Annotated in this window: 75 protein-coding genes, 1 tRNA gene, 1 rRNA gene and 2 other annotated features; of the genes, 10 read left to right on the top strand and 67 right to left on the bottom strand. The window is 53.8% G+C overall.

Annotated features, from left to right (window positions below):
- The 54 genes from CJP46_RS30720 to CJP46_RS30455 all read right to left on the bottom strand — a co-directional run.
- Window positions 1-310 (bottom strand): 16S ribosomal RNA (locus tag CJP46_RS30720); the annotation flags it as partial.
- Window positions 311-940: 630 nt separating this feature from the next.
- Window positions 941-3,079, bottom strand: coding sequence for a LysM peptidoglycan-binding domain-containing protein (locus CJP46_RS30715; protein WP_094599427.1), 2,139 nt, complete (start codon window positions 3,077-3,079; stop codon window positions 941-943).
- Window positions 3,080-3,248: 169 nt separating this feature from the next.
- On the bottom strand, window positions 3,249-4,133 hold the full coding sequence (gene ilvE, locus CJP46_RS30710) for a branched-chain-amino-acid transaminase (RefSeq protein ID WP_094599426.1): 885 nt from the start codon (window positions 4,131-4,133) through the stop codon (window positions 3,249-3,251).
- Window positions 4,134-4,136: 3 nt separating this feature from the next.
- Complete coding sequence (gene pheA / locus CJP46_RS30705; protein ID WP_094599425.1) at window positions 4,137-5,033, bottom strand: prephenate dehydratase; 897 nt, start codon at window positions 5,031-5,033, stop codon at window positions 4,137-4,139.
- A gap of 1 nt (window position 5,034) precedes the next feature.
- Window positions 5,035-5,994 carry a homoserine kinase gene (thrB, locus tag CJP46_RS30700; protein WP_094599424.1) on the bottom strand — a complete coding sequence of 320 codons (960 nt, stop codon included), beginning with the start codon at window positions 5,992-5,994 and terminating at the stop codon, window positions 5,035-5,037.
- Window positions 5,991-7,061, bottom strand: coding sequence for a threonine synthase (gene thrC, locus CJP46_RS30695; protein WP_094599423.1), 1,071 nt, complete (start codon window positions 7,059-7,061; stop codon window positions 5,991-5,993). Before thrC ends, thrB begins: the two co-directional genes overlap by 4 nt.
- A gap of 46 nt (window positions 7,062-7,107) precedes the next feature.
- A complete protein-coding gene (locus CJP46_RS30690; RefSeq protein WP_094599422.1) occupies window positions 7,108-8,394 on the bottom strand; it encodes a homoserine dehydrogenase in 1,287 nt (428 codons plus the stop codon).
- Window positions 8,395-8,458: 64 nt separating this feature from the next.
- Entirely contained in the window at window positions 8,459-8,896 is a 438-nt protein-coding gene (locus tag CJP46_RS30685) for an ACT domain-containing protein (protein ID WP_076174428.1), read from the bottom strand.
- Between the two features lie 208 nt (window positions 8,897-9,104).
- Complete coding sequence (obgE, locus tag CJP46_RS30680) at window positions 9,105-10,415, bottom strand: GTPase ObgE (protein ID WP_094599421.1); 1,311 nt, start codon at window positions 10,413-10,415, stop codon at window positions 9,105-9,107.
- Window positions 10,416-10,428: 13 nt separating this feature from the next.
- Window positions 10,429-11,169: a Spo0B domain-containing protein gene (locus CJP46_RS30675; RefSeq protein ID WP_094599420.1), complete on the bottom strand. Its 741-nt coding sequence runs from the start codon at window positions 11,167-11,169 to the stop codon at window positions 10,429-10,431.
- 241 nt (window positions 11,170-11,410) lie between these two features.
- Entirely contained in the window at window positions 11,411-11,722 is a 312-nt protein-coding gene (gene rpmA, locus CJP46_RS30670) for a 50S ribosomal protein L27 (RefSeq protein WP_076174421.1), read from the bottom strand.
- Window positions 11,723-11,739: 17 nt separating this feature from the next.
- Entirely contained in the window at window positions 11,740-12,072 is a 333-nt protein-coding gene (locus CJP46_RS30665; protein WP_076174419.1) for a ribosomal-processing cysteine protease Prp, read from the bottom strand.
- A gap of 13 nt (window positions 12,073-12,085) precedes the next feature.
- Window positions 12,086-12,397: a 50S ribosomal protein L21 gene (rplU, locus tag CJP46_RS30660; RefSeq protein WP_094599419.1), complete on the bottom strand. Its 312-nt coding sequence runs from the start codon at window positions 12,395-12,397 to the stop codon at window positions 12,086-12,088.
- Window positions 12,398-12,410: 13 nt separating this feature from the next.
- Window positions 12,411-12,497: a sequence feature (ribosomal protein L21 leader region), on the bottom strand.
- A gap of 58 nt (window positions 12,498-12,555) precedes the next feature.
- On the bottom strand, window positions 12,556-13,800 hold the full coding sequence (locus CJP46_RS30655; protein ID WP_094599418.1) for an Rne/Rng family ribonuclease: 1,245 nt from the start codon (window positions 13,798-13,800) through the stop codon (window positions 12,556-12,558).
- A gap of 127 nt (window positions 13,801-13,927) precedes the next feature.
- Entirely contained in the window at window positions 13,928-14,791 is an 864-nt protein-coding gene (locus CJP46_RS30650) for a M50 family metallopeptidase (protein ID WP_094599417.1), read from the bottom strand.
- On the bottom strand, window positions 14,784-15,647 hold the full coding sequence (locus tag CJP46_RS30645; RefSeq protein WP_256992608.1) for a M23 family metallopeptidase: 864 nt from the start codon (window positions 15,645-15,647) through the stop codon (window positions 14,784-14,786). The genes CJP46_RS30650 and CJP46_RS30645 overlap by 8 nt, the downstream gene beginning before the upstream one ends.
- A gap of 66 nt (window positions 15,648-15,713) precedes the next feature.
- A complete protein-coding gene (locus CJP46_RS36725) occupies window positions 15,714-15,860 on the bottom strand; it encodes a hypothetical protein (protein ID WP_179281394.1) in 147 nt (48 codons plus the stop codon).
- A 157-nt stretch (window positions 15,861-16,017) separates the two neighbouring features.
- Window positions 16,018-16,716 carry an ABC transporter permease gene (locus CJP46_RS30640; RefSeq protein ID WP_094599415.1) on the bottom strand — a complete coding sequence of 233 codons (699 nt, stop codon included), beginning with the start codon at window positions 16,714-16,716 and terminating at the stop codon, window positions 16,018-16,020.
- 12 nt (window positions 16,717-16,728) lie between these two features.
- Window positions 16,729-17,631: a glycine betaine ABC transporter substrate-binding protein gene (locus CJP46_RS30635; RefSeq protein WP_094599414.1), complete on the bottom strand. Its 903-nt coding sequence runs from the start codon at window positions 17,629-17,631 to the stop codon at window positions 16,729-16,731.
- A 41-nt stretch (window positions 17,632-17,672) separates the two neighbouring features.
- Entirely contained in the window at window positions 17,673-18,332 is a 660-nt protein-coding gene (locus CJP46_RS30630; RefSeq protein ID WP_094599413.1) for an ABC transporter permease, read from the bottom strand.
- Window positions 18,329-19,498, bottom strand: coding sequence for an ABC transporter ATP-binding protein (locus CJP46_RS30625; RefSeq protein ID WP_094599412.1), 1,170 nt, complete (start codon window positions 19,496-19,498; stop codon window positions 18,329-18,331). The genes CJP46_RS30630 and CJP46_RS30625 overlap by 4 nt, the downstream gene beginning before the upstream one ends.
- Before the next feature lie 537 nt (window positions 19,499-20,035).
- Window positions 20,036-20,551, bottom strand: a complete 516-nt coding sequence (locus tag CJP46_RS30620; RefSeq protein WP_094599411.1) for a DUF2179 domain-containing protein — start codon at window positions 20,549-20,551, stop codon at window positions 20,036-20,038.
- A gap of 219 nt (window positions 20,552-20,770) precedes the next feature.
- The gene (minD, locus tag CJP46_RS30615; RefSeq protein ID WP_094599410.1) at window positions 20,771-21,565 is read right to left on the bottom strand and encodes a septum site-determining protein MinD; all 795 of its coding nucleotides are present in this window, start codon (window positions 21,563-21,565) and stop codon (window positions 20,771-20,773) included.
- Window positions 21,566-21,568: 3 nt separating this feature from the next.
- Window positions 21,569-22,231 carry a septum site-determining protein MinC gene (gene minC, locus CJP46_RS30610; RefSeq protein ID WP_094599409.1) on the bottom strand — a complete coding sequence of 221 codons (663 nt, stop codon included), beginning with the start codon at window positions 22,229-22,231 and terminating at the stop codon, window positions 21,569-21,571.
- Window positions 22,232-22,309: 78 nt separating this feature from the next.
- Entirely contained in the window at window positions 22,310-22,837 is a 528-nt protein-coding gene (gene mreD / locus CJP46_RS30605) for a rod shape-determining protein MreD (protein ID WP_094599408.1), read from the bottom strand.
- Window positions 22,837-23,709 carry a rod shape-determining protein MreC gene (gene mreC / locus CJP46_RS30600; protein ID WP_094599407.1) on the bottom strand — a complete coding sequence of 291 codons (873 nt, stop codon included), beginning with the start codon at window positions 23,707-23,709 and terminating at the stop codon, window positions 22,837-22,839. The genes mreD and mreC overlap by 1 nt, the downstream gene beginning before the upstream one ends.
- 55 nt (window positions 23,710-23,764) lie before the next feature.
- The gene (locus CJP46_RS30595) at window positions 23,765-24,799 is read right to left on the bottom strand and encodes a rod shape-determining protein (RefSeq protein WP_076174388.1); all 1,035 of its coding nucleotides are present in this window, start codon (window positions 24,797-24,799) and stop codon (window positions 23,765-23,767) included.
- A 39-nt stretch (window positions 24,800-24,838) separates the two neighbouring features.
- A complete protein-coding gene (gene radC, locus CJP46_RS30590) occupies window positions 24,839-25,528 on the bottom strand; it encodes a RadC family protein (protein ID WP_094599406.1) in 690 nt (229 codons plus the stop codon).
- Between the two features lie 44 nt (window positions 25,529-25,572).
- Window positions 25,573-26,175 carry a Maf family protein gene (locus tag CJP46_RS30585; RefSeq protein ID WP_094599405.1) on the bottom strand — a complete coding sequence of 201 codons (603 nt, stop codon included), beginning with the start codon at window positions 26,173-26,175 and terminating at the stop codon, window positions 25,573-25,575.
- A gap of 26 nt (window positions 26,176-26,201) precedes the next feature.
- The gene (locus CJP46_RS30580) at window positions 26,202-26,444 is read right to left on the bottom strand and encodes a DUF4321 domain-containing protein (protein ID WP_076174380.1); all 243 of its coding nucleotides are present in this window, start codon (window positions 26,442-26,444) and stop codon (window positions 26,202-26,204) included.
- A 117-nt stretch (window positions 26,445-26,561) separates the two neighbouring features.
- Window positions 26,562-27,863 carry an SPOR domain-containing protein gene (locus CJP46_RS30575; protein WP_094599404.1) on the bottom strand — a complete coding sequence of 434 codons (1,302 nt, stop codon included), beginning with the start codon at window positions 27,861-27,863 and terminating at the stop codon, window positions 26,562-26,564.
- 183 nt (window positions 27,864-28,046) lie between these two features.
- Window positions 28,047-29,411, bottom strand: coding sequence for a UDP-N-acetylmuramate--L-alanine ligase (gene murC / locus CJP46_RS30570; RefSeq protein WP_094599446.1), 1,365 nt, complete (start codon window positions 29,409-29,411; stop codon window positions 28,047-28,049).
- Window positions 29,412-29,415: 4 nt separating this feature from the next.
- Window positions 29,416-30,792 carry a bifunctional folylpolyglutamate synthase/dihydrofolate synthase gene (locus tag CJP46_RS30565; RefSeq protein WP_094599403.1) on the bottom strand — a complete coding sequence of 459 codons (1,377 nt, stop codon included), beginning with the start codon at window positions 30,790-30,792 and terminating at the stop codon, window positions 29,416-29,418.
- Window positions 30,793-30,838: 46 nt separating this feature from the next.
- Window positions 30,839-33,505, bottom strand: a complete 2,667-nt coding sequence (locus tag CJP46_RS30560; protein WP_094599402.1) for a valine--tRNA ligase — start codon at window positions 33,503-33,505, stop codon at window positions 30,839-30,841.
- Window positions 33,506-33,564: 59 nt separating this feature from the next.
- Window positions 33,565-33,823 (bottom strand) — a binding site (T-box leader).
- 274 nt (window positions 33,824-34,097) lie between these two features.
- The gene (locus CJP46_RS30550; protein ID WP_094599400.1) at window positions 34,098-35,534 is read right to left on the bottom strand and encodes a LysM peptidoglycan-binding domain-containing protein; all 1,437 of its coding nucleotides are present in this window, start codon (window positions 35,532-35,534) and stop codon (window positions 34,098-34,100) included.
- Between the two features lie 129 nt (window positions 35,535-35,663).
- Entirely contained in the window at window positions 35,664-36,560 is an 897-nt protein-coding gene (locus CJP46_RS30545; protein WP_094599399.1) for an RluA family pseudouridine synthase, read from the bottom strand.
- The gene (gene hemL / locus CJP46_RS30540; protein ID WP_179281393.1) at window positions 36,557-37,858 is read right to left on the bottom strand and encodes a glutamate-1-semialdehyde 2,1-aminomutase; all 1,302 of its coding nucleotides are present in this window, start codon (window positions 37,856-37,858) and stop codon (window positions 36,557-36,559) included. Before hemL ends, CJP46_RS30545 begins: the two co-directional genes overlap by 4 nt.
- A 66-nt stretch (window positions 37,859-37,924) precedes the next feature.
- Window positions 37,925-38,923: a porphobilinogen synthase gene (gene hemB / locus CJP46_RS30535; RefSeq protein ID WP_094599398.1), complete on the bottom strand. Its 999-nt coding sequence runs from the start codon at window positions 38,921-38,923 to the stop codon at window positions 37,925-37,927.
- 56 nt (window positions 38,924-38,979) lie between these two features.
- Window positions 38,980-40,533: a uroporphyrinogen-III C-methyltransferase gene (gene cobA, locus CJP46_RS30530; protein WP_094599397.1), complete on the bottom strand. Its 1,554-nt coding sequence runs from the start codon at window positions 40,531-40,533 to the stop codon at window positions 38,980-38,982.
- 11 nt (window positions 40,534-40,544) lie between these two features.
- Entirely contained in the window at window positions 40,545-41,501 is a 957-nt protein-coding gene (hemC, locus tag CJP46_RS30525) for a hydroxymethylbilane synthase (RefSeq protein WP_094599396.1), read from the bottom strand.
- Window positions 41,501-42,151: a precorrin-2 dehydrogenase/sirohydrochlorin ferrochelatase family protein gene (locus CJP46_RS30520; protein WP_373558057.1), complete on the bottom strand. Its 651-nt coding sequence runs from the start codon at window positions 42,149-42,151 to the stop codon at window positions 41,501-41,503. Before CJP46_RS30520 ends, hemC begins: the two co-directional genes overlap by 1 nt.
- A gap of 5 nt (window positions 42,152-42,156) precedes the next feature.
- Complete coding sequence (ccsA, locus tag CJP46_RS30515) at window positions 42,157-42,984, bottom strand: cytochrome c biogenesis protein CcsA (RefSeq protein ID WP_179281392.1); 828 nt, start codon at window positions 42,982-42,984, stop codon at window positions 42,157-42,159.
- Between the two features lie 14 nt (window positions 42,985-42,998).
- Window positions 42,999-44,387, bottom strand: coding sequence for a glutamyl-tRNA reductase (gene hemA, locus CJP46_RS30510; protein ID WP_094599394.1), 1,389 nt, complete (start codon window positions 44,385-44,387; stop codon window positions 42,999-43,001).
- Window positions 44,388-44,577: 190 nt separating this feature from the next.
- The gene (locus tag CJP46_RS30505) at window positions 44,578-45,105 is read right to left on the bottom strand and encodes a hypothetical protein (protein ID WP_143813058.1); all 528 of its coding nucleotides are present in this window, start codon (window positions 45,103-45,105) and stop codon (window positions 44,578-44,580) included.
- A 119-nt stretch (window positions 45,106-45,224) separates the two neighbouring features.
- A complete protein-coding gene (gene speD / locus CJP46_RS30500; protein ID WP_094599392.1) occupies window positions 45,225-45,623 on the bottom strand; it encodes an adenosylmethionine decarboxylase in 399 nt (132 codons plus the stop codon).
- A gap of 308 nt (window positions 45,624-45,931) precedes the next feature.
- A complete protein-coding gene (locus CJP46_RS30495) occupies window positions 45,932-46,519 on the bottom strand; it encodes a non-ribosomal peptide synthetase module (RefSeq protein ID WP_094599391.1) in 588 nt (195 codons plus the stop codon).
- Window positions 46,520-46,861: 342 nt separating this feature from the next.
- Window positions 46,862-47,497, bottom strand: coding sequence for a ribosome biogenesis GTP-binding protein YihA/YsxC (gene yihA, locus CJP46_RS30490; RefSeq protein WP_094599390.1), 636 nt, complete (start codon window positions 47,495-47,497; stop codon window positions 46,862-46,864).
- An 18-nt stretch (window positions 47,498-47,515) separates the two neighbouring features.
- On the bottom strand, window positions 47,516-49,852 hold the full coding sequence (lon, locus tag CJP46_RS30485; protein ID WP_094599389.1) for an endopeptidase La: 2,337 nt from the start codon (window positions 49,850-49,852) through the stop codon (window positions 47,516-47,518).
- Between the two features lie 89 nt (window positions 49,853-49,941).
- Window positions 49,942-51,696, bottom strand: coding sequence for an ATP-dependent protease LonB (gene lonB / locus CJP46_RS30480; RefSeq protein WP_094599388.1), 1,755 nt, complete (start codon window positions 51,694-51,696; stop codon window positions 49,942-49,944).
- Between the two features lie 341 nt (window positions 51,697-52,037).
- Window positions 52,038-53,135, bottom strand: a complete 1,098-nt coding sequence (gene ispG / locus CJP46_RS30475; RefSeq protein ID WP_094599387.1) for a flavodoxin-dependent (E)-4-hydroxy-3-methylbut-2-enyl-diphosphate synthase — start codon at window positions 53,133-53,135, stop codon at window positions 52,038-52,040.
- A 119-nt stretch (window positions 53,136-53,254) separates the two neighbouring features.
- On the bottom strand, window positions 53,255-54,511 hold the full coding sequence (gene clpX, locus CJP46_RS30470) for an ATP-dependent protease ATP-binding subunit ClpX (RefSeq protein ID WP_094599386.1): 1,257 nt from the start codon (window positions 54,509-54,511) through the stop codon (window positions 53,255-53,257).
- A gap of 12 nt (window positions 54,512-54,523) precedes the next feature.
- Window positions 54,524-55,114 carry an ATP-dependent Clp endopeptidase proteolytic subunit ClpP gene (gene clpP / locus CJP46_RS30465; protein WP_094599385.1) on the bottom strand — a complete coding sequence of 197 codons (591 nt, stop codon included), beginning with the start codon at window positions 55,112-55,114 and terminating at the stop codon, window positions 54,524-54,526.
- A 332-nt stretch (window positions 55,115-55,446) separates the two neighbouring features.
- Window positions 55,447-56,775: a trigger factor gene (gene tig, locus CJP46_RS30460; RefSeq protein WP_094599384.1), complete on the bottom strand. Its 1,329-nt coding sequence runs from the start codon at window positions 56,773-56,775 to the stop codon at window positions 55,447-55,449.
- 141 nt (window positions 56,776-56,916) lie between these two features.
- Window positions 56,917-57,858 carry a hypothetical protein gene (locus tag CJP46_RS30455; RefSeq protein WP_179281397.1) on the bottom strand — a complete coding sequence of 314 codons (942 nt, stop codon included), beginning with the start codon at window positions 57,856-57,858 and terminating at the stop codon, window positions 56,917-56,919.
- 260 nt (window positions 57,859-58,118) lie between these two features.
- On the opposite strand from CJP46_RS30455, the gene CJP46_RS30450 reads away from it, so the two are divergent.
- Window positions 58,119-58,192: transfer RNA gene (locus tag CJP46_RS30450), tRNA-Arg, on the top strand.
- Between the two features lie 1,169 nt (window positions 58,193-59,361).
- Here the strand turns inward: CJP46_RS30450 and CJP46_RS30440 are convergent.
- Together CJP46_RS30440 and CJP46_RS30435 are read right to left on the bottom strand one after the other, a co-directional pair.
- Window positions 59,362-60,381, bottom strand: coding sequence for a Gfo/Idh/MocA family protein (locus CJP46_RS30440; RefSeq protein WP_094599382.1), 1,020 nt, complete (start codon window positions 60,379-60,381; stop codon window positions 59,362-59,364).
- A gap of 41 nt (window positions 60,382-60,422) precedes the next feature.
- Window positions 60,423-61,196, bottom strand: a complete 774-nt coding sequence (locus CJP46_RS30435) for a sugar phosphate isomerase/epimerase family protein (protein ID WP_094599381.1) — start codon at window positions 61,194-61,196, stop codon at window positions 60,423-60,425.
- 137 nt (window positions 61,197-61,333) lie between these two features.
- Here CJP46_RS30435 and CJP46_RS30430 point away from each other — a divergent pair, with 137 nt between their 5' ends.
- Window positions 61,334-62,152, top strand: coding sequence for an AraC family transcriptional regulator (locus CJP46_RS30430; protein WP_094599380.1), 819 nt, complete (start codon window positions 61,334-61,336; stop codon window positions 62,150-62,152).
- 202 nt (window positions 62,153-62,354) lie between these two features.
- On the opposite strand, the gene CJP46_RS30425 is transcribed toward CJP46_RS30430, so the two are convergent.
- From CJP46_RS30425 to CJP46_RS30395, 7 genes are all read right to left on the bottom strand, one after another.
- Window positions 62,355-63,227, bottom strand: coding sequence for a carbohydrate ABC transporter permease (locus CJP46_RS30425; RefSeq protein WP_094599379.1), 873 nt, complete (start codon window positions 63,225-63,227; stop codon window positions 62,355-62,357).
- Between the two features lie 17 nt (window positions 63,228-63,244).
- Entirely contained in the window at window positions 63,245-64,120 is an 876-nt protein-coding gene (locus tag CJP46_RS30420) for a carbohydrate ABC transporter permease (RefSeq protein WP_094599378.1), read from the bottom strand.
- A 26-nt stretch (window positions 64,121-64,146) separates the two neighbouring features.
- Window positions 64,147-65,472 carry an extracellular solute-binding protein gene (locus CJP46_RS30415; protein WP_094599377.1) on the bottom strand — a complete coding sequence of 442 codons (1,326 nt, stop codon included), beginning with the start codon at window positions 65,470-65,472 and terminating at the stop codon, window positions 64,147-64,149.
- Window positions 65,473-65,569: 97 nt separating this feature from the next.
- Window positions 65,570-67,144, bottom strand: coding sequence for a response regulator transcription factor (locus CJP46_RS30410; protein WP_094599376.1), 1,575 nt, complete (start codon window positions 67,142-67,144; stop codon window positions 65,570-65,572).
- Window positions 67,125-68,951 carry a sensor histidine kinase gene (locus CJP46_RS30405; protein ID WP_094599442.1) on the bottom strand — a complete coding sequence of 609 codons (1,827 nt, stop codon included), beginning with the start codon at window positions 68,949-68,951 and terminating at the stop codon, window positions 67,125-67,127. The genes CJP46_RS30410 and CJP46_RS30405 overlap by 20 nt, the downstream gene beginning before the upstream one ends.
- A 328-nt stretch (window positions 68,952-69,279) precedes the next feature.
- Window positions 69,280-71,100 (bottom strand): ABC transporter ATP-binding protein, encoded by a 1,821-nt coding sequence (locus tag CJP46_RS30400; RefSeq protein WP_094599375.1) that lies wholly within the window; start codon window positions 71,098-71,100, stop codon window positions 69,280-69,282.
- Entirely contained in the window at window positions 71,093-72,847 is a 1,755-nt protein-coding gene (locus CJP46_RS30395) for an ABC transporter ATP-binding protein (RefSeq protein WP_256992603.1), read from the bottom strand. Before CJP46_RS30395 ends, CJP46_RS30400 begins: the two co-directional genes overlap by 8 nt.
- A 284-nt stretch (window positions 72,848-73,131) precedes the next feature.
- Here CJP46_RS30395 and galU point away from each other — a divergent pair, with 284 nt between their 5' ends.
- Together galU and CJP46_RS30385 are read left to right on the top strand one after the other, a co-directional pair.
- Window positions 73,132-74,040 (top strand): UTP--glucose-1-phosphate uridylyltransferase GalU, encoded by a 909-nt coding sequence (galU, locus tag CJP46_RS30390; RefSeq protein ID WP_094599373.1) that lies wholly within the window; start codon window positions 73,132-73,134, stop codon window positions 74,038-74,040.
- An 80-nt stretch (window positions 74,041-74,120) separates the two neighbouring features.
- Window positions 74,121-75,191 carry a glycosyltransferase family 8 protein gene (locus CJP46_RS30385; protein WP_094599372.1) on the top strand — a complete coding sequence of 357 codons (1,071 nt, stop codon included), beginning with the start codon at window positions 74,121-74,123 and terminating at the stop codon, window positions 75,189-75,191.
- A 58-nt stretch (window positions 75,192-75,249) separates the two neighbouring features.
- Here CJP46_RS30385 and CJP46_RS30380 read toward each other — a convergent pair whose 3' ends face one another.
- From CJP46_RS30380 to CJP46_RS30365, 4 genes are all read right to left on the bottom strand, one after another.
- On the bottom strand, window positions 75,250-76,467 hold the full coding sequence (locus tag CJP46_RS30380; protein ID WP_373558056.1) for a CynX/NimT family MFS transporter: 1,218 nt from the start codon (window positions 76,465-76,467) through the stop codon (window positions 75,250-75,252).
- Window positions 76,460-77,173 (bottom strand): FadR/GntR family transcriptional regulator, encoded by a 714-nt coding sequence (locus tag CJP46_RS30375; RefSeq protein ID WP_094599371.1) that lies wholly within the window; start codon window positions 77,171-77,173, stop codon window positions 76,460-76,462. The genes CJP46_RS30380 and CJP46_RS30375 overlap by 8 nt, the downstream gene beginning before the upstream one ends.
- A 173-nt stretch (window positions 77,174-77,346) precedes the next feature.
- The gene (locus CJP46_RS30370; RefSeq protein ID WP_094599370.1) at window positions 77,347-78,018 is read right to left on the bottom strand and encodes a phosphatase PAP2 family protein; all 672 of its coding nucleotides are present in this window, start codon (window positions 78,016-78,018) and stop codon (window positions 77,347-77,349) included.
- Between the two features lie 163 nt (window positions 78,019-78,181).
- Window positions 78,182-79,384, bottom strand: coding sequence for an ROK family transcriptional regulator (locus CJP46_RS30365; RefSeq protein ID WP_094599440.1), 1,203 nt, complete (start codon window positions 79,382-79,384; stop codon window positions 78,182-78,184).
- A 424-nt stretch (window positions 79,385-79,808) separates the two neighbouring features.
- On the opposite strand from CJP46_RS30365, the gene CJP46_RS30360 reads away from it, so the two are divergent.
- From CJP46_RS30360 to CJP46_RS30335, 6 genes are read left to right on the top strand one after another with little or no spacing between them, the layout of a single operon-like run.
- Window positions 79,809-81,068 carry an ABC transporter substrate-binding protein gene (locus tag CJP46_RS30360; protein ID WP_094599369.1) on the top strand — a complete coding sequence of 420 codons (1,260 nt, stop codon included), beginning with the start codon at window positions 79,809-79,811 and terminating at the stop codon, window positions 81,066-81,068.
- Between the two features lie 55 nt (window positions 81,069-81,123).
- Window positions 81,124-82,071: a carbohydrate ABC transporter permease gene (locus CJP46_RS30355; RefSeq protein ID WP_094599368.1), complete on the top strand. Its 948-nt coding sequence runs from the start codon at window positions 81,124-81,126 to the stop codon at window positions 82,069-82,071.
- Window positions 82,072-82,095: 24 nt separating this feature from the next.
- Window positions 82,096-82,929 (top strand): carbohydrate ABC transporter permease, encoded by an 834-nt coding sequence (locus tag CJP46_RS30350; RefSeq protein WP_094599367.1) that lies wholly within the window; start codon window positions 82,096-82,098, stop codon window positions 82,927-82,929.
- Window positions 82,930-82,987: 58 nt separating this feature from the next.
- A complete protein-coding gene (locus CJP46_RS30345) occupies window positions 82,988-84,031 on the top strand; it encodes a Gfo/Idh/MocA family protein (protein WP_094599366.1) in 1,044 nt (347 codons plus the stop codon).
- Window positions 84,028-85,011: a Gfo/Idh/MocA family protein gene (locus tag CJP46_RS30340; protein WP_094599365.1), complete on the top strand. Its 984-nt coding sequence runs from the start codon at window positions 84,028-84,030 to the stop codon at window positions 85,009-85,011. Before CJP46_RS30345 ends, CJP46_RS30340 begins: the two co-directional genes overlap by 4 nt.
- Before the next feature lie 31 nt (window positions 85,012-85,042).
- The gene (locus tag CJP46_RS30335; protein ID WP_094599364.1) at window positions 85,043-85,861 is read left to right on the top strand and encodes a sugar phosphate isomerase/epimerase family protein; all 819 of its coding nucleotides are present in this window, start codon (window positions 85,043-85,045) and stop codon (window positions 85,859-85,861) included.
- The last annotated feature ends 2 nt before the right edge of the window (window positions 85,862-85,863 follow it).

Below are 85,863 nucleotides of genomic sequence, written 5' to 3'. Positions count from 1 at the left end.
TCTCAGGTCGGCTACGCATCGTCGCCTTGGTGAGCCGTTACCTCACCAACTAGCTAATGCGCCGCAGGCCCATCCGCAAGTGACAGATTGCTCCGTCTTTCGTCATCTCCCCAGGAGAGAAAATGAGATATCCGGTATTAGCTCACGTTTCCGTGGGTTATCCCGGTCTTGCAAGCAGGTTGCCTACGTGTTACTCACCCGTCCGCCGCTAACCATCAGAGGAGCAAGCTCCTCATCAAGTCCGCTCGACTTGCATGTATTAGGCACGCCGCCAGCGTTCGTCCTGAGCCAGGATCAAACTCTCCAAGAAAGTTGGAAGAATCTGCTCACCCGAAGGGAGTAGCTTTCCAACGAAAGTTTGTAGCTCATTTTGAAACTGACGAGATTGATTTAATCTCTTGTTGCTCCGGTCCGAAGACCATCGCATGTATACTCACTCGTTGTTCAGTTTTCAAAGATCAAACTTCGTCTTCGTTACCGCCTCATGTTTCAGCAGCAACTCTTATAATATATCATAGACTCAGTAGATTTGCAAGAACTTTTTTTAAAAAAGTTTTTCTATCAAATCTATTCTCTTTCCCAGCCACGCTAATTCATTAACTCGGCCGGATTTATAATTTATCACAGGTTTCATCGCCGCTGCAACACACAAAATATTCCATGTGTTAAATGATAGATTCGATACTATATTTTTACCCATAACAAATAAATTCTATCATAATTCGTGTACCCCTTTCATATATTCATATTAGGTCTTTGATAAAAGCAAGGTTAATTACGGTTTTTCATAGAGTACAGATCGCTCTAGCGTGAGTTTCGTATGCGGGATCAGCGATACAATTCCATGAAGTATAAAAGAATATTCCCCTGATCTCATAATAAAAAGCAGGCATTCCGACGACCATCTCGAAATGCCTGCTCCACTCACATCGTCTCGCTATCATCCATTAATCCATGGGTTTTTACGCGATCTTTCTGCAGCCGTGCTTTTTCTTTCCTTTTTGGCGGCGGGGGCTTTCGATTTATTAGCCTTTCCTTTGTCCTTCGATTCACTGAGCGTATTTACTTTCTTGAATGATGTTTCGCCATCAGAAGTCTCAAACTCCCCTACCTCGGATGCCTCATTGACCGCCGCCTCATTGATGGCAGCAGTTGCTTGAGCCTCCTCCTCCCCAATCGGGGCTGGATATGCAGAAGCTGGGTTACGGTCCCAATACGGAGCGTTCTCGGCAGCCCCTACAAAAGGGGCGTTTGGCCCACCATGCTCATACGCTCCCAATGTCGAAGGAACACCCATTCCATAGGGTGACGGATAGCACCAATCATATGGGGCGAGATAGGCATGATGCGGATGCATTCCCGGGTGGGCATATGCCGGCTCCATTTCAGGGTAATGATGCATTGGCGCGAAATTTGGATAGGCTTCTGCTGGGGACACCATCGGCATCTGGTTCGGATAGGCTTCCGCCGGGGATACCATCGGCATTTGGTTTGGATAGGCCGCTGCTGGAGATACCATCGGCATTTGGTTCGTGTACGCTTCTGCCGGGGATACCATCGGCATTTGGTTCGGATAGGCCTCTGTCGGGGATACCATCGGCATTTGGTTCGGATACGCTTCCGCCGGGGATACCATCGGCATTTGGTTCGGGTACGCTTCCGCCGGGGATACCATCGGCATCTGGTTCGGGTACGCTTCCGCCGGGGATACCATCGGCATCTGGTTCGGATGCGCTTCCGCCGGGGATACCATCGGCATTTGATTCGGATACGCTTCCGCCGGGGATACCATCGGCATTTGGTTCGGATAAACCTCTACCGGACTTACTTGAGCATTCGGAAACATTGCATTGGCGTTAGGGTATGCTGCCACCGGTTCGGCATAATGATGATCGTAGAATGGATCCATCCCCGAATAAGGCGAAACCACTCCCTGGCAACCGCATGGGCTAATAGGCGCATGACCGATGTGCATCGGATGATAATACGCTGGCTCTACGCTGTGCGGAAACGCCTCATTCGGCTGGTAATGGGCCGGCCCCACATGGATGGGCTCATAAGCGACCGGATGCTCATGATTTTCCCAATACGGCATATAGGCAGGGGACACACCTGTTGGAAAAGCGTTTGCGTTCGGCTCATACTCGGCTCCCTGAACGATCCCCGGATAATAGGACGTTTTCTGCTTGTTTTCTGTCATGGCGTGCTGCAGGTTCTCGTTCTCGGCATTCGGCATGTCGTAATAGGAAGCGACCTCATGTACAGGGCCCGGGTACTGAATAAAGAGGTTGTGCGTAACTTCGCTGTAAATGGCCTCTTTTTTGTAGGCCGGTTTCTTTTCGGCTGCCGGCATCACGTTGGGTTGATTTTCCGCCGCAGGCATGACGTTCGGTTTGTTTTCCATCATTGGCATCACATTGGGCTGATTCTCCGCTACGGGCATAACGTTTGGAAGGGTGTAGTTCGGCGAGGTCTTCTCGGGCATTTCCTGGTTCATCGACAGGTTGGGGAGCGGGGGAGGAGATGGTATGTTCGGGAGCTCGGGAAGCTGCTGCGGCAGCACCTGCGCATTGTTTTCTTCCATAGGAGCGGTAAGTTCTTCTTTATTCGGTTTCTCTGCTATCTCTTCCGGCTTCACATTCTCCTCAATCGGTGCCGTCATTTCTTCTTTGGGACCGGTATATGTTTTGTTGCCGGGGAGAGTTTTGGCATTCACATTCCCGTCTACACTCTCGGCTGTTACGCCTCCGACTTTAGGGATATTGACGACTTCCCCCACAAGGAGCGCATTCGGATTTTTGAGCTGCGGATTCGCGTCGATCATATCCTTGAGGGTAACGCCCCAGGCTTTGGACAATTTCCAAAGGCTGTCTCCCTGCTTGACGACGTGCTTATGGATGATTTGATCGTTGTTTGGAACCTGAATGGGTTCCGCAGGAATTTTGACTTTCTGTCCGACCGTAAGCTGGTTTGGATCGGAGATTTGCGGGTTGGCGTCGATTATTTTTTGCAAAGGAACGCCGTATTTTTTCGAAAGCTCATATAATGTGTCGCCACTTTTGACCATGTGTATTTTCACGCGGCAAATACCTCCTAAACTTCTTGTAGGCGTGTGGTTCGCCTCCATTCGTTACTACATCTTATGCAGGGGATGGGCGGATGACATCCCTTTAGACAAAAAAATCCTTTCACGATGAAGATCATGAAAGGATTTTAGAGAAAAATAGGTTATTAAAAAGCTGTCAGGATCAGGATTCCCAAACTTTGTAACCGTCCTGCTTAACGATTTTACGGAATTCTTCAAGAAGTTTCAAAGTGACCGGTCCGGCCTGTCCCTTGCCGATCACACGTCCGTCGATTTCGCGCGCGGCTATAACTTCGGCAGCGGTTCCGGTAAAGAATACTTCGTCAGCAATGTACACGTCGTGCATGCTGAACGGTTCTTCCTTCAGCTTATAGCCGAGCTTCTCACAGAGCTCGATAATTGCCATGCGCGTAATGCCTTCCAGGGCTCCAAGGTAGCAAGGAGGGGTGTAGACGACACCATTTTTAACGAGAAAAATGTTGTCGCCCGAGCCTTCGGTCACATATCCCTGAGCGTTCAGCATGATCGCCTCGTCCGCTTCCGCAAAGTTCGACTGGATTTTGACCAAAATGTTGTTCAGGTAGTTCAAGGATTTAATCTTCGGATTCAGCGCGTCAGGCAGGTTGCGGCGCTGCGACACCGATACCGCTCTCAGTCCGTTCAAATAGGCTTCCTCCGAATAAATCGCCAGCTGCTCCACAATAATAAGAACGGTTGGCTTCGGGCAACGTCTCGGATCCAGACCCAGGTTCCCCACACCGCGCGATACGATCAAGCGGATATATCCGTTGCGCATATCGTTCCGGCGAATCGTCTCCGCCATAGCGTCGCGCATTTCCTCGAAGGACAGCGGGATAACCAAATCGATCGATTTCGCGGAATCATACAGGCGGTCCAAGTGCTCCTTGCATTTGAAAATGTTGCCCTCATAGATTCGAATTCCTTCAAAAATGCCATCCCCATACAGGAAGCCGTGATCAAACACTGAAACTTTTGCGTTCTCTTTCGTTACAAATTCTCCATCTAAGTAAATCCACTGTTCTGACATCTGTTACCGCACCTCCGAATTTTGTTCCTGATCCTGATAAGTATAGCTCGGGTATGATCCCAGCACGCGTACCTGGCAGCCCAGCGCTTCAATCTCGCCGATGGCCGCCGTCAGCAGCACCGAATCCACGGATTCGAGCACATCGATATAAAAGTAATAGCTTCCCAGCTTTTTCTTGGTTGGTCTGGATTCAATCCGCGACAAATTCAAACGCCTCCAAGCAAAGGCCGAAAGCACCTGATGAAGCGCTCCCGCAAAATCTTCGGGCAGCGTCACCAGCACGCTCGTTTTTTGCTGCTCAACCGGCCGGTTGAGCGGCGGAAGTTCCCTATTTCCGATCAGAACGAACCGGGTAAAATTGTTGTCATGATCGGTAATGCGCTTGGCGAGCACGTCGAGCCCGTGAGTAGCCGCTCCAAGTGCGGTACCGATGGCGGCCCAGCCTTTTCCCGGATTGGCTTTAACGATACCTACGGCTTCGGTCGTGCTGCCTGCGTTGATCAGTTCGGCCTGAGGGGCGTGCTGGCGGATAAACTGCTGGCACTGCGCCGTGGCCACAGGGTGAGACAAAATTTTCTGAATCCGGCTGTAGTCGATCTCCCCTGCATCGGACATGAATTCCTGACGGTCACCGATCAAATTCTGGATCGACGGATAGACCCACTCCACCCGCATCGGAATATCGACTTCATTCACCAACCAGTCCATGTGCAGGCTTACCGAGCCCTCAATCGTGTTCTCGATCGGAATGACGCTGTAATCGGTTTTTCCTTGTGCCGTCGACAGAAAAACGTCGGAAATCAGCTTATGATATACCAACTCCACCGGCTCATTCCCGAGCAAATATGCCACGGCCTCGTGCGACACAGACCCTTCCGGCAATAATGCAATTCGTTTCATCTTACTTCCCCTTTACCATATCCATAAATGAACGGGACGGCATCCCGGAAATCTCAATGGCTCCATCCCTGTCCGGAAGCAGCCACCTGGCGGATGCGTTGATGCCCTCAGCCCTCATCGTATTCAGGAGGAAGGCTTCCAGTTCATTCTTTCTGGATTCATGGCGGTCCACCAAAGCGAGCAGCGTGGGACCCGCACCGCTCAGCGCTACGCCAAGCGCGCCGTGATCCGCCGCTTCCTCCAAAATCCGGGACATGCCCGGAATGAGGGGAGCCCGGTACGGCTGATGCATGCGATCCGACATCGCTTTCCCGATGAGATCCATCCGGCCGCCGGCCAGCGCTCCGACCAAAAAGGAGGCCCGACTTACATTATACACCGCATCCTTGCGGCTGATATGATCCGGTAAAACTTTCCTTGCTTCAGAAGTCGCGAGCTCAAAATCCGGTATGACGACCAGCACCTCCAGATCCTCAGGCGGATCAAAGCGGATGCATTCGGCATGAACGCCGTCCCAAATCGCTGTGATGATGCCACCGTACAGCGAAGCGCCGACATTATCGGGATGATCCTCAATGCCTGTGGACATATCAAATAACTCCGCTTTGGTCAGCGGTGATCCGATGAGCGCGTTGGCCGCAGCCAGTGCCCCGACAATCGCCGTGGCGCTGCTTCCCAGCCCCCGGGTCAAAGGGATGTCGGAATACATGGAAATTTCGATCTCGGGCACGTGAACTCCGGCACGCTCGAACACCTGCTGCGCGACTTGATATAAAAGATTGCTTTTGTCCTGGGGAATTCCCTGCATTTCGTCTCCGTACAAATGAAATACGGTATGTTCCGCTTCCTTCATCTCGATCCAGGCATAGAGTGACAGCGCCATGCCAAGCGTGTCGAAACCCGGACCAAGATTTGCGGTGCTGGCAGGGATTCTCACCCGCACGCCGCCAGGCTGAATCATACCCGTTCCTCTTCCAGCTTCGCGATGGCCTCCATAACGGCTTCTTCTGTATCCGGTACGACGACGGGTTCAGCGTTGACCGTTTTCAGCGCCACGTTCGGGTCTTTCAGTCCGTTACCGGTCAGGACACAGACAACCGTCTCACCGCCCTTGAAAAATCCCTCGCGCTTCAGCTTGTACACCCCTGCCACCGATGCGGCGGAAGCCGGCTCGGCAAAGACACCCTCACGTGCGGCAATGGTGCGGTATGCGCTCAGAATCTCATCATCGGTGACATAATTGATCTGGCCGTTCGATTCCTCCGCTGCAGCGACCGCCGTTTTCCAGCTGGCCGGGTTGCCAATCCGAATGGCGGTTGCGACCGTTTCCGGCTCGAGGATCGGCTCACCTTTCACGATCGCCATCGCGCCTTCGGCTTCGAAACCGACCATGCGCGGCAGCGAGGAGGCTTTACCGGCTGCGTGGTATTCTTTGAAGCCTTTCCAGTACGCGGAAATATTGCCCGCGTTGCCTACAGGAATGGCCAGCACATCCGGCGCTTTGCCGAGCTGGTCCACCACTTCAAAAGCGGCCGTCTTTTGCCCTTCAATGCGGAAAGGGTTGACCGAGTTCACGAGCGTAATCGGATGCTTGGCCGTAATGTCGCGGACGATCTCCAGGGCCCGGTCAAAGTTGCCTTCAATGGCAATCACCTTGGCACCGTAAATCATCGCCTGCGCCAGCTTACCGAGCGCAATGTTGTTATTCGGGATAAGGACGATGCAGTTCAATCCGCCGCGTGCCGCATAAGCCGCCGCTGCGGCCGAGGTATTACCCGTGGAGGCGCACATGATCGTACGGCTGCCTTCCTCTATGGCTTTGGCAACGGCCATCACCATGCCGCGGTCTTTGAACGAACCGGTAGGGTTCAACCCTTCATATTTAAAATAAAGATCGAGTCCAAGCTCCTCCGACAAATTTACGGCGCGGATCAGCGGGGTGTTGCCTTCCTTCAGCGTCAGGAGCGGCGTATTGTCGTTCACGGGTAAATATTCCTTGTACGTTTGCAGTAAACCTTGGTATGGCATCGTAAGACTCCTTTTCTGTATTCGAGGTAGTTATGAACAGGCGGGGTTACCCCTCAACCCGGTATACGCTCTTGATTCTGCGAATGACGTCCAGTCCTTCAAAATGCTGCAGCACCTTATCCATGCTCGCCTTGTTGGCTTGATGAGTCACGATGATAATTTCCGCTTCCGGATTCAGTTCGTTCGGCTGCTGTACGACGGATTCGAGGCTGACCCCGAATTCGGCGAACACCTGCGTAATTCTGGCCAGAACACCGGCTTTATCGTCTACATGCAGCAAGATAAAGTTCTTGTAGCTGATCTGATCATCGGTCTTCAGCTTCTTCGGCTTGTAAGGAACGATCGCTTTCAGGCCGTTGACGCCCAGTTTAAGGTTCTTGATGACGGCCATCAGGTCAGCCACAACAGAGGTAGCCGTCGGCATTTCGCCGGCGCCGGCGCCGTAGAACATCGTCTCGCCGACCGCTTCACCGTACACGTACACGGCATTGAAAACGCCGTTCACGGAGGCGATCGGGTGACCCTTGCGCACCATTGTCGGCTGGACGCTGATGCTGAACTGGTCATCCTGCCGGTCGGCAATGCCAAGCAGCTTCATTTCGTAGCCAAGACGTTTGGCATACGTAATGTCTTCCTTGGTCACCTGCGAGATGCCGCGCACGCTGACGTCCTTCAGCTCGATGTTGGAGCGGAAGCCGAGCGTGCCCAGAATCGCCATCTTGCGGGCGGCGTCCAATCCTTCGACATCAGAGGTCGGGTCGGCTTCAGCATAGCCCAGTTTTTGCGCTTCCTCCAGCACATCCTCATAGGACGCGCCTTCCTGGCTCATTTTGCTCAGAATATAGTTGGTCGTGCCGTTCACGATCCCCATAATCTTCAAAATGCGGTCCGAAGAAAAGCCTTCGATCAGCGTGCGGATGATCGGAATGCCCCCCGCCACACTCGCCTCGTAGAAGACATCGCACTGCTTCTCCTGAGCCTTGGCCAAAATCTCCGCTCCGTGCAGCGCCATCAGGTCCTTGTTGGCCGTGACGATATGCTTTCCGCGCTCCAACGCCTCCAAAATGTAGGTCTTGGTCTCATCTATGCCGCCCATCACTTCGACGATGACGTCGATTTCCGGGTCACGGATGACATCCCATGGATCTTCCGTCAATTTGCCTTGATCAACGGCTACGCTGCGCGTTTTCCCGGAGTTCTTCACCGCAATCCTTTCGATGACGACCGGAGAGCCCACCTGGCTGCTCAAATCCTCCTGATGGCCTTCCACGATCCTGACGACCCCCGTACCGACCGTACCCAGACCCAATAATCCAACTTTAACCGGCTTCATTCTCATACCTCCCGTGAATCTCCAAATAACGTTCTCTGTCTTCAGTGGCAATTGGCCCGCGGACTTACCCCTGTCCGATCAAATTCGCCCGTTTGACTCCCGCTACGTCACGCATGCCTTCCAGCATGTCCCCAAGCTCGTCGCCAAGCCGCGTCACTTCGACGGATATCACCACATTCGCCATCCCCTGCAAAGGAATACTCTGGTGGATCGTCAGTACGTTTCCGCCATAACCGGCCACCGTGCTCAGCACTTTCGACAGCATGCCGGCCCGGTGCTCCATATCGATGGAAATCGTCACGATCCGCTCGCGCTCCAACTGGTTGATCAGGTGGATTCCGTCTTTGTATTTATAAAAAGCGCTGCGGCTCAGGCCCACTTGTTCCACGGCTTCATGAACCGTCTTCGCATCCCCGGCAGCAAGCAGCTGTTTCACCTGCATCGTCTTGACAACGGCTTCCGGCAAAATGTCTTCCCGGACCAAATAATAGCGTTCTTTCACGAACGTCCTCTCCTCAAAGACTGATGTATTCATATAGTGGACATTATAAAGGAACCCTTGCCTGACGGTCAATAGTCCGACGCCTTTTTAATCTCCATCATACAAAAAAATGCCCGTAATGTAACGTAAAATGTCAGAAATAGAAGATCAGCGCAACAAAAAAACCGGACGCCGTATACGAAATATACGATGCCCGGTTCCTGTATTTTTAATAGTAGCTGCTGCCTTCTACAAACTCGAATTCAAAATCGGCGATCCTCACAATCGTGCCCTCGACGGCACCACGTTTGCGAAGCTCATCGTCGATCCCCATATGGCGCATCGTCCGCGCAAGCTTCAGAATGGCTTCATGCGAATTCATCTGCATGCGTTTGAGCAGGCGCTCAATCTTGACGCTGTGGACCACATAAGCCTCATTGTCTCTCGTAATCGTGAATGAGTTATCCTCGGTCTTATCCAGCTTGTACACCTTTCTCTCGGCGATTTCAGGCACCTCTTCCAGCTCCGCCTCCACGGGAATCTGATCCAGCAGATCCGCGGCCCGGTACAGCAGGTCCTGAACGCCCTGTCTTGTCAGCGAGGAGATCGGCATAATCTCCAGGTCAGGTCTGTCCTTGCCGACCTTTTCACGGAATTCGGCCAGGTTGTCTTCCGATTCCGGCATATCCATTTTGTTCGCTGCCACAATCTGCGGCCGCTCGGCCAGGTTCGCGTTGTACAGCTTCAGCTCGTCGTTGATCTTGACCCAATCCTCGTAGGGATCCCGGCCCTCGGATCCCGCCATATCCACAACATGGATAATGACACGGGTCCGCTCCACGTGGCGAAGAAACTCGTGCCCGAGGCCAACCCCTTCATGGGCACCCTCAATCAACCCCGGCAGGTCTGCCATTACGAAGCTTCGGCCTTCGCCGATGCCCACGACACCGAGGTTCGGCGTAATCGTCGTAAAGTGGTACGCCCCGATCTTCGGTCTGGCGCCGGAAACGACCGACAGCAGCGTGGACTTCCCTACACTCGGGAAGCCGACCAGACCGACGTCAGCCATTACCTTAAGCTCCATCACCACATACCGTTCCTGGCCTTCCTCCCCGTGCTCGGCGAGTTCGGGAGCCGGGTTGTTCGGGGTGGCAAAACGGATGTTGCCACGTCCGCCGCGGCCGCCCTTGGCAACGACGACCTGTTGTCCGTGACGCGTCAAATCGGCAATAACTTCGCCCGTATCATCGTCAATCAGCACAGTTCCTGGCGGGATGCGGACGATCATGTCCTCCGCCCCTGCGCCATGCTGGCTCTTATTGCGGCCCTTCTCGCCGCGTTTGGCTTTGAAATGGCGCTGGTATCTGAAATCCATCAGCGTGCGCAGACCTTCGTCCACACGGAAGATGACATCTCCGCCATTGCCGCCGTCACCACCGGCCGGCCCGCCTTCCGGAACGTACTTCTCCCGGCGGAAAGCCACCAGACCGTCACCCCCGTCGCCGCCTTTGACATAGACTTTCGCTTTATCTACAAACATGACTTCACCTTCCTCATGCTCCACACGGCACGCGCAATTCAAATGAAGCCTGAGTCGGATCGATCTGCTCTGCTTTCATTTTCTTGCCTTGTACCACATTATATATTTGCTGCCGAAGCAGTTCCGGATCCCCGTGGGACCCTTCTTCATCAAATCTCACGATCAGCTCGGAGCCTTCCTCATGAAGGCTCAGGAGCAGTTTGCGGGACTCGCCCCGCGATGACTTGCCGCTGTATTGATACGCCCGGATCGTCTGGATGACAGCCACGGCCAGGTTCGCCCCTTCTTCCTGGCTGAGGTTATTGATCAGCGTGATCTGATCATCCACATGAACGTCCAGTTCCAAATTGCTGTTGGTGCTGCGAAAAGACTGAAGATAGAAAATAAGCGAAGGAATACCCAGCTTGGCAATTTTGCTTTCGACAGCCATCTGTTCCTTTATTCTTTCCACACACTGAACCGCTTTATCACTTTTCCCGAGCTTGATATAACCATACAAAATTTGCAAATCGTTCATCCAATCATGGCGGTGATGGTTGAGCGTCCGGATGGCCGTCTGCTCGAGGCTGCGGATCACGGCATCATGATGATGCAATGTGCTCCGGCGAATCAGCGCATATCCGAGGGAAAGCACCGCTAATATCCACAGCGGAAGGATCATGTACCAAATCAATGAGCCGCCCCGATATATAAATACTAACGGAATAACGATTGAAATGACCGCAGCGGCCATTATGCTCTTCCCAAATTTCATAGCACTCCCCGTCCCCATCCCACACATGAGATTGTTAACATCATTGCCCAGTATACCATATTTGTCCAGTTATGTTCATCATTAATACATGGCCTACAAAATAACCCCACGAAGTGGGGCTTTTGCTCCGATACATATTCAAGTACTTTGCAGGGGCGCGCCCAAGAATATGCTTTAATTCAAAAAGAGCCCCCGGCAAGCATTGCCGGAGGCTTCTTGTTCATTCTGCGTTCGCAGACAATTAAGCTTCTACTGCTGCCGCTACAGGAGCGACATCCACAGGATAAACGCTCACTTTCTTGCGATCGCGGCCCCAACGTTCGAATTTCACAACGCCGTCCACTTTAGCAAAAAGAGTGTCGTCTTTGCCGATGCCCACGTTCGTACCAGGATGAATTTTCGTTCCGCGTTGGCGAACCAAGATGCTTCCGCCAGTAACGGTTTGGCCGTCAGCACGCTTAACGCCGAGACGTTTCGCTTGGCTGTCGCGTCCGTTCTTTGTGGAACCAACACCTTTTTTCGAAGCGAACAATTGAAGATTCAGCTTTAACATGTTGTCTCCTCCTTCTGTTAGTAATGTACTTCTTGTATTTGAATATACTTTCCGTATGATTCTGCTATAGAATTCAGCATAACCACCATCGATTCCAGCAGCAACTGAACCTGTTCGTGTACGCCTGATTCCTCCATCGAAGGAACGTCGGCGCTCAGAAAACCGTTGTTCATTCTGCTGTCCATGACCGTTCCGGTTAATGCTTCTACCGAATTGACCGTTCCCACCGTGACCGCTGATACCCCGGCGCATACGATGTCTTCTCCGGCCTTCGCGTAATTCGCATGCCCCTTCACTTCAAAGCCACGAATCTTGCCGTCTTCCCGGCGTAATATTCGTACGTTAATCAATTAGCGCACCTTCTTACGCTTGGATCTTCTCGATCGTAACTTTTGTGTATGGCTGACGATGACCTTGCTTCTTGTGGTAGTTCTTCTTAGGTTTGTATTTGTATACAACAACCTTCTGGCCCTTACCATGCTTCTCAACTTTAGCGGTTACGGATGCGCCGGATACGACTGGTGTTCCTGCCACCAGACCGTTGTCACCGGATACGGCCAATACACGGTCGAAAGTAACACTTTCACCATCGGCTGCATTCAGCTTCTCGATGAACAATACGTCGCCCTCTTGAACTTTGTATTGTTTACCGCCTGTCTCGATAATTGCGTACATTTGCTTGCACCTCCTCATGTCTCAGACTCGCCTAATCCAGGTGGCCTGCCGTCTTAAACAGCGGCACTTGTAAACCCGACCGGAGCGGTTACAGCATGTGACAAGCAATAAATACTGGACACATACTCATAGATATTAACATATCCGTGCATCATACGTCAATGCGCGCTCAGAAGGTTTATTTTTCCCGTCCCGCCGCATGCTTCGCATGGTTTGGAAAACATGACTACCGTGTCCTCCCTGACTTTCTTGCGGGTAAGCTCCAGCAGCCCGAGCTTGCTCCACCCGACGACATGGCTTTTGGTTCGGTCCCGGCTCATGCCCGCCTCCAGCCGGTTGACGACCTCCTGCCGGTTTTTCTCCTCTTCCATATCGATAAAATCGACGATAATGATGCCGCCGATGTCGCGAAGACGGATCAGTCGGGCGATTTCTTCGGCCGCCTGCAGGTTGGTCTTCGTGACCGTCTCTTCCAAATTACCGCCGCCGGTATATTTAGCCGTATTGACATCGACGACCGTCAGCGCCTCGGTCTGGTCCAGCACGATCGTGCCTCCGCTTTCCAGCGTCACCCTGCGCGCAAAATCCCGCTCCAGCTGCTCTTGAACGCCATGGGCCTTAAAGATATGCTCTTTGCCCTGGTGCATTTGAACGGGCCGGTGTCCGCCGTGGGCAATCTCCTCCAGAAACAGCTCGGCCTCTCTCGCCTCCGGCCTGCCGTCAATCCAGAGCTCGTCCTGCCCCGGATCGAACACGTCGCGGATAAACCGCTGCACGATGCTGAGATCCCGGTGCAGCAGGGACGGTGCCGTGCAGGCATCGGCCTTCTCCTGAATGCTTCGCCACTGTTCCCGCAGCGCGCTCAAATCCCCTTCGATGGCATCCGGATGCTCATCCTCGGAGACGGTCCGCATGATGACACCCTCTCCGTTCCTCCGGATGGAATCGCCCAGCACTTTAAGCCGGTTCCGGTCATGCTCACGGTAGACCTTCTTGGAGACGGCCACGTAATCCGCATGCGGCATATATACGATCCATCTGCCCGGAAGCGAATAATGCGTCGTCACCCTCGGCCCTTTGCCGCCAAGCGGCTCCTTCATCACCTGAACGACGATTTCCTGCCCGACGCGCAGCAGCGATTCGATATTCGGCTTGTCCTTCGGCTGCTTCTCCAGATGTGGATGCAGCACGTCATCCACGTATAAAAAGGCGTTTTTTTTCTGGCCGATATCTACAAACGCGGCCTGCATGCCGGGCAATACGTTGACGACACGCCCTTTGTAAAAGCTCCCGACCAGACTGTGCCCCTGGCTCCGCTCGGCAGCGAATTCCACCAGCTTGCCTTCCTCCAAGAGCGCCATCTGAGTCAGCTTCGGTTCGACGTGAACGATCATTTGTTTCATGGCTTCACCCCTGCCAGAAGACATATCCTTTTCATTGTACCATGAAATCTCCTTTAAATTAGCTCCATCCCTAAGTTAGGAGCAGCCCGCATTCACACCTTTTTCACGTTCGTTGTTCCTTGCGTATTTATATCCACGAAGTACGATCTGTCGCAAAATAAGCAGAAATAATGCGCTGCTCGGGAAGCACGGCAATGATATTGCCCCGCTCGTTCATCACATAAATAAGATGGTATTTCTCTCTTTTTAATAGACGCAGGATGCTGTCCAAATGTTTCGCCGGATCGGCAACGATGGGCTGCGCGAGTCCCCCATCCGCTCTGGAGCGGCCGTACATCGATTCCCGGTGCATGAGAAATCTTGTAAATCGGTAGGGCAGGTTCCGGTAATCGACCCAGTTCGAGTACAGAAGAAAAATACCGATCAACAGCAGGTTCAGCTGAACGCTGCCCTTCCCTTGAAAAAGCGGTACCAGCGCGTATAAAATGACGATCGCACTCGCCCCAACACTGATCCTTGAGGACCAGAGCAGCGTACGGTGATAAGGGAAAAACAAGCTGGCTGCGGACTGTAATATTTTCCCTCCGTCAAGGGGTAAAATCGGCAGCAGATTAAACAATGCAATCATCGCATTGCCATAAATTACATAAGACAGAAAGGCGCCATCTCCCCAGCCTGCCAGACGGAGGAGCAGCGCGAATAGGATCATGATTCCGTTCTGCAAAGGTCCCGCGGCCGCGATGACGATTTCCTTCCACGCGGTCAGCTTGCCCTGATCTTCGATTTCCACCACCCCGCCGAACGGGAGAAACTGAATGGAGCGGATGCGGACGCCGTACATCAGCGCGGCCCCGGCATGTCCCAGCTCATGAATGAATACGATCGCAAACAGGGTAATAAGTTCGAGAAAATGCCCGGTAATGACCGAAAACAGCATCAGGATCACGAAAAACGGGTGCAGCGACAAGGTCATTCCGCGAACGTTAATCAATCGGGATCACATCGGCCGGATCCACATAATGGCCCCCTTCTTTGACCGCAAAGAAAAGGGTCGGCGTTTCACCATCATTTCCAGAACCGAGCGACCCGACCGGATCCCCGGCCTCGACCCAATCATTCTTCTGTAATTGCGTTTCCTGCAAATGGCTGTATGTCGCAACCAGGCCGCCGGAGTGCTGGATGGTCACCGAGACTCCGGTTTCCGGCGAATCGGTCACTTCCATGACGCGGCCTGTTTCTACACTTTTCACCTGAAGCGCCGTGCTTGAAACCTGATCCGGAGCAATTTCCACACCTTTCAGATTAACGGCGAAAGCCTGAACGATTTTACCTTCGATCGGGGGTACCATCGATTTGGACGCATCGACTTTCAGCGGGGACACCGGATCCTGTTTGAAGATAGGGATAAAAGAAGGCGCCTTCCCGAAATACGTTTCATACCATGCTTCCGCAGCCTGAAAGTCCATTTCCCGGTTCAGCGATTGAACGACAAAGCTTTGTACTTTCCCGCTCCATGGCTGGTTGATCGGAAAATGGAACACGCTCCACACCCCCGCAAACACAATCGCGCTGAAAAACAGGCGCCACATGAAACCGGAAACAAAATGGTGCTTTCTATGAAAGGGGCCGCCGGCCTGATATCGTTCCTTTTTCCACTGCTTTTCCGGATCGGGCTCGGGTACGTAGCTTTCGGCCAGTCTGCCCCGGTTCCACAGCCCGGTCTCGTCCCGCATGGGCATTGACTCCGACTGCGACTGCGGCTGGATCGGCATCGTTTTTGACAAATCGTCTTTGGTCAGCAGATCGCGGATCCGTTCTTCTCTCCGCTGTTTGATGGAAGATTTCATGTCCACTTGTGCTCATCCCCTTTTCGAGGCTTGTTTTATACCAGTTTATGAGGGAAAGTCCCGTTTTTAGAACAAGCCTTGGATGTAGAGTACATGCCCATATACAGGAGCAGTCATGGCGCAATAGGTCGGCCCGGGAAGCAGGAAACGCTTGGGCAGTACGAATATCGGTGAAAAGATCTTCGTGCGCAGGATATCGGTAATTTGCTGCAATAATATCCCCCCCTGCTAAGCCGTAGGGACGGCTCCATCACCTACCCACAGAGTTATAACTACAAAAAAGCAGCCCCGGGAATCATCCCAAGGCTGCTTTGTTTTGCGACCAAGTTAAAACTGGACTTACTCCTGTCCTCAGCATTCTACGGGTTCGTCACACCTTCTGGATCTTAGGCGGCACCGGGGCGGCGCTCGATGACTTCCTTTTGCTCAGGTCCAGCTTCTTCTGCAGGGCGCCCAGCACGATGTCGGCCACGATCGCCAGCAGGGCCGCGGGGATGGCTCCGGCAAAAATCCGCAGCGAGTTGTTGCTGTTCAGGCCCGCGTAAATCTCCCGCCCCAGTCCGCTGCCTCCGACCAGAGGCGCAATCGTCACGACACCGATGGCAATGACGGCGGCGATGCGGATCCCTGACATCAGGTAGGTCAGCGCCAGAGGGAACCGGACTTTATAGAGCAGCTGAAACGGACTCATGCCGATGCCCCTGCCGGATTCCATGTAGCTCGGATCCACCTGCTTGAGCCCGACGTACGTATTGCGGACAATCGGGTTGAGCGAATACAGGAACAAACCGACCATTACTGTTTTCATGCCCAGGCCGAGCCACAGCATCAGGATGACCAGCATCGCCAGGCTGGGGATGACCTGCAAAATGTTCGTGATGAACAGAATGACCTTCGCCGCCCAGCGGCTTCTGGAACACAAAATACCAAGCGGTACCCCGATGACGATCGCAAGCCCCAGCCCGATCACCACCATCAAAATATGCTGGATGAAATACTCCCATAATAACCCGCTGTTTCGCGAGACATAAGATACGAAATCCATAAACGTTAGCTTTTTCTCGTCCATGCTAAACCTCCTCTAGCTCTTGATCAAACCTTTCTCCTTCAAATAGGCAATCGCGACTTCCCGCTCGCTTTTCTTCTCGATATCCACCTGATAGTTCAGCGAAATCATCGTGTCGGCATCGATATGCCCGATCAACGGAGCAATGGCGTCTTTGATTTCAGGATGCTTTTGGAGAATGTCCGTCCGGATGACCGGACTCGCATCGTACGGAGGGAAGAACTGCTTGTCGTCCTTCAGCGTCTGCAGCTGGTAGGCTTTCAAGCGTGAATCCGTGGAATAGGCCAGCACGATATCGACCTGACGGTTCGCTACCGCACTGTACACGAGGCTGATCTCCATGGGGAATACCTGCCCGAACTTAATGCCGTACGCCTTGGAAAAGGCCGGGTAGCCGTCCGCTTGCCGTTCCAGCCACGTCGTGTCCACGCCGAGCTTCATGGACGCCATATCTTTTTTGACATCCGAAATCGTTTGGTAGCCCTTCGAATTGGCGAGATCCTTACGGACCGTAAAAGCATACGTATTTTCAAAACCTAACGGGTCCAACCAGCTGAAATGAAAATACTTGTCAAAGCCGGTCTTGGCTTCTTCGAGTACCTTCGCCCGGTCCTTGGTTTCGCTGATCGGAAAATGGTTGTTGAAAATTTCGCCCGTATATAGCGTGGACATTTGGATGTCGTTTCTTTTCATCGAATTGATGACGATCGAGCTTGAGGCCAGGTCCGGAATAATGTCGACGCTGACGTTGGTTTTATCTTCGATCAAGGCCTTGTACATTTCGGCCAAAATTTTCGTTTCGGTATAGGTTTGGGTTCCGATGACCACATCCTGCTGGATCCCGCAGGCCGAGGTGATGCCTGTCAGAAGGATGGCACAGCATAAAAATAACGACAATTTGAACGTTTTCAGTTTCATCACGCCTCCTCGGATCAGTCTAAAGGGCTTCGTCAGCCTTGTCATACGGCAGCACTCCGGGTTTGACGGTAGCGCCGCGTCAGCCAGCCTTCCAGCAGGCCCAGCAGGCCGTCGGCCACCAGAGCCAGCACAACCGCACCGATGCCGCCGATAAAGATCATTTCCGGCTTGTTGACGCCAAGACCCGAAACGATCAGCTGTCCGAGTCCACCGGCCCCGATCAGCGAAGCGAGCGTCGCCCAGCTGATGATGTATACCGTCGTAATCCGTATGCCAGACATGATATAAGGAAGCGATAAGGGAAGCTGGATTTTCAGAATCGCCTGGGCCGCACTGTATCCCATTCCTTTCGCGGAATTCAGCACGCCTTTATCCACCGATTGAAATCCGTCGTAAGTGTTCCGCAGAATCGGCATGAGGGAGTACAGCAGCAGCGCCAAAATGGCCGGCTTCACGCCGATGCCGAGCAGCGGGATCAGAATGGCCAGCAGCGCCAAGCTCGGGACCGTCTGAAACAGGTTGGCGATAAAAAACACTACACTGTTGATCCATCCGACCCGGTTGTATACCAACAAGATTCCGATCGGGACCGCCACAATCGTCCCCAGAATGACCGCGGAAAAAGAGATGGTCAGATGCTGCCGGAGTGCCAGTAGGATGTCCGGGTACCTTTCGGTGATAAAACTCCAAAATTCGTTCACACCGGCTCCCCCTCTCCGACAGGCTGCGGAGGGGCCAGGTTCGGATAAACTTCGGCCAGATGCTTGACGACGCTGCCCCGGGTCACCAGCCCCAAGAACCGGTTATTGTCGTCGACCACGGGCACATTGCTCAGCTGATGGCTATCCATGAGCTCGATCGCCTGAGGCAGCGTGCTCCCTGAAGCTACCGAAAAGCGGACTGGGACCATAACGTCGGCAACCGTTTTGCCTTCTTCCCCGTACATATCGAGCACCCGGTAGATGGAGACCGCGCCCTGCAGCTGCTTGTTCCGGTCCACGATAAACAGGGAGTCTACGCGCTTGGACTCCATCATTTTGATCGCTTCAGCCAAACCGCGGTTCGGGAAAGCCGTCACGGGATTCGTAATCATGACGTCGTCGACGAGAGGAATTTCATAGGAGAGTTCATTCTCGCTCTGCAGCCGTTTCTGGCCGATAAAGTTACGGACGAAATCATTCGCCGGATGGCGCAGGATAGCCTCGGGCTTCCCGGTTTGCACAATTTGCCCGTCCTTCATCAACACGATCGTGTCCGCGATTTTGATCGCTTCGTCCATATCATGCGTTACGAAAATGATCGTTTTGTTCAGCTCCTGCTGCAGCCGGATGAGCTCATCCTGCAGCTGCTCCCTGCTGATCGGGTCCAGCGCCGAAAACGGCTCGTCCATCAGGATAATATCCTGATCCGCCGCCAGCGCCCGGATGACCCCGACCCGCTGCTGCTGCCCGCCGCTGAGCTCGGAAGGATAACGGTTCCGGTAAATGGTATGGTCGAGCCCCACCATGTCGAGGAGTTCATTCACTTTCCGGTCGGTTTTCTCTTTATCCCATTTTTTCAAGTGAGGGACGACTGCCACGTTTTTGCCGATATTCATATGGGGGAACAAACCTACGCTTTGAATGACATAACCGATGTTCCGGCGCAGTTCCACCGGGTTGAGTCCGGATATGTCTTTTCCGTCGATGAGGACTTTTCCGGAGGAAGGGGTGTTCAGGGCATTGATCAGCTTCATGGTCGTCGATTTGCCGCATCCGCTGGGGCCGATCAAGACTGTGATTTCACCTTTTTTAAACTCCAGGTTGATGTCCTTGAGGGCTTGAAACCCGTCATCGTACACTTTGTTTACATGATCCAATACAATCATTCAATCGCTCCTTTAGCCAGCAGTATTCATAGTATGTGGAGCATTTCGCATATCATCCGCCATCCGGTATAAAGACTTGGTACCCGAATGGGGTCAGGTCCATCAAACATGGCTTTAATCATCAAGTATCTGAGCTTGTTTCATAGAGAGGCTCAGGGGCCTGTTATGTAGTGGAGAAGCGGTTTTCCTTACGGGGATATAAAAGGAAAAAAATCATCCTGAATGAACGTCGCCATCTGTAACGATCGCTGAAGCTAGGCATCGTTCATTTTAAGATTCTCGAGATCAACAGACATGCCAAAACGTAAAACAGACAAGCCTAACTCCTTTGGACCTGGACGGAAGAATAACGAAATGCGACTGTGGATCCGGTTCCAAGTAAGAATTTGGGACCTCCTGCCTGGCTGGCTCACAGCAGGTTTTAGTTTATTACCCAATTTGCTGCAAAATGAAACAGGCAGGGGGCTTTTTTTTAAAAAAAAGAAAATTCAGCCGGCATGGCAGCCATCCTGATGCGGCATGAAACGCCTGCCGGCGTTATTTTTTCGTCCCTCGGGTCCAGAATCCTCCGTGCAGCATGACTGGCTCGGTGACGACAATGAATGCCTTCGGGTCAAGCTCTAGTATGGAGTTGTAGAGCTTCTTCTGGTTTTTACGTTTGGCCAGCACTTCGAAGACCAGACGATGGCCGTCGCGGCCGCTGCCGATCCAGGAGGTGACGCCATACCCGATATTGCGCAGCGTGTTGGCCATATCGCTTTCGGGATCATTGACGATGACCTTCATCGTAATGTAACCGAGCGCAATCCGGTTTTCGATCCAGGAGCCGACCAGAACGCCGAGACCATAGCCCACGGCATACACGATCAGGGAGAGCGGCTGATTGACATACTTGAGCACGATGCTGAGCCCGAGCACATAAATCGTAATTTCAAACATGCTGAGCACCGCGGCCAAATATTTTTGGCCTTTCAACGTCAGGATCATGCGCAGCGTAAAGAAAGAGACGTACACGATTTGGATGACGAAAATAAAAATCAGTATTCCGAGCATGATAAGCACCCCTTGTCTATTCTCAGGTTGTCTTTGTAGTAACTTAACCCAATTCGCCAAGCCTCTATTCACCCCGGGATGGAAGGAGGATAGGAATGCACTTATTGATGAAGGAGATTTGGAAGAGTTCATGCGGAGTTTAGCACAGCAAAAAAAGGGATGGAGCCAAGTGGCTTCATCCCTTTTCTATAAGAGTAATCATGATATAAAAGAATCCGGTCAACCCATTCCGAACAGCTTTTTGAAACGGGTAAACATGCTCTTCTTCTGATCCAGCTGCATCAGCGGCACCGTATCTCCAAGGATGCGCCGCGCGATGTTGCGGTATGCGATCGCAGCCCGAGATTCCGGGTTCATCACCGTGGGCTCCCCGCTGTTGGCCGCCTTGATGACGTATTCGTCATCGGGCACGATACCGATCAGATCGATATTAAGCACCTGAAGCACATCCTCAATGTCGAGCATGTCTCCGGACTTGACCATATTCGGCCGAATCCGGTTCACGACAAGCTTGGGCGACTCCACTGATGAGCTCTCCAATAGACCGATAATGCGGTCCGCGTCGCGAACGGCGGCGTTCTCCGGCGTGGTGACGACGATCGCCTTGTCCGCTCCGGCAACCGCGTTTTTAAATCCCTGCTCAATGCCGGCAGGACAGTCGATAATGACATATTCGTACTCTTTCTTCAGTTCAAGAATAATATCCTTGACCTGTTCCGGCGACACCGCGTTTTTGTCCTTGGTTTGGGCGGCCGGAAGCATATACAGCTCGTCAAAGCGCTTATCTTTCACCAGCGCCTGGTTCAATCGGCAGCGCCCTTCCGCCACATCGCATAAATCGTAGATGATCCGGTTCTCCAGGCCCATCACGACGTCCAAATTGCGCAGGCCGATATCGGTATCGACCAGGCACACTTTTTTGCCAAGCAGCGCAAGCGCGGTTCCGATGTTCGCCGATGTAGTCGTTTTGCCCACACCGCCTTTACCGGAAGTAACGACGATAGCTTCTCCCATGTGTTACACCCCTTTAAACACGTTAAAATCCCGCCGTATCCGGACAATATTGCTAATTTTATCGATTTGCATGGCTCCGTCGCGCAAAAACGCAAATTCCATGCTCGTCTCCCGAATGTTCCATTCGTCCGGAGGCCGGCTGATTCTCTCGGCAATCCGGAGCTGGGTGGGGGCAAAATGGGATGCCGCAATGATCGCTTCCTCATTTCCCTCAACGCCGGCATGGGCCATTCCACGCAGAGCACCCAGTATATAAATATCACCCGTGCACAGAATGCTTCCGCCGGGGTTCACGTCCCCCAAGAAAAGCAGGTCGCCGTGATGCTGCAGCACCTGGCCCGATCGGACCATTCCGCTCATGACTGCATAGGCCGGCTCTTCTCCTGGTTCGTCTTCCCCCTCAGGCATCTCCACAGAACGGATCAGCAAATTCCCCTTTTGCTTCAAGATGTCCAGCATGGATTGTTTCTGGTCTTCCGATATACGTCTTGAACCAAGCTTTACATCCACATGAATAATCGGTCCGGTCAAAATATTTTGATGAGTGTGCTCCAGCTTGTACCTCAGCTCACCCAGCAGCTCCTCAAATTCACATTCGTCATCGAGCAGGAAAACCAGGCCATCTTTGATGCCCTTAATCGTAACATGATTCGATTTGACTGCCATGCCTGTCCCTCCTATCTCTATACATTTCGTCCCTGGGTGCATAAGTTCCTGCCTGATTTTGCAAAATGTAAGGGCGGTTTACGCCGCCTTTTCCATTTTTGTGCGTTTACCAAGCTTCTCGAGCTGCTTGCGCAGCGGAACATAAATGATTAACCCGAAAACAAAATGAACGACCAGATCGGGCAGAATATGGTGCAGCAGGTTCCAGTTATACGGAACGGCCGTGAGCGAGAACACCCGGTAAATCCCGTACAGCAAGCTGTCAAACAGCAGGCTCCCCAAAATGATGACCGTCATCATGACCGGCATTTGGGCACGCGGCATCCGAAAAATAAAGCCCATAATATAAGCCGTAACCCCCATAACAAAGGAGTACGTGCCAATCATATCTCCGTAAAAGATAACGTCATGCAGCATACCGAATATAATCCCGAGAACGAGGGCGGTGTGGCGATGATGGTATACCGAAACAAATAACAGGACGATCAGAACCAGATTCGGCGAAATGACGTTCTGCCAGGAGCCCGGCAGCAGCCACGGAACGATCGTGCCTTCCAGAATAAAAAGGACGAACAGCAGCAGGATCAACACTTGCTTGCGTACCATTATTGCGGTACCTCCGGTTGCGATACGACGAAGAGCAGCTTCCAATCCTGGAACTCCGCCGCAGGATCAATCGTAGCCGTCTTCGTCTTCCCGAACGGACTGACCTGGACCTTGGTGACTTTGCCGATAATCAGACCTTGCGGATACTTACTCGGATCTCCTGAGGAAACGATAGTGTCTCCTTCCTTGATCGGATCATTCTCCTTGATCTGGGTCATCTGCAGGGTCTTGCTGACCTCGTCATAACTCTCAATAATTCCGAATACCTTATGATTGTTCAGCGACGTCGCCGAAATGCCGTTGGAATTCGGGTCTTTCTCATCCATCGTCGTAATCAGCTTGACGGTCGACGTAAAGTTGCTGACATGGCTGATCACTCCGACAAGGCCCTCGCTCGAAATGACCGACTGGCCGACCTTTATGCCGTCCCGCTCGCCCAGATCTATGATCAAGGAGCGGTTTACCGTATCCGAGTTGACGCTAACAACCTGGGTAATATGATAAGTATAATTGTTCCGCTCTTTCTGGGCATTCGTAAAATGCAGCTTTTCTTCCAGGTTCTTATTTTCCTCTTCCATAAGATTATATTTGACCTTATCGCGCGTATAATGGGCAAGAGCAATCTTGAGCTCCTCGTTTTCTTTGTAAATGTCCCGCATGTTGGCAATATCTTTAAACAAGCCCGCTATGTAACCAGCGGGCTTATAAAAAATATTTTGGGCAAATCCGACAGTATCCCTCAGAAACTTCTCGGGCCAGGATAACGAGGCCCGGGGCCCCAACGTAAATCCCATGAGCGCAATAAACATAACCAAACCAATCAGTATGACAAACAATCGCTTATTACCGAGCAGTTTAAACAGTTCTAACACCCTCTAACTTACTGATTTCTCTCCCATGATCAGGGGTGACCCGCTTTATAACCGCCTAGCGTTTGGAACGCACGGCCGAACTGCTGCGGGATTTGAATAGATGAATGTTCTCGAGCGCCTTGCCTGTACCGATGGCAACGCAGTCCAGCGGATTGTCCGCCACGATGACCGGCATGCCTGTTTCTTGTGCCAGCAGCTTGTCCAAATTGCGCAGCAGGGCTCCGCCTCCGGTCAGGACGATACCGCGGTCCATAATGTCGGCGGCAAGTTCTGGTGGACATTTCTCCAGCGTGACCTTCACCGCTTCAACGATCGCATTAACCGTGTCAGACAGAGCTTCACTGATCTCGTCGGATGTGATGGTGATCGTCTTCGGCAAACCGGTTACGAGGTCGCGACCGCGGATTTCGCTCGTTTCCACTTGCTCCAGCGGCAGCGCAGAGCCCACTTCCATCTTGAGCTGCTCTGACGTCCGTTCCCCGATCATTAGATTGTATTGGCGTTTAATGTATTGAATGATTGATTCGTCCATTTCGTCGCCGGCCACTCTCACCGAACGGCTCGTGACGATACCGCCCAGGGAAATGACCGCAACTTCGGTCGTGCCCCCGCCGATGTCAACAACCATGCTGCCTGTCGGCTCCCATACCGGGAGGTCCGCGCCGATGGCTGCCGCAAACGGCTCTTCGATTGTGTAAGCCTCACGCGCACCCGCCTGCTTCGTGGCATCTTCAACCGCCCGCTGCTCTACCGCAGTGATGCCCGAAGGTACGCAAACCATCACGTTTGGATGGCGCTGGAACATGGAGCGCTGCTTCTGCGCCTGACGGATAAAATATTTAATCATGGTGGCCGTCGTGTCAAAATCCGCAATGACCCCGTCCTTCATCGGACGGATGGCACGGATATTTCCCGGCGTGCGGCCGATCATTTTCTTGGCGGATTCACCAACGGCTTCAATGCTCTTCGTATCGGTGCGCAAAGCGACTACCGAGGGCTCTCTAACGACAATTCCTTTTCCACGGACATAAACGAGCGTATTCGCCGTCCCCAAGTCAATACCCAAATCTTTCGTGAAGCTCCCTAACATGCTGTAATCTCCCTTTCTTCGTCAATCTCAACTATTATATTACATCAAGCCTTGCTCCTTCAAACTGACGTATCCTCCATCGCCGATGATCAAATGATCCAACACCTCTATGCCCACAATGTCCCCTGCCTCCTTCAAGCGGGCGGTCAGGGAAATATCTTCTGGACTGGGGGTGGGATCTCCACTGGGATGATTGTGTGCACAGACGACGGATGCGCTGCTGCACTTAATGGCTGCACGAAACACCTCGCGGGGGTGCACGATGGAGGCGTTTAGACTGCCGATCGAAAGCGTCTCTTGAGCAATAATGTGATTTTTCGTATTCAAAAACAGACAGACAAAATGTTCCTTCTGTAAATACCGCAGCTGCTCTGACAGCACGTTCGCAGCATCCTTCGGACTCCGTATCGTAACGGGCTCCTCTTTGCGCGCTTTGGATAAGCGCTGTCCAAGCTCGATTCCAGCCTTGAGCTGCAGTGCCTTCGCGCTGCCGATGCCCCGAATGGACATCAGCTCTTCAACGCTCAGGTCGACCAGATTTCGTAAACTGCCGACTTGCTTCAGTATCCGCTGGGCCAAATGTACGGCCGACTCCTGGCGGGTTCCCGTTCGAAGCAAAATAGCAAGCAGTTCGGCATGGCTTAAAGCACTCGCCCCATATTCAAGCATGCGTTCTCTAGGCCGTTCTTCATGGGGGATGTCGCGCAGCAGATAAGTTTGCGACTCCATGGGTTCCCCTTCTTTCCCTTCATTCAAATAACATCCGCAAATTTTTACAAAACGTCGATTCCGAACTCGCCCAGCATGTCCGAAAGCAGGGACAGCGGCAGTCCGACCACGTTAAAATAGCATCCTTCGATCCGTTCGACGATCGTTGACCCGAGTCCCTGGATCGCATATGCACCGGCTTTGTCATCAGGCTCTCCGCTTATGGCGTAAGCCTCTACCTGGCGCTCGGTGAGCGGCTTCATCGTCACCGACGTTACCCGATGGCGCACCATCGTCTTGCCGTTCATAACGTCGATGACGGCGACTCCCGTATATACCTCGTGGGTCCGGCCTTGGAGCGATGTCAGCATACGAACCGCATCCTGCTTGTCCACCGGCTTGCCCAGCACCTGATTGTCCAACACAACAACCGTGTCACTACCGACGATTACGGCATCCTCCTTCTGACCGTGAAGCGAGGCATAGACGGCTTCCGCTTTGCGTAATGCCAGTCCTTCCACGACCTGCTGCGGTGTCCAATCTTCGGGTGTATGTTCTTCAGCATGACTGGGACGGATCTCAAACGGAATATGTAGAGAAGCGATCAGCTCCTGCCTTCTTGGTGAAGTTGATGCCAGAATAATGCGGCGTGAATGGTTTGATTTCAATGAAAGGATCTCCTTTTGTCCGGTAGTTAAAGCCTGCGATACAGCCACACGGAGACAATGATGCCGATCAAACTCAGCAGGCTTAGTTTCATTTGAATGGTAATGTCGTAACTGATAATGTCCAAATTAGCTTGCGGTGACCATTTGATCATCGTGGATGCGGTTAGAAAAGAAAGAGCTTGTACAGGCTCCAGCGCTTTGGCTATCCATGCTCCCGCCAGCCAGCCAAGCAGCAGAAACAACAGTAATATTCCAACATTCTTCTTCATTCTTCTCTTCCCTCGCCATAATTTGACACCCACATTATTATACGGTTATTTGGACGTCAATACAAACACAAATCCGGCATGGGGAAGTATTTCCATTTCCACGCCGGATCTTCGAGTTTATGCTTTTTCCAGGGAGGCGACAAGCTGCTTCTGCAGCATGATGAATTCCATCATCCGGGACTGGATTTCCCATAGATGCCCCTTGGCCGTATTTTTGTTGTACTCCTCTACGGATGAAAGCGAACTGTTCATCGCCTGCTCCAGCTGCTTGCCCATCTCCTGCTGATCCGCGCCCAGACCGGCCTGGAACGGCTTCGCCGCCTCTGTCCACTGCTGATGCAGATCGGTCAGACGGCTCATATCCTCGGCACCGATTTTCTGCGGAATATCCTTCCCTAAAAGGCTAGCCGACGTTTGGCTCAGCAGCGCAACCAGGTCCGCGCTCACTTGGAAGTATTGGTTGACGGCCTTCGCATCCCCGTTAAAATGCAGGGAGGTTGCAGCCGGAAGATCCACTTCCCGCACATACAGCTCAACTCCCTGTACCTTCAGCTGATTGCTGAGCAGCTTGGCCTGTTCCCGATCCGTGGACATGCCGGCATATACCCGGTTCTCCTCATCCGGGTCGTTTCCTGCGGCGATGCCGTACCGCTCCAGCTCATCCTTCGCTTGCTGAACCCGATCGGCGGTGCTGAATACGCCGTACTGCAGCATATAGTAGGTTTGAGGTCCTACCTCGACAGCGACCGCCGGGACGGAAGCTTGGTCATCAGCGGCCTGCACAGTAGTACTAACAGCACCCTGGTTCCCTTGATTTCCACTCTGATCCATCCCCGCGGACCCGTCCTTGAAAAAGGAGAGCACCACCAAACCGAACAACGCTCCAGTGACGATCGCCCCAGTCACCGTTCCAATCACCTTCCACAACGACCCCGGCCGATGCGGCCGGTAGGAATATTCCTCGATGACCGGCCCGGTTCTCGCATCAGCGGGACCGTTGTCCATGTCATCGTAGACATCATAACCCTCCCTGTCCGTGTACCGTTCATAGGCACTGTCTGAGTCCCAAGTATCGGGGCTGTCTGGAACACGGCTATCAGGCCCGTCCGCATCGGATTCATGCTCATGAGGATCCTCTACCCGCTCCGGGATTCTGTAACCCATCCTCTCCTCCAGGCGTTCCCAGCTGTCTTCCCTGTTGAACGGGTCACCCCATCCCTGCATCGACGCAGGCACAGCCGATATGGGGGTACGTTTCGTTTCCAAATCGCGGCGGTTGTTTCCGGAATAACGATCTTCCGCCCACGCAGGGCTCTCCGCAGCCGGTCCCGCAACCGTCAACTGCCCGCGGTCGTTCTTATCTTCAAGCTGGCGCCCTTGTTCTTCATCAAACCGGAAAGTCATTCTCGCCTTGTTCACACCCAAACACCTCACCCTTGTCTTATCTACTATGTATATATGATAGATTTCCAGGAGTTATGTTTGATTGTCCCACGAAAATGACAAGAGCAAAAAACCGTAACTCCCTTTCGGATTCAGGGAATTACGGTTTCTCATGGTCATTCTGTTACGCAGCCTGCCCCAGTCCGGCATAGGCATCCATTACATCGTCTTGGCGATTTCCGCCCCGACTTTCCAAATATCGCCCGCTCCCATGGTCAGGACAAGCACCCCTGGCTGGAGCCGCGGCTTCAGATCGTTCAGGACGTCCTCTTTCGTCGGTAGATAGCGGGCACCCGCATTGCTGTTCTTGACGATCAAATCAACCAGCTTCGAAGAGCTCACGCCCTCGATTTGCTTCTCTCCGGCCGGCGAATAAATGTCGGTAATGATCACTTCATCGGCTTCGCCGAACGCCCGGCTGAACGCATCGAGCAGGAAGAAGGTCCGCGTATAGCGCTGCGGCTGGAATACGGCGATGATCTTTTTGCCTGTAGCCTTGGCGGCGCTGATCGTGGCTTCAATTTCCGTCGGATGATGCGCGTAATCGTCGATGATCAAAATGTCGTTCTTCTCACCGAGCACCTGGAACCGGCGTTTGGCGCCGTGGAACTTCGAGACGCCAGCAGCGATGGATTCGAACGGAATCCCGGCTTTCAGGCAGGCGATCACTGTAGCCATCGCGTTGTAGACGTTGTGGCGGCCCGGAACGGAGAGCTCCACGGTCCCCAACGTCTGTCCGTTATGCTTCATCGTGAAGGATACGTGACGGTCGCCCAGGACCAGATCCTCGGCGGTATATTCCGCTTCGGAGTCGATCCCGTATGTGGCCACATTGCAGCGGATCGACGGTAGGATCGCGCGGATATTCGCGTCGTCTGCGCAGACGACAGCCGTACCGTCTTCCCTGATCTGGCTCAAAAACTGTACATAAGCGCTCTTCAGTTTCTCGAAATCGCCGTCATAGTTTTCAAGATGATCCGCTTCAATGTTCGTCACGATGCCGAGCCACGGATGGTACTGCAAAAAGGAGCCGTCGCTCTCATCCGCCTCAGCCACCACGTAGTCCCCTTTGCCGGCTTTGGCGTTCGTGCCGACGTTCATAATTTCTCCGCCGATAATAAACGTCGGATCCGCGCCGCATTCCTCCATGGCGAGTGCAATCATGGAGGACGTGGTCGTCTTGCCGTGTGCTCCCGCGACAGCGATTCCTTTGCGTTCATTCAGCAATCTGGCCAGCATTTGCGAGCGGTGAAGGATCGGAATGTTCAGGTGCTCCGCCTCTGCGCGTTCTACGTTGTCCCTGGGAAGCGCCGTCGAATAGACGACCAAGTCCGCTCCGTGAACCTGCTCCGCCGTATGGCCTATATAAATTTTGGCTCCCTTGGCAGCCAGCTTTTCCGTTAATTCCTGGGCGGCCACATCCGAACCCGTGACCGTATATCCCATTTCCAGCATAACCCGTGCGATGGCGCTCATCCCGTAGCCACCAATACCGATAAAATGAACATGTTCAGAATTCAACAGATTTTCACCAACCTTTTTCAGAATCGGTCTGACCCAGCAGGGCTGCCCGCACATCGGAAATCAAATATAGCGTGCCGGACACCACTGCCAAATCCCCCGGTTCTGTCCGTGACTTAAGTATGTCTAGCGCGTGTTTCCAATCCGGTTCTACGATGATCTGCAAACCTGGTTTGCCGTGAGAATGCTTCAGCCGCTCCACAATGTCCAGCAAGGCATCAGCGTCCATTTTTTTCCGGAAATCCGGCTCGGTCAGGATAAGCGTATCCACTATTGGAAGTATATGCTTCAAAGAGGACTCATGATGCTTATTTGACAGCATTCCCATCATCAAATTTAACTGTTTAAAGTGATAATGCCTTTGCAGGCTCTTGCTGAGGCTTTCCAGCCCCTCGGGATTATGCGCTCCGTCCAGGACGATACGCGGAGAATCGCCCACTTCTTCGAGCCGGCCGGCCCATTTTGTATCCCGGAATCCCTTCAGCAGATCCTCATCGTCCATGACAAAAGCCATGTACTGCCGCAGCACCTCCAGCGCCATCAATGCGCCGGCGGCATTGGCAATCTGGTGCTCGCCCTTCATCCCGATCTTCAGATCCAGTTCGCGGAAAGGCCCTTTGAAATGGAATGTCTGCAAGGAATCGTCCAGACCGGTATATTGGTAGGAGAACTGCTCTCCCGCCAAATACAGCGTCGATCGGCACTCTTCGGCTTTTTTCTTCAGCACCTCAATGACTTCCGGCTGATCCACGCAGCTGACCACCGGAACGCCCGGTTTGATGATGCCGGCTTTCTCTGTGGCAATTTCCGCAAGCGTATCGCCAAGAATATCGGTGTGATCCATCCCCACATTGGTGATGACCGAGACGATGGGGTGAACGATGTTCGTTACATCCAGCCTTCCCCCGAGCCCGGTCTCCCATACAACCACGTCAGGGTAGCATTCCTCGGCATAATACAATATCGCCAGTGCCGTGGACACTTCGAACATTGTCGGCGATCCGAGATCCGTGGCCGCGATCTCCTGAACCACAGGATACAGGCGGTTCGCCAGGGAGAGCAGCACCTCCTCCGGAATGTCTTCCCCGTTGTACTGGAAGCGGTTCGTGAATTTGGTGATATACGGCGAAGTAAACGTGCCTACCGAATAACCGCTTTGCAGAAGCACACGGGTCAAATAGGCGCATGTCGACCCTTTTCCGTTCGTGCCGGCGACATGAATGAATTTCAGCCTCCGGTGCGGATTTCCGAACTTCTCCATCAACGTCTCGATCCGCTGCATGCCAGGCCGGATTCCAAACGGAATCAGACCGTTAATCCAATCCGCCGCCTCTTTATATGTGCGCAGAGAAGCCTCCCGTCCGGCTTCGATTTGATCCCCCATACCATTCACCTTCTGAATTATTAGTAAATTTTCTGCTGCGTCGTTATCAGCCTTTCAGCTCTTCGATCCGTGCGATGACTTTGCCGCGTTTATCGGAGTAGTCGGCCATCTTGGCCTTCTCCTCTTCAATAACTTTCGCCGGCGCTTTGGCCACGAAGCCTTCGTTGGCCAGCTTTTTCTCCACCCGCTGCACTTCGCTGTTCAGATGCTGCAGCTCTTTCTCCAGCCGTGCGATTTCCTGGTCGATATCGATCAGGCCGGCAAGCGGCAGGTACAGCTCGGCTCCGGTGATTACGGCGGTCATCGCCTTGTCCGGCGTCGCCAGATCAAGACCGGCCACAAAGCTCGAAGTGTTGCAGAAGCGCTGAACGTAGATTTCGTTCCGGTTCACGATCTGCAGCACTTGTTCGTCGCCCGCCTTCAGCATCAGCTCGATCTTCTTGCTCATCGGAACGTTTACTTCCGCGCGGATGTTGCGCACGGCACGGATGGCATCCATCAGCAGCGACATCTCGTCCGCAGCTTCGGCATTCTCGAAGGTTGGATCATACTGCGGCCATTCGGCAAGCGTGATCGTTTCCCCTTCGTGCGGCAGATGCTGCCAGATTTCCTCGGAGATGAACGGCATAAACGGATGAATCATCCGCAGCGTGCGGTCCAGCACATAGCTAAGTACCGACTGCGTCGTTTTCTTGGCGGCGGCATTGTCTCCGTACAATGAGAGTTTGGCAAACTCAATGTACCAGTCGCAGAGGTCATCCCAAATGAAGTTGTACAGGAGCCGGCCCGTTTCACCAAATTCGTAGGCATCTATTAGACGCGTAATGTCACGGGAAGTTTCGTTCAGACGGTGGAGAATCCAGCGGTCCGCCGTGCTGAGTTCTCCGCTTATGTCAATGTCGTCATATGTGAATCCTTCCAAGTTCATCAGGGCGAACCGGGAAGCGTTCCAAATTTTGTTGGCAAAGTTGCGCGCCTGCTCCACGCGTTCCCAACGGAAGCGCAGATCCTGCCCCGGCGTACTGCTCGTGGAGATCATATAGCGCATCGCATCCGCACCGTAACGTTCGATTACCTCGAGCGGATCGACGCCGTTGCCGAGCGACTTGGACATTTTCCGTCCTTCCGAATCCCGGACCAGACCGTGCATCAGCACGTCCTTGAACGGAATTTCGTCCGTAAATTCCAGCGCGGTAAAGATCATCCGGGCTACCCAGAAATAGATGATGTCATAACCCGTAACGAGCACATTCGTCGGGTAATAACGCTCCAGATCCGCCGTCTGCTCCGGCCAGCCGAGCGTGGAGAACGGCCACAGCGCCGAACTGAACCAGGTGTCCAGTACGTCGTTATCCTGCGTAAGCTCCGTGCTTCCGCATTTGGAGCATTGGGTTACATCATCATGTGCGACGTGAATTTCGCCGCAGGCTTCGCAGTACCAAGCCGGAATCCGATGTCCCCACCACAGCTGGCGGGAAATACACCAATCGCGGACGTTTTCGATCCAGTTCAGATACGTTTTCTCAAAACGATCCGGAACGAACCGTACGCCTTTACCCTCTTTTTGAGCCTTGATGGCTCTTTCCGCGAGCGGCTGCATTTTAACGAACCACTGCGTCGACAAATAAGGCTCTACCACCGCGCCTGTGCGCTCGCTGTGTCCCACCTGGTGCACGTGGTCTTCGATTTTAATCAGCACGCCGAGATCCTTCAAATCCTGAACGATCTGCTTACGGCAATCGGTCCGATCCATTCCTTCGTACTTCGCGGCCTGGTCATTCATCGTTCCGGTCTCATCCATCACGGTAATTTGCGGCAGATCGTGGCGCAGACCCACTTCGAAGTCGTTCGGATCGTGTGCCGGGGTAATCTTCACGGCGCCGCTGCCGAATTCGCGTTCTACGTACTCGTCGGCGATGATTGGAATCTCGCGTCCGACAATCGGAAGCACGAGCATCTTGCCGATCATGTCCTTGTAGCGCTCATCTTCCGGATGAACGGCTACCGCCGTATCGCCGAGCATCGTTTCGGGGCGCGTGGTCGCTACCGTGATATGGCCGCTTCCGTCCTTCAGCGGATACTGCAAATGATACAAATGGCCGTTAACTTCTTTATATTCGACCTCAATATCAGACAAGGCGGTTCTGGCGGCCGGATCCCAGTTGATGATCTTTTTGCCGCGGTAGATCAGCCCTTTTTCATAGAGTTTCACGAAAACTTCGCGAACCGCCTTCGACAGCCCTTCATCGAGCGTAAACCGCTCTCTGGAGTAATCCAGCGAAAAGCCCATTTTAGCCCATTGTTCATGAATCGTTTCCGCATATTGGTCCTTCCATTCCCATACTTTCTCCAGAAACTTCTCGCGCCCCAAGTCGTGGCGGGAAATGTTCTGCTCGCGCAGCTTCTGCTCCACCTTGGTCTGCGTCGCGATGCCCGCATGGTCCGAGCCCGGAAGCCATAAGGCGTCGTATCCCTGCATGCGCTTCGTGCGGATCAGAATATCCTGCAGGGTAAAGTCGAGGGCGTGCCCGATATGGAGCATCCCCGTTACGTTAGGTGGCGGAATAACGATTGTGTACGGCTCCGCCCCGGGCTTCTGCCCGGCTTTGAAATACTGTCCGTCGATCCAGTATTTGTACCATTTCTTCTCGGCCGATTTCGGGTCATACGTCGTCGGCATCCCGGTTGTTGCTTGGTTTTCCTGGTCTGTCATATTGTTCATCCTCCATCACAAGATCAGCTTTGCCCAAAATACAAAAAAACCTTTCGTCCTCAAAGGACGAAAGGTTGTTCTTTCGCGGTACCACCTTTGTTTTGCGACAAGCAGCACAAAAATGCATGCCCTCCGCAACACTCCATACAGATAACGGCTGCAACCGGCCGGCTCTACCTCCCGCGCTTTCGCACGCAGGTGCTCAAACCGACAACTTCCGGGCGACTTCGGACAGCTGCATCCTGCGGAATCTTCCAGCGCTGCAATTCCGCTCTCTGAAGGGCAATACCGCCTACTCTTCCCGTTCATCGTTTTTTGAAGATGGTTGAATGGATCACTTTTCAGCGAAGCTGAAGCGATTACGATCGCAAGAAAAACTTCCGCCAAAAACGGTGTGTCTTCTGTAATTGACGTCGATTCATGTTTTTCTGCAAAACATATACTCCATAATAACGCGCTTCATGTCGATAGTCAACTTCCCTTGGCCCAAAGTGCAGGACCATTTTCCCGTGTGTAGACAGACCGCATGCCGGCACAAAAAAAAGAGCCCGGCGCCGCAAAGCGCCAGACTCTTCTGAATGCATCGAAAACTTTATGGGATATACAGGATCTGTCCTTCCTGCACGGTCTGATCCGCCAGCCGGTTGTACAGAACGAGCTCCCGCGGCGTCAGCTGGTAGCGGTCTGCAATCGTCTCAAGCGTCTCCTCCCGCTGAACGATGCACAGCCGAACTTTACGGAACGGCGTCTGCTCTGAGATGCTGCCGAGGAACAGGTTCTTCCACTTGACATCCTCGGCCTCGGAAGCATTCGCACCGGCGCTGGCTTCGGCAGCCTGCTGTTCCTCCTGCGCCTGCTGGTACTCGAGTTCCTTGATGGAACGGCTCGAGGACAAGATCGAGGAAAAGCCGATCGCTTCCTTCTCTCCGGTGTCAGGTTCCTTTTTGCTTCCGAGCGCGATCCGCATTTCCCTGTCTTCGGGCGGTTCTTCCTGCTGAGCTTTATCCTGGAAAGCCCCAAACGGGAAAGCAGGCTCGCTGAACGGATCTTTGCCTGCAGCGTTCAAATAGATGTCTTCTTCCGTTTCCTCATCCGCCTGAACAGCCGTCGTTTCCGGATTCAGCAGCTCCGATTCCTCTTCATGCTCAAAATGCCACTTGTTCGGGTACTGGGGCTCCGCTGTCCGGTCCGATGGTTCCTTGTCCGTATGTAAAGCGGATACTCCAGCCACCTGCGGCGGAGGCGCCGACGCTTCCTGCTCAGGTTCGCGGGTAAATTCCCAGGCGGTAGACGGCGATGCGGTTTCGAGCGGTTCGGAAGCTACAGGCTCTGCCTCTTCGTCCGGCGCGGATGGACGCAGAGCGGACGCTTGCCATACGGCTTCCCATGCTGCCGCTTCCTGAGCTTCCTCAGTGTCCCTTTCTTCGGCGGCTTCGCTCAGAACCTGCGCAGGTTCCGGCTGTTCCTCCTGGATTTGGGGTGGGGGCTGCGTAAAGGACTGTGCAGGCGCAGGTTCATCCTGCGGCGTGAAATCACGCTGAACGGGTGCGGAAGCCAGCTCCTCTTCCCGCTCTTGAGCGAAGATGGAGGCATCCTCCTGAATGTCCTCGTCCGGTGCATGGACCACCGTGAATTCATCTGCTTTCCAGGCGGATGATTCCGACTGGGTTTCGATGCCGCGCAGGGAGAGCACGCCCGTGATGTTCAGGCTCCGCTTGGACAGCAAGTCGACGTCGAAGTTTTCAATTTCTACCGCGATGTCGTCCAGCGAGGTCACCCGGTTCAAAGGAACCGTAATCTCCACCGGAATGAAATGCTCCAGCCGCTGCGCTCCTTCTTCCTCACCTTCGCCTCTGTACAGACCCGTCAGCAGCAGATGGCCGCGCAGATTGGCTTGTTCGTCCTGGCTGATCACCTGAATATGCGGAAGCAGCTCGATTTCCTCGAGTTCTTCGATCCCCGCCACGTCTTCGTTTAAATGAATGCGTTCGTAAATGTCAAAGCGTAAACCGTAGGACTGGTCAAACACAAATAACGTCCTCCTTTTCGGCATATTTCTAACCGTGGGCCATTCCCACAGCACGAGCCAAAATCATTACTCGTTCTATTTATATGCTTTAAAAAGAGGAGCATGCCAGTTTTCATATGATACTTAGGTCTACGATCTCACAAGTGCTTTGAGCCGCTCCATGTCCTCGGGCCACGGATCGCTCACCTCAATCTGCTCGCGTGTCAACGGATGGGCGAAAGAGAGACGCTCCCCGTGGAGCGCTTGCCTGCCAATGACGGATGTGTTTCCGCCGTACAAGGCATCGCCCAGCAGCGGATGGCCGACATGACTGAGATGGACGCGTATTTGATGCGTCCGTCCGGTTTCCAGCTCCAAATAGACGAGGCTGGCTTTATTCCCGGACTCTGCACGGAGAACCCGGGTCACGGCAGGCTGTCCTCCCGGGGACACCCGTCTGCGCTGCTTGTGATGGCGGTCCTTTCCTATGGGCAGGTCGATGACCTTCAAATCCGCGGGAATTCTCCCTTCGACGAAGGCCGCGTAAATCCGCGATATCCGCTTGCCGCTCATTTCCTTGTCCAGCACAAGCTGCGCCCAGTCATTTTTGGCATACAGCACGGGCCCGGAGGTATGCTGGTCCAGCCTGTGGATGTGCCTGACCGCGATCTCTTCGCCTTGCACCTGATAATGGGCGGCCACGGCATGATCCAATGTCGTTTCTTCGGAGTGCCCGTCCGGATGAACCTTCATCCCGGCAGGCTTGTGAACGACCAGGCAGAAGTCGTCCTCGTACAGCACGGTCAGGTCCGTCCACACCGGTTCGATCCCTGCCTCGCGGGCAGCAAAAAGGGCCAGCCGAAGCCGGTCCCCTTTCCATTCGATGCCGTTCGATGCCTTAAGCTGCCCAAGCAGCTTCTCGGGCATGCCCGCCTCGTTCAGCAGCCAAGCTATGGCCGCCGCTTCGCGGTCTTCGGCGGATGCGATTCTTTTGCCGGGAGCCAGCTCCAGCCATTCCCCGCGCCGGAGCCAGTGGTTCAGGCTCACAGCCGCTTGAGGGCGTTGTAATTGGCTTCGATCGTGGCATCGATGTCTTCGATGCTATGGGCAGCCGATACAAACATCCCCTCAAACTGGGAAGGAGCCACGCTCACGCCTTCCTCAATCAAATTGCCGAAATATTTGGTGAAACGCGGAATGTCGCTCGACTTCGCCGTATCGTAATTCACGACAGGCCCTTCCGTGAAGAAAGGACATACCATGGAGCCGACGCGGTTGATCGTTACCGGGATACCAAGCTCCTTGGCATTTTTCACAAAACCGGCTTCCAGACGGGCAGCGCGTTCTTCCAGCTGGTCATATACCGCAGGTGTCAGGAGCTTCAGCGTCGTAAATCCGGCCGCCATGGCCAGCGGATTTCCGCTCAGCGTACCCGCTTGATAAATCGGACCGGACGGCGCCACCTTCTCCATGATTTCGCGCTTGCCGCCATATGCGCCGACAGGCAGTCCGCCGCCGATGACCTTGCCAAGACAGGTCAGGTCAGGCGTAATGCCGAACCGGCCTTGGGCGCAGTTCAGATGAACCCGGAAACCGGTCATGACCTCGTCAAAAATGAGCAGGCTGCCATATTTCGTCGTAATTTCGCGCAGTCCCTCCAGAAAGCCCGGAAGCGGAGGCACGACGCCCATGTTCCCAGCCACCGGCTCCACGATGACGCAGGCGATCTCCTCGCCAAAACGTTCAAAGGCAACCGTTACCGACTCAAAGTCGTTGTATGGAACCGTGATCGTATTGCTCGCTACGCTTTCCGGCACGCCCGGGCTGTCAGGCAGGCCAAGCGTCGCTACACCGGAGCCGGCTTTGATGAGCAGGCTGTCCGCGTGTCCATGATAGGAGCCTTCAAATTTTAAAATTTTGCTGCGTCCCGTATAACCGCGGGCCAGGCGAATCGCGCTCATCGTCGCTTCCGTTCCCGAATTGACCATCCGGACAATGTCGATCGAAGGGACCCGTTCGCACACGAGCTTGGCCATTTCCGTCTCAATCAGCGTAGGCGCGCCGAAGCTCGTCCCTTTGGCCGCCGTTTCCTGAACCGCAGCAATCACTTCCGGATGGGCATGTCCCATAATCAAGGGCCCCCAGGATCCGACGTAGTCGATAAAGCTGTTGCCGTCAATATCGTACACGCGCGATCCTTGGGCGTGGTCCACATAAATCGGCGTAAGGCCAACCGATTTAAAGGCGCGTACCGGGCTGTTCACACCGCCGGGAATATATTGTTTGGCTTCTTCAAAGGCCGACCGGGAAGCCTCCTCCTTGCGCTTTCCAGACATACTGCTCATGTCGTTCACTCCAATCTGTCGGTTTAAATCGCCCCACAAAGTGGGGATTTTGCTCCGATGCTCCTGTTACCCCTTGATCCACCGGGCCACGTCTTTGGCAAAGTAAGTAATAATAATATCCGCACCGGCACGCTTCATGCTCGTCAGCATTTCCTGCACTACGGCCTTCTCGTCGATCCAGCCTTGAAGGGCCGCTGCTTTGACCATGGAGTACTCTCCGCTCACGTTGTAAGCGACGAGCGGCAGGTCGAACTGATCCTTCAGCGTGCGCATAATATCCATATAGGACAAGGAAGGCTTGACCATCAGCATGTCCGCCCCTTCGAGCACGTCGGACTCCGCTTCACGCAGCGCTTCGCGTGCGTTGGCCGGGTCCATCTGGTATGTTTTCCGGTCGCCGAATTGCGGCGCCGAATCGGCCGCTTCACGGAATGGGCCGTAGAAGGCGGAAGCATATTTGACCGAATAGGACATGATCGGCACATGCTCGAATCCGTTCTCGTCGAGCCCTGCGCGAATCGCCTGCACGAAGCCGTCCATCATGTTGGACGGCGCGATAATATCGGCGCCGGCTTTCGCCTGGGATACCGCCGTCTTGACCAGCAGTTCGAGCGACTCATCGTTCATGACGTCGCCGCACACATGGCCGTCGCGTTCGAAAGTATGCACCATACCGCAGTGGCCGTGATCCGTAAACTCGCAGAGGCAGGTGTCTGCCACGACGAGCAGATCCGGATACCAGGACTTGATCAGGCGCGTTGCTTCCTGAACGATGCCGTCTTCCGCAAAGGCCGAGGAGCCGACGCTGTCCTTTGTTTCCGGGATACCGAACAGCAGCACGGCCGGAATGCCGAGGGATGCGATTTCGTCCACTTCTTCTTTCAACCGGTCCAGCGAAAAATGATAGACTCCCGGCATGGATGAAATCTCGTTTTTCACATTTTCTCCATAGGTTACAAAAATCGGCATGATCAGGTCATTAACGTTCAGCACCGTTTCGCGCACCATGTTCCGCATGCCGGCGGACTGGCGGAGGCGCCGGTGTCTTACCATTGGAAAACTCATAGCTGTAAACCTCCTGTTGATATATATTGTCTTAGTCATGGTCAGCCCAGACTCTTCTATTCTGATGCGGCCGCAGCTTCCGCGTTCCACAGACAAAGCGACCGGACAAGGCTGTCCAGCGTCGCCTCTTCGGCAATGATACCAACTTCAAGTCCCGCGTCACGGGCTGTCTTGGCCGTAATTTCTCCTATACATGCAACTTCCACACCCTGCAGCAGAACCGCCGGGTCCTGAATTCCCATCCGCTTCAAAATTGAAAGCAGATTGTTCACCGTCGACGAGCTGGTGAACGTCACAGCATGAATCCCGCCCTCTTCCAGCAGCCGGATCAATTCGGGGTCGTCCTCCCGCCCGGCGATCGTCTGGTATATCACCGTGCCGGTGACTTCGAGTCCCATCTCGGCGAGCTTTTCAGGCAGCCAGTTCCGCGCCAGATCTCCGCGCGGAAGGAGGACCTTCTGGCCGGCGAGCAGCTGGCTGCCCAGTGTCTCGATCATTCCCTCCTGCTGGAAGCGGTCCGGCAGCTCCACGGGGATAATACCTCGCTGTCCGAGCGCCTCGGCCGTAGCCGGACCGACCGCCGCGATCCGTGCCCGGTGCAGCTGCCGAATGTCCTTCCCCTGTTCCTTCAGATGGCGGAAGAAGTAGTCGACGCCGTTGGTGCTTGTAAAAAACACCCAGTCGTATTCATCGAGCCGGGCGAAGGCGTCGTGGATGCCCTGCTTAAGATCGGCCGCTTCGGGATACACCGTCTCGATCACAGGAAATTCGTAGGGTTCCCCGCCGAGTTCCTCGATCCGGTTGACCAGGTCGCTTGCTTGGGCTCTGGAGCGGGTCACCAGGATGCGTTTGCCAAACAGCGGCAGCGACTCCGCCCATTTGAGCTGCTCGCGCTGCCGCACGACGTCGCCGACAACGATGACGGCCGGCGGCTGAAAGTCCGCCTGCTTCACTTTCTCCGCAATGTCGGCCAGCGTTCCGGCAAGCACTGCCTGTTCCGCCCGCGTCCCCCACCGGATCAGCGCCACGGGCGTGTCCGGTTTGCGTCCATGGCGCATCAGCTGCTCGGCGATATAGCCGATCTTGGCCACGCCCATCATAAAGACCAGCGTTCCGGTCGCGTTTGTGACCTTGTCCCATTCGATCATCCGGTCCAGCTTGTCCGGGCTTTCATGCCCGGTGATGATGGACAAGGAAGATGCCAAATCCCGGTGGGTCACCGGAATGCCCGCGTACGCCGGGACACCGATCGCCGCCGTAATGCCGGGCACGATTTCATAAGGAATGCCGTTTTGCTTCAGCAGTTCAGCTTCCTCACCCACGCGCCCGAATATCGTCGGGTCGCCGCCTTTCAGCCGTACGACCGTCTTCCCCTGCAGGGCGAGGTCTACCAGCAGCTGGCTGATCTCTTCCTGCTTCATCGTATGGCGGTCCGGGAGCTTGCCGACGTAAATTTTTTCCGTTCCCGGCTTGAGCGAATGCAGCAGCTGCGGCCCCGCCAGACGGTCATATACGACGACATCCGCCTTTTGCAGGCACTCCAGCCCTTTTACCGTAATTAATTTGGCATGCCCGGGTCCGGCTCCCACCAAAAATACTCTTCCCGCCATGTTCTCATCCCCTACTCCCTGGTCTGTTCCAGAATTCTCTCGGCTCCCTGGGCAATCAGCTTGTTCGCAACATCTTCGCCGAGCTTCTGCGGATCCGTTCCAGTCAGCGTTTCTTTTAAAATGACGTCCCCTTCGGGAGATCCTACCATTCCCGTTAATTGTATAACGGGCGGAGTCTCTTGGGAATGCCCCGATCCGGACGGAACAAGTACGGCATGAGCCCCGATCGGCACCTGGCAGCCACCGTTCAATACGGCGAGAAACTTGCGTTCGGCGGCAACGGTCAGTTCCGATTCTTTGTCGTTAAATAAATCAAGCAATCTGCGCAGCTCCGCGTCATTTTCCCGGCATTCGATGCCAAGCGCTCCTTGGCCTACGGCCGGCAGACAAGTCTCCACCGGAATATACGAGCTGATCTTTTCCTCCCAGCCCATACGGTACAGCCCGGCAGCCGCGAGAATGATCGCCTGAAAGCCTTCCGTCTCCAGCTTGCGCAAGCGCGAGTCAATATTGCCGCGAACCGGTTCCAGTTCCAGATCCGGCCGGTGAGCCTTGAGCTGGCTTGAGCGGCGAAGGCTGCTCGTGCCCACTTTCGCTCCCTGCGGAAGCTCGTCGATGCTTTTCCCATTGAGGGAAATGAGGCAGTCCCTCGGGTCGACGCGGCGAGGCACCGCACCGTTCATCAAGCCCTCGGGCAGAACCGAAGGCATGTCCTTCATACTGTGCACGGCCATATCGATCTCGCCGTCCAGCATGGCCTGCTCGATTTCTTTAACGAACAAGCCTTTCCCGCCGACCTTGGACAACGTCACATCCAAAATGCGGTCGCCTTTCGTCACGATCTTTTTCACTTCGAATTGAAAATCAAACCCGTGTTCTGCGCACAGCTGCTTGAGCTGGTCGATGACCTGCCCGGTCTGCGTTAATGCCAGTGCACTTTGTCTGCTGCCTACTACGATTGTCCGCATCATGATTCCTCCTGGTTGTTCGCTATCCATTGCTTGATTTGTTCCGTATCCCACGGCTCAAACGTGCCTTCGCGGATTTCATCCAGCACCTCAAGCTCTGCCGCTTTCATTAATAATCTTTGCCGGGTTTCCGGGCGCGTAACCTGCCTCTTAATGCTGCTGCGCAACCGGTACATCCATTCGAGATATTCCTCGTATTCGGGGCCGTATTCCTCCTCCAGCCTGTCGCAAATGTCCGCGGCAAGCGCCGGTCCGGCACCCGATGTGGACACGGCGATCAGCAGCCTGCCCCGGCGAAGCACGCTCGCGCTAATAAAAGAACCCGTCCGGCCGCCGCCGGCCGCGTTCGCCAGCACGCCCGACCGCTCCGCTTCGTTTATCACCGCAGCGTTCACGGCAGGCGAGGAGGTTGCTGCATAGACCAAAAAGGCCCCCGCCAAATCTCCCGCCGCGTACTCTTGGGAAATCCAGCGGATCCGGCCTTCCAGGGCAAGCTGCCGCAGTCCTTGCGTCACTTCCGGACTGATCACCTTCACATCGGCTAAAGCCGTCAACAGGGAATGCACCTTTCTTTCGGCCACCGCCCCGCCGCCCACCACGGTGCAGCAGCGCCCCTCGCAATCCAGCATTACGGGCAAATATACCGACAAAGGCTTCACTCTCCTGTCCAACGGTGAAAATCGGACCATGTATTCAGTACGAAAATAAATATGATAAACGCATATCCGATCAGGATCCACTGGGCCATCACTTGACCGGAATGCTGTTTGGAACGTTTACGGATAAGGAAAAAATAATAGATGCCCAGTCCGGCAAGCGTGGCGACCACTTTCAAATCCAGTAGCAGGCTGAGCTTGCCTTCGGAAATGAGCGACAGCACCGCAACGATGAATGAAACGGATAAAAGCGGGGTTCCGATCGATGCGAGCAGGTACGTATACTTGTCCATCAGCTCAAGACTCGGCAGCCGGCGGACGGTGTCGCTCCATTTTTTCCCTTTCAATCTTCTGTGAAGAAACAGATACATGCCGGCAAATACGGCAGCAATGGAGTATACGGCGAAGCTTAGGTTGGCGAGCGTAATATGCAGTATCAGCAGGCCGTGCACCGTCTCCCAGTGCCGCAGCGGGTTGTTCCCGGCCGCAAACCATAACCGGTTGAGCACCATGGCGCTGAATCCGATGATGCCCAGCAGCAGGACAGCAAACTCCGACCGCTGCACCCAGTTCATGATCAGGGCGGCGATGACGATACTAAATGAAAATAAGAGCAAGAAATCGAATGGGGTAAAAATCGGCAGCATGCTCTCCTGCCACGCTCTAATAAGAAGTGCGCCTCCCTGCAAAACGCCAACTACAACAAGAAGCCCTGTACCCATCCGCTTTGCCCCCTGATTGCGTCGTATGCAATCCGAGATAAAAAACAGAAGGCTCAGGGCGTAGATATAAATGCCGGCATCGTAAAAACCAGTGAGCAATGTCAACTCCCCCTACCGGCTTACAGGCTTGCAGGAGTCAAAGAAACCTTGGACAACTTCATGTCCGACGGGTTCTTGCTGATCCCATTATGGGTCAGGCCGGATTTCTCCATGACGCTGCTGCCATGACCGGACGCATTCATGTCCTCTTCCAAAGCAAATATGTGTGTGAAATACTCAAGCGCCTCATTGCCTTCCTTGCCGCCCGCCATTTCCTTCAAGCGGTTGATCGGATCGTGCATCATCTGATTGACGATGCTCTTGGTCAACCGGCGGATGACCTTCCGCTGATGGTCGTCCAGTTCAGGAAGCTTGTTAAACAGGCTTTCCAGCGTCTCTTCATGAATCGTCGTGGACTTCTCCTGAAGCGCACGGATCGCCGGCCGGATGCCGAGCGTCTTGAGCCATTGATAAAACGCCGTTTTCTCCTCTTCGATCATTACTTCGATCTTCGCTGCTTCCGCCCGGCGCATTTCGAGGTTGCTCTCAACGATTCCTTCCAGATCATCAATATCATACAGGAATACGTTGCTAATCTCGGCGATGGCCGGATCAATGTCCCGCGGCACCGCGATATCAATCATAAACAGCGGCCGGGATTGCCGCTTCTTCATGCTCTCGCTGACCTGCGCCGGCGTAAGGACGTAATCCTTGGCACCCGTCGAGCTGATCAGAATGTCCACTTCGTGAAGCCGGGCAATCGCCTGCTCCATCGTGCACGGAGTACCTTTAAACTTGCTGGCCAGCTCTTCCGCTCGGGCCAGGGTCCGGTTGGCGACGATCACCTCTTCGGCCCCGTTCGCGTACAGGTGCTTGACGGTCAGTTCGCTCATTTTGCCGGCACCGAGAATGAGCACTTTTTTGTCGTTGAACATGCCAAAAATCCGTTTGCCCAGCTCAACGGCCGCATAGCTCACGGACACTGCGCTTTCCCCAATGGAAGTCTCCGAGTGGGCTCTCTTGCCAAGGGTCACGGCCTGCTTGAACAGCATGTTGAACCAGGTGCCCGTCGCTTTCTCCTCCTGGCTTTGCAGGAAGGCGCTGCGGACCTGACCCAAAATTTGCGTCTCCCCGATCACCATGGAGTCCAGGCCGCAGGTCACCCGGAACAAATGGGAAATGGCCTGCTCGTCTTCATATATATATAAATGCTTCGTAAACTCTTCTCTTGGGATGTCAAACCATTGCTCCACAAAGCTGCGGATGAAATACCCGCACATATGGAGACGGTCCACCACTACGTATATTTCAGTGCGGTTGCACGTAGCCACAATCACGCCTTCCATTACACTTTTCGTCAGCATCAGCTGGCTGAGTGCCTTTGGAAGCTCGCTTTGATCAAATGTAAAACGTTCCCTCACTTCTACAGGCGCTGTACGATAGTTTAATCCGACAACGACGATGTGCATTACGTGTTCACCTGCCTATGTTTCATTTCAAAAAAAAAGATCCAGTTCAGGACGTTTTTTCTGACGGTACGTTCATTAACAACGTGTTCATTATATCACAATTGTCCTGCTCTCTCTGAACTATTTTTGAAATGTTTATGAAATTACATGTGATTTATTGTGTCACAAAGCAAAGGGCTTTATACCCTCTTTATCGCGTTTCTTCCAGCGTCTTGGCAAGTTCTTTGCCAATTTTCTTCAGCTCGCCCGCCTGCGAGGTGATGACGTGGCCGTCCTCGCTCAGCAGCTTCTCATATGCAGGCATGACGCCTGCATACAGCTGGCTGTACCGGAGCAGCATGTCCTTCTCCGCGTCGCTGAGGAGACGGTTGCCGCCGATTTGCCACTCTGTGATTACATTAACCAAATCTCCGACCGGTTTAAGCGGGTCGACGGCACCATCTCCAAAAGTTTTTGCAAGCCGGTCGTGAGCATACGATGCCGAATACGCCGCCAGCTTGAGTGCATTCAGCTCATCGGTGCGCGAACTGTCCTGCGCATCCGCCAGCGAGGTTCCCAGCACCTGCATTTGAAACTGGGCTACTTCAAACAGCATCCTTTCGGCATTTTCTCCTTCTGTATGAGGCCACATCATCCGGTATCCTTGGTAGACAAGGCTGACGAGCAGTACCAGCAGCAAACCGACAAACAACAAATCCCTCTGTTTTCTCCTTCTCACGCTTAAGCGAACCTCCCTGTCCAACGAGCTTACTACTCATTGTATGGGAGTCTAAAAAAACAAATAACCATGGAGATGTCCATGGTTATGATTTACTTATCGTTATTAGTGCAGCTAAGTTACACCAGTTCGCTCTGTCTCAGTTCAGGGGTTTCTACTGTCAATTCACCCAAACCGCGCACCAGTTTCTTGGCGTAAGTTTTTTCAGGTTTCAATACGGATACCAGGTAATCAATTGCCAATTGTGGATCTACCGTCTCACCGCAAGTGTAGCAGTCGATCGCTGCGAATCCTCTCTCAGGATACGTGTGGATCGAGAGGTGGCTTTCCGACAACAGTACGAGTACTGTAGCGCCCTGTGGTTCAAACTGCTTGGATTGTACCGACATCACTGTAGCACCGCATGCTTCGGCTGCTTCAACCATCTGAGCCTGCAAAAACTCCGCGTCATTCAGCATGTCAAAATCTACACCCCAAGTATCAACAGCAACGTGTCTTCCGAAAGTTGAATATTCCATCCTTCGGTTCCCCCTTCCTAGGAATAAAATGTTTGAAAATTTCATCCGCTAGGACCTACGTCATTCACTTCCCGAGGGAATAATCTCTCGCAACATTCAATGTCCTGAGTGAATCCTGGTTCCTATATATTCTTTTCAACGAGATTAAAAATAACATCTATCCGCCCGAATTGCAACCCTTTTTTATCCTTCGCAAGGAATTATTTTGAGTCCGTTATCCCCGCGTCAGCCGCCCTTTTTTGCAGGGCGTTTTGGAACGCAACAAGACCCCTTCGTTAACCGAAGAGGTCTTGTTATTCAAGGCAATCTCAGGCCTCGAGTGTAAACCATTTATGTGTGGTGAGACGCAATCTCTCGTCAATGACAGCAATCTGTTCAGGAGTCACTGCTTTGTTCCGTTCATCCAGTAAAAAGTTAATGTCCTGGTACAAGCGGGTTATTTCCTGTTCGACCTCAGTGAGCTGGAACATCCGCTGAAGCTCCCCGGTCGTATGCTTATATTCATACACCAGCTTGCTCTGGGCAGTCGTGACTTCCGCAATTTTTCGAACCGAGCCTTTTTCATAATAATACATCATTGTGAATCCTTGATAAATGCGGTTTACGATCCCATCCCCTTTGCAGGCGACGAATAACTTGCGGACCGCGTTAGTCAGATGAGGGTTCACCAAGCGGCAAGACAACTCACAGATGTATAACGAACCTTTACGCTCCAGAGGGAGATGAACCGCCTCGCCGCTTTCGTCTTCAAGCACAATTTCTTGTCCTCCGCCGTCCAGTACCTTCACATAAGGATGTACATGACAGCTTTCCGCCGAATGCAAAAATTGGTTCAATTGCTGCTCCGTCATTTGTAAAGTGGTTTTAACATACTCTGTGGCTAACCGCTGAGCCATAAAAATCTCCTCAATTCTTTTTTATGATTATAGAACGAATTGTTCAGCATTGCTGCCCTCAATTCTATAATCGCAACAAAAATTTCCGCCGGAACCGGCGGGTGATGACTGGAAAGGCCTCATGGCCTTACACAACCTTTAGTATTATTATACAGCACATGTTCGGACATTGGCTTGCCGAGCGAATGATGAATTTCCTTCATATTTCATAAAAAAACGGATTAAACCGGATTGTAGCCGAAAAATCTTATGGGATGCTCACTTTCCTCACGAGAAAAGTCTGAATCCCTATAGCATATGGCGAATTTATTGCATTCCTGCCATGTTAGGGTGTTACAGGCTTCATTGCTGCTGCCCTTCCGGCTGAACCATCCCATTCTGCGGAGAATCGCCGCTTTCGACAAAGGACTGGATCACGGACCACAATTCTTCTTTACCCACACCCAGTTCAGAAGAAAACATGACGAACAAATCATTGCTGCGGAGAAGGAGGCTCTCCTTCATCTGCTTGACATGCTTCTGCCAGCGGCTCTTCGGAATTTTGTCCGCTTTCGTGGCCACGACGCAGATCGGGATGTCGTAATGCTTAAGCCAGTCATACATGATGACATCATCCTTGGTCGGCGGATGGCGAAGATCCACCACCATGAGGACCAGCTTCAGCGTGTGCCGCTCCAGCATGTATTTCTCAATCATCTTGCCCCAGGCCTGCCGCTGCGTCTTCGATACCTTGGCGTAACCATACCCGGGGAAATCCACAAAATACAAAGCCTCGTTAATACGATAGTAGTTCATATGCTGGGTTTTGCCCGGAGTCGAGCTTGTTCTCGCCAGATTCTTCCGATTAATCATCCGGTTGATGAGCGAGGACTTCCCGACATTGGAACGCCCTGCCAGAGCAATTTCCGGCAAGGCGTCCACAGGATATTGGTCAGGGCCAACAGCGCTGATAATAAATTCTGCATTCGTTACTTTCATGGTTAAATAAAACCCTCTCTAGTGCACTCCCGCCTGCTCCACCAGTGCATGCTTCAGCACCTGGTCCATATGGGACACCGGAACAAACTCAACTTCGTCTTTGACGCTGTCCGGAATCTCGCGCAGATCCCGCTCATTGTCTTTCGGGAGCAGTATTTTTTTGTAGCCGGCGCGATGCGCTGCCAGCGATTTCTCCTTCAACCCGCCGATCGGCAGAACCCGGCCGCGCAGGGTGATTTCGCCGGTCATCGCGACGTCTTTGGAGACATGTTTCTTGGTCAGGGCCGACACGAGAGCCGTGGCAATCGTAATGCCTGCCGAAGGTCCATCTTTCGGAATGGCCCCTTCAGGGATATGAATATGGATATCGTTCTTCTCGTGAAAATCGGGATCGATGCCGAGCTCATCAGCTTTGGTGCGCGTGTAGCTGAAAGCGGCCTGCGCCGATTCCTTCATCACGTCTCCCAACTGGCCGGTCAAGGTCAGCTTGCCGGATCCCGGCACAACCGTGACTTCGATCATCAGCGTCTCGCCGCCGACTTCGGTCCAAGCCAGACCGGTGACCGCCCCGATCTGATCCTCCAGATCGGCTACGCCGTGTCTGAATTTCGGGCTGCCGAGGTATTCCTTCACCTGGTCCGGTTCGATCACGATTCTGTCGCTCTCTTCCGAGACGATGATCTTGGCCGCCTTCCGGCACAATGCCGCGACCTGCTGCTCAAGGCTCCGCACGCCGGATTCACGGGTGTACTCCCGAACCACTTTCATGAGCGCCGCTTCCCCGATCTCCAGCTGGTCTTCGTCCAGGCCATGCTCCCGTTTCTGCTTCGGCAGCAGGTAGCGCATGGCTATTTGAAGCTTCTCCAGCTCCGTATAACCTGGAATGTTGAGTACTTCCATCCGATCCAGCAGCGGACGAGGAATATTATGAATGGCATTCGCCGTCGTAATAAACATCACTTGGGACAGGTCGAACGGAATCTCAATAAAATGATCGCTGAACGTATTGTTCTGTTCCGGATCCAGCACCTCCAGCAGCGCCGAAGACGGGTCTCCCCGGAAATCCGAAGCCATCTTGTCGATCTCATCCAGAAGGAATACCGGGTTCAGCGCACCCGCGTTCTTCATTCCCTGGATAATCCGCCCAGGCATCGCTCCCACGTAGGTACGGCGGTGACCGCGGATTTCCGCTTCATCCCGCACGCCGCCGAGCGATATCCGCACAAACTTGCGGTCCAGCGATTTGGCGATCGAACGGGCGAGCGAGGTTTTACCTACACCCGGAGGTCCGACCAGACACAGGATCGGCCCTTTCATCTTCTTGACTAGCTTCTGAACCGCCAGGTATTCGAGCACGCGCTCCTTCGGTTTATCGAGGCTGTAATGGTCCTCGTCGAGCACCTGCTCCGCCTTATGGATATCCAGGTCATCCTCGGTCTTGGCCGTCCAAGGAAGGCCGAGCAGCCAATCCAGATAATTGCGGATCACGCCGCCTTCCGCCGAGCTTGCAGGCATTTTCTCGAGACGGTCGATTTCTTTCTCCACCTTCTCTTTGACCCTTTCGGGAAGCTCCTGCTTGTTCATCTGCTCGCGCAGCTCATCGACTTCTCCGGCGCGGCCTTCTTTCTCGCCCAGCTCCTTCTGAATCGCCTTCATCTGTTCGCGCAAATAATATTCCTTCTGCGTCTTCTCCATCTGCTTCTTGACGCGCTGGTTAATTTTGCGCTCCAGCTCCAGCACTTCCCGTTCATTGTTCAGAATATCGAGAAGCTTCTCGAGCCGTTTGCCAACGTCCACGGTCTCCAGAATATCCTGTTTATCCTTGATTTTTAACGACAGATGGCTAGTGATGACGTCGGCCAGCCTGCCGGGCTCGTCGATATCGGACACCGCGGCCAGCGTCTCGGGTGTTACCTTCTTCGATAAATTAATATAGTGCTCGAATTGACTGAGTACCGTACGCATCAGTGCATCCACTTCAGGATCGTCGCTGTCTTCTTCCTTAAGCTCACGGGCAATGACTTCATAATATTCTTCATTGTCCGTGTACTGAATAATCTCGGCGCGCTCCATCCCTTCTACCAGCACCCGAATGGTGCCGTTCGGAAGCTTCAGCATCTGTCTGACATTGGCGACTGTGCCAACCCGGAAAATATCTTCCTGCGTTGGTTCTTCTATGTTCACCTCGGACTGAGAACAAAGGAGAATCAAATTATCTTCCACCATTGCTTTTTCCAGCGCTTTGACCGATTTCTCCCGGCCTACATCGAGATGCAGAACCATGCTCGGGTAGACTAGAAGGCCTCGCAAAGGCAGTAAAGGAAACCGGCGGCCTTTTGATTTACTGGGCCCCATCGCTTTTGCACCTCCAGCCGTTCTCAGGTTATGACATTCGATTTTATTTTAGCAAATGTTCACATAAAACACCAATCTTTGTGGGCTGATCAGCAGGAGCCGGCATCCGTGATTTGGCCGTTACGCGCAGGCTTGGCGTGCAGGAAGGACGCCGAAGCTGCCGGGAATGTCTCAGGGGCGGCGCTGGGCTCGATGGTTTCCTCAGCGCTGCTATCGAGCTGACGGTTCAGCTCGCTTCCGAAAACATGCCCGAACGCTTCCTGAATCGACTCCACCGGAATGACGCGCAGTCCGTTCAAATCCTCGAACAGGGTCTGCCAATTTTCCTTCGGAATGATCACCGTCGTCGCTCCCGCTTGGAAGGCCGCCTCGACCTTGGCGATGACACCGCCGATCGGCTTCACTTTGCCGTGAATACTGATTTCGCCTGTCATGGCCAGACGATTGTCCACCGCTATTCCTTTCATCGCCGAAACGATGGCGGTAGCCATGGCGACGCCGGCGGAAGGGCCGTCAATCGGTGTTCCTCCGGGGAAATTGATGTGCAGATCATAATCGCCCGGCGAGAAGCCCATGGAACGCAGAACGGTCAGCACGTTTTCGATGGAACCCTTCGCCATACTTTTACGGCGCAGCGTTCTGGAGCTGCCCCCGCCGATCTCTTCCTCTTCGACGACCCCGGTAATATTGTAGATGCCTTGTCCTTTTGCGACGGGAACAGCCGTCACCTCGATTTCAAGCAGCGCACCCATGTTGGGTCCGTACACGGCGAGGCCGTTGACCAGGCCAACCTGCGGATGCTCCGGAACCTTCCGGTCCGGACGGGGCTGAAGCTGGCTGCTGCTTGCCACCCATTCCACGTCGGAAGCCGACAGGGAGTCTCTTTTCTCCGTCAGAGCCAGACCCGCTGCCAGCTGAATGATATTGACCGCCTCGCGTCCGTTGGTCGCATACTGTTTCACGACCTCAACCGCCTCCGGGCATGGCTTCAGACCGATCTTTTGAATCGCATCCTCCGCAATGCGGCCGATCTCTTCAGGAAGCAGCGGACGGAAAAAGATCTCCATACAACGCGAACGCAGCGCCGGTGGAATCTCCTGCGGCGAGCGTGTCGTTGCCCCCACCAAGCGGAAATCGGCAGGCAGGCCGTTTTGGAAAATATCGTGCACGTAGGCCGGAGTGTTGCTGTCCTCCGAATTATAGTATGCACTTTCGAGCAGGACCTTACGGTCCTCCAGCACTTTTAACAATTTATTCATTTGGATCGGATGCAATTCACCAATTTCGTCGACAAACAAAATGCCCCCGTGCGCTTTCGTGACAGCACCCGGTTTAGGCTGAGGAATGCCGGCGACGCCCATGGAGCCGGCACCCTGATAGATCGGGTCATGGACCGATCCGATCAGCGGATCGGCAATGCCCCGTTCGTCGAAACGGGCGGTTGTTGCGTCGATTTCGGTAAATTTGGCATCGGCTTTAAAAGGCGAAGCCGGATTTTTTTTGGCTTCCTCCATCACGACCCGAGCGGCAGCGGTTTTCCCGACTCCCGGAGGGCCGTAGATGATGACATGCTGCGGATTGCCGCTGCACAGCGCGGCCTTCAGCGCACGAAGGCCGTCTTTTTGTCCGACGATATCCTGAAGCGTCTGCGGTCTCGTTTTTTCGGCCAGCGGTTTGGTCAGCGAAACGGAGCGCAGCTTGCGCAGCTTATCCATCTCTTTGCGTGATTCCCGATCTACCGCCGTGCGGTTCGTCTTCTGCCCGCGGAGTAAATTCCAAAAATAGACGCCGATGATGATCGCAAAGAAAAATTGTACCAGCATCATAATCATGGTTAAATCCATATTTAAACCCTCCCGATTCTCAGTTCAAGTGGCTTCTTCTCCGGCATGTTTTTAGATTGAAATCATCTTGCCGGAAAAGGGTTCGTTAGCCTGATACATGGTAGTATAGCCTTTTCCCCCATGAGTAAACGGGATGGACCGGGTTTTTTGCATCTTTTTTGGAAAATGTGCGCTTGTGGATGGATCCTCTGGCTATAGCCAGCAAAATAACCCCACAAAGTGAGACTTGGGCTTCGCTGCTTACTCAGATACTTTGTCGGACCCCGAGAAATATAAATTCTAGAACTTCAAAAAAAGAAGCCGCAGTCTGCTCATGCAGTGCTGTGGCTTCTTGCGGCAAATTAATGCTTGCGCCCCGGGATCGTTCCGGTTTCTTCGTATACTTTGACGATCGTGTCGATTTCCTTTTTCAATTCCTCCACCATATCGGCTTCCGGCACTTTGCGAATCATCTCCCCGTAACGGAAAAGAAGTCCTTCCCCGCGCCCGCCGGCAATGCCGATATCCGCTTCGCGCGCTTCGCCCGGACCGTTGACCGCACAGCCGAGCACGGAAACCTTAATCGGCACTTTCAGCTTGGAAATGTAGGCTTCCACTTCGTTGGCGATGGAGAACAAGTCGATGTCCAGCCGCCCGCAGGTCGGGCAGGACACGAGCGTTGCGGCGTTCGAGATCAGACCGAAGGTCTTGAGCAGCTCGCGCGCCACTTTGACTTCTTCTACCGGATCGGCGCTCAAGGAAATCCGCACGGTGCTGCCGATGCCCATCGACAACAGGGCGCCGATGCCCGCCGAGCTTTTCACCGTACCGGAAAACAGCGTTCCCGATTCGGTAATGCCCAGGTGCAGCGGGTAAGGAATCACTTCGGCCGCCTTACGGTAAGCTTCGATGGCCATCGGTACATCGGAGGCTTTGAGGGACACGATAATATCATGGAAATCGAGTTCTTCCAGAATGCCTATGTGATAAAGGGCACTTTCCACCATAGCTTCAGGCGTTGGATAGCCGTATTTCTCCAGCAGATGGGCTTCGAGCGAACCGGCATTGACGCCGATCCGGATCGGGATCCCGCGCTCTTTACAGGCCCGGACGACAGCTTCCACCTTCTCGCGGCTGCCGATATTGCCGGGATTGATCCGGACTTTATCAATGCCGTTCTCGATGGCTTTCAGCGCCAGCTGGTAGTTAAAATGAATATCCGCAACCAGCGGAATATGAATGCGTTTCTTGATCTCTTTTATGGCTTCGGCCGCTTCCACATTGTTGACCGTCACCCGGACAATCTGGCAGCCGGCTTCTTCGAGCCGAAGAATTTCCGCCACCGTGGCTTCCACGTTTGCGGTTTTCGTCGTACACATGCTTTGAATAATGACTTCGTTGTTACCGCCAATCGTCAAATTACCGACCTTGACCGGCCGTGTGTCTTGTCTCAAAAACATGATTGTTCTCTCCCATAACGCCAAGACTCCACCCCGTCCCCGCGAAGCAAGCGGCAGGGCGGAAGTGGAGAATCGGCACCTAAATTTCGGAAAATAGCGCCTGTTTTACGGAAAACAAATTACGCACTTTCCTCTTGTTTTTTATCTTTTTTGCTGATCAATTCCGGAATCATCTTCTCTTTGACAACTTGTTCCGTTATGATGCAGTCCTTGATATCCTCGCGGGACGGAACTTCATACATCACATCCAGCATGATGCCTTCAATGATGGCACGAAGTCCGCGGGCACCCGTATTGCGTTTGATCGCTTCACGGGCAATCGCTTCAAGGGCATCCGGCTCGAATTTCAGCGCTACGTTATCCATTTCAAGCAGTTTTTGGTACTGCTTCGTCAGAGCGTTCTTCGGCTCGGACAGAATGCGCACCAGCGTCTTCTCATCGAGCGGCTCCAGCGTTGAAATGATCGGCAGACGTCCCACGAATTCAGGAATCAAGCCGAATTTCAGCAGGTCTTCAGGCAAAACCAGACCGAGGTATTCGCCTGGTTTCAGATCTTTCTGGTTGTCGGTTCCCGCGTTAAAGCCGATGACCTTTTTGCCGATCCGGCGCTTGATCATTTGCTCCAGGCCGTCAAAGGCACCGCCGCAAATAAACAAGATGTTCGTCGTATCGATTTGGATAAACTCCTGGTGCGGATGCTTGCGCCCGCCTTGAGGCGGAACCGAAGCGACCGTTCCTTCCAGGATTTTCAGCAGTGCCTGCTGTACCCCTTCACCCGATACGTCGCGGGTAATGGAAGGATTCTCGGATTTACGTGCCACCTTGTCGATTTCATCAATGTAGATGATGCCGCGTTCGGCTTTTTCCACGTCGTAATCCGCCGCTTGAATCAGCTTCAGCAGGATGTTCTCCACGTCCTCGCCCACGTAACCGGCTTCCGTAAGGGAAGTCGCGTCGGCGATGGCGAATGGAACGTTCAAAATTTTGGCCATCGTCTGGGCAAGCAGCGTCTTACCCGAACCGGTTGGACCCAAAAGGAGGATGTTACTCTTTTGAAGCTCGACGTCTTCAATCTTGCTGCCGGTATTGATCCGTTTGTAGTGGTTATACACGGCAACGGACAGCGATTTCTTCGCTTGTTCTTGACCGATGATATACTGGTCCAAAATATCGCAGATTTCCTTTGGTTTCGGAATATCTTTCAGATCCAGCTCTTCCTCATGTCCGAGCTCTTCCTCCACGATCTCCGTGCAGAGCTCGATGCACTCGTCGCATATATAAACACCGGGACCAGCAACAAGCTTACGCACTTGTTCCTGGGATTTCCCGCAAAAAGAGCACTTCAACTGCCCTTTTTCATCGTTGAATTTAAACATGTAAACACCCCTTTAAGATTTAATCGGTGAAGTGAGAACCTGGTCAATTATGCCGTATGCTTTCGCTTCCTCCGCGCTCATGAAAAAGTCGCGATCCGTATCGCGCTCAATTTTTTCAAGGGGTTGACCCGTGCGCTCCACGTAAATTTGATTGAGTTTTTCCCTGGTTTTAATAATCCAGCTCGCATGGATTTGGATATCGGACGCCTGGCCCTGAACACCGCCGAGGGGCTGGTGGATCATGACCTCGCTATTGGTCAGCGCAAAGCGCTTGCCAGGTGCTCCGGCCGTCAACAGCAAGGATCCCATACTCGCCGCCATACCAACGCAAATCGTGGATACATCAGGCTTGATATACTGCATCGTATCATATATACCCATCCCCGCTGTAACAGAACCACCCGGCGAATTGATATACAAATGAATATCTTTCTCCGGATCCTCCGCAGCCAGGAACAATAATTGAGCTATGACGAGATTGGCAACATCATCATCAATCGCACTGCTCAGGAAGATGATGCGGTCCTTGAGCAATCTGGAGTAAATATCGTACGATCTCTCGCCTCTATTGGTTTGTTCTACAACCATAGGTATCAGACTCATGTGTCCAACCTCTTTTCCATGTAAAAGATGTGATGCGTGCTTCAATCAAGTTTACAGCACTATTCTAACATGTTCAAAGCACGATGTCATTTTTTCACTCCACACCATTTATTACAGTGTATGAGTCTTCTAACAATTATAACCCGAAACGGACTCTTGAATCGAATATGTATGGAAACAAAGCATCCATTTTCATACAAGATTTAGATATTAATGGATACTTTTAGTTAAAAATAAGGCACGCAGTGAATATACGTGCCTTATCTCTCTATAGGTCCCTTATGTCAGCCTCCGCACCAGATCAGATGCAGAAGGCCACGTCCGTTTCCTTTTTATTTTTCTTCAGCAGTTTCAGCAGCTTCTTCGGCCGCTTCCACTTCTTTACTGTTTTCCAGCAGGAGATCAACCGTTTTGCGGAGAGAAATCTCTTCGCGCAGGCTTCCCAGCGAACCGTTCGCAGCAAGGATGTCACGGATCTCGTCAGCTGTACGCTTATAAGATTCAGCCATCACTTCCAGCTCTTTGTTGATGTCTTCCTCAGTCACTTCAATGTTCGCTTCTTTGGCGATTTGCTCCAGAACAAGGTTGTTGCGAACGCGTTTCTCGGCATCGTCCTTCATTTGCTCTTGCAGATCGGCCGTCGTTTGGCCAGAGAAGCTGAGGAACATTTCAAGGTTCATACCCTGATTGCGCAGACGGTTGTCAAAATCACGCATCATGTTTTGAATTTCGCTGTCAATCATCGCTTGTGGAATTTCCACTTCGGCGTTGGCGGCAACTTTGTCTACGACAGCTGCTTCCTTATTGCCTTTTGCTTCCTGTTCCTTGCGGGCCAGAAGTTGTTTGTTCAGGTCTTCCTTGTACTCGGCGAGTGTTTCGAATTCACTTACGTCTTTTGCGAATTCGTCATCCAGCACAGGAAGCTGCTTGCGCTTGATTTCATGCACTTTCACTTTGAACACGGCTTTTTTGCCGGCCAGTTCTTCTGCATGATATGTCTCAGGGAAAGTCACTTCCACGTCCTTGAAGTCGCCAGTTGCCAATCCGACAACCTGCTCTTCAAATCCAGGAATGAACGTGCCGCTTCCCAGTTCCAGAGAGTAACGCTCAGCTTGTCCGCCTTCGAAAGGAACGCCGTCAACAGAACCGTCGAAGTCGATCACGGCGATGTCTCCGTTCTCGGCAGCGCCTTCGTCGATTACAGACAATTCGGCATGACGTTCTTGCAGACGCTTCAGTTCAGCGTCAAGCTCTTCTTCCGAAACTTCAACTTTCTGTACCGGAACTTCCACGCCTTTGTATTCGCCCAAAGTTACTTCAGGCTTAACCGTTACTTTCGCTTTGAATTTGAACGCTTCGCCTTTGGCGAATTGGTCAATTTCCACTTCAGGACGGTCTACAGGGAAGATGTCGGTTTGGTCAACAGCTTCGGTGTACACTTCAGGAAGCAAAATGTCGATTGCATCTTGATACAGAGCTTCGATGCCATAACGGGCTTCGAAAATCGGCCGAGGTACTTTACCTTTACGGAATCCAGGCACGTTAGCCTTTTTTGCAACTTTATTAAAAGCTTTGTCGAGGGCTGCAGCTACACGGTCTGCTTCCACTTCAACTTCAAGAACGCCAAGGTTCTTCTCTATTTTTTCCCAGGTTGCTTTCATTTTATGCTTTCCCCTCCAAAAATAATTCACATGTACTTAAGTTATCAGCACGCACAGAATAACCATTATAGTATAAACAACATTGCCGTGTTTTTCAAGGGCAAGCCCTTGGCAACTCTTCAGGTAAACGTTTCCGATCGCTTACTCCTGCATGCCGGCCGATACGAACTGTCTGAAGCTTCGATAGGCCTGCTCAAAACGAAAGCGCATCGTGTCCGTGATCCCGTACATAGCTCGTGACTCTTCCTCGTTGCGGCTGCCCGTGAGGCTCTCGGTGACGATCTGATGCAGGGCAGCAGCCCAAATGTCGATCGTCGTATCGTCTTCATTCAGAATCGACCGGTAATCCTCCGTCCCGTAGATCGCCATGATAAACTGCGACCACAGCTCCTGGGCAAAATAATACAGCGTCGGCTCCTGCACCTCGGTCTGCGCAGCCACCCGTTCCGATACCATCGCCACCTGCGGCGGAAATTCCTCCGGCGTCAAAGGCACGGTCTCAATATCAACGCTGACCTGCTCCTGCCCGCGCTTGAACTGCACCGCGCCCTGCATGCCGCGCTTGCGCAGCGTTTGAAGCACCCTGAACTGCAGCAGCGGATGAAGCCGGGCCTGCATCAGCCACCCCACCAGCTTGTCGTCGATTTCAGAGCCCTCTAGATAGGACAGCTGCTCGAGAGCAAGCATGGTCTGTTCCGATAAAGGCTCTTCCATGGCGGTGTGCAGCAGCTTGTCGGCGTAATGCTGGTCTTCGGCCAGCTTGGCCCGCACGTTCTGACGTTTCATTTCTTCCTCGTCGGGCTCTTCCTCATGCTCATATGATTCGGTACCCGTACCCTGCCCGCCGCCGTGATTCATATATTGTGGAAAAGCGGCTTCCAGCCATTCCAGAAGCGCCTGCCATTCTTCATAATGCCTCTCATCCTGCCCTTGGCATTGCAGCAGGAAACGCAAAAGCTCCATCGCTTCCCCGTACCGTTCATTTTCCAGCATGACGGTCAGCTGAATCTGATAGAAGTCGAGCGTCTTTGGAAAAAGAATGACGTTGTCCTTCACTGGGGAAATATCCTCTTTAATATGTATTCCCTCCTTTCCCCGCGCCCAGCGCAAATCATTGTTGATTATAGCATACCTCTTTCTAGTTGAAAAAAAACATGTGGGTAGACGGGGATCCCATTCGTTCTATGAAAAAACGTATAAAAACCATTAATAATATAAACAGGGATTGAAACAACTTTTTTTGTGTGCGGAGAGCGGACGAGGGAAACAATGAGAAAGGAAGGAAAAACATGTTGATATTGTTCCAAATATATGTTATGATCTTTCTTGCTTGAATTTTTCATGTCCCAGTAGCTCAGCTGGATAGAGCAACGGCCTTCTAAGCCGTCGGTCGGGGGTTCGAATCCCTCCTGGGACGTAAAATGACGCCACTCATGAGAGTGGTGTTTTTGCGTCCACAGGGATGAGAACCCCATTAGGGGGTTCGTCGGAGCATACGCTTCGAAAGCATCCACTTCGCAGTCCGCCCGTTAGGGCGGTATCCCGACCTGGGACGTGTTTTTGCGTTCATAGGAATATGAGAACCCCTTAAGGGGTTCGTCGGAGCATATACTTCGGTAGCGCCCGCTTCGCAGTCCGCCCGTAGGGCGGTATCCCGACCTGGGACGTAAAATGACACCACTCATGAGAGTGGTGTTTTTGCGTCCACAGGGATGAGAACCCCATTAGGGGGTTCGTCGGAGCATACGCTTCGAAAGCATCCACTTCGCAGTCCGCCCGTAGGGCGGTATCCCGACCTGGGACGTGTTTTTGCGTTCATAGGGATTTGATAACCCATTAGGGGTTCGTCGGAGCATATACTTCGATAGCGCCCGCTTCGCAGTCCGCCCGTAGGGCGGTATCCCGAATCGGGACGTCTGAACGTCTGATTCCTCCCAAACAACCGAATTATGCTCCAGCCTGCTCGCCATTTGCATCCCTAGCTATTCGCCCCCTTCCCTCGGGCCACAAAAGTACCAAACGAACGGAACAGGAACTCCCTTCCCCGGTTAAAACTAAATAAGCGCAAAAGTGCATCTATTTCACCACAAAACCATCAAAACACCGAAAACAACTGCACATTCGCATCTATTCATCTATAAAGCCTTGTTCCAAGGCAAAATAAGTGCACATTTCAGCTATTTCGTGACTAATGTAGCCAGCGAGAGAGTCATACCCAATTCAACTTCTTAAAGTTACTCCAATTCCCTGTAGTCCGACTACAACTTCTAAATCCAACCACTCGACTTGTCACACCCTGGACGTACCTATACCTATTCTCAACCCTCAGCCGGACACCCGGCAAGGGCGACGCGCCCGGTTGATTCACCGTTGACAAAGGTGGCATTCGTTAGCCCTATCGAACATAACATTGAACGGAAATATCGGTGCCTCGATCCAATCTCGCCCCCCCCCCCCTTCATTCCCTTCATTCCCTTCATTCCCTTCATTCCCTTCATCCCCTCCCTTCTCCCCTAGCTCGGCCGCCCCTCACGAAAAATATACAAAGAAAGAGAGGGCCTCCCGGCCCTCTCTTTCTCCATTCTGTTACAGCTTCACGATTTTGCCTGTGTCCTGCGATTCAAACGCGCCCAGGATGACGTTCAGGGAGCGCAGACCTTCTTCGCCGGAAATTTGCGGCGGCGTGTTGGTCACGATCGAGTCCACGAACGCGTCGATGACGCCGCTCGGTACCTGCTTCTCGTTCGTTGACATGGCGCCGACTTTGTAGGTTTCTACAGTACCGTTGGTCAGCTCAACGATGACCTCGTCGCCTTCTACGGTACCGATTTTCATGCAGCCGTTTTCGCACCAGAGCACCGTGCCGTTGTCACCGGAACGGTAGTGCGTCCAGCTCGCCATCAGCGTGCCTACGGCTCCGCTCTTCATGCGCACGATGCAAGTCGCGTTGTCGTCCACGTCCGTACCTTCCTTATGTACGGTGCCGATAAAGCCGGCTACTTCCACGACTTCATCGTTCAGCAAATAACGGATGAAGTCGGATTTGTGCACGCCAAGGTCACCCATGGCGCCCATGATCGCTTCATCTTTGCGGAAGAACCAGCTGTCGCGTCCGTCGACGCTCCAGCTTTCCGGACCGCCATGCCCAAAAGACGTGCGGAACGTCAGCACTTTGCCAAGCTTGCCGGAGTCCAAAATCTCTTTTGCCTTCACGTGCGGAGGCATGAGGCGCTGATTGTGGCCAACCATCAGGAACACGCCGTTTTTACGGGCCGCTTCGATCATCTGCTCCCCTTCTTCCGCCGTGGTTGCCATCGGCTTTTCCACCAGGACGTGCAGTCCAGCATTCGCCGCGTCGATGCTCATCGAAGCGTGAAGGTAGTTCGGCGTACATACGCTGACCGCGTCAAGCTTCTCGTTTTTCAGCAGTTCCTTGTAGTCGGTGTATGCTTTGGCACCATACTGTGCCGCTACTTCTTCAGCGCGCTCCTTGAGCGGATCCGCGAACGCAACCAGCTCCACGTTCGGATTCGCTGCGTATTCAGGGATATGTCTGCGCTGGGCGATGGCGCCGCAGCCGAAAACCGCTACTCTAATTTTACTCATGGATATAAATCTCCCTTTCTTCGGCTCTGGTCTCAATCAAATTAAAATTGGTTCAAGTAGTTCTGCTTCAGCCAGTTCATGCTGTTCTCCACACTTTGCAGCGGCGGATTCTGGCACACGTCCTGCTCGACGATCAGCCACTGCGTTCCGGCATCGGAAGCGGCCTGAATGACACCCGGCAAATTCACGTCTCCTTGACCAAGCTCAAGCGTCTTCATGTTGCCTTCGGCATCTTTGCTGAAGTCCTTCAGATGAAGGAGCGGCAGGCGACCGGCATATTTCGGGATATAAGCGAGCGGATCCTGTCCGGCAAACTGCACCCAGCATACGTCCATTTCCACCTGAACGGCTTCAGGCGAAGTGGAGGAGTACATGGCGTCGAATACAAACTCGCCGTCGATTTTGTCCGCGAATTCGAAATCGTGGTTATGATAACCGAACGTCAATCCTTGTTTGCGCGCCTCGGCACCCACTTCCTCCAGGAAAGCAAACAGCTCCTTCCACTGCTCGATGTTCTCACGGTCTTCCGGTGCGACGTAAGGACACATCATGGTTTTCGCGCCGATCGTTTTCAGGTAATCGATCTCTTTCTGAAGGTCGGCCCGAAGCAGATGCAGGCCCACATGGGCGCCGATCGCTTGAAGACCGAGCTCTTGAAGAAGCGTTTTCATTTCTTCGGCAGGAATGTCACCGTATCCGGCAAACTCCACGCCTTCATACCCAAGCTCAGCCACTTTGCGAAGCGTTCCGCGGAAATCCTGAGCCGTTTCGTCACGAAGCGTATACAATTGCAAACCAATGTTCAATTTTCTCATAAAGGGCACCTCGTCTCCCAAAAGATTGATTGCTCTATCTGCTACTATCATACATGCAAGTAAGCTAAAATGAACATAAACAATATGATTGCAACATGAACTATCTGCTTGTTTTTTTGGAGAAAGGAGCGCACATGATGGAAGCCAGGCTGTTAATTTGCGATTATTCGTACCATTTTCAGCAGTTCAGCAACAGCCACCGCGCGGGTTTGACGACCTACTTGTTCCGGCTGCAGACGGAAGGATCCTGCACCGTATTCTGCAACGGCACCGATTACCATGTCGAAGGCGGGGATCTGCTGCTGCTGAAGCCGGGGGACGAATACGAGCTGATGGTGCATGACGATGCCGGCGGCGGCCGTGTATCGAGCGGGGATTATTTTCTGTTTTGCGAAGGCGGCTGGATCGATGCCTGGTGGAACCGGATGAGCCGCCCGGTCGTCAGCCGGATCGGCAGCGACGATCGACTGCTTGGATTGTGGAGGCAGCTGCTGCTTGAAAAAAGGCGCGGTCTGGAGGGCGAGAACGTGGAACTCACCGGTTACCTGCTGCGAAGCTTGTGCCTTTGCCTGGACAGGGCAATTACGGAGACGAAGCCGGCAAACCGAACGGCCTATACCGCGCTGAGGCTGAAGCGTTTTGTCGAGGAACATGCCACCGTTACCTTTAAATTGGAGGAAGCTGCCGCCCATGTCGGCCTGAGTCTGTCCAGAGCCGTGAAAATCTTCAAGGAGCAGTACGGCAAAACGATGATCCAATACGCGTTGGAAATCCGGCTGAATGCCGCCATCGAACGAATGAAATACAGCACGATGACCCAGGAGGAAATCGCCGAAACCTGCGGCTTTGCCAGCTACTCCTACTATCACCGCGTGTTCCGGAACACTTACGGGATGTCTCCAGCCCAGTACAGGGAAAGCTTTGCACCCGATGCCAAGCCGCAGCCGGACAAATAATGCTTATGCAAAAAGCAATCCGCCCGGTTTGCACCGGTTGACGGATTGCCTGTGATTTCGCGGGCAGATTTTCTTCAATAATTGAAAATCGCCCCTGTCCTTCATTCTACAATTCTTCGAAAAAGCGCCGGTTAGTCTCGGCTGCATGCAAGCAGCGTGACCGAGAGCCGGTCCCCGCCCCGCAGCGGCTGTACACTCCTGCTTAACCTTTGGTTGAGCCGGCGACCATGCCTTTCATGATCTTCTCCTGCAGGACCAGGTAGATCACGATCGTCGGAATCACGGCGATGGCCATCGCCCCCATCGTCAGGCTGTAATCCGTGCCAAAACCGTCCGAGAAGAGGGACAGGCTGAGCGGCAGCGTCTTCAGCGCCTGCGTGTTGATAAAGACGAGCGCGAAGGAAAAGTCGTTCCAGAACCGCAGAAAAGCCAAAATCGAAATCGTCGCGACAATCGGCGTGCATAGCGGCAGGATCATCCGTCCAAATATCCCCCACCATCCGCTGCCGTCGATCATCGCCGCCTCTTCGATCTCTCTCGGGATCGAGGACATGTAGGCCATGGACAAGAAAATGGCGATCGGCAGCTCAAACGCCGTATAGGGCAGGATGAGCGCGCCATAGGTGTCGAGGAGGTCCATGTTTTTCATCATAATAAACAAGGGAACCAGCGTGCTGTGGATCGGGATCAGAAGGCCGGTCGTGAACAGCACGACGACGATTTTTTTAAACGGAAACGAAAACCTCGACAGCACATACCCCGCGAGCACGCTGAGCAGGACGGTCAGCACCACAGCCGAAACCGTCACCACCGCGGAGTTGAGCATCGCCCTTCCCATATTTCCCAGATCCCACGCCCTCACCAGGTTTTGCGTCATCCACTGCTTCGGCAGCCCGTACGGATTGGCAAAAAAATCCTGGTTCGTTTTAAAAGCGCTCGTAAACAACCAGTACAGCGGGTACAGCGTAACGACGGCATAAGCCAATAGGATCAGCTTACCGAAGCCGGCCAGCCCTTTGAAGATGGCCCTTTTGCCCGTGCCGCTCCGGGAAGCGGCAGCAACCGTTGCATTCATCCTTGCTCCTCCTCCCCTCAGCTGGCCTTGCGGCGCGTCGCCAAATAGTTCAAGGCGATCAGCACTGCGCTGACGATCATGATCATGGTGGACACGGCCGAGCCGTAACCGTACCGGTAAACGCTGAACGTGCTGTTGTACATGTACGTCGCCAGCAGCTCGGTCGACCGCGCCGGCCCTCCGCCCGTCATCACGATGACGTGGTCGAAGGCCTTCAGGCTTCCGGAGATGCAGAGCACGATCGTTACGACCACCGTCCCCCATATGATGGGAAGGGTGACGTGAATCAGCTTGTTCCAGCCGGCGGAGCCGTCGATTTTGGCCGCGTCGTGGATTTCAGGCGATATATTTTGCAGCGCCGCGACGAAAATGACCAGGTAAGGGCCGATATTCGCCCAGTTGATCGGAATGGATATGGCCAGCATGTTGACCTTCGGATCGGACAACCAGGCCCGGGTCCAGGAGTGGAGCCCGAGGAGATCCAGGACATGGTTTGCAACCCCGAATTGCGGGTGATAAATATACCCCCAGATAAGGCCGACCACGACCGTCGAAAGGACCATCGGCATGAAAACGGCGGAGCGGATAAACCGGGAGAACAGTGAGTTTTTAAACAGCACGATGGCCAGAATGAGTGCGACCGGAACCTGACCGACGATCGACGATACGACCAGAATCAGGTTGTTGCGCAGCGCCCGCCAGAAGATCGGATCCCGGAACATCTCCTTATAATTATCCAGCCCGATGAACTTCGCGTCGCCGAAGCCTTTCCAGCTGAAAAATCCGTAATACGCCGACCAGAAGACCGGAATAATGACGAAGATCAAAAACAGCAGAAGCGCCGGAAGAAGAGCTAGCGCTATGAATCCTTTACTTCGCATCGCTGTCGGCATGGCAGCTTCCTCCCTCATGTCCGTCATTAAGGTGCGGCCGACCGGGCCTGCGCGTCCTGCAGCTTCTGTGCGACGCTCTCTGCGGAACCGCCCATCATGATTTCCTGGAGGCCGTTATTGATGACTTCGGCCGCTTCTGCTGACAAATAGGCGTCATAGACCGGCGTGACCTCGGTCGATTTGACGAGGTTGAAGGCTTTGTAGTACAAGGAGGTCACCTTCGACTTGTCGATATCGGTGTCGTACATGACCATGGAGTTGCTCTCGGCTATTGCTTTCTGGGCATCCGGTCCGCTGACCGTATAAATCAGCTCCAGCGCCAGCTCCTTCGCTTTGCCTTCCGTCCGGCTGCTGAGCGCAAGCCCGCCGCCGGCACCGCCGGAAATCGTGCCTGCCTTCCCTTTCCCACCAGGGATCGGCGGTAATACCGTCACTTCGATATCCTTCATCTGGTCTTCCGTGGAGGATGCCGCCAGGTTCGTGAGCGTCCAGGCACCGCTGATCATCATCGCCGCATTCCCCTGTATGAAATACTGCTCAGCCTGCGTATTATCGATGCTGTTGGCGCCGTCTTGGAACGCCTTGTGATCCACCAGTTCCTTGAAATGACCAAGCGCCTGGATGAATTCCGGATCGGTGAATTTAGCGCCCTTCTGCGCGGCGGCGTTCTTGAACCATTCCGTTCCCGTCACCCGGTCGGCAAGCGAACCGAGGATCGTGGACTGTGCCACCCAAGGGGCTTTGTTGCCCAGCGCAATCGGGGTGATGCCTTTGGCGTTGAACGCGCTGATGGCCGTCATCATCTCATCCCACGTGGCCGGGATTTTGACGTTATGTTTTTCGAACAGGGCTTTGTTGTAGTACAGGATCGAGGTGGCCGACATGCCCAGCGGAGCCGAATAGATCTGTCCTTGCTCGAACTCGTATGGTTCAAAAGCGCCCGGCAGGAACTTGTCCTTCCAATCCGAGTGCGCGTCAAGCACCTCCGTAATCGGCTGGAGCAGCTTGGCCTGATACAACTCGGAGGACTGGCTGCCCGCGTAGACGAAAAATACGTCCGGCATCTCATTCGCCGCGGCAACCGTGCTCAGACGCTGGCGGTAACCGTCAGGCGGAATGGCCTGGGCGTCGAGTTCTACCTCCGGATGGTCTTTGGCGAACTGGTCGATGAAGCTTCGGACCGATTTGGCCCGCAAATCGTCTCCGGCGAAATTGTGCCAGATCGTCAGTTTCACTTTCTCCTGACCGTCCGTGCTTCCTTCCGCCTGCTTGCTGCTCTCCCCGCTGCCGCATGCTGCAAGGAACATCGTCATGAGCAGCAGGACAATGCCTAATTTACGTGTGGTTTTCATGGTCATCCCCCTCTGGATAAAGTCTTAAGTTCTATCAGTCTTGCGATGATTAGTCCAAGTATAAAAGAGGATGAACGTCACCCACAGGGGATAGAATTCAGTCGGGGGAGGGACAAACTTCAGGACTTGCCCGATATTCCGAAGGGGTCTGACCGGTGAATTTCTTGAACAGGCGATTAAAATACTTCAGGTCTTCGTAACCGATTTCGCCTGCGACCTCACTGACCTTGGCCGGTGTTTCCCGCAGCAGCATCATGGCCTTGCGAAGCTTCGCCTGCGTGACGTATTCGATATAGTTGCGCCCGGTCTCCCGCTTGAACAGCTCGCTGAAATAGTTCGTGTTCATATGGACGTGCTTCGCCACCTGCTGAAGGGACAGGCTTTGGCCCAAATGGTCGTGAATATAAGCAACGGCCCGCTCCACCGGGCTTGCCGACGATACCATCCCCTCGTACTGCTGTTTGATCCGTTTCAGTTCATGAACCATGATCCGCCCGGGCCTTCTGGCCAGCTCGTGCATATCGAACGGAGCCCCTGAAGGAAGAGTGCTGGAATAACCGATGGAAGCGGCAGCCCGCTCCAACCAGCGGCGGGCCGAGACGAGGATGGAATGAAGGTAAGCCTGCACCGAGCCCGGCGTGGCCTCGCGGTCCAGCTCGATCCGTTCAAGCAAATCCGTAATCCAGAACTGCAGGCGGGAATCATCGCCCGCGCGGAGAAGGGCAAACAGCTCGGTTTCTTCCTCCACCGCGCAAACGGTCCGGATGCCCCGGCGGGCGGCCACCTCTTCATACCGGATGCGCCGCTCTGCACGCAGCAGCCATGCATAGGAGCCAGCCTCCGATGCGGTAGCCAACGCCCTGGGCAGTTCCTGAAGCCGGGTGAACGGCAGCCCGCCAGCCGCCGTAACCCGGCACCCCAGCTCAGCCTCCGCATGAACAAGAGCCGGCCTCATCCGGCCCCAATCTTCCCCGCCTGGGCTTTTTACCAGAATGAGCAGGTCTCCGTTCCACTCGAGCCACGCACAGGCTAATCGTTCGGCCACCCGGCTGCCGACGATGCGGTTCACATCGCCGCCCGGGTGACTGCCCCTCTCCCCGGAGCCCGGGGAGTGGACCGACAGCAGCCAAATCCGGAGCATGTTGAACCCGCCGGAGTCCGGACGAAGGTCCGGGAACCGATCCCAAAACTCGGCTTCGGCCTCGGCATCAGGTGCGGATCCTGAAGCCAGCAGCCTCCTCAGAAATCCGCGGTTCACGATCGTCTGCTGGGCCTTGCCGCCCTCCTCGTTCCGCCGGCGAAGCTCCAGCCGTTCCCTGGCCTTGGCCGCGGACTGGATGATTTCCCCCGGCCTGCTCGTCTTCAGCAAATAATCGCTGACTCCTTCGCGCATCGCCTGCTGGGCATAGGCAAATTCGTCGAATCCGGAAATGATGATGATTTCGGTGTCAGGGAACCGCTTTTTCACCTCCCGGGCCATATCGATTCCGCTGAGCCCCGTCATCCGGATATCGGTAAATATAATTTCGGGCTGTTCGTCCGGAATCCGCTGCAGTGCTTCTTCGGCGGAGGCGGCCGGCTCAAGCACCGTAAAACCGTTCTCCTCCCAATTAATCACCGTGCTAAGCCCGTTTCGGATAATCACTTCATCGTCAACGATCATAACCTTCATCTTCATTCTCCCCTTTGCTTGATCCTTCTTTAGCCCATTCCGCAAGCTCCTGCACGACCGGGATCGTAAACGTAATCCGCGTACCTGCCCCTTCCGCACTGTCCACATGAAGTCCGGCACCCCTGCCGTAATGCAGCGCAAGCCTCTTGTTGACGTTGCGCAGCCCGTAGCTCCCGCGGACGCCAGGCTCCTGTCCGTACGCCGCCGGATGCTCCGCCAGCCGATTCCGGAGCCACTGCAGCCTCTCTTCCGGCATCCCGATGCCGTCGTCCTCCACAACGAATTGGAGGCGCTCCCCGCTGCGCTCCACCGCAATCCGGATCGTGCCCCGCCCGTTCCTGCCGAGCAGGCCGTGAAGGATTGCATTCTCCACCAGCGGCTGCAGCAGCAGCTTGAGCATGGTTACATGGTGCAGGCTCTCAGCCACATCGACCCGAAAATCGAATTTATCGGGATACCGGATCGACTGGATATTCATATAATGGCTGACATGGGTGATCTCCTGCTGCACCGTGCAGTATTCCTGGCCGGCATTCAGACTGAACCGCAGGAAGTCGCTCAGCGAACCGACCATCTCGGCGATCTTCGCATCCTGATTCATCAGCGCAAGCCATTGCACCGAGGACAGCGTGTTATACAGAAAATGCGGATTAATCTGCACCTGCAGCGCATGCATATCGGCCTCCTTCTTCAACGATTCATTGCGCTTGACCTCATCGGTGAGCTTGACGATCCGCGAAGTGAGACGATTATAGCTGATGATCAGCTGGCCTACCTCGTCTATCGTTTTAACCGGCAGTGCGGGCAGAGGCTCTTCCGGGCTGGCATTTCTGAGGAATTTGGTGAGCGCGGAGAGCGGGTTGGTGATTTTCTGAATCAGGAAAAGGATCAGGATGATGACAAACAGGATGGCGGCGGTGACCGCTACAGCCGTCAGCCTGAGAAAATACTGGTTTTGCGAGCTGTATTCCTCGGCCGGTATGATGCCCACGAGCTTCCAGCCCACACTGGACATCTTTTTATACAGAATCGTCTTCTTGCCGTTTCCCTGCCCGTAGACCAAGTCCCCGCTCTGTCCTTCAAAAGGGCCGATGGATGGATAATATGTATCCAGAGCAAGGTTCGTTTCCATATCCGGGGGACCCGCGAGAATCCGGTTGTTCTCGTCCAGCAGCAGCACGAAGCCTGTTTTCTCCAATGCCACCTGCCGGACTTGGCTGGCAACGACCCCCTGGTCCAGATTGATCTGCAGCTTGCCGATCGGCTTGTATTTATCCGTGCTGCGAATCGGCCTTGCCAGCGTGATCATCTTCCTAACCCCTTCAAAGGTCCACTGTTTGTGGACTGAAGACCACCATTTAGGATGCTCGGCATAATAATCGGGATCCCCATCCGTGACATCCCGGAATTCCGAACGTATCAGCGACTTATAGGAGATCGAGTCTTTGGTCCCGAGCGGCTCGACGATGATGTTCGCGATATAGTCTTTGGAAAAGGCGAGGCTTGTCAGAAAGTTGATGATCGCGGTCTGCTGCACATAATTGCTCTCGGAGGTTTTTAAATAGGACTGCACGCCCTCGTTGCCGATCAGAAAAAGCGAAATGTTCTCCACATCTTTGACCATCGTCTCCAGATAGACATCCAGCTGCCTCAAGTTGTTCATTCCGGAGGTTTTGGCCTTTTCTTCTGTCAGGCTCTCAGCCATTTTGTAGGAGAAAATGCCGAGAAACAGCAGCGGAACCAGCGCTGCGAGAATGGTGAGCAGAGACAATTTATGCTTCAGGGACGTTCCGAACCAACGCTGCATATGATCCCCCCATGTCGGTATATGAAATAAATATGTAATATTATATAACATTGAAAACGCTTGCCCGAAAATAACCTCCTCAATACACGATTTCTATGTTAGGTTTATTCACTATCTTAGAAGATCACTAGGTCTTAAGTAAATGGTTAAAAAGTCGCAGTGAATTCGTTTTTGCGTCAGTTTTTCGCTTCAGTTACTCCTGCTTTTATACGGTCCGGTAACTCTCCAACGCTTACCTTTTTATATAAAAAAGCGGGGAAAGAGCTCCGCTCTCTCCCCGCTTTGATACACGACCCTGCCGGCCGCCGGTCAGCCCCTGCATCCGGAGCTACTCTTCATCGGCCGCCTGCCGCGCATGATTGTACAGCTGCTCATAATATCCGTGCATAGCGAGCAGCTCATCATGGGTTCCTTCCTCGATTGCCCGTCCGTCCTTCATAACCAGAATGCGGTCGGCGTGCATGACCGTGGACAGCCGGTGGGCGATCACCAGCGTCGTCCGGCCGGTGGACACGTTCGCCAGCGCGTTCTGCACCAGCTGCTCCGTATGCGAATCCAGGTTGGCCGTCGCCTCATCGAGAATGAGGATCCTTGGCTCAAAGACCATGATCCGCGCGAACGAGATCAGCTGCCGCTCCCCGGCCGACAGGCCGCTGCCCCGCTCCGAGAGCAGCGTGTCGTACCCGCCCGACATTCGCATGATCATGTCGTGCGCGCCCACGAACCGGCAGGCATCCATCACCTTTTCACGGGAGATGTCTTCCTGGAACAGCCGGACATTATCGAGCACGGTTCCCGAGAAAAGATAGGGCTCCTGCTGGATCAGTCCGACGAGACGGTGAAGCTGCTGCTGCGGAATATTACGGATATCCGCCCCGTCGATTTTGATGCTGCCGGAATTGACGTCATAGAACCGGTTCAAGAGACTGATCATCGTACTCTTTCCCGCTCCCGTCGTGCCGACGATCCCGACCATCTCCCCCGGTTTCAAATGAAGGTCGAGATGAGGGATGACCGGCTTGGATTCCGAGTAGCCGAAGGAAATGTGATTGAAATCGACCCGACCGCGGGCTTCGGACAACCGCAGCCGGGACGTTTTGTCAGGCTCCGGGTCCTTCACTTCAGGCTCGGTGCTGAATATTTTCCAAATTCGGTCCATCGATACGGTAGTCGACTGGAATGTGTTCCACTGCATCGTAATCTGGTTGATCGGCTGGAAGAACTGCCGGATGTAGCTCGTAAAGGCGTAAAGAACGCCGACGGCCATATGCTCATGGAATACCGCCAGCCCGCCCAGCCATACAACCGTAACGAGGGCTACGTTCCCCAGAATGTCGAAGGTCCGGTTAAACAGCACGTTGGCGCGGACTTCCCTCATGTTCGCTTCCCAGTAGCTCTCGTTATTTTCATTAAAACGCCGGGTCTGCTCCTCTTCCTGACGGAAAGCTTGAATCAGCCCCATGCCGGACAAATTCTCCGCAATAAATCCGATTAACCGGGACAAACGGCTCCGGGTTACCTGGTAGGCCTGACGCAAATAGCGCCGGAACAGGAACGCCACAAGGCCGATCACGGGCAGAACGATCATCGAATACCAGGCCAGCGTCGTATCGAGCTGAAACATAAAGACGATGATCAGCACGAGTGTCATGCCGTCGCGGATCAAGCTGAGCAGCACCTGCGTGAAAAATTGGCTGATCGTCTCCGTATCGCTGGAAACATTGGTCACCAGACTGCCGCGGTGCACACGGTCGAAATAGGACATTGACAGCTTGGAAATATGCTGGAACAGATCCTTACGGATCCGCGCAACGATGCTCTGACCCGCGTACTGCAGCAGGTTGTTCTGCAAATACGTGAACAAAAAGCTGATGATCGAAATTCCGAGATAAATGCCGGCGACCATGGCGATATACCCCAAGTCCCTGCCGCCGACAGCCAAATGATCGTCGATGACGATCTTGACCAAATACGGCTGCAGCAGATCGGCGGAAATGCCGAGGATCGCGCAGAAGAAAACACCCGCAAAGGCCCACTTATGCGGTTTACCGTAAGCTAGTATCGCCCTGAAGGCTTCAAATGATTTTTTCTTTTCCGCTGTATCCTTCGCTTGCGTTGCCTTGAGGGCAGCGGCTGAAGAATTAGGCATGCTGCAGTCCCTCCTGTTGAATCCGGTATAAAGATGCATATGGCCCGTCCGGACTGGCCATCAATTCCTCATGGTTGCCCCGCTGGACAATGCGGCCATGATCCAGCACAATAATTTCATCGGCATGCTGGACGCTGCTGATCCGGTGCGCGATAATGAGCGTCGATTTGCCGCGGCGCTCCCGGATCAAATTGCCGAGAATGCCCGATTCCGTCATCGCGTCGACGGCGCTCATGCTGTCGTCGAGAATCAAAAGTTCGGGCTTTTTCATCAGCCCCCTCGCCAGACTTGCACGCTGCCTTTGACCGCCGGACAGCGTAAGGCCCCGTTCGCCGAGCCGGGTCTCGAATCCCGCTTCAAAGGAATTGACGCTTTCCAGCAGCAAAGCTTGCGCCGCTGCCTCGCGAATTTGTTCGATGCTGGCGGAGCGGTCGCTGAAAGCGATGTTGTCGGCGATATCGGTGCTGAACAAAAAGCCGTCCTGCGGCACGTAGCCGATCTTGGGGCGCAGCGACTCCAGGGTCACTTGGGTAATATCCTGCCCGTTCACCTTGATGCTGCCGGCCGGAGGTTCATAAATGCGCAGAAGCAGCTTCGCCAGCGTCGATTTACCGCTTCCGGTCCGGCCGATCAGCCCGACGGTGCGGCCCTCCGGAATGGTGAAGCTGACGTCCTTCAGCGCTTGTTCCGACGTCCCCGGATAAGAGAAGGTCAAGTGATCCACGGCGATATCCCCGATGCGGGCAAGGTTCGCCGCACCATCCCTGTCCCTCACGCTCGGCACCCGGGCCAGCAGCCGGTTGACGCGCTCCAGGGAGGCTCCCGAGCGCTGCATCATGTTGATGACGTTGCCGATCTGCTGCAGCGGGCCTGTCAGCATCCGGAGATAGAAGGTCAGCGCGACGAAGCTCCCGAGGGACATCCGCTGCTGAATCGTCATATATCCGCCGACAAGGAGCGAGACGACCAGGGATAACGCCCCGAGAAAAGGCAACAGCGCCTGGAACAAGGATGACATCCTTACCAAATGCAGCTGCGCGCCGCGCACCCCATCGACCGTCTCGTCAAACCGGTGCTGTGCCGTCTCCTCGATCGCAAACGTCTTCGTGACACGAATGCCCCCGAGTTGCTCATCGGCGGATTCGGTCATCGTGGCCAGCCCTTCCTGCACATCCATCGACCGGTTGCGGATGCGGGGACCGAAATAAATGACCAGAAACGGAATAACGACGAGCGGGCAGACGCTGACCAGAATCAGAGTTACCGGTATACCTGTAATCAGCATCATGACAACACAGGAGATGACCATGAACACGGCGTTGGTCGTCTGCGTGACTCCGTTTGAAATCGCTTCCCGAACCGAAGTCACGTCGTTCATGACATAGCTGAGCAGCTTGCCGGTCCCCTGCTTGGAATAAAAATCCTCGCTGAGGCGCGAAAACTGGGCGAAGATGCGGCCCCGCGTCAAAAACTCGAACCGCCGGCCGAGACGCATGATCGTAAATTGCCCCAAGCCGAACAGCACGCCGTAGGACACGGCGATCCCCAGTAGGATCAAGCTGTAACGGATAATGTCATCACGACCGATCGAACGTTCCTTCAGTCCATCCGTCACTTTACCGAGAATCTGCGGCAGCAGCGCCTGATCCACGTTGGACAGAATGATTAGGATGACGGCGGTCAGGTAGAGAAGCGCGTTTTTCTTCAAATAATTGGTGAGCAGTTCGAAGCTTTTCAAGAGTTCCATTCCCTCCTTTGGTTTCAATTGAATGATATTTCATCATTACCCGCTTCCGACCTATCCATTAAAATATACCACAGAAAAAAAAGAGTGGGCTTTTCCCAACTCGCAAAAGAAGCGAAAAAACCGTGGCCGGACCGGATAAATTATTTTTTTGAAGCCCCTCTACCATCTGCAAAAAACGGTCGTTCATAAATTTTGCCGCACAGGATAAATGTCCACGATCCACAGCCCCTTCTCGCATAAGATGGCAGTATGCGAAATTGCTATCATCAAAGGAGGAGGACCGCTTGAAGATTCGTAAAGCGATCATTCCGGCAGCCGGTTACGGAACGCGGTTTCTTCCCGCCACCAAAGCAATACCCAAAGAGATGCTGCCGATTATCGATAAGCCCACCATCCAGTTTATTATCGAAGAAGCTGCGGCTTCCGGGATTGAGGAAATTTTGATCGTTACCGGCAAAGGCAAAAAAGTGATCGAAGATCACTTCGACTCGGCACTGGAACTCGAATATTATTTGGAGCAAAAAGGAAAGTTCGAGGAGCTCCGCAAAATCCGGGAATTCACCGGCATTGTCGACATCCACTACATCCGCCAATCGGAGCGAAAGGGCTTGGGGCATGCCATTGGCATTGGGCGCAATTTTATCGGAAACGAACCCTTTGCCGTCCTGCTTGGAGACACGTTCTTTGACGCTGACCCGCCGTCGTTAAAACAGCTTATGGATGGGTATGACCGGCTGAAGACGTCCATCGTAGGTGTGCAGAGCGTGGCGGCTGACAAAGTGTCAAGCTACGGCATCGTCGAAGCCAAACCGCTGATCGATTCGTTTGCTTATGTGAACCGTTTGGTGGAAAAACCCGCGGTCGATGCCTCGCCGTCGAGGTTGGCCATGGTGGGCCGGTACATTTTGACTGCATCCATTTTCGATATTCTGGAAAACCAATCCCCGGGAGTCGGCGGCGAAATCCAACTCACGGATGCATTGAACCATTTGCTTGCCAAAGAAGCGATTTATACTTGTGAGATTAACGGCCGCTGGCATGACGTCGGCGATCCGCTCGGTTACGTGAAAGCCATCTTGGCACTGACGAAGCAAAGAGCGCATCTGAAGCAAAACCTGCAGGACGAAATGAGCGAGTTGTTAAAAGAAGACCGGCAATCACCGAATTCGGGTTCCGACGACTCAACGCCGTGAGCCTAAGTTCCACTAGCCCGCCTTAATCGTAATGCAGTCATCAAACGGCAAACCAATTTTAAAGAGAGGTGTCACCGCAAATGATTGAATTGGCTTTAGCTTTTACGGATAAGGACGGAAGCTATTCCGAGCACGCTGCCGCCGCGTTGGCTTCGGTGTTCCGCAATACTTCCTCCGAGCTTCGGGTTCACATTCTCCATGACGAGACGCTGCTGGAAGAAAATAAGAACAAGCTCGCCCAGCTGGCAGCGGATTTCAAGCATCCGGTCCACTTCTATCCCGTGACCCTGCCGGTGGAAATGATGGACGTTCTGTCCGGAACCGGCTCCATCGACCGCTGGACGTGGGGCAGTCTTTACCGGCTGCTGCTGCCCGCCGTGGTTCCTGCTGAACGGGTGATCTATCTCGACTGCGACGTGATGGCCAATATGGACATCACCGAGCTGTGGGAGGTCGAACTGAACGGCGGTTACCTTGGGGCCATCCACGACCAAGGCATCCACGGCATTGCAGAAGTCGTGGCCGTCCAGGGTTTAAACCCTGAAACCTATTTTAACTCCGGAGTCATTTTATTTAACCTCAATGCCATTCGGCAGCACGTGACTTGGTTTGAAGAGATGCTGAACTTTTTCCGGGCCTTTCCCGGCACCTCGATGCCGGACCAGGACTGCTTGAACCACGTCTTCGGAGGAAACTTCCTCCTGCTGGATCAACGGTTCAACTGGTTTTATGTCCCAGGGGTCGAGATGGACTTCCAGCATAAAATCGTTCACTTTGCCGGTGATATGAAATGTTGGGATCCCCTCTCGCCAGGATATATCCTCTATCAGGATAACCTGAGCCTAACGCCTTGGAGAAAGCATCCCGGACTTCCGGCGCCTACCAGAAAAAGCACGGACAGAAAGGCCCGGCATCTGCTCATGAAGCGCAAAATCCGCAAGCATTCGCCTAGAAAATCATCCTCCCGTCACCGGAGCGAAAGAGAACGGAGCGAACGGGTCGCCATGAGGAAGCGGAGAAAAGCCTCAAGGCACCCCCGGCACAAATCTACAGCCGGCAGCGGCAAGTCCCGCATCCTTATGATGCGCCGCAGCTCCCGCAGAAAACATAACGTGCACATCCGCCACTTCAGCAGCGGAATTTATTTGTAACGGCCCTTCCCAACCCATATGCAAACAACCTCCGCACTTCCGGCGGAGGTTGTTTATTTTATTCTTCAATATAAGTGTTGTTCCCGGCACCCCAGCCGGCAAGCATATAGACGATGGAGACGACCAGCAGGACGACGGTCGCCGCCGTCCAGCTGCCGGTCAGGTCATGGACAAGCCCAATCAACATAGGACCTACCGCAGCCAGCAGATACCCAATTGACTGGGCCATCCCGGACAATTCCGCGGCCTGTTCGGTCCGGCGGGTCCGGAGCATGAAGAACATCGTAACGAGGCCAAAGGCTGCGCCAGTTGCGATCCCGACCAAAACGACTGCGACCGGAACGACCGCGTTCCATCCGCTAAGCAGAAGCACAAAGCCCAGAACAAAGGAGAGGAACGTTCCGACGACCAGCCCGCGCTGGTTCTGGAAGCGTCCGGCCAGAATCGGCACGAAGAACGTGACCGGCACGCTGAAAAATTGCATCAGCGACAGCATCCAGCCTGCCGTCGAACCGCTCATGCCCCGATCGGTTAAAATTTCAGGCAGCCAAGATACAACCGAATAGAAGACGAATGATTGCAGACCCATGACAATGGTGACCTGCCACGCTAATTTAGAGCGCCAAATGCTGCTTTTCGACGATATCCGCACCTCGCCGGTCCGATGCCGGTACCGGAGCTGCGGCAGCCAGACGATAAGCGCGATAAACGACAGAATCCCCCAGATGAGAAGGGATCCACGCCAGCCGGAAGCGAGATGATTCGACACCGGGAGGCTGACGCCGGAGGCGATGGCTGCAAAGATGTTCATCGAGACGGAGTAGATTCCCGTCATGACACCCACCCGCAGCGGAAAATCCCGCTTAATCAGGCTCGGCAGCAGCACGTTGCTGACCGCAATTCCGAGGCCGAGCAGAATGGTGCCGGCGAATAATGCGGCAACCGAAGGAACGAACCGCAGGGCAATACCCAGCGTTACGGCGGCCACTCCGCTAAACAGCGTCTTCTCCATCCCCCATCTCCGGGCCAGTTTCGGGGCAATCGGAGAGACGACTGCAAAGGCCAGCAGCGGGAACGTCGTCAGCAGCCCCGCTAGGGTATGCGACATTCCCGTATCGAGCCGGATCGTTTCAACGAGCGGGCCTACCGAGGTGATCGGCGCCCGCAGCGTCGTCGCGATCAAGATAATTCCAATAACAAGCAGCAGCACCTTCATCCCCGTGGAAACTTGGGGATTCTCAGCCGGCTGCGTAGACATTTCGTATGATTTATTCATGATGTTCTGTATTTCCTCCTTCAGTCAAATCAAGCAAGGCATCCTGGGATGCCTGGATATACGATCGGACGGTTTCGCCCGCCTCCGCCGAATCCTGACAGGTTATGGCTTCAAGCAGACGCTCATTGAGCTGGCTGTGCACACGGACCAAATCCCAGCGAAAGCTGGCCAGCGAGAGGGAATTCGTCACGGATTCGCTGATGCTGTCGTACAATTCGCTGAGCAACCGGTTATGCGCAGCGACGATAACCTGCTTGTGAAAGGCCAAATCGGCAGTGATGTAAGCTTCCATATCTCCGGACTGTTCTGCGGCTCCGCATGCCCCAAGCGTGATCTGGATCTGCTTGATATCGTCCGCCGTTCTCCGCTGCGCAGCGAGCCGGGCGGCTTCCTGCTCCAGCGCAGCGCGAACCTCCAGCGTCTCGCTTAGCTTAGAGCGCTCCATCCGCCGTTGAAGGACGGGGCCGAGGCTGCTCGACGCGACGACGTACGTCCCGTCCCCCTGCCGTGTCCGGAGCAGCCCTGCATGGATCAAGGCGCGGATCGCCTCACGGATCGTGTTCCGGCTGACCCCCAGCTTCTCCACCAGCTCCGGTTCCGGAGGAATGCGTTCCCCTACGGGCCACTGTCCTTCTTCAATCAGCTTCTCCAGCTGGGACGCAACCTGCTCGACAAGCGTTGAACGCGTTGGACGCTGCAAGTTCATATTGGCATACCTCCAAACATAGGATGTTTGGTTCATTGTAACATAAGCTTTGGTTTCCTGCACAGTTTTTTCGTCTATACGCAAAGAAACGCTCCTGAAACGCAGCAACGGCAGCCTCCACTCGGAAGACTGCCGTTCTGGTGCAGCTGCGCTTCGTTAGAGCATATGCTGCCTTAAGCTTGAAGTTCCTTCTGCTGCCGTACTTTCTCCCGGCTCCGGAGGACCCCGGGCAGGACGAAGATTACGAAGTGGTATATTTCAACGATCGCGATGGCTGAAACGACGTCCCAGAGGACATGCTGTTTCACGAACTGCGTCGAGGCGATGATGAGAATCGACATCGTACTGACGAGAATCATGTTCAGGCGGTTCCGGGCTTTGCTTGTCAGGAAGAGACGCATGACCATGTAACTTGAGAAGCAGTGAATGCTCGGAAAACAATTGTAGGGCTGATCCCGTTTATAAATAAAACGAACAAGCTCGCTGAAAGGATCGCTACCGGTCACGACCGGCCTTGGAACCGTCGTCTGAAACACAAGATAAATGCCGTAGCACGTCATTGCACTTAGCGTGTAAAGTATGATGCCGCGATAATAAAATTCTCTGTCTTTAAAGAACAGGTAGACCAGGCAGGCATAGATATAGACGATCCATACGCCGTAAGGAAGCGCGAAATATTTTATAAATGGAACAGCCAGGTCCGCTTGCGTGACAAGCGAATACACGCGGGCATTCGGGTGGTTCACCTGCTGGTAAATCGACCCCAGAACGGGAAAAACTAGCATAAGCATTAATGGGGCGAGAGGACGCAGCCTCTGCATGATTGCATTTACCTTCGTCACCATATCAAACCTTTCTCTGCCGGTTGCAAAAGATGTTAAAGGGATTCCTTCAAGAACCGCTGCCTTATTGTACTGCTAGAACCGGAATCCATCAACCATATTTATGTATGAAGCCTTTTCCAGTTTCTTTCCGTTTCCTTACATTCTCCTCACCGTAGAATTACGGCTATGTTAATGAAAACTGAAACAGATCCTGCAGCACGATGGCGGCAGCACCAATCAATTTGCCGTCATCCCCGAGCGAAGACTGCCCCACGACCAGATCGTCCTTCAGAATACGCATGGCATACCTTGAAATGTGCTCCTCAACCTTTTCGAGCAAAATGGGATTGTCCTGAGCCACATTCCCGCCTATCACGATCGCTCCCGGATTAAAGAGGTTCACCAGGTTGACGATGCCTGCACCCAGATGCTCGGCGATCTCCTCCGTGATGTCCATGGCCAGCCGATCCTGCTTGGACAGCGCATCTTTATATACCGCAGGCTCGATTCGGCTGAAGTCACCGTCTGTCAGATCGTGGATCATCGTCGGCCGGCCTGAGGCCATCGCCGCCATCATTCTGGAGTGCACCGCAGGCCAGCTGACCGAGTTCTCCAAGCATCCGACGTTTCCGCATTCGCAGCGAATTCCGCTCCGGTTGACGCTCGTATGGCCGAATTCGCCCGCCCCTCCCAGGTTCCCCCGCAGGATCATATCGTTGACGAGGATCCCCGCCCCAACTCCATTGCCGACCATAAGATAGATCAGATTGGCAAAAGAGCTGTAGCTCCCGAATCTCCGTTCCGCGAGTACGAGCGAGTTCGTATCGTTCTCGACCCAGGTTTTAATCCCATAGCGGCTCTCCACCATTTGCTTGACCGGAACGTCATTCAAGCGGAGCTTGGAATTATAATAGACGACTCCCTGCTCCACATTGACGACGCCCGGCGTCGTGACGGCAATGCCGATGCATCGGTCCAGGCTACCGGTTTCGTCGGTAAAGCGGTCGATCATGCCCAACATCAGCTCGATGACGGCTTCTCCTTGCCGCGTTCCGACAGAGGCGGATTCTTTGCGCAGGATGCTCGCCTCCAGGTTCATTTGGGCAACCTCGATCACCGTGTTCGAAATCGATGCGGCAAACAAAAAATGGTTATCCGGCGCAAATTGCAGCAGTATGGGCTTGCGTCCGCCGCTGGATTCTCCTCTGCCGATTTCGGTCACGTAGCCTTCCCGGATCAGCTCCTGAACCGCCGCAGCCACGGTGGAAGGACTGATCCGGTTTCCTTTGGCCAGCTCAATCCGCGATATCGGACCGTCCAGGCGGATTTTATTTAAAATGATCGACCGGTTCAGCTCCTGAATCAGTTTCCAATCGCCTTTTCTCATCGGTTTCAACCATCTTCCCCTTTCTTCGTCAAAATGAATCAATATATTCCATGTTATTCCATATTTACTGTAAAATACAGTTCCCAATGCTCCACCCAATGTAACATATTCCACTTACCAAAATATGCGGAAACCGTTTCTTTCCACTTGCAAGCCCCATTTTCCTGCCGATTAAAAGTTTTTATGCAATTATTTTTCAAACTATTGAAAATAACAATCACCGAATATATAATCTTACGCAAATAGATGCCATACTTTTCCTGAAAGCCTCCACTGAAGGGTAAGTTGGCATCTACTTATTTCGAATATTGGAATAAGTATGGCAATAGATTTTTGCAAAATAAGGGGGGAAGATTCGTACATCATTAGAACTTCGGCAGATCAAGAATGAGTGCAAGAACCATATTTAGAGGAGGTTATTGGAATGACTAGAAAAATGTCGATCATCCTCGTGTTCCTGTTTCTGTTCACTGCTGTTTTGACGGGCTGCGGCGGCTCTTCCGGAGAAGCCGGCGGCAAAAAAGTAATCAACGTGGCTTTATGGGATGAAAACGTGAAGGACACCGTCAACAAATCGATTGAGCTTTTCAAGAAGAGCCATCCCGATGTGGAAGTAAAAGTGACTTACACCCCTTGGGCCGACTATTGGACCAAATTGAAAACAAGCCTCGCCGGCAACAGCGGGCCCGACGTATTCTGGATGAACGGCCCCAACTTCTACGCTTACGCCTCCAAAGGCTGGATCAAGGATCTGCAGCCCCTCATTGATGAAAGCAAGCTTGATACCTCCGTTTACACAGACGCCCTCGTGAACCTGTACACCTACAATGATCATCTCTTTGGACTTCCTTATTTCCTCGATGCGGTTGGACTCTATTATAATAAAGAACTTTTCGACAAAGCCGGCGTCTCTTATCCGGACGGCAGCTGGACCTGGGATACGATTGAGCAGAATGCCGCCAAGCTGACGGATAAGCAGAACGGCGTGTACGGCTATACTGCTTTGATCGACAGCCAGTCTGGATATTACGATCTGATTCACCAGGCCGGCGGTTACATCATCTCCGAAGACAAAACGAAATCCGGCTTCGATTCGCCAGAAGCGCTGTCCGCTTTTCAGTGGGAGAAAAAGCTGATGGACCAGGGGTACTCCCCGAACGCCCAGCAGCAGCTTGAGACCAAACCGCTTCAGCTGTTCGGCTCCGGCAAAGCTGCCATGTTCCCCGCTATTTCCGTCAGTGCGCCCGAGCTTTACAAATTGCTGGGAGACAAGCTGGGGGTTGCCCCGCTGCCTGCAGGCAAGCAGAAAGCGACGATCGTTCACGGCTTGAGCTGGACGATGAACGAGAAAACGAAGCATCAGCAGGAAGCATGGGATCTGATCCAGGTGCTTTCCGGCAAAGAAGGCGAGCAGTACCTGGCCGAATCGGGCTTCAGCATTCCTGCCTATAAAGGAACGGAGGAAGGCTGGCTGAAGTCGATCCCTTCGCTTGATCTGAAAGTATTCGTGGACAGTCTGGACTTTGCCGTGCCGTACCCGGTATCCGAGCGGACGGCCGAGTGGCAGGACGTGGAGACCAAGGAGCTTCAGGACGCTTACCTCGGGAAAAAGACGTTTGAGGAAGCGCTGAAGACAATAGCCGATAAAATGAACGAGATTCTCGCGGAAGAGAAGAAGGATTAAGGAAGAGTCGTATGCTTGTATCCACTTAACTTCGAGAGAAAGGATGGTTCTGCCGATGAATACGCCGCTGGCCGTCAAGTCGAAAGATCCGAACCTGCCTGCAGCCCGGAAACGGAAAATTTCCAAGCTGGCCATCCGGGAAGCGGTCTGGGGTTACGTGTTTATTCTCCCCGTCGCGCTGGGGCTGGGCCTCTTTTACATGCTGCCTTCCGCCGCTTCCCTGATTCTGTCCTTTACAAACTGGGACGGCATGTCCGCTCCGGCGTTCAACGGGATCGACAATTTCACCCAGCTGATGCAAGACGAGAAATTTACGCGTTCCCTGCTGAATACGCTGCTCTATACCGTTGCGACCGTCCCGCTGTCCATCGTCTTTGCCACGCTGCTCGCTGTGCTGCTCAATCAGCAAATCAAAGGGATGGTCGTGTACCGCACGTTCTATTTCATCCCGGTCATCACCATGCCGATTGCGGTCGGCATGGTGTGGAAATGGCTCTACAACTCCGAGTTCGGCTTAATTAATTACGTGCTCGGGGCGATGCACCTGCCCCAGCCGAACTGGCTGTTCGACGAGAAATTCGCGCTCATATCGATCGTGATCGTCAGCGTGTGGACCAGCGTCGGATACAATGCCGTCATATTGCTGTCAGGACTCCAGGGGATTCCGTCGAGCTATTACGAAGCCGCGTCGCTGGACGGCGCCGGTACGGTCTACCGCTTTTTCCGGATTACGCTGCCGCTGCTGACGCCGAGCTTGTTCTTCGTGCTGGTCATGTCTTTCATCAACTCTTTCCAGGTATTTGACCTCGTCTTCATCATGATGGGGCAGCAGACCTCCCTGCTCGATTCCACGCGCACCGTCGTATACAGCATTTGGGAGGACGGATTCAAGTACTTCAACATGGGCTACGCTTCGGCGGAGGCGTTCATCCTGTTTATCGTCATCATGATCATCACCGCGTTTCAGATGTATTTCCAAAAACGCTGGGTTCATTATCAATAACCTTCATAAGGAGGAGAGGCTGTCATGATAACCCGAACTTCCGACCGCGGAAGACGGCTGGCCGTTCATATTCTGCTGATCGCGGGAGCCGTCTTGATGGTGATCCCTTTTATCTGGATGCTGTCCACATCGTTTAAGTCCTTTGCGGATTCCATGAAAGTGCCCCCTACGCTGCTGCCGTCGGAATGGCATTTTGAAAATTACGCCAAGGTGCTGACCACCATCGATTTCGGCACCTACTATCTCAACACGATTCTGGTGACCGTGGGCCGCACGGCCGGACAGCTGCTGCTGTGTTCGCTGGCCGCATACTCCTTCGCCTGTCTGAAATTTCCGGGGAAAAACATCATTTTCCTCGCCCTGCTGGCCGTGCTGATGGTTCCGTCACAAGTCGTCATGATCCCGAGCTTCGTCATCATGCGGCAGCTGAACTGGCTGGATACTTTCTATGTGCTGATTATCCCCGGAATCTTCAGCGCATTCGGCACTTTTTTGCTGAGGCAATTTTTCATGACACTGCCGAAGGATCTGGAGGAAGCGGCCAAAATCGACGGCTGCAGCTATTTCCGGATTTATTGGAACATCTATCTGCCGCTGTCCAAATCCGCCCTAGTCTCTTTGGCCATCTTTACGATCCTGGCGGCATGGAACGACCTGCTGTGGCCGCTCATTATGACCAGCTCGGAGGATATGCGCGTGCTCTCGATCGGCATTTCTTCCTTTCAGGGGCAGCATTCGACCGATTATCCGCTGCTGATGGCCGGAGCCGTGATGGCTACGCTGCCGATCATCATTCTGTTCATTTTCCTGCAGCGCTATTTTATAGAAGGAATCGCCATGAATGGCATCAAAGGATAAGGACACGAATAGACCTTTTACAAGTGTAACCGGTCCATCATAAAGGAGTGAAAACCGTATGATTCACGTACTCGTTATAGGCGCCGGGGCGATGGGGAGCACCCACGCCTCGGCCTATGCCGATATGCCGAATGCGCATTTGGCCGGTATCGTCGATACCGACGCCGGCAAAGGAGAACGGCTTGCCGCGGCATGCGGCACCTCTTCGTTCACCTCTTACGCAGAGGCGATGGCATCGCTTGACCGCGTCGATGTCGTCGATGTTTGCCTGCCGACGCCGCTTCACAAGAAGCATGTCCTTCAGGCGGCCGATGACGGCAAACACGTCATCTGCGAGAAGCCGCTGGCGCGCAGCCTGGCCGATGCCAGGGAAATGATCGACCGCTGCCAGTCGCAGGGCGTTCGGCTGTTCGTCGGGCACGTTCTCCGCTTCTTCCACGAATACACGCATGCCAAGCAGCTGCTGGATGAAGGCGTCATCGGCAGTCCGGCCGTCATCCGTGCAGGCCGCGGCGGGGGATATCCGATCGGCTGGCAGCATTGGTACAGCGATTTCAGGGCCAGCGGCGGCATTACGCTTGACGCCATGATCCACGATTTCGATTTTCTTCGCTGGTGCTTCGGCGAAGTGGAACGCGTATACGCCAAGGGGCTCCATGGGAGGATTCATGCCCAGCTGGACTATTCGCTCGTGACCCTTCGCTTTCAAAGCGGCGTCATCGCCCATGTCGAGGGAACCTGGTCGCATGATGGCTTCTCCATGAACCTGGAGATGGCTGGCACGCAAGGGATCATCGGCTACGACAGCGCCCGGGATCAACCGCTGCTGTCTTTTCAGCGCGGCGGCCATGCAGGCGGAGGGGGCGGCGTCCCCGTTCCGGAAAGCCCAGTCGAGGAAAACCCGTACTACCAGGAGCTTCGCCATTTCCTGAATTGCATTGAGCAGGATGAAGAGCCGATCGTGACTGCGGAAGACGCCTATGAGGCGCTCCGAATTGCGCTTTCGGCACTACAATCGATGGAAACCGGGCGTCCGGTTCATCTGGGAGCCGGCGCAGGCGACCTGAGCAGCCCGGACAGCAAAGGAGTGATCGGTCCATGAAAATCGGCATCGTCAGTTTTGCCCATATGCACGCATACAGTTATGTGAAAGCGCTGATTCAATTGGGGGGAGTAGAGATTGCCGGCATTTACGATCCCGATGAACAGCGGGGCCAAAAGTTCGCAGGCATCTTTGGCACTATATATTACGCGGATTATGCCGAACTTCTGTCCCAGGGTCTCAGCGGAATCATCGTCACGTCGGAAAACGCGAACCATAAGGAGCATGTCCTAGCGGCCGCCAAGGCGGGAGTGCATGTGCTGTGCGAAAAGCCCATATCGACCAATGCCGCGGATGCCCGGGACATGATCGAGGCCTGCAAAGCCGCCGGCGTCATGCTGCAGACGGCATTTCCGGTGCGGTACAACCGGTCCGTCATCCGTGCGAAGCAAATGATCGACGAAGGCAAGCTCGGCCGGATTCTCGCCATGAAGGGGACCAACCGCGGGCAAAATCCGGGCGGATGGTTCGTCGACACCGCCCTGTCCGGCGGCGGAGCGGTCATTGACCACACCGTTCATGTCGCCGATATCATGCGCTGGTTCACCGGCGCGGAGGTGAAAGAGGTGTATGCGGAAATCGGTGAGCTGATGTCCGCTTCCCCCATCGATGACTGCGGGATCCTGTCGATCGAATTTGATAACGGCGTCTTTGCCACGCTGGACTGCAGCTGGTCCAGGAATCCTTCCTTCCCGACCTGGGGCGACGTGACGCTGGAAATCGTCGGAACGGCCGGCACTCTGACGATCGACGCCTTCGGGCAGAAGCTGAACGTATACAGCGAGGAGCGGGGCTACCGGCACCATTTCTGGGGCGACGATATGGACTTCGGCCTGGTTAGGGATTTTGTAGCCTCGATTGCCGAAGGCAAAACAGAGGCAAACGTGACGGGCGTCGATGGGCTTAAGGCGCTCGAAGTGGCCCTGGCCGCGTACCGCTCGGCCGAGCGCCTGGCTGCCGTTTCGCCTGCAGAGCTTTGAACCTAAACCTGACAAAGGGGTGTATGAAGCGATGCTGAAGTCGATAAACCAATGGGGCTTTCCGGAGGGAACCCCGCTCGAGATGATTTTTCTTCATGCGGAGCAGGCGGGTTACGATGCCGTCGAGCTGAATCTGTATCCGTCCGGCGGAACCGGGCTGACCATGGACACCACCGTCCAGGAGGCTGAGGCCGTGCTGGCTCTGGCTGACCGTCACAACATTCAGCTGCGCAGCCTGTCGACCGGCATGCTGTGGAAATCTCCCCTGTCCGCGGCAGATCCGGATGTTCGCGCCGGCGGGCGGGAGATCGTCACCCGGCAGCTGGAGCTCGCATCCCTGCTTGGGATGGATACTGTGCTGGTCGTTCCCGGGGCGGTGACGCCATCCGTCACCTATGAAGAATGCTATACGCGCAGTCAGGAAGAACTACAGGAGCTCATTCCGCTGGCCGAACAGCACGGCGTTCATATCGGCATTGAGAACGTTTGGAACAAATTTTTGCTCTCCCCGATGGAAATGGCCCGGTATATCGACGAGCTTGGGTCGCCTTGGGCAGGTGCCTACTTTGACGTTGGAAATGTCCTGCTCTTCGGATATCCCGAGCATTGGATCCAGACGTTGGGCGCGCGGATTCGAAAAATCCACGTGAAGGACTTCAATCCGGCAGCCGGACCGAACGGCTTCGTCCCGCTGCTGTCAGGCAGCGTCAATTGGGGCGAAGTAAGGCGGGCTTTGCATGAGATCAGCTACACGGATACCATTACGGCCGAGCTCAATCCGTACAGCTCCGACCCTTATCAAATGGTGTATGATACCTCTGCACAGCTGGATATCATCACGGGCCGCTAAGG

The organism is Paenibacillus sp. XY044 (assembly GCF_002257645.1).
GTDB lineage: Bacteria > Bacillota > Bacilli > Paenibacillales > Paenibacillaceae > Paenibacillus_AQ.
Note: the sequence above shows the minus strand (reverse complement) of the source record. Positions and strands in the feature narration are given on the sequence as shown.

Bases quoted from the DNA above. Each gene is read 5' to 3' on its own strand.
- CJP46_RS30625 (WP_094599412.1), bottom strand. From the start codon at position 19,498: ATGATTGTATTGGATCATGTAAACAAAGTGTACGATGACGGGTTTCAA.
- obgE (WP_094599421.1), bottom strand. From the start codon at position 10,415: ATGTTTGTAGATAAAGCGAAAGTCTATGTCAAAGGCGGCGACGGGGGT.
- CJP46_RS30350 (WP_094599367.1), top strand. From the start codon at position 82,096: ATGATAACCCGAACTTCCGACCGCGGAAGACGGCTGGCCGTTCATATT.
- CJP46_RS30565 (WP_094599403.1), bottom strand. From the start codon at position 30,792: ATGGGGGATCAAATCGAAGCCGGACGGGAGGCTTCTCTGCGCACATAT.
- CJP46_RS30435 (WP_094599381.1), bottom strand. From the start codon at position 61,196: ATGAGAAAATTGAACATTGGTTTGCAATTGTATACGCTTCGTGACGAA.
- mreD (WP_094599408.1), bottom strand. From the start codon at position 22,837: ATGGTACGCAAGCAAGTGTTGATCCTGCTGCTGTTCGTCCTTTTTATT.
- CJP46_RS30380 (WP_373558056.1), bottom strand. From the start codon at position 76,467: ATGAATAAATCATACGAAATGTCTACGCAGCCGGCTGAGAATCCCCAA.
- CJP46_RS30635 (WP_094599414.1), bottom strand. From the start codon at position 17,631: ATGAAACTGAAAACGTTCAAATTGTCGTTATTTTTATGCTGTGCCATC.
- CJP46_RS30655 (WP_094599418.1), bottom strand. From the start codon at position 13,800: ATGAAACAAATGATCGTTCACGTCGAACCGAAGCTGACTCAGATGGCG.
- thrB (WP_094599424.1), bottom strand. From the start codon at position 5,994: ATGATTCAGCCTGGCGGCGTGCGGGTGAGAATCCCTGCCAGCACCGCA.
- CJP46_RS30370 (WP_094599370.1), bottom strand. From the start codon at position 78,018: ATGGTGACGAAGGTAAATGCAATCATGCAGAGGCTGCGTCCTCTCGCC.
- yihA (WP_094599390.1), bottom strand. From the start codon at position 47,497: ATGAAAGTAACGAATGCAGAATTTATTATCAGCGCTGTTGGCCCTGAC.
- CJP46_RS30405 (WP_094599442.1), bottom strand. From the start codon at position 68,951: ATGCAGCGTTGGTTCGGAACGTCCCTGAAGCATAAATTGTCTCTGCTC.
- CJP46_RS30595 (WP_076174388.1), bottom strand. From the start codon at position 24,799: ATGTTAGGGAGCTTCACGAAAGATTTGGGTATTGACTTGGGGACGGCG.
- tig (WP_094599384.1), bottom strand. From the start codon at position 56,775: ATGAAAGCAACCTGGGAAAAAATAGAGAAGAACCTTGGCGTTCTTGAA.
- hemB (WP_094599398.1), bottom strand. From the start codon at position 38,923: ATGAGTTTTCCAATGGTAAGACACCGGCGCCTCCGCCAGTCCGCCGGC.
- CJP46_RS30645 (WP_256992608.1), bottom strand. From the start codon at position 15,647: ATGAAATCTTCCATCAAACAGCGGAGAGAAGAACGGATCCGCGATCTG.
- CJP46_RS30495 (WP_094599391.1), bottom strand. From the start codon at position 46,519: ATGGCTCAGCGGTTAGCCACAGAGTATGTTAAAACCACTTTACAAATG.
- hemC (WP_094599396.1), bottom strand. From the start codon at position 41,501: ATGCGGACAATCGTAGTAGGCAGCAGACAAAGTGCACTGGCATTAACG.
- radC (WP_094599406.1), bottom strand. From the start codon at position 25,528: ATGGAGTCGCAAACTTATCTGCTGCGCGACATCCCCCATGAAGAACGG.
- CJP46_RS30345 (WP_094599366.1), top strand. From the start codon at position 82,988: ATGATTCACGTACTCGTTATAGGCGCCGGGGCGATGGGGAGCACCCAC.
- CJP46_RS30340 (WP_094599365.1), top strand. From the start codon at position 84,028: ATGAAAATCGGCATCGTCAGTTTTGCCCATATGCACGCATACAGTTAT.
- ispG (WP_094599387.1), bottom strand. From the start codon at position 53,135: ATGTTTTTGAGACAAGACACACGGCCGGTCAAGGTCGGTAATTTGACG.
- minC (WP_094599409.1), bottom strand. From the start codon at position 22,231: ATGGCAGTCAAATCGAATCATGTTACGATTAAGGGCATCAAAGATGGC.
- CJP46_RS30560 (WP_094599402.1), bottom strand. From the start codon at position 33,505: ATGACAGACCAGGAAAACCAAGCAACAACCGGGATGCCGACGACGTAT.
- rpmA (WP_076174421.1), bottom strand. From the start codon at position 11,722: ATGTTAAAGCTGAATCTTCAATTGTTCGCTTCGAAAAAAGGTGTTGGT.
- clpX (WP_094599386.1), bottom strand. From the start codon at position 54,511: ATGTTTAAATTCAACGATGAAAAAGGGCAGTTGAAGTGCTCTTTTTGC.
- CJP46_RS30335 (WP_094599364.1), top strand. From the start codon at position 85,043: ATGCTGAAGTCGATAAACCAATGGGGCTTTCCGGAGGGAACCCCGCTC.
- CJP46_RS30640 (WP_094599415.1), bottom strand. From the start codon at position 16,716: ATGGACGAGAAAAAGCTAACGTTTATGGATTTCGTATCTTATGTCTCG.
- rplU (WP_094599419.1), bottom strand. From the start codon at position 12,397: ATGTACGCAATTATCGAGACAGGCGGTAAACAATACAAAGTTCAAGAG.
- CJP46_RS30375 (WP_094599371.1), bottom strand. From the start codon at position 77,173: ATGAACTTGCAGCGTCCAACGCGTTCAACGCTTGTCGAGCAGGTTGCG.
- lon (WP_094599389.1), bottom strand. From the start codon at position 49,852: ATGGGGCCCAGTAAATCAAAAGGCCGCCGGTTTCCTTTACTGCCTTTG.
- hemL (WP_179281393.1), bottom strand. From the start codon at position 37,858: ATGAGCAGTATGTCTGGAAAGCGCAAGGAGGAGGCTTCCCGGTCGGCC.
- CJP46_RS30385 (WP_094599372.1), top strand. From the start codon at position 74,121: ATGATTGAATTGGCTTTAGCTTTTACGGATAAGGACGGAAGCTATTCC.
- ilvE (WP_094599426.1), bottom strand. From the start codon at position 4,133: ATGTCAGAACAGTGGATTTACTTAGATGGAGAATTTGTAACGAAAGAG.
- CJP46_RS30690 (WP_094599422.1), bottom strand. From the start codon at position 8,394: ATGAAGCCGGTTAAAGTTGGATTATTGGGTCTGGGTACGGTCGGTACG.
- thrC (WP_094599423.1), bottom strand. From the start codon at position 7,061: ATGCCATACCAAGGTTTACTGCAAACGTACAAGGAATATTTACCCGTG.
- cobA (WP_094599397.1), bottom strand. From the start codon at position 40,533: ATGGCGGGAAGAGTATTTTTGGTGGGAGCCGGACCCGGGCATGCCAAA.
- CJP46_RS30365 (WP_094599440.1), bottom strand. From the start codon at position 79,384: ATGAGAAAAGGCGATTGGAAACTGATTCAGGAGCTGAACCGGTCGATC.
- CJP46_RS30580 (WP_076174380.1), bottom strand. From the start codon at position 26,444: ATGAAGAAGAATGTTGGAATATTACTGTTGTTTCTGCTGCTTGGCTGG.
- CJP46_RS30395 (WP_256992603.1), bottom strand. From the start codon at position 72,847: ATGGAACTCTTGAAAAGCTTCGAACTGCTCACCAATTATTTGAAGAAA.
- CJP46_RS30425 (WP_094599379.1), bottom strand. From the start codon at position 63,227: ATGAATGCAACGGTTGCTGCCGCTTCCCGGAGCGGCACGGGCAAAAGG.
- CJP46_RS30410 (WP_094599376.1), bottom strand. From the start codon at position 67,144: ATGAAGGTTATGATCGTTGACGATGAAGTGATTATCCGAAACGGGCTT.
- CJP46_RS30360 (WP_094599369.1), top strand. From the start codon at position 79,809: ATGACTAGAAAAATGTCGATCATCCTCGTGTTCCTGTTTCTGTTCACT.
- CJP46_RS30355 (WP_094599368.1), top strand. From the start codon at position 81,124: ATGAATACGCCGCTGGCCGTCAAGTCGAAAGATCCGAACCTGCCTGCA.
- hemA (WP_094599394.1), bottom strand. From the start codon at position 44,387: ATGCACATCGTCGTTGTCGGATTAAACTATCGTACAGCGCCTGTAGAA.
- clpP (WP_094599385.1), bottom strand. From the start codon at position 55,114: ATGAGTCTGATACCTATGGTTGTAGAACAAACCAATAGAGGCGAGAGA.
- lonB (WP_094599388.1), bottom strand. From the start codon at position 51,696: ATGGATTTAACCATGATTATGATGCTGGTACAATTTTTCTTTGCGATC.
- CJP46_RS30440 (WP_094599382.1), bottom strand. From the start codon at position 60,381: ATGAGTAAAATTAGAGTAGCGGTTTTCGGCTGCGGCGCCATCGCCCAG.
- CJP46_RS30430 (WP_094599380.1), top strand. From the start codon at position 61,334: ATGGAAGCCAGGCTGTTAATTTGCGATTATTCGTACCATTTTCAGCAG.
- pheA (WP_094599425.1), bottom strand. From the start codon at position 5,033: ATGAAACGAATTGCATTATTGCCGGAAGGGTCTGTGTCGCACGAGGCC.
- CJP46_RS30420 (WP_094599378.1), bottom strand. From the start codon at position 64,120: ATGCCGACAGCGATGCGAAGTAAAGGATTCATAGCGCTAGCTCTTCTT.
- CJP46_RS30620 (WP_094599411.1), bottom strand. From the start codon at position 20,551: ATGCTCGGAATACTGATTTTTATTTTCGTCATCCAAATCGTGTACGTC.
- CJP46_RS30400 (WP_094599375.1), bottom strand. From the start codon at position 71,100: ATGCCTAATTCTTCAGCCGCTGCCCTCAAGGCAACGCAAGCGAAGGAT.
- CJP46_RS30675 (WP_094599420.1), bottom strand. From the start codon at position 11,169: ATGAAATTTGGGAAGAGCATAATGGCCGCTGCGGTCATTTCAATCGTT.
- minD (WP_094599410.1), bottom strand. From the start codon at position 21,565: ATGGGAGAAGCTATCGTCGTTACTTCCGGTAAAGGCGGTGTGGGCAAA.
- speD (WP_094599392.1), bottom strand. From the start codon at position 45,623: ATGGAATATTCAACTTTCGGAAGACACGTTGCTGTTGATACTTGGGGT.
- CJP46_RS30415 (WP_094599377.1), bottom strand. From the start codon at position 65,472: ATGAAAACCACACGTAAATTAGGCATTGTCCTGCTGCTCATGACGATG.